This is a genomic window from Pedobacter sp. BAL39 (assembly GCF_000170795.1).
Lineage (GTDB): Bacteria > Bacteroidota > Bacteroidia > Sphingobacteriales > Sphingobacteriaceae > Pedobacter.
The window spans coordinates 1-115,343 of sequence record NZ_ABCM01000011.1 but is presented as its reverse complement, the minus strand read 5'-3'; the positions used below and the strand labels follow the sequence as shown (position 1 = coordinate 115,343).

The window sequence follows — 115,343 nt, the reverse complement described above, 5'->3', positions numbered from 1 at the left end:
ATGGTTCAATGCATAGAATCTGGCAGGTTCATTATATGGATCGGCCACCATATGATTGTAAATTGTCATATCATCATCTTTGTTGAGAAACTCTTTTTGAGCTTGATTGATTTTAAGTTTGGCGAGTTGCTTTGCGCCAACGCTATCGAGGTATTTTTCAATGCTGGTGTCAAACTTGTACTGGTTCCAATCGGCTTCTTTGTCCTTCATGCTGAATTTAAGCCTCGCCACCTTTCCCTCCGCATTGTAGAATGAATTTCCAGTGAACATGATCAGTTTATTGAAATCTTTGAGGTCGGAATAACCTGTTTTTGATTCATCATATCCACCCTTATCCTGAATAAAGAAGCCTTCGGGTGCGGTGAGATAAGGGAATGTACCAATATTTGCTGTGGAGCTCTGGACAGTGCTCCAGTCAAAGTCCTCGAACTTTTCAGTTGTTGCAGCAGCGGGAGCCTCTGTAGTTGTAGTTACCGCAGCTGCAGAATCCTGATTCGTTTCTTGTTTTTTGTCCGAGTTGCCGCAGGCAGAAAGGGTAGAAACGAACACAAGGCTACAAAACAGACTTGTTAGCTGAAGTTTAGATTTAATATTGAGGAAGTTCATAGAATGATGGTTTGTTTTAGTTAAACTTGCTTACAATTATCGTGCTCGGTGAATACAAAGTTCCAAAGATTCTGAAATATTATACAGCTGATACGACAATTTCATAAATGAGCTCAGATCATTTTAGCACCCGGCACTTTGTCAGGTAAACCTGGAGTTGGGTCGCGAAGGCGGAGTTCGGTTTTTAATCGGTAATTGTTCGGGTTTTGTTCGCTATTCACAAGGGGTTGACAAGGTACTCACAAGGTGTTCAGATATCCCGTGTAAGGTATATGGATATATAAAAGCGATAAAAAAGCCTGTTGAATGTGCCTTAAAGGGCGAGGTATACCTTGTCAACCTCCTCAATTTATAGCTAAAACAATTCCGATGTGATGAAAAATAAAAAAGCCTCCGGGGAGGAGGCTTTATTGCTGGTCGTCTAACCATGCAATTATAGGGATAATTATAGGAGGGCATCGCAATCAGGCACTCAAATCAGTTGTAATTTTCAGATTTCTTCAGTGCCATTTATCTTTATTGATATTAACTCTAATGTAGAAAAAATATTCTCTAATTGTACAATATTTTGGTTAATTACTGCAAAATAGCTTCACAGGACTGTTAAACGAGGATGTTGTCTGGTTCCGGAACTGCTATTAATTCCGTCAGGCGCTAAAACGTTTCTGTGCTTTTTGCCAGTTTACTGTTTTTGTATCCGTATAAGAAGTAAACCACTAACCCTACAATCAGCCAGATGCCAAAACCAATCCAGTTGGAGATGCCCAGTTCGCACATCATGTACAGACAGCTGATCAATCCAAGAACAGGGATCAGCGACAGGTTTTTCGTCACCGAGTAATACATAATCACTACACAGATAAACAGGAAGATCCACATTGGGATCTTGTGTTTAAACAACCCCCAGCCATGCTCAAATTTCTTTTCCGTATCCACCGATGACCTGCTCATGAATTCTTCATATTGGGCAGCCGACAAGCCGCTTAAGTAATCTGCAGCATCTACATTTCTGGCAATCACATTTACCTTTTTCTGATCGTCTACAATCTGTTGTTTTACCGACGTCAATTCATTTGCATCCAGGCTGGTGATGAAATGCACCGGCTCGTATACTTTCTGCTCATTAAAAAGGAAAGCTTTGGTTTCCTGCTGATACCAGGTGAATGCCGCAGCCAACATCCCGATAAACATCAGAGGAACAATGTATTTCGCGTTGACATAAGGAATCCTGAATTTACCCCTCTGTATGTTCGGTTTGTTCTGCAGTACCAGTACCCCTGCGCAGACCAATACAAACGCGAACAGCGTGCCTATGGAACAAAGGTCTGTTACAATGGTCAGGTTCATGAACAAGGAAGGGATGGCCACAACAAAACCCACAACAATGGTGGCAAAGGAAGGTGTTTTATACTTAGGGTGGATCTTTGAAAATGACTTTGGTAGTAAACCATCGCGGCTCATGCTCATCCAGATTCTCGGTTGTCCCATTTGAAATACCAGCAATACACTGGCCATGGCAAAAACAGCGCTGACAGCAATGATACCGCTCATGAGCTTCATGTCAATCTGATCAAACACAAAAGCAAGAGGGTCACCAACCGCAAGCAGTTTATAGTTCACGATCCCGGTAAGCACTAGGGCAATAGCCACATACAAGGTCGTACAAATGATAATGGCCCACATCATTCCCCTTGGTAAATCGCGCTGCGGGTTTTTACATTCTTCAGCAGTAGTGGAAATGGCGTCAAAACCGATATAAGCAAAGAACACTGCAGATACCCCCTTAAGTACACCTGATACACCATTGGGTGCAAAAGGGTTCCAGTTGTCTGTATCTACATAAAAAATGCCTACGGACAACACCAATAGGATTACTGCAAGCTTCACGATCACCATGGCATTGCTGGCGTTCTTGGATTCCTTCATGCCACGATATACCAGCCAGGTGATAAAGATGATGATGGCCAGGGCCGGCAGATCTGCCACCAGATGAAATCCACCAATCTGTGGAGCCGTAATCCAGGCATTATTGGCAATTCTGGTCGCCTCATCCAGGTTGGCAAAATTCTTACCCGCGTTAACAAGTGCATCCGCATGGATGTGCCCGTTATAAGCTGTCAGATAATCCATCGTAGTCCAGTCTGGCAGATGGATACCGTTGATGTTCAAGGCCGGTATTCGTATGGAGGAGAGTAGCCCAGTAAAGTAATCAGACCAGGAGATCGCGACGGTGATGTTGCCTATGGCATATTCCATGATCAGCGACCAGCCGATGATCCAGGCTACGAGCTCTCCGAAGGCGACGTAAGAATAGGTGTAGGCACTTCCAGATACTGGCACCATAGAAGCGAACTCTGCATAAGCAAAGGCCGCAAAGCTACAGGCGACAGCGGTGAAGATAAAAAGAAAGATCACCGCGGGGCCGCCATCGGCACTTGCCTTACCAATGGTGCTGAAAATTCCGGCACCAATGATGGCGGCAATACCAAATGCAGTAAGATCGCGCAATCCCAGCGTCTTATGTAAGGAAGTTCCATGTTCGCCATAGCCTTTTGCGGCATCTTCAAGTATTTTAGCGATGGATTTCTTTCTAAAAAGTTTTTCGAACATAGAATGGTGGGCTTTTTTGAGTTTGTTTAGTCAAACATATAAATTTCCGGATAAACTCTTACCCTAATTTCTGTAATTCGTCCTTTACAAAGCTGGCAAGTTCTTCGATATAGTCTACACTGAAGTCAAACTTGATTCCAGCAGTCTCATAAATCTCATTTATGGGTTTTGTATAACCTAAAGAGAGTGCCGCAAGGTATTTTGTGAGCGCCTGATCCGGATTTTCCTTAAAGTTCTTCCAGATGGCGATCGCACCAAGCTGTGCGATGGCATATTCGATGTAATAAAAAGGAACTTCAAACAAATGCAGTTGTTTTTGCCATAAGTTGCCAAACTCCTGCTCCTGACCGTCCCAGTTTGAAAACCCTGCGCCGAAGCGCGTATAGATCTGCTTGAAAGCCTCTTCTCTGTCGGCGGCATTGTGCCCTGGGTTGGTATAGATCCAGTGCTGGAACTGGTCGATCACCGCCACCCATGGCAGCGTTTTCAACACATCCTGCAGTTGTTCTCTCTTGGCGCGAAGCAGGTCTTCTTCATTGTCGAAGTAGATGTCCCAATGGTCCATAGAGATCAGTTCCATGCTCATGGATGCCAGCTCCGCCACCTCTGAAGGGCAGTGTTTGAAGTCGTTAAGCTCCAGGTTTGCCGTCAGGAAAGTATGCACCGCATGGCCACCTTCATGTACCATGGTCGTAAGATCTCTTAATGAATTGGCAGAGTTCATGAAAATGAAAGGTGCACCGGTTTCTGCCAGGGGGTAGTTGTAGCCACCCGGAGCTTTACCCTTCCTGCTTTCCACATCAAAAAGATTGTTGGCTTTCATGATCGACAACATCTGTCCCAGCTGTGGATTGATCGCATTGAAGCAGTCAATACTCTTCTCAATCAGCTCCGAGCCGTTTTTGAAGGGTTTCAATGCCGGCTTGCCGGTCGTGCTCACTTCCATGTCCCATGGTTTTAGCATCTCCAGTCCGAGTGCTTCTGCACGTTTCTCAGACCGCTCACGCAGGATCGGCACGACCTCTTTTTCTATCGCTTCATGAAAGTCATAACAGTCTTTCGGTGTATAGTCAAAACGTCCCAATGCCTGGAACATGTAATCTCTGAAGTTCTCAAATCCGGCATTCAGGGCCACCTGGTGACGCATGGCGATCAGCTCGTCAAAGAGGATGTTCAGGTCGTCCTTATCTACCAGCCTGCGCTGCTGGATGGTTTCCCAAGCCTCCTGGCGTACTGCCCTGTTGGTGTCTTTGATGAAGTTGGAGGCCTGCTCCAGCGTATATTCCTGATCGTTGATGATGACGCTCATGGCGCCGGTTGTAGCCTGGTATTTTTGCTGGGTCACCTGTAGTTTGGTGAGCAGTTCCACGTTTTCATCCCTGTAGATCTCCAGGGATTTCCTGATGGCACGGATGTAAACGAAATATTTTTCCTGATCCAGCTCCTCAATAAAGGGGCTGTCGTTGAACTTTTGGTTCAGCTGGTTGGCAATAGGGGAGATCTTAGGCTCGATCTCCGTAGCGAAATACTGAAAGTTTTTCACGAGCTCCTCATTTGCTGTATCACAGCTCATGCGGATGTACCTCCAGGCAAAATCTTCTTCCAACGCTGCTTCCAGCTCACTTTTGTCCTTTAGCCATTGCTCCAGCTCCTGCACATTTTCAATAGGACGGGCCAGCAGCTCCTCGAGGATCGGCTCCAGGTTATCCCAGGTGATTTCCAGGTTCTGAGGGATGTAAATTCTTTTTTTCTTGGGTATGCTCAGGTTGATCATAAGATTAGAAGTGATAGTTTGTTCTTAAAAAGGCGTCAATAAGGAAACAGATGGCAAATACTGCAGAAGCATAACCGTTTGCAGTGGCAAAAGCACGGTTCACCCTGCTGATGTCGTTCGGTTTTACCAACAGGTGCTGATAGATGAGCATGATGCAGAAGAAAACCACACCCACATAATAGAACCAGCTGAAGTTGTGCGGTGTCAGCAGGATCGGGATGAACACGCAGAGGGCCGAAAATACATGCAGGACTACCGACAGGCGTAAGGCATTTTTGATACCCAGGGTGGCGGGAATGGAATGTAGCTTTTCACCTCTGTCGAAATCTTCATCCTGCAGCGCATATATGATGTCGAAACCCCCGGTCCAGAACAATACCGCGAAGGAGTAGAGTACTGGAACGATGCTGAAAGCGCCGGTAACGGCAATATAAGCACCGATAGGAGCCAGGGAAAGACCAAGGCCAAGTACCATATGGCACAATGCAGTAAACCTTTTGGTGTAGCTGTAGAAGAGCACGACAAATAATGCTACCGGCGACAGATAAAAACAAAGGTTATTGATAAAGTACGTGGTGATGATGAACAACACACAATTGATGATGACAAACAGCAGCGCTTCATTGGCGGAAATCCTTCCCGCGGGAATATCACGCATTTGCGTACGCGGGTTTTTGGCGTCAATGTCCCGGTCGAGGTACCTGTTGAAGGCCATTGCCGAATTTCGGGCAAAGACCATGCAAAGGATCACGGCAACAAACAGCCACCAGTTGAAAGGGCTCGAGGTGGTGGTGACCCCCAGAAAAAAGCCGATCATCGCGAAAGGCAATGCAAAAATCGAATGGGCGAACAGCACCAATGAAAAATACTTCTTCATGTATGGATGAACTTATAAGTCTGTATGGTTATCTAGGATAGGCATGGCAAAGTCAAGGTTGACATCAGAGATGAACTTCAGCACTTCATCACGGCCCAGGGCTTTCTCCGCAGAAGTGACGAAATAAGGTGGGATCTCTTCAAACCATCCTCCAAGGGCCTTCTTGAAAGCTGCCACGTTCTGGTCGGTTTTCACCTTCGATTGCTTATCGGCCTTGGTGAAGATCAGCGCAAAGGGGATCTGGATCTCTCCCATCCAGCAGCAAAACTCAAGATCGATCTTCTGCGGCTCCAGCCTGCTGTCGATCAGCACAAACACACACTGCAGGCTTTCTCTCTTGGTGATGTAGTTGCGGATGAACTTTTCCCATTTCTCGCGGCTGTTTTTGGATACCTTGGCATAACCATAACCCGGTAAATCGACGATATACCACTTCTCATTGATCAGAAAATGGTTGATGAGCTGTGTTTTTCCTGGCCGCTGTGAAGTCTTTGCCAGTCCGTGCTGGTTCACCAGCATATTGATCAGGGAGGACTTTCCTACGTTAGAACGCCCGATAAAGGCGTATTCCGGCATGTTGGCAACAGGCAGCGCTGAAACCTTTGTATTACTGCAAATAAATGTTGCTGATTTTATAATCATTTGACAAAGGTAGAAAATTAGTTTTCAACAATACTTATCTTTGCCGCTTACCATGAACGAAAAGATTACTCCTTACCAATCCGAGACTGCAACAAAGAAGGAACAGGTTGCCAGCATGTTTAATAACATATCGGGTACTTACGATTTCCTGAATCACTTTATGTCTTTGGGCATTGACATCTTATGGCGAAAAAAGGCGATCAGGATGCTCAAGTCCATACAACCAAGGGTGATGCTGGATGTAGCTACAGGTACCGGCGACTTCGCTTTTGAGTCGATCAAGATCCTGAAACCGGAGAAGATCGTCGGCGTGGACATCTCCGAGGGGATGCTGGATGTAGCCCGTAAGAAGATTGCAGAGCGGAACCTGGGGTCGGTATTTTCAGTGCAACTGGGGGATTCTGAAGGGCTGCAGTTTGATGACAATCATTTTGACGCCATCACGGTGGCCTTTGGAGTGAGAAATTATGAAAACCTGGAAAAGGGTATTGCTGATATGTTCCGCGTATTGAAACCCGGCGGAAAAATCATCGTACTGGAATTCTCAAAACCAAGGAAATTTCCAATCAAGCAGCTGTACAACTTTTACTTTAAATACGTTACTCCGGTATTTGGAAAGATATTTTCAAAAGACAACAGGGCTTATGAATACCTGCCGGAATCGGTTGCTGCTTTTCCTGATGGGGAAGCTTTTAACACGCTGATGACCAAAGTGGGCTTTAAGCAGGCTACAGACATCAGGCTTACCTTCGGCATCTGCGCCATCTATACGGGAACGAAATAAATAAAGCCAATTGAGTATATTGTGTCCGTCGTCCATCGGAAGAAATAAAGAAATTACCAGATGAAATTAAAAAGCCTGCTCTTTTGTTCTTGTTTTTTAGCGGTCATGACGGCTAAGGCTCAGAATTGGGGCGGCGGTATTGACGATACTGACCTGCACTTTGGATTTACCTTTCAATACATTTCCTCGGAATACAAAATCCTGAAGAAGCCCTACTGGAGGTCTGCTTTTCCGGATCCGGAGCGCAGCAGTGACATACCTGATTCTTTGAGGTCTATTTCTTCAGCTGGATCGCCGGGTTTCGGGATCGGATTTGTGGTAAACCAGCGCATCAACGACAACATGGACCTGCGACTGACGCCGGGGTTGGTGTTCAACGACCGCATCTCGAGGTATGATTTTGAAGATGGTACCTTTGCGGGCCTTCCCTTTGAGCGTAAAACACAGACCACCGTGGTGGAGCTTCCCCTGAGCCTTAAGCTGAAGTCCAACAGAAGAAACAACTTCCGTGCATACATGATGGGAGGGGCGAAGCTGTCCACCGACATCTCTTCTAAAAAGAAGTCAGACAACAGCCTGGTGACCGACCCGATGGAGAAGTTCCTCAACAACCGGCGCAACTTCCTTTCTTATGAAGGAGGAATCGGCTTTGACCTTTACTTTGAATACTTTAAGATGTCGCCGGAAATAAAGCTGTCGTACTCCATGAAGAGCCTTCTGAAAGATGAAGCTCCGCACATCTACTCTTACCCGATTGATAAATTAATGTTGCGTCACGTGACTTTCAGTTTATTTTTTGAGTAGTAGCGCTGTTAAAAAAAAACATAGCTTTGTTCAGCAATCGGTATCAATAAAGAATAAAAAATGAAAATCGCATTAATTACGGGAGCAACGTCAGGTATTGGCGCTGCATGTGCACATTTGTTTGCCGCTCAGGGATATCAGCTGATCCTGGTGGCCAGAAGAGAAAACCTGCTGACGACCGAGGCGAAACACCTTGCAGATAAGTATGCGGTGGAAGTGAAGACGCTGGTAGCGGATGTAAGGGTGCAGGAGGAACTGACCAGTGGCCTTGAAGCGCTGCCGGAAGAATGGAAAAGTGTGGATGTGCTGATCAACAATGCCGGACTGAGCCAGGGACTGGACCCGATTGATAAAGGGGATACCGGCGACTGGGACCGGATGATTGATACCAACGTGAAAGGATTGCTTTACGTGACCAGGATTGTCTCCAACTGGATGACTACCCATAAAAAAGGACACATCATCAACATTGGCTCTATCGCGGGACAGGAAGTTTACCCGAATGGGAATGTCTACTGTGCGACAAAACACGCAGTGGATGCCCTGAATAAAGGAATGAGGATCGACCTGCTGCCTCATGGCATCAAGGTGACGGCCATCAACCCGGGAATGGTGGAAACAGAATTCTCCAAAGTCCGGTTTAAAGGGGATGAGGACCGAGCGAAACAGGTGTATGACGGACTGGAGCCTTTAATGGCCAACGACATCGCCGAAGCCATCTGGTTTGCAGTCAGCCGTCCTGCACATGTCAACATTAACGATATGCTGATCATGCCTGCAGCACAGGCAACAGCTGCAATTGTAAAAAGGAATTAATTCAAAGCTGAAAATATAATGATATCAACTACGATAGATCAGGAGATCAAAAAAGCAATGCTCGCAAAAAATGCGGTGCAGTTGAGGGGCTTAAGAGCGATCAAAGCCGCTTTGTTACTGGCAAAAACTGAAAAAGGTTCGACAGAAGAAATTACAGAAGAAACCGAATTGAAAATCCTGCAGAAGCTGGTGAAACAGCGTAAGGAGTCGGCCGACATCTATAAACAACAAGGCCGTGAAGACCTGAGTACCGTGGAAGAAGAAGAGATTGAGGTGATCAGCGGTTTCATGCCACAGCAGCTGGACAAGACAGAGATTGAAAAAGTAGTGACCAAGATTATCGCCGATTCTGGTGCTTCCTCTGTGAAGGACATGGGAAAGGTAATGGGACTTGCAAATAAGGAACTTGCCGGAAAGGCAGATGGTAAACTGATTGCCGAAGTGGTGAAGACGCAATTGGCATAGAATGTGCTGATTATTTGTGTGTTTAAACCTACGTTCGAAAAATTATGTTTTAAATTACATTAATTTTAATTTACTCTACTAACTTAGTAGCATTACCTTACTTAACACTTAATATGAAATACGAAGTAATAGAAGAAGATGGGTTTAAATATATAGAAGCTGGAAAAGGTGAGACCCTGGTATTACTTCATGGTTTAATGGGCGAATTGAGCAACTGGGAAGCCACGATTGATCATTTCAAAGCCAACTATAATGTGTTGGTTCCTATACTCCCGATTTATGAATTGCCGATCCTGACCTTAGGTGTAAAGAGTTTATCGAAATACATTAACAAATTCCTCAAATTTAAGAAGCTGGGCCAGGTAGTGCTGATCGGAAATTCACTGGGAGGGCACGTTGGCCTGGTATTTACTGTAGCGCATCAGGAACATGTAAAGGCATTGGTGCTGACGGGCAGCTCTGGTTTATACGAGAATGCTTTTGGCGGTTCCTTTCCGAAACGTGAAAATTACGAGTATATTCGTGAGAAGGTTGCATTTACCTTCTACGATCCTGCAACAGCCACCAAAGAACTGGTGGATGATGTGTTTAAAACTGTGAATGACCGCTCACGCGTGATCCGCATCCTGGCATTGGCCAAGTCGGCAATCAGGCACAACATGTCCAAAGACCTGTCCAAGATTACCATCCCCGTGTCTTTGATCTGGGGAAAACAGGATAAGGTAACACCACCGGATGTGGCTGATGAGTTTCATGAGTTGCTTCCCAATTCTGAATTGAACTGGGTAGATCAATGTGGGCACGCCCCGATGATGGAGCGCCCGGTAGAATTTAATGAATACCTGGAGAAATTTTTAAATAGAATATTACTGAAATAATGTTTGCATCTGAACTCATATCGAACGTCATCCCCGCACTGAAAACCTCTGACACTGTACAGAAGGCTTTGGAAAGGATGACTGAGTTCAAATTGTTTCACCTGCCCATCGTTAATGACAACCTTTTCCTGGGCCTCCTGGCTGAAGAAGAACTGATTGAAGTCCGGTCGGCAGATCAGGAAATCAGCAGCCTGCCCTTATCCATCCTGAACCCTTTTGTCTATGAAGATGCTCACGTATACGACATCATCAGGCTGTTTAACCAGCTGCAGCTGTCGATTGTACCGGTGTTGGATTATAAAAAGAATTACCTCGGACTGATTACTGTAAACAGCCTTCTGGAATATACGGCCGATATTTATGCGGTTAAAGAACCTGGAGGGATCATCGTGCTGGAAATCAGCAACCGCAACAACAGCCTGGCACACATGGCGCAGATTGTGGAAGCGGACAATGCGCAAATCCTCTCGTCTTACGTACAATCATTTCCTGACTCTACGAAGATCGAAATTACCCTTAAAATCAATAAAACCGAACTGTCGGGTATCATCGCTTCTTTTGAGCGGTACAACTACCAGGTGAAAGCTGTGTTTAACAGCACCATTTCTGACAATGGCACCGAAGACAGATATAATTCATTTATGAATTATCTAAACGTCTAATCCCAATAAATGAGAACTGCAATTTACGGTAGAGCATTCAACAACAGTGTCTTACCTCATGTACAGGAGGTGTTTGATGCGCTTGGCGACCTCAATATTCCCATTCTTGTTTATCAGGAATACCTTGATTTTATAAATGATAAAATTAAACTTCCGGAAGGAGTTGCCGGCTTTACTGACCACGCAGGTCTGGTAGGGCAGGCGGATGTACTCATCAGCCTTGGTGGTGATGGGACGCTGCTCGATACGCTATCGCTTATCCGGGACTCCGGAATCCCTGTCATCGGGATCAATTTCGGCAGGCTGGGTTTCCTGGCCAGCATCAACAAAGATGAAATCAGAAAGGCCATTGTGGCCCTTCAAAATAAGGAGTTTTCCCTCGACAAGCGTTCGCTGCTGAGCCTGGAATCTAAACACCACCTTTTTGGAGAAGAGAACTTCGCTTTGAATGACATCACCATCCACAGGAGGGATAAGTCAGCGATGATGATTATCCATGCCTATATGAATGATGAGTTTGTGAATTCCTACTGGGCGGATGGGCTGATCATTGCCACGCCTACTGGTTCTACAGCATATTCGCTGAGCTGCGGCGGTCCCATCATCTTTCCTAGTTCCCAGAATTTTGTGATCACCCCCATTGCGCCGCACAACCTGAATGTACGCCCTGTGATCATCCCTGACGATGTGTCGCTGACCTTTGAGGTGGAGGCAAGGAGTGCGAAATTCCTGGTTTCCTGCGACTCCAGAACGGAGACGGTAGACCGCTCAGTAAAAATAACTTTAAACAAAGCAGGTTTTCATGTAAATTTGATCAGGCTCAATAACGAAAGCTACCTGAAGACGTTAAGGAATAAATTACTGTGGGGTATAGATACCCGGAACTATTAAAATGGGATACAAACAACGGATTTTCTCTCTTCTTGCCATTTCCTTCATTTGGGCGGATGTCTCTGCGCAGAACCTGGAGCTGGGGCTGATGGGGGGAGGAGCCGGTTACATCGGGGATCTCAATCAAACCAATCACTTTAAACTCAGTGGCATTGCCGCCGGTGCTTTCGTGAAGCTTAACCTCGACCCTTACTGGGCGGTAGGCTTGCATTACAACTTCGGCAAGATCAAAGGGGACGACCTGGACTCAGAAAATGAGCAGTTCCGCAACCGTGGACTGAACTTCAGCACGGCACTCAACGAGGTGACGGTGCAGGTAGACTTTAACTTTCTGGAGTACTTTGCTGGTGGTGGTACAAAACGCATCACCCCTTACCTGTATACCGGGCTTGGAGGTGTGTTTTTTAGTCCGCGTGCAACCTATGTCAACCCTGAAACGGAGCGTGCCGAAACCTTCAGACTTAGGTTTTACCGCACCGAAGGGCAGCCGCAGCCTTACCGTAATTATGCACTGACGGTTCCTTATGGGGCAGGGGTTAAAGTCCGGCTAAAAGAAAACTGGGGCCTGTTTTCCCAGATCGGTTACCGCACTGCCTATACTGACTATCTGGATGATGTAGGCAACAGGTATGCGGATCCGGCAAACTGGCCGGCAGACGATTCGATACAATTGAGGGCTACGCGTAACTTGCTTTCAAATCCCTCAGGCTCAGCTGATGGCCTTCCGGGGCGGCAAAGAGGCGATTTTAGAAAAAGAGATACATATATGTTTGTAGGTATTGGCATATCTTATACCTTTGTGTCCCAAAAATGTTATACATTTTAAGCATATTTGCATTTATAAATGGGATTTAAAGAACAAATTGACACAACACGGCTGCCGGAGCACATTGCGATCATCATGGATGGCAATGGTCGATGGGCAAAAAATCAAGGTAAATTCAGACATTTTGGCCATGAAAGCGGTGTGTTATCATTAAAGGATATCGTGGAAGGATGTGCAGATATTGGCATTAAATACCTTACTGTGTATGCATTTTCCACTGAAAACTGGAATAGGCCTCCTGAAGAAGTCAACATGCTGATGGAACTGCTCATCTCCACCATCAACCAGGAAACACCAACACTCAACAAGAACAACATCAGACTGAATGCCATCGGCGACATTGCTTCACTTCCGCAGAAGTGTATCGATGACCTCAAAAGCGCAATGGACAATACTGCCGGCAATACCAGATGTACGCTTACCCTGGCGCTGAGCTATAGTGCGAAATGGGAAATCCTGGAGGCCGCAAGGAAACTGGCGAAAAAAGTTAAAGATCAGGAAATCAATATTGATGAGATTACTGAAGAAAACTTCGCCAGCCAGCTGACCACTACAAACATCCCTGATCCGGAGCTCATGATCAGGACCAGCGGGGAACACCGGGTGAGTAATTTCCTGTTATGGCAGATGGCTTATACAGAGCTTTATTTTACCGAAACCCTTTGGCCTGACTTCAAAAGAGAAGACCTTTTTGAGGCCATCGTAGACTACCAAAAGCGCGAACGCCGCTTCGGTAAAATTAGTGAACAATTGAACTAATTTTACTTTTAACACTTTTTAACATGTGTTTAAATTAACTTAGCATCGATTTTTAGATTGTAAATGAAAAGAATATATCAACTCATATTATTGTTATTGATCGGCTTACCGTCAATGGCACAGATCCGTCCCAAGTCCAATCCCGCAACTCCTTCATTAAAAGTTAATGGTACGGACCTGGATTATTTTAACCCCAAAGAGTATACCATCGCTGATGTTACCCTGACCGGGACTAAATATCTTGACAAAGACGTGATCATCACCCTCTCCAAACTGATTAAAGGAGACCGCATCGTGCTCCCTGGAGAAGCTACTGCCAATGCCATCAAAACGTTATGGGAGCAGGGCCTGTTTGATGACATCCAGCTGGACATCACCAAACTGACTGACGACTCTGTGTATTTTGATATCCAGGTGGTGGAACGCCCCCGTCTGACTTCTTTTGACATCAAAGGGGTGAGCAAGTCCCAAAGGACCGACATCCTCGAAAAACTGAACGGAAAAGCCGGCAAGTCCATCATCAATGATAATTTGTACAATACAACAACCTCGACCATCAAAAAGTTTTTGCTTGAGAAGGGATATTTCTTTACCTCAGTGTCTTACCAAAGTAAACCTGATCCTAATGAGGAGAACAATGTGATCCTGGAGGTGAATGTGGACAAGGGCAGAAAGGTGAAAGTTCATGAGATCAAGTTTACGGGAAATCAGGACTTCAGCGCGGCCAAACTGCGTAAGTTCCTGAAGAAAACGCATCAGCAGGCTTTCTATAAGATTTTCGGTTCCGGAAAGTTCAACAAGGAGAAATATGATGAGGATAAAAAGACGCTTGTCGCGAAAATGCAGGATAAGGGATACCGCGATGCGACCATCCTTAAAGACAGTATCTATCAGTACAATGATAAGTCGGTAGGCATCAAGATAGACCTTTTTGAGGGGCCGAAATATTACATGGGTAACATCAACTGGGTAGGTAATGCCAAGTATAAAGCGGACTTCCTGGAGCGTGTGCTTGGTATTGAAAAAGGAGAGGTCTTCAGCGAAGAGAAATTAGAGAAAAAATTGAGAGGTAGTGCAAGTAGTGATGACGTATCCAGTCTTTATCTGAATGATGGTTACCTGACGTTCAACGTGGATCCGGTACAAACAAGGATCTATGGGGATACTATCGACGTAGAGATGCGCATTTATGAAGGTCCTCAGTATGTGAACAACCGCATCACAGTAAAAGGTAACACCATTACCAACGACCGTGTGGTACGTCGTGCGATCCGTACAAAACCGGGAGAGTTCTTCTCTAAGGAATTGCTGATCCGTACCGTGCGTGACATCGGCCAGCTGGGTAACTTTGACGAGTCGAAAACGAACCCTGTGCCTAAACCGAACCCGGCAGATGGAACAGTAGACATTGAATACACCGTAGAAGAGAAACCTTCGGATCAGGTGGAGCTTTCTGGTGGTTTTGGTGGTGGTAACATCATCGGTACACTCGGATTGACTTTCAATAACTTCTCATTGAAAAACCTGTTCAACGGAACGGCTTACAAACCGCTTCCTAAAGGTGACGGGCAGAAGCTGAGCTTACGTGGACAGACGAATGGTAAATACTACCAGTCTTACAGCTTCTCCTTCTCGGAGCCATGGTTGGGTGGTAAAAAACCAGTCAGCTTCGGGGTGAGTGCCTTCACGTCATTGCAGTCGAATGGTTATAAAGATGACAACATCAATCAGCAGCGCATCAGGTTAAACGGGGTAACTGTAAGTCTGGGTCGTATGTTGAAGTTCCCGGACAACTACTTCCAGCTGACACATGCAGTGAGCTTCCAGCAGTACATACTGAACAACTATCCGGGGTATAAATTCAATACGGGTACCTCATATAACATCAGCTTATCACAGGAGCTGAGCAGGGATTCCAGGGACTCCCCAATTTTCCCTGTTGGTGGTTCTTACTTCAGGTTTACGATCCAGGCAACACCTCCGTATTCCCTGCTGAACAAAACCAATTATGAGACCGCTTCTGATAAAGAGTTCTATAAATTTACAGAGTACCACAAATGGAAATTTGAGGGACAATGGTTCCACAAACTTGCTGGTAAGTTTGTCGTAAAAGCACAGGCACAGTTCGGATTCCTGGGGTCGTATAACAAAGCGGTTGGTGATCCTGCCTTCGAGCGTTTCAAACTGGGGGGTGATGGTATGCAGGGCTTTGACTTCCTGCAGGGTTCAGAGCTGATCGCGATGCGTGGTTATGCCAACAACTCGGTAATTCCTGATGGATCTAACGTGCAGATCGCACAGCAGTCCGGTAGCCCGATCTTTAGTAAGTACGTGGTGGAATTGAGATACCCGGTGATTGCGAGCCAGTCGGCCACGGCCTTCCTCGTTGCCTTCGCTGAGGGTGGTAATACCTGGAACAACTTCTCTGAATTCAATCCTTTTAACGTAAGAAGGTCTGCTGGTTTTGGTGCCAAGATATTTTTACCGATATTTGGATTGCTGGGAATCGATTACGGTATTCCGTTTGATAAGATTCCAGGTGTTACGGATGGTGGTAAACAGTCCTTCACCTTCAGTATTGCACAGCAGCTCGGAGGATTTTAATTTTGAAGAATATGAAGAAATATATTTTAATCTGCTTTTTGATGTTCACCTGCATGGGCGCTTTCGCACAGAAGTTTGCCTATGTGGATACCGAATATATCCTGAAACATCTGCCGGAATACAAATCTGCATTAAGCCAGCTGAACGTATTGTCGGAACAATGGCAGGGACAGGTAGACAACAATTTTGTCGAGATCGACAAAATGTATAAAGCGTATCAGGCAGATCAGGTATTGCTGACTGAAGACATGCGCAAACGCAGAGAGAACGATATCATTGAAAAGGAAAAAGAAGCGAAAGATTTTCAACGCCGCATTTTTGGTCCGGACGGAGAACTGTTCCAGTCGCGCACCAAACTGCTGAACCCGATTCAGGATAAAGTGACAAAAGTAATTGCTGATGTGGCCAAAGCGAAGTATCTTGACTTCATCTTCGACAAAAGCAGTGAAGCAACAATGATGATCTATGCCAGCAGCAATTATGATGTGAGCAACGATGTGATCAAACAGCTTGGCTACAAACCAGGTACTTTAGTAAAATAGACAAACACACAAATAAGTAAAAACAATTAATAAGACAATTAGAGATGAGAAAGTTAATTAACGCATTTTTTGTAGCAGCGGGCTTATTGTTTACTGCAAACATTGCAAATGCACAACAGAAATTCGCACACCTGAACTCTGCAGAAATTATTGAAGCGATGCCAGAAGTTAAAGATGCGAGAACCAAACTAGAGGCATTCGGGAAAACGAAACAGGCTGATATCGAGAAAATGATCTCCGAGTATCAGGTGAAGCTACAGGCAGCTGAAGCGAAACAAAAAACAATGAGTGAAGCCAACAAAGAAGTAGTAGGTAAAGAACTACAGGCCGCAGGTGTTGAACTTCAGGACCTGCAGAAACGTATCGAAGATGCAAGGGCTAAAGCACAACAGGAAATGGAAGCTAAAAATGCTGAGCTGTTCAACCCAATTCAGGTGAAAGCTGATGCAGCCATCAAAGCTGTTTCTAAAGAAAAAGGATTTGCTTACGTTTTTGATACTGCAAATCAGGCTTTGGTATACTGGGAAGGTGGTGATGACATCACCGCAACAGTGAAAGCTAAATTGGGTATCTCTGCTACAGCAGCAGCCCCTAAGAAATAATTAGAATTAAAATATTAAATTGCGGGATGGTGTTACGATACGCCATCCCGTTTTTTTATCATGAACATTTCACAGTCCATAGGCATTTTTGATTCCGGTTTCGGCGGTTTGACGGTATTTAAGTCCATCGCACAAAAGCTGCCTCAGTACAATTATATTTATCTGGGCGACAACTCCAGGGCGCCCTATGGCGACCGCTCCTTTGAGACGGTGTACCGCTATACGCTGGAGTGTGTGGAATGGCTCTTTGGCCAGGGATGTCCTCTGGTGATCCTTGCCTGTAATACGGCCTCGGCAAAGGCCTTGCGCAGTATTCAGCAAAAAGTGCTGCCCTTCAAATATCCTGACCGCAGGGTGCTTGGTGTGATCCGTCCTACAGCAGAGGTGGTGGGAAATTACAGCAACAGCAGAACGATTGGCGTCATGGGCACCCGGGGTACAGTAAAGTCGGAATCTTACCTGATTGAAGTGGCTAAGTTTTTCCCGGAGATTAAGGTGCTGCAGCAGAGCTGTCCGCTGTGGGTGCCCTTGATTGAAAACAATGAACACATTCATGAGGGGGCTGATTATTTCCTGAAGAAGTACCTCGGCCAGCTGCTGGCCAAAGATGATGCGATAGACTGCATCCTGCTGGCCTGCACGCATTATCCTTTGCTCATCCCCAAACTGCGGGCCCTGCTGCCCGAAAAGGTAGCGCTGCTGGGGCAGGGAGAGATTGTTGCAGATAGCCTGGTGGATTACCTGGAGCGCCATCCTGAGATGAAGGACCGTCTTGCCCGGGATCGGGAGATGCGCTTTTTTACTTCCGGAGATACTTCGGTTTTTGATCAGCAGGCCTCTATCTTTTTTGGCGCTGAGGTGGCCTCACAACATATCGAACTGTGTGTGTAGGGGTTGGATAATCCCTCAAAGTCACTACCGCATCATTTTACATTCAAACTTATTTCTTTCTAGGTTCTGATCATTATTAACGGTAAATTTGCGGCTTCAAACAACACACCCATGAGCGACTCGATCAAGCATGAATGCGGAATTGCCTTTATCCGCCTTTTAAAACCTCTCTCATACTACCAGGAAAAATACGGTACAACCCTCTACGGACTGAATAAACTCTATCTTTTGATGGAGAAACAGCACAACCGTGGTCAGGATGGTGCCGGTATTGCGACCATCAAACTGGATGTAAAACCGGGACACCGATACATCAGCAGGTACCGCTCCATGGCACAAAATGCTGTGGCTGACATCTTCGGATATGTACAGAGTAAATTTGTAGGTATCCAGAATGAAACGCCTGAATTGATGCAGGACGCAGAATGGTTAAAATCCAATGTGAGCTTTATTGGAGAGGTGCTGCTTGGGCACCTTCGCTACGGAACACATGGCCAAAACAGCATTGAAAACTGTCATCCTTTTTTACGTCAGAACAACTGGATGACCCGTAACCTGGTCATCGCCGGTAACTTCAACATGACCAATGTGGAAGAGCTTCTGGAGCAGCTGTATGAACTTGGACAACATCCAAAAGAAAAAGCGGACACAGTAACGGTGCTGGAGAAAATCGGTCACTTCCTGGATGACGAGAACCAATTGCTTTTTGATGCTTATAAAAAAGAGGGACTGGATAACGTACAGATCACTCATAAAATATCTGAAGGGCTTGACATTGCCAAGATCCTTCGCCGCTCGGCAAAAAACTGGGATGGTGGTTATGCCATCTCCGGCATTGTAGGTAATGGAGATGCTTTCGTACTTCGTGACCCTGCGGGGATCAGACCTGCATTCTACTATGCAGATGATGAAATTGTGGTTGCTGCTTCTGAAAGGCCAGCCATTCAGACAGCCTTTAACATCCCATTCAGAGATGTAAAAGAGATTGAACCTGGAATGGCGCTGATTGTGAAGAAAAGCGGAAAGGTGACCATGGAGGAATTCAGGGAGCCCCTTGAAAAAAGAGCCTGCTCTTTTGAAAGGATCTACTTCTCCAGAGGAAGTGATGCGGAGATCTATAGAGAACGTAAACACCTGGGGGCGCTGCTTTGCGACCAGATCCTTAAGTCTGTAAGTGCAGATTTAAAAAATACAGTGTTTTCTTTTATTCCGAATACAGCGGAGGTTTCTTTCTACGGAATGGTGGAAGGCTTGCATAGCTATATCAGGAATGTACAAAAGGAAACTTTACTACACCGTAAAGACCAGCTGAGCGATACAGAACTTGATGAACTATTGTCGATGAACCCAAGGGTGGAAAAGCTGGCGATCAAGGATGTTAAACTCAGGACATTCATCACTCAGGATGCCGACCGTCAGGATATGGTGGCCCACGTTTATGATACAACCTACGGCGTGATCAAAAATCATACGGATACCCTGGTAGCGGTCGACGATTCTATTGTAAGGGGAACGACCTTGAAACAAAGCATCATCAAAATCATCGACAGGTTGCACCCAAAGAAAATTATCATTGTGTCATCCGCACCTCAGATCCGTTACCCGGATTGTTATGGTATTGACATGTCTAAAATGGGTCAGTTCGTGGCATTCGAGGCAGCGATCCAATTGCTGAAAGCCCGTGGAATGGAATATGTGATTGAGGAGGTTTATCAGAAGTGTAAGGCTTCACTGGAGCTTCCGAAAGAACAAATGGTGAATTATGTAAAAGAGATCTATGCACCGTTTACACAGGAAGAAATCTCAGCACAGATCACCAAAATCATTACGCCGCAGAACATCAATGCGGAAGTCGAAGTGATCTACCAGACATTGGAAAACCTGCACGTAGCTTGTCCAAATCATACCGGAGACTGGTATTTCTCTGGTAATTACCCGACTCCGGGCGGTAACAAAGTGGTAAACAAGGCTTTTGTGAACTGGAAAGAAGGTAACAACCAAAGGGCGTACTAATCAGGTACAGCTTTTTTTAATAGCTAATGAGCCGGCGGGATTTGATTCTGCCGGCTTTTTTGATTTTAGTATATACATGCGGAAATCTGGCTGATATCTGTAGAGATACCGTATTGAAAATGCCATTCAGTGGATTCATTGTTTGGCGCGATACACTAAAAGTGTTTGGTGATGACTTCGATAAACAGCCTGATGGCGAAGATGATGATCACCGCTCCGGCAATGCGGTTCAGGTTCTGGATGTTCTTTTCCTTGATCCTGTACCTCAGTTTGGCGGCATAGTAGGTCTTAAATCCATCTACGGTAAGCTGGGTAGCCATGGCCATCACGAAAAAGACGATTTTCTCCGTCATGTCATAGTGCAGCTGCACGGAGATGATGCCGCCTACCATCACCCAGAACATTAAGGTGGTTGGGGATAACAGGCACATTAGGAATCCCTTTAAGATGTAACCGCGCTTTTTAACCTTAGCGATTTCAGAAACATCGTAGTTTACCCTGACTTTATTAAAAAGATAATAACATCCGATGCCCAGGAGGAACAAGCCTCCCACAAGGCCGATGTACTGGAAGTAAGCAGATTTGTAGTTCACAAACTGTGAGCTGAAAATGGTCAGTGTAATAAAAATGATATCACTGAAAATCACTCCCACAGCTAAAGAGAAACCAGCCTTGAAACCTTTTTCAATACTGGTTTTTATCATTGAAAAGAATACGGGACCCGTTAAAAACGAAAACAAAATTCCTGCCCCAATACCCTGTACGATTGTTTCAAACATTTACCTAACGTATAAAATTATGCTAATATGCGATTTTATAGATGAAATCATCCCTATTATTTCAATACTTTCCCCGCCCGCATTTAGGAATTACCGCCATTTAAGGGGCAGCACGGGGCAATTTAAACCGCCGCTTTAAAAGCAGATACCGCAATCATGCGATGTGTAAACATTACACTTTAGCAAACAGTTTTTTTTATTTAAGTTTAGCGGACTAAAATTACTATTAAACGAATATATGGAACGACAATCACAAAAAAATTATGGCACCGCTTTGTACACAATCATCACTGTGTTCTTTTTCTGGGGCTTTGTGGCTGCATCAAATGGTATCTTCATACCTTTCTGTAAGGCACACTTCAATTTAACACAGTTTGAATCCCAGCTTATTGACTTTACATTCTACGGTGGATACTTCATTGGATCCCTGATTTTGTATTTTGCTTCGCAGGCCAGTAAGGTGGATATCCTCAACAAAATCGGATATAAAAAAGGGATCATTGCAGGTCTGGTCATCTCGGCCGGTGGAGCACTGCTCATGATTCCGGCGGTACATTCGGGGGCATTTATCTTTATCCTCTTTACTTTCTTTGTGATTGCGCTCGGATTCTCCCTTCAGCAAACTGCAGCCAACCCTTTTGTGGTCGCCCTCGGTGAACCTGAAAGTGGTGCACACAGGCTGAACCTTGCTGGTGGTATCAATAACTTCGGTGGCTTGATGGGCCCCGTGATTGTCAGTGTGATCTTATTTGGTACGGCAAGTGATGCTGCTCCGAAAGCGGTAGAGATTTCTTCCATTAATAACCTTTATTATATCCTTGCAGGGTTATTCCTGGCGGTGGCGATCTTCTTCGCGGTATCTAAACTTCCTGAAGTGACCAGCGATGAGAAGATTGAAGCCAGCCCGAAACCAAACGGTCCCCTGGTAGTGATGATCCTTGGATTCCTGATGGTTGCTGCTGCAGCACCGTTATCGAAATTAACAGGTATCCCGAACTCAACCTTTGTGTATTCTTCACTGGTCATCATCGTGGGTGCCCTGTTGTTTGCATTTACGGTTAAAAAAGAAAACCCTGCCAAATGGGGCGCGATGCAGTACCCTCAGCTGGTATTGGGTATGCTGGCCATCTTCATGTATGTAGGTACTGAGGTAACCATCCAGAGTAACCTGGGTGCCTTGCTGAACCTGAAGGATTTTGGCGGTTTTGCAGAATCTGAGATTCAGCAGTACATTTCGCTTTATTGGGGAAGTATGATGATCGGCCGTTGGACGGGTGCGGTCAGCGCATTTAACTTATCTAAAAATGCCAGGAACATTGCCACTGTAATTGTTCCTTTTGTGGCCTTTGGTGTGATCCTGGGTGTGAACCACCTGACAGGTACGGATGTGGGTAACCTATATGTCTATGCCATCTGTATCACTGTCATGATCGTAGCCTTCTTTATTGGTCAGGAGAAACCGGCCAAAACACTGGCCATCTTCGGTACATTGGGCGCCCTGGCGATGATTACCGGTTTATTGACCACTGGTGAGGTTGCTATTTTTGCATTCGTAAGTGGTGGTCTGTGCTGCTCAATCATGTGGCCTTCCATCTTCGCACTGTCGATCACCGGACTGAAAAAATATACCAGTCAGGGTTCTTCATTCCTGATCATGATGATCCTTGGCGGATCAATCATTCCGCCGATCCAGGGTGAGCTGGCAGACAGCATTGGCATCCACAGCTCTTACATTATCCCTGTGCTTGGATTCAGTTACCTGGTATTCTTCGCATGGAGAGTGAGCGGAATCCTGAAAAGTCAGGGCATCAACGTGGAAAGCATTGAGGCCGAAGGAGGTCACTAATTTATCATACTTCAAGGGCTTCTCATATTCAAAATATGGGAAGCCTTTTTTTATATATACCCATGAGTAAACCAAGTTTCGAACACATCTTCATGAACCTGGCATCAGAGCTTGCCGAACGTTCACACTGCGTACGTGCACATGTTGGCGCCGTGCTGACTAAAGATACACGCATCATTTCTATCGGTTATAACGGCCCGCCCGCAGAAACACACAACTGCGATGAGGAATGGCCGGAGACGGGATGTGCCAGGGATTCCCGCGGCAGCTGCTCCCTGGCTTTACACGCGGAAGAGAATGCCATCCTCTACGCTTCCAAGAACGGCTCAAAAATTGAAGGTTCTACCTTATACACCACGCTTTCTCCCTGCATCGCCTGCGCACGCCTGATTTTATCGTCGGGCATCAAGCTAGTGTATTTTAAAGACTCCTACGCTGAATACAAGGGGTTAGCGAGTGATGAAGGGGTAGATTTTTTAAGAAGGTTCGGTGTGACTGTAAATAAGTTTTCTTAACTTTGGCCATGCTAGAAAAAATCATTATTCTCGATTTTGGTTCCCAATACACACAGTTAATTGCCCGCAGGGTTCGTGAATTGAATGTCTATTGCGAAATTCACCCTTTCAACAATGTTCCTGAAATTACATCAGACGTTAAAGGTATCATCTTTTCAGGAAGCCCCGCTTCTGTACGCCAGGAGGATGCTCCTCAAATTGATTTAAAGAAATTTCACCTTAACTTTCCGGTACTAGCGGTTTGTTACGGTGCACAATATATTGCGCAGCACTCAGGTGGCGAAGTGCAGGCATCGACGATCCGTGAGTATGGACGTGCCAACCTGAACTTCATCAACGCGGAGAATAAGCTGTTTAAGAATATTCCAATGGACTCCCAGGTATGGATGTCCCACGGCGATACCATCACCTCAATCCCTGAGAACTTTGAGGTCATCGCCAGCACAGATACGGTCAAGGTAGCCGCATATCAGGTGAAAGATTCGGAGACCTATGCGATCCAGTTCCATCCGGAGGTGACACACAGCATCGACGGCAAGCAATTGCTGGAAAATTTCCTTGTGGACATCTGTGGATGTAAGCAGGAATGGACGCCACTGGCATTTGTGGAAACAACCATCGCTGACCTGAAAGAGAAATTGGGCGACGATAAGGTTGTCCTGGCGCTTTCAGGGGGGGTGGATTCCAGCGTTGCGGCGATCCTGCTGCACAAAGCAATTGGAAAAAACCTGCACTGTATCTTTGTAGACAACGGACTGCTGCGTAAAGATGAATATGCTTCTGTTTTGGAGCAATACAAACACCTTGGCCTGAACATCAAAGGCGTTGATGCCAAAGAGCGTTTCCTGAGCCAGCTGGCCGGTGTAACGGATCCTGAGCTGAAACGTAAGGCAATTGGAAGGGTCTTCATTGAAGTTTTTGATGATGAAGCACATCAGGTACAGGATGTAAAATGGCTGGCACAGGGAACAATTTATCCTGACGTGATCGAGTCCATCTCGGTAAAAGGTCCTTCGGCAACCATCAAATCTCACCATAATGTTGGCGGTTTGCCGGACTTCATGAAACTGAAAGTGGTAGAGCCATTGAATACCTTGTTTAAGGACGAGGTAAGAAGGGTAGGTACTTCCTTAGGTCTGGAGCATTTCATCATCGGTCGTCACCCTTTCCCTGGACCAGGCCTTGCCATCAGGATCCTGGGCGAAGTGACCCCGGAGAAAGTGGCCATCCTTCAGGAGGCTGATGCCATCTACATCAATAACCTTAAAGAAGCCGGCCTTTATGATAAGGTATGGCAGGCGGGGGCAATCTTCCTTCCTGTACAGTCTGTAGGGGTGATGGGAGATGAGCGTACGTATGAAAATGCCATCTGTCTGCGCGCTGTTGAATCTGTTGATGGGATGACCGCCGACTGGTGCCATCTGCCATATAACGTACTCGCTAAAATTTCTAATGAAATCATCAATAAAGTAAAAGGAATAAACCGCGTTGTATATGACATCAGTTCAAAACCACCTGCTACCATTGAGTGGGAGTAAATATTGGCTGATCCTTTGTACCGGGTTGTTCCTTGCAGCGTGTTCGCCCAAGGTACGTCCCGGTACAACTAAAAAACCGGAAAGTACTCAGAAAGAAAAAAATGTGGACAAGCCTTCGGAAAAACTGACGGAGGCCAACATTGCTTTGCTGATCCCCTTCCGGTTGAATGAGATCAACCTGAAAACCGCCACCAAAGCCGACGTTGAACGTTCGGCTATGGCCATAGACTTTTACCAGGGTTTCAAATTAGGGATTGACTCCGCTGCTGCGAAGGGGATGAACTTTAAAGTCCGTGTGTATGACACGCGCGACAGCAATGATCAGCTGGCGACGCTCGTAGAGAATGGTAGCCTGGCTTCCAGTCAGCTGATTGTAGGACCTGTGTTTCCGGAAAGTATCAAATACCTGGGCAATTATACCAAAGCCAGACACATTCCCATGGTATCGCCGCTCGCCGCAACGCATCCGAACGAGTTTTCCAACCCCAACCTGATCTCACTGGTCAATAACATTGACCTTCATGCTGCTAAAATGGGGAGTTACATCACCGGCAATTACAACTCTGCCAATACAGTGGTGGTCCTGATCAGTACCAAAAGTTCCAGTGATGAAATGCTGGCCGCACCGCTGCGCCGTTATTTTGCTGACAGTAAAAAACAATTTGCCCTTCAGGAATATGCTTCTGTATACAGTATGGAGACTAAAATGAGGAAGGACAAACAGTATGTGGTTATGGTAGTATCCTCGGACCGGAAATTCGTGGTGCCTACGCTCGACAGGCTGGTTAAGATCAAAAATAAAGGTTTCAACCTGCAGCTGTTCGGGCACCCGGACTGGATCAAACAGAACTACAATACGGATAAACTGCAGACACTGGCAACCAGCGTGACTTCTTCATATAAGGTTGATTATAAAAGCGCGGCAGTAGTTGGCTTTATCAAAAAATACCGGTCTAAATATCGCTTTGAACCTGGGGAATATTCCTTCAAAGGGTTTGATGCCGGGCTCTACTTTGGACAGCTGCTGGCCAAACATGGCCGTGATTACCTGAACTTCCTGACGCGTGATGAATATAAAGGTTTGCATAACAATTTCAGCTTTGAAAAAGACGATCAGCTGGGATACATCAATACCAGTCTGATGTTGCTGCAATACAAGGATTTTGCATTAAATGTTATAGAATGAGAGTAGAGCACCAGATCAGGGCGTTTGAGCAGATCTTTAAAAGTTATGACGGGCTGTTGCCCTTACACCGTTTTCTGTTTGCCTATTTTAAACAGCACAAGCAGATGGGCTCGTCCGACCGTCGCTGGTCGAGCAGGTATATATATAGCTTTTTCAGAATGGGTAAGGCCCTTCCTGAAGAGGGGCCGCTAATCCGGCTGGCAGTGGGCGACTTCCTCTGTAATGTGACGCCGAGCCTGGTGACTGCTACGTATCTGCCTGAGCTACACGAACGCATTTCACTGCCGCTGAAAGATAAACTGCAGCTGATCATGGATCAGTTTCCTTCTTTTAAATTGGCAGACGTTTTCCCTTTTCATGTGAACCTTTCTGATGCAGCTGCAACAGATGCCTTCCTGGAATCCTTTTTCATTCAGCCTGACCTTTTTTTAAGGGTGAGTAAAGGCCATACCGATACGGTGAAAGGTATTCTCGACCAACATCAGATTCCTGTTCAGGTGGTTGCCGAATATACGCTGGCCTTGCCAAATGGCAGCAAGCTGGATCAGGTATTGCCTGACCATCGTTATTATCAGGTCCAGGACCTTTCTTCGCAGAAGACTGGTAATTACTTCAAACCGGAGAAATGGGACTACTGGTGGGACTGTTGTGCGGCATCCGGAGGAAAATCTCTGCTGCTGCATGACCTGGAGCCCAGCGTGCAGCTGCTGGTGAGTGATGTCCGTGAGAACAGCCTGAATAACCTCGAGGAACGTTTCCAACAGGCAGGACTAAAGAAATATCAGAAGAAGGTATTGGACTTGCTTCAGAATAACGAACAGGACCTGCACCATTATGAGTTTGACGGTATCTTGCTGGATGCACCTTGTACCGGCTCAGGCACCTGGGGACGTACACCGGAAATGCTCTACTATTTTGACCAGCGCAAGATCAGCGGTTTCGCCAGACTGCAGAAATCCATCGCCGGCAATGTCGTGAAATACCTGAAGCCGGGAAAACCGCTGATTTACATCACCTGCTCGGTATTTAAGCAGGAGAATGAAGAAGTGATCGCTTTCTTGGAGGAAAACCACGGCCTGAAGCTGGAAAAGATGGAGGTCATTACTGGTTACAATGATAAAGCGGATACCATGTTTGTGGCCCGGCTCATTAAGCCAGAATAGGCTTAGCAGAGTTTTACCTCACTGATCTGCTATTGTATCAATTCAAATTTAAGATCCGCATTTTGCTGTTATAAACCTGTATTGTTCCTGAACAGCTTGATCGCTATCGCGAGCAGGATGATTCCGAATGCCTTTCTGAGCACATTGAGCCCGGCTTTACCAAAAAGTCTTTCCAGGCGGCTGGTATTCTTCAATACGAAGTAAACAAAGCACATATTGATCACAATGCCCACGATTATGTTCTGCGTGGCATATTCTGTTTTCAGCGACAACAGCGTGGTCATGGTTCCTGCGCCTGCAATCAGCGGGAAAGCCAAAGGAACAATGGAGACTGTCTCCGGCACGTCTTCTTTAAAGATCGTAAGTCCCAGTACCATCTCCATGGCAATGAAGAAGATCACAAAAGAACCTGCAATGGCAAATGACGCCACATCCAGACCAATAACCTTCAGCAGCGTCTCTCCGGCGAAGAGGAAGATGATCATGAGGGTGGTGGCAACAATCGTGGCTTTCTCAGATTGAATATGTCCCGCTTTTTTACGCAGTTCGATCACCACTGGAATAGAGCCCAGGATATCGACGATTGCGAAAATAACCATGGAGCAGGAAAGGATTTGACTGAAGTTGAATTCCATAACACAGATTTATAGCGCAAAGGTATATCAATTAAATTGTTACCGAAACTATTGGGCATAAAAAAAGCCTCCGCAGCTGATGCGGAGGCTATATGTCATATTTGAATGTTTACAATTCAGGTTTTGGCGGGTCCTGAGGGAATACCGTTTTGCCGGTGTTGCGAAGGACAGAGTTTTTAACACTGTATCCGAAGTAGATGATGAAACCAAGCGCCAGCCATCCGAATAACCTCAGCCAGTTGGTCCATCCAAGGCCAAAGATCATGGCACCGCATACCAGTACACCTAAGATGGGAACCAAAGGCACCCATGGTGTTTTAAATTGGCGTGGTAGCTCTGGATTGGTTTTTCTAAGGATGATCACCGCCACACATACCAACATAAAGGCGAATAGCGTACCAATACTGGTCATGTCACCCACCACATCACCTGGAACAAAGGCTGCGAACAGACCTACCAGGATAAGGATGAAGAGGTTTGCTTTGTGAGGGGTTTGAAATTTAGGGTGCAGGTCGCTGAACATCTTCGGCAAAAGACCATCTCTGCTCATTGAATAGAACACACGGCTCTGACCAAGCAACATCACCAGGATGACAGAAGAAAATCCTGCAAGGATGGCTACAGTAACGAGTTTCGACAACCAGCCGTAACCGGTCATGTATTCACTGATCGCAGCAACTACAGAGGCTTCTCCACCTTTCGTACGGAAGAACTCGATAGGTGCGATACCCGTAAGCACGTGTGCAAATAGAATGTATAAAACGGTACATACAGCCAGTGAACCAAGGATTCCGATCGGCATAGCCGTCTTAGGGTTTTTGGTTTCCTGTGCAGCAGTACTTACTGCGTCGAATCCGATAAAAGCAAAAAACACCGTTCCTGCGGCACCGAGGATCCCCATGATGCCACCATAGCTGTGGCTGATGCCCGCATGGTCTTTATAAACGGTCGCCTCCGGGATGTATGGGTGGTGGTTGGCTTCGTTGATGAAACCCCATCCGAAGATGATGATCAGGATAACGATACTCACTTTCGTGATGACGATAATACCGTTGACGAAAGCGGACTCTGAAGTTCCTTTAATGAGCAATAAGCTCAAGAGACCCACGATAAACAGGGCAGGAAGGTTCATGATTCCACTGACGCCATCTACAGAAGTCTGGAATGGGGAGTGGCACCATTCGTAGGGTACGGGGGCGACATGCAGCACTTCGACGAGCAGCTTGTTCAGGTACTCGCTCCAGGCGATGCCTACCGTTGCTGCTCCTACAGCGTATTCCAAAACCAAATCCCATCCAATGATCCATGCCATCAGTTCGCCCATGGTGGCGTAAGTGTAAGTGTAGGCACTTCCCGAAATTGGAATAGAGGAAGAAAGCTCTGCATAACACAACCCTGCCAGTGCACAGCCTATGGCGGCAATGATGAAACCAATGGTTACTGACGGGCCTGCATTTTGAGCAGCAGCAGCAGCGGTACGTACAAACAGACCGGCGCCAATAATTGCTCCAATACCTAAAGCAACCAATGCTCCGGCACTTAAGGTACGTTTTAAACCTTTGCCTGAGTCTCCCGCTTCTTCAAGGAGTAGGTGCATCGGTTTCTTTGTGAATAAACTCATTGTATGGTTTTTGTTTAGTTTAAAATCAAGTCTCAAACCTAGTTAAAATATGTCTAAAAATAAAAAGGGATTTTTATTAGAAATCCCTTTTTAAAGTAACAATGATAATATTATTGTGTATTGTTTACACTATCTATCTCTTTTTAATTCAGTTTAGTAGCTTCTGCTGATGTGGAATTGGGTGTATTGCCATTTTTTACTACTTTTTGAAGTGGTTTTGCCAGTTCTACTGCACTTGTTTTGCTGATTTGCATGTTTTTCGTTTTGGTTTTAACTTCCTGGATCGGGGATAGTCCGCCAACGGCGATGTAAGGTGCAATAACAAGCGAAACAATCGACATTAACTTGATCAGGATGTTCATTGAAGGACCCGATGTATCTTTGAATGGATCACCCACAGTGTCACCTGTAACTGATGCTTTATGTGGTTCAGATTTTTTGTAATGCATCTCTCCATTGATCTCCACACCTTTCTCAAAGGACTTCTTGGCGTTGTCCCAGGCACCACCGGCGTTGCTCTGGAAGATGCCCATCAGCACTCCGGAAACAGTAACACCTGCAAGCAAACCTCCAAGGATCTCGGCAGAGCTCACTGCGGGAAACACACCTTTAAGACCGAAGCCAACAATGATCGGCACCAACAGGGCAATTGCACCGGGAAGCATCATCTCACGGATGGATGCTTTGGTAGAGATGGCCACACATTTTTCGTATTCCGGTTTAGCCTTGTATTCCATGATGCCCGGGATGTCGCGGAACTGACGGCGTACTTCCTGCACCATATCCATAGCCGCCTTCCCCACGGCAGCGATACACAGCGCGGAGAAGATGAAGGGGATCATGGCACCTACAAACAGACCCGCAAGGACAGGGGCCTTGTAGATGTCGATGGCATCAATACCGGCAACACCCACGAAGGCTGCAAACAGTGCCAGTGAGGTCAATGCTGCTGAGGCGATGGCAAAACCTTTTCCCGTTGCTGCGGTAGTGTTCCCCACGGCATCCAGGTTATCTGTACGTTCACGTACTTCCGGTGGCAGCTGGCTCATCTCCGCAATTCCGCCGGCATTGTCGGCAATAGGTCCAAAAGCATCAATGGCCAGTTGCATGGCTGTAGTAGCCATCATACCGGCAGCGGCAATGGCCACGCCATATAGTCCTGCGAAAGCATAGGAGAAGATAATCCCTGCAGCAAGCACCAGGATGGGTGCGACTGTAGATTTCATCCCTACGGAAAGACCGCCAATGATGTTTGTCGCGTGTCCTGTACCCGATTGCTGGATGATGGAATTTACAGGGCCTTTTCCCATTGCGGTATAATACTCGGTGATGATGCTCATCAGGGTTCCCACAACAAGGCCTACAATGATGGCATAGAAAACATCAATACTGCGGAACACCACGCCGCGGAGTTCAAGCTGTGCGGGCAGCATCCAGGTGACGATAAAATAAGAAGCGATGGCCGTCAGGACAATCGAGCTCCAGTTGCCCAGGTTCAGCGCCGTCTGTACATTGGAATCTTCGCCTTTGATGCGTACAAACCAGGTGCCGACAATAGAAAAGATGATGCCCAGTCCGCAGATGACCATTGGAAGCAATACCGGCGAGAATCCATCCAGTCCATCTACCGCGATGCCGTTTAATTTTTCCACCACAATCTCCTGTCCGAGTACCATCGTGGCAAGAATAGTAGCCACATAAGAGCCGAATAAATCTGCACCCATACCGGCAACATCCCCTACGTTATCACCCACATTGTCTGCAATCGTTGCCGGGTTACGCACGTCATCTTCAGGAATCCCTGCTTCCACCTTACCCACAAGATCCGCACCCACATCGGCTGCTTTCGTATAGATCCCGCCGCCAACACGCGCAAAAAGTGCAATGGACTCTGCACCCAAAGAGAAACCGGTAAGCACCTCTATGGCTGTTTTCATTTCTACACTATTGGGCGCTACAACATTGAACAGGTGGAGGAAAACGATGAAAAGCCCGCCGAGTCCGAGTACTGCAAGACCGGCAACGCCGAGTCCCATTACGGTACCTCCGGTAAAGGAGACCTTCAGCGCTTTAGCCAGACTCGTCCGCGCGGCCTGCGTAGTACGTACATTGGCTTTTGTCGCGGCCTTCATGCCAATATATCCTGCGGTAGCAGAGAATACGGCACCTATAATAAAGGAGATGGAGATGATCCAGCTGGAATGAAGGGGCACACCGTTCACTTCATGGATGGTGCCTGAGTAGGCCAGCAGTGCCGCGGTAAAGATGACAAAGATGCTCAGCACCCGCCACTCGGCCTTCAGAAAAGCCATTGCACCATCTGCAATATAACCCGCCAGTTCCTTCATGTTCGCATCTCCTGCATCCTGCTTATTTACCCATGCACTTTTAAAAGCCATGACGATAATGCCAATCATCCCCAGCGCAGGGATCAAATAGATCAAATTGTGTTGTAAAAACTCCATGTTTAATTTTCAGTTTATTGTTGTTAATATTTGGTTTTTAGGTTGTATTGCTCTTTTTTCAGTTTTTACGACTGATGGTATTTTTCCATTTTTATGACAATCAGGAACGCCTTACTTTAACAATTTTTTAAATACTTGATAAAGAGCTGTTTTTGAGAAAGTCATATTTTTGTCAGCTGATTGTTTCAACAGCAGACAGGAATTTAAGTTTTTTAAATATCTTAGCACAAACTAACCAAACAAAATGATATCATCAAATTGACAGTCAATTAATTTAGTGACGGTTATCATATTTATTATGTAAGCTGTTTCAGGGTAGATGGTGCTGAATACAGGCGATGGTGCTGGTTGAACCAAAAATAATATAATTCGGGCTGAGCAAAATAACAAACCTTATTAAACAAATTGTAAATCAATGGAAAACCAACAAGAGGATGCCTCTTTTAAGCGGGAACTTGGATTATTAGACGGAACGATGCTAGTCGTAGGGTCGATGATCGGCTCGGGAATTTTTATCGTCAGTGCAGACATCACCCGCCAGGTAGGCTCGGCAGGCTGGCTGACCCTGATCTGGGTCGTGAGCGGTTTGATTACCATGATTGCCGCCGTGAGTTATGGCGAGCTGAGTGCCATGTTTCCCAAAGCAGGAGGGCAGTACGTTTACCTGAAGGAAGCCTACAATAAACTGATTGCTTTTTTATATGGATGGAGCTTCTTTGCCGTCATCCAGACGGGCACCATCGCTGCCGTAGGTGTGGCCTTCTCCAAGTTTGCTGCATATCTTTACAAGCCCTTCAGTGAAACGAACATCCTATGGCAAATCCAGACCGGAACCAATGCTGCCGGGCAGCCGGAATATTTCTCCATTAGTGCGGCTCAGCTGGTCTCCATCCTGACGATCATCCTCCTCAGCTACCTCAATAGTCGCGGGGTGAAAAACAGTAAGATCCTGCAAACCTTCATGACCATCATCAAAATTGCCTCTCTGCTGGGGCTGGTGGTGTTTGGCTTTACCATGGGCGCTAAAGCGGAAGTGTGGGATGCCAACTGGGCGGATGCATGGACCACAAGGTCATTTGATCTCCAGACAGGACTCTGGACCAATATCGGGGGCGCTGCTCTTTTCGCCGCGATCTCGGCATCAATGGTGGGCTCCTTGTTTTCCAGTGATGCCTGGAATGGAGTCACCTTTATTGCTGGTGAAATTAAAAACCCGAAACGCAATGTGGGATTAAGCTTATTCTTAGGGACATTTATCGTTACTGTTATTTATATCCTGGCGAACCTGATGTACCTGGCTGTAGTGCCGCTGGATGGCATCGCCACGGCACCGTCTGACCGCGTCGCAGTAGTTGCTGCACAACACATCTTCGGTAATGTAGGGACGCTCATCATTGCTGTGATGATCATGATCTCTACTTTTGCCTGTAATAATGGATTGATTATGGCTGGTGCAAGGGTATATTACACCATGGCTAAGGATGGCCTGTTCTTTAAAAAAGCGGCCAACCTCAATGAGGCTGGTGTTCCTGCCTGGGCCCTATGGATTCAGTGTATATGGGCTTCGGCCTTATGCCTAACCGGTACTTATGGCGCGCTGCTTGATTTCGTCATGATCATTGTGATCATCTTTTACATCCTGACCATTGTCGGCATCTTCATCCTTCGTCAGAAAATGCCACATGCAGAACGACCTTACAAAGCTTTTGGATATCCTGTATTGCCGGTAATTTATATACTGGTGGCTACTGCATTCTGTGTGTCCCTGCTGGTGACAAGGATCAGTACCTGTGGATGGGGAGTACTCATCATGCTGGCAGGTATTCCGGTGTATTACCTGAGCCGCCAAAAAGAATAAAAGAACACAAGAAAGTACAATAGATAGATGTAAGTCCGTCGCGATAAAGCAATCTTCTATCGCAACGGGCTTATGTTTTATGGTTTTTCCAGCGCACCTTCACCGCGGAAATGTAATCGTTGTCCATCTTTACGTCTGAGAAGACTACAAAGTCCTGCTTGAGGTAGAATCCTAAGGGTGAGCGGTAGGGCTGCCCGCTATTTCTCAGCTCTTTGTTGTGGTAGATGACCCAGCCATTCAGCTCCTCTTCTCCCGCCTTCATACGGTTCAGCAGGAACGCACCATAGCCCTGCCCTTGCAGTTCTTCCTGCAGCAGTAAGCCGAACCAGCGTTCGCGATCTCTCGTAAATCTGAAGCCCCAGCCCATAATCTCTTCTGCTTCATCGATCAGCAGGTGGTGCTCCAGCTCTTTCAGCTCATAAAGATACTTTTCAAAGTCAACCAGCTGCGCGTGACTTAACCTTGAAGGGTATACTTGATTCCATAACCGGTGCAAAGACTGCTTCTGTTCGGTTTTCAGGTTATTGGTCCTGACTACCCGCATCAGCTTTTTTTCTTCGTCACAGGCACTTTCTTAGCGTCTTTTGCGGAGGTGTTGTTTTCCGGTTCCGGCCCCTTGGCTTTTTTGCTGCTTTGGTCGACCTCTTTTTTCTCGGTATTGTTTTTTGGGTTTTTCATGGCATTTGATATTGATATCTACGATAACAACTGGCAGGTGTAAATAGTTTATGCAAACAAACGGAGCAGGTGTTTGTAGTATCGGATATAGGCCGTTATATAATAATGTTATGGAAAAAATGATTCAGGCGCTCTTCGATACTGAGGAAGATGCATTTAAAGGTTTACAGGTGGTGCAACAACTGGATGTTGTGAAAGATCTTTCTATAGGAGAGATTTATGTCCTCGCCAAAGATCTCGATGGTAAAATAGCAATCCGCTCCGCTAAAGATACATCGGAAGGTATGGCGGCTGTTGGCGGAGGAATCCTTGGCGGACTCCTAGGCCTGCTTGCAGGTCCGCTGGGCTTGATTGTCGGTGTTGCGGGTGGAATGATTGCCGGTGCCGCAGGGGAAACACTGAAAGCTGAGGAGCTGTCTGATTATCTTGACGACATTGCCGCCAATATCCCCGATGGCAAAGCGGTACTCATTGCGCACATATGGGAGGACTGGGAAACGCCACTGGATACCATGCTGTCACCCTTAACAACCGATATTCGTCGCTTTAGCATCAATGAGAAGTTTTTCCTGCCCGTGCAGACGGAGATGGATAAACTGGAAGCGGACATCATCGTCGCAGATCAGAAGCTGGGGGCCAGCACTGCGCAAGACGGTGCGGAATGGGAGGCCACACTGGTAGACCTGAAACGCAAAAAAGCAGCACTGCAGAACAAAATGGACAAACATCATGACTACCGTGAAAAGACCTACCGCGAATGGGTAGACCAGCACCCGCAATCGCTGGAGGAGCATGACCTGGAAAGAAAAACACGACTGGAGAAGCGGATCTCCGAACAGAAACACAGGCTTGAGCAGTTGAGAAGGGACAGGTAGGCGCTGTGGTTTACATTCCTGGATATTCTGAGGGGGAATAGTTTGTTCATTGTAAAATTGCAGTACTGAGCCGGTATGTCCGGGACGGATGTTTATTTTTACTTTAAACAAAATTCCTCAGATTATGATCACGATTATAGCCGCCACAGATTTTTCAGATGTAGCCGAAAATGCGCTCGAATATGCCGCCGCCGCTGCCCGTCAGGGTAACGCAAAATTGGTATTGTTCAACTCTTTTATCCTTCCCGTTCACGCTGCCAATACGCTGCTCCCGGTAAGTAGCATCCAGTCGCTGATGGATGACAACAAGAAAAAATTAGAAAACCGTGCAGCTCAGCTTGCCGGGAAATATGGTATTCAGGTAGATTTTGATACCAACTTCTCTTTTGTGGAAGATGAAATGGAAGCCATTATTGCCAAGTATGATGCATCAGTGTTCGTCCTTGGGATGGCTCCTAAATCTTTGGAGCAGGACCTGCTGGGCAATACTACTACCACTGCTATCAAAAAGATGAAGTTTCCGGTGTTGGCAATACCGGCAGGTGCGGAGTTTAAAGGCATCAAAAAAATACTTTTCGCCTGCGATGTGTTGCGTGGTGTGCCAAAAACTATCCTTGCCAGGATTAAGGAAGCGGCGATCTCTCTAAATGCAGAAGTGGAAGTGTTCAATGTCAGCAACGCTATAGAAGAGCTGCAGGCAGATCAGCGCACTTTACCTGCAGATGATGCGATCGGCAATGGCCTGGATGGGGTGAGTTACTATTATAAAAATGTAAAGTCCAATGCTGTGATCAAGGAAATCGCCAAGGAAATCAAGGCTGTTGATGCCGATCTTCTGATTATGATCCCTAATAAATATGGCTTCTGGGCCTCGTTGGTACATAGGAGCAAAACACGATTGATGGCCTCCGGACTTGAAATCCCTTTGTTTTCGATACCGATTTAGGTCGATGGTACCTTTTATTACATCTTTGCTATCAGGCCGGTCTTTCATAAAAAAAGACCGGTTTTTTATGATGTAGCTTTTTTAATGGAAGTGCACTGCTAAAGGAAAGTAAGACCAGGAACCGCTGTTTTGTAAGGTCTCAGAAATTCCGCATCCGGGGAAAGCTCTGTAACTACGTAGTCGACCTCTGAAAGGTTGGCGATTTTGATCTTCATGGTGCTGTTCAGCTTCTCGGAAATCGATACAATGGCCACTTTGTCCGAGGCTGCCAGCATCGCCTTTTTCACTTGTACCGTGTCCCAGTCGGAATCTGAGAACCCGCCTTCAATGTCAAGGGCATTTGTTCCCAGGATGCAAAGATCTGTTTTTAATTGCGAGAGCTGCTGGAAAACATCCCCGCTAAAACACATCTGGCTGTAGGTGGAAATCTGTCCGCCAAGCATGATGGTACGTACATTAGGTTTGTCGAGCAGCTCTACGGCCGAAAGTACACTGGCAGTGACGATGGTGATCCTCAGGCTATTGGGAATCAGTTTGATAAACTCCCTGATGGTGGTGCCTCCGCCAAGCAACAACAGCATGTCTTTTTTTAACAATGGGAGTAGTTTTTCCGCGATGGTGATCTTATCATCCTGAGAATAGGCTTTCTGTGCGGAGGTATGGTGATAAGCACCTGCCATTGCGCCACCTTTAACCTTAATCACCAGGTTCTCCTTCTCCAGCTCGTTGATGTCTCTTCTGATGGTATCTTCAGATACATTTACAATCAAAGCTAAATGTTCAAACGTAGCACGTGTATGTATGTTGATTTCTTTAACAATCAATTGTTTACGTTGGCTTTTGGTTAGTGGAGCTGGTTGCGGATCAGTTGTCATCGTGTGGAGCTAATAGCAATTTTATATCTTATAAAGTGTAAAACTAGCATAAATTTAGCAAAGATTGTTGCTGATTAATTGCAAATATTATTCTTTTTTGCTGCATATTTTTTTCATATATATTGGGTGTCCGCTGCGGATGGGTATTTACAATTAGGGATTTAATACTTATGTTTGGTCATCAACCAATTGCAAAAAATATGCAGTATCTACACCAAGTCAGCTCTTCTTTTTTTTTAGTCCTGAGTGGCATCCACCGGATCCGATTTATTGTTTTATTATTTTTTGGTACCGCAATACATATTTCTGCAGGGGCACAGGTGTTGCCGGTAATTCCGCAAACGATGCCCGTGATCCCGCAACCGGTCATGGTGGCGGCAGCTGAGGGTACTTTTACCATTCACAAGGGGTTGCCGATCGTGGCTTCGGTTTCGGATACCTCCATCTCTTCCTTTTTAAATGAAGCCATTTTCTCTCATACCGGATATCATTTGAAAATTGCCAAAAAGATAAAAGGGCCTGCCATCAGGCTGAGCGTGGATGGAAGGGTTCAGCAAAAGGAAGGATACGAGCTAGAGGTAGACCGCAACGGAATTGCGGTCCGGGGGCATGATGCTGCGGGTTTGTTCTATGGACTGCAGTCGCTGATCCAGCTGTTTCAGCTGAAGGAGGCCAGCAGAAACATCAGCGTGCAGAATGGCCTGATCAGGGATTATCCCCGTTTTGGCTACCGTGGGATGCACATTGATGTGGGACGTCATCTGTTCAGCGTGGACTTTTTAAAGAAGTTCATCGACTTACTGGCTTTATACAAGTTGAACACTTTTCACTGGCACCTTACTGAAGATCAGGGCTGGAGGATCGAGATCAAAAAATACCCCCGCCTGCAGTCAGTTGCTGCATTTCGCAACGGGACCATCATCGGCCATAAAAAAGAAACGCCGCATACTTTCGACGGACAGCGATATGGTGGTTATTACACGCAGGAACAGATTGCGGAGGTGGTTGCCTATGCCGGTCGCAGGCACATCAACATCATCCCTGAGATCGAGATGCCGGGGCATGCGTTGGCGGCATTGAGTGCCTATCCAGAGCTGGGTTGCACCGGGGGACCATACCAGGCGGCGCAGTTCTGGGGCGTGTTTGATGATGTTTTCTGTGCGGGCAACGACCAGGTATACGAATTTATGGAGGGGGTGTTGGATGAAGTCATTCGTTTATTTCCCTACCAGTACATCCATATTGGGGGTGACGAGTGTCCGAAGTTGAAGTGGAAAAGCTGTCCGAAGTGTCAGAAACGAATACAGGAGAACGGATTAAAGGATGAACATGGGCTTCAGGGGTATTTCATGAGGCGGATTGTGGCTTACCTGGAAAGCAAAAACAGAAAGGCCATTGGCTGGGATGAAGTGCTGGAAGGAGGGGTGTCCAAAGAAACGACTATTATGAATTGGCGGGGAGAGGAAACCGGGGTCGCAGCGGCGAAGGAAGGCTATGATGTGATCATGACCCCGGAGCGTTTTCTGTACCTGGACTATTACCAGTCGCTGCACCCTGAGGAGCCTGTTGCTGCGGCGAGTTACACCCCACTGTCCAAAGTTTATGGTTATGAGCCCCTGAGTAGTCAGTTGAATGCTGCGGAGGCCGCCCACATAAAAGGCGTGCAGGCAGGTTTATGGTCTGAATATATGGATACGCCGGAGCAGTTGGAATATATGGCTTTCCCACGCATGCTGGCTTTATCTGAACTGGCCTGGTCGGCAAAAGAGCAGAAGAATTTTACTGGTTTCCTGGCCCGGTTACGCGCCCAGGAGCCGTTATTGAAGCGTCTGAACGTGAATTATTTCCCTTATTTTGATGAGGTTATGGGCATAGTGCGCCAGCAGAAAGGTAACGTTGTACAGCTGGAACTGAGCAGTACGCTTCCCAGTGCATCCATCAGGTATACCCTGGACGGAAAAGATCCGGATAAAAATAGTACCCTTTATGATTCTGCCATTGTATTTGGCCCTACTGCATTGGTCAAGGCCCGATTGTTTCACGATGGTCAGCCCCTCGGGCGGATCTTCACACAAGCGTATCAGGCTCATCTGGCGGTACAGAAAAACATAAAACTGAATGATTCGGCAGCCGGTACAGCCGGTATTGATCCTGGCCTGCTGCTAAATGGAATTATGGGTACCCATCGTTTTAACGAAGGGCAGTGGCTGGGGCTCCGGGGGCGCCCGTTGGATGTTACGATCGACCTGGGTGCGGTACATCAGGTAAATAGGTTGGGCACGAATATTCTGAATTACCATTGGCAGCGGATGTGGGCGCCCTCAAAACTTAGATTTTACGTTTCTGCTGATGGTGTTGAGTTCAAAGAAGTTTATACTCAGAATACCTTCCCCGTTAATGGGATCAATAAGGTGCGTGCCACAATTCCCCTCAGTCAGGTAAGGTATGTCCGGATGTTTGCTGAGGTGATCGACAAAATTCCTGTCGGCGAATATGGGGAGGGTGCAGCGCCCCTGCTGATGGTGGATGAGATTTATGTCAACTAGTAGCTAGAGGACCACAGTGTCTGCGGGTGCTGGCTTTTTCTTTTTGAGCAGCAGCTTGATGGCGGCAAGTCCAAATAAGATGATGATCACCGCAGTCAGATAACCCGAAAAAAAGGAGATGATCAGTGCACCTAGGGCATACGGAAGCCATAGGTAGATGTTGGAAATGACTTCGTGGTAGTGGTAGATGGTGATCAGCAGCATGCAGCAGATCATGATGCTGAGTGTCGTGCCAGAGTTAAAGTAGGCATTTAAAATGTCGAACCATGCAGGCTGAATGACTTTGCCGTTGCTCTCGATGCCAAACATCTGCTGGTCTTCCGGGCCGCTGACGAACATGGTGACGGCAGTGCCGCTGCGCAGTAGCTGTGCGTTGGGGTGTGGTGCATACCACCAGATGGGATAGGTCTGATGTAAGGTTTGCCCGCTGGGTTTCAGCCTCATGCTGAACTCATAATTGCGCTGGTAATAAGCAATGTTGGTGTCCGTAGTGTCTACAATGCCTGATTTTTTCTCATAGTACAATTTCGGGTTGCTGGCCTTAAAAAAGCCGAAGGCGATGGTGAGCAGGAAACTGAATACCAGGATCCGGCCCGGCCAACTGGTTTTATAAAATGCAATTGCCTTTTTATACATGAAGCAGCTTGTTTGTAGGGTTGATGGCTTACAGGTATTTAATTAACAAGGGGATTTGCATAAAGTTCGTACCAAAATATTTTAATTGTAACATTTTTTCCATCGCCTGAATTTTCGGGAACCGCTCTTGTTTTTCTAGCTTTGCCGGAAATAAGAAAGATCATGGAAGTACATAGTTTAGCACCTCAGGAACTCTGGGCGAATTTTGCAAACCTCAATGCGGTACCTCGTGCTTCGAAAAAGGAAGAACGGGTGATTGCATTTATGGTTCAGTTTGGCCACGACCTGGGACTGAAAACGATACAGGATGCCATTGGTAATGTGGTGATCAAAAAGGCGGCAACGCCAGGCATGGAAAACAGGCAGACGGTCATCCTGCAGTCGCACCTCGATATGGTGCACCAGAAAAATGGCGACAGCAATTTTGATTTCGATACGCAGGGGATAGCGATGTTTGTGGATGGCGACTGGGTGCGGGCGCGTGGAACGACCCTTGGTGCGGACAATGGCATTGGTGTAGCCACCATCATGGCCTTACTTGCTTCAGACAGCATTGCCCACCCGCCGCTTGAAGCCTTGTTTACCATTGACGAGGAAACGGGAATGACGGGTGCGAAACAATTGGATGGCAGTAACCTTTCAGGCAAGATCCTGCTGAACCTGGATACGGAAGAAGACAACGAGCTGACCATCGGTTGTGCCGGCGGCATAGATACCAATAGCATTTATCATTATCAGCAGGTGCCGGTGGAGTTGGGTGGCCGTGCTTTTCAATTAAGCATCAAAGGGCTCCTTGGCGGGCACTCCGGCACGGATATCCATAAGGGACGTGCAAATGCCAATAAACTGATGAACCGCCTGCTGTTTGCGGCCCTGAGGTCTGTAGACCTACAATTGGTTTCTGTTGATGGTGGAAGCCTCCGGAATGCCATCCCACGGGAATCTACTACAGTAGTTGTCGTTCCTGAAGCACAGGAAGCTGCATTTCTGGAGGTCATCAAGGGCTTTTCCGAGGTGCTCAACGAGGAGTACATACGGATTGAAACGGCGATGAACATTACTGTGGAGGCGGTATCCCTTCCGGAGCATGGAATGGGGCAAGCTGATTTTGTAAAGGTGCTCAATGCAATTTATGCCTTACCCAATGGGGTGTTCAGGATGAGTCCTGATATTGAAGATTTGGTGGAGGCATCGTCGAACCTGGCGAGAGTCATCATCAGAAAAGGAGAGTTCATCACACAGTCGCTGCAGCGCAGCAGTGTGGAGAGCACAAAGGACGATGTGGCCTTTGCTGTAGGCGCAGCACTGGAAAATATGGGTTGCGATGTATCAAGGAGCGGCGACTACCCGGGCTGGAAGCCGAATGCGGATTCTGATGTGCTTCGTTTGATGGAAAGAATCTATCAGGATACATTTGGAGAAGCTGCGAATGTCAATGCCTGTCACGCCGGACTGGAGTGTGGCATCCTTGGCGGGCACCTGCCGGGAATGGACATGATCTCCTTTGGGCCTACCATCCATGGGGCGCATTCACCAGACGAATGTGTCAGCATCTCTTCGGTACAGAAATTCTGGGCTTACCTGCTGAAGGTGCTAAGGGAGATTCCTGAAGTAAAATAATAACCAAATTCATCATTTGGACTTAACCTGCACTTTACAATGCAGCGGTAGATTTGCCGATGTAAATATTTGGTTAGTATTTATACGTTTAGGTTTAGTTGATACAAAAGCCATGATGGATGTCATGGCTTTTGCTTTTTAATTGCTTTTTAGTAAGGTAATTTCCACACGTCTGTTCTGCAGTCTTCCTTCCTTCGTTTTATTGTCGCCCACCGGTTTTGTATCTCCCTGGCCTGCTGTTCTTATTTTTGATGCGGCAATGCCAAGGCTTACAAGGTAGGTTTTAACCGATACCGCGCGCTTCTCAGATAGCCATTGGTTGTATGGTGCTGTTCCCGTTTTGTCGGAATGTCCTTCAATTAAAACTGCTGGTGCCGGTTTCTGTTCACTGATCACCTTTGCAACTTCAGCAAGCTTCTTTTTTGATGCTTCATTCAGGATGGAGGAGTTGGTGGGGAAGAGTACTTCTGAGCTGAAAGTAAACTTGATGCCCTCATTGGTGCGCGCTATCTGATTGTCGGGAAGGTTCTTTTTAAGGTTATCCAGCTCCTGGTCTGCAGCCACTTCTGTGGCTGGAGGGGTAGTAGATTTTGCGATTTTCTGCGTTTTGCAGGCAACGGTAAGGCTAAGCAATAAAGCTAAAAGCAGGTTGATCTTATGTGTCATGATAAAAAAAAGTTAGCTGTAAATATAAGGAATGCAGGACTTACCTTTGCGGTCAGGATACAATTATAAAGATACAGTGATTATGAAGTGGGAAAAGTTATTATCAGCGAAACGCTGGGGCAATGAAGACCGGTTTGCGGGAAATCAGAAAGAAGCACGTTCTGAGTTTCAGCGCGATTATGACCGGATCATCTTTTCTTCACCTTTCCGGAGGCTCCAGAACAAAACGCAGGTATTCCCCCTGCCGGGAAGTGTGTTTGTGCACAACCGACTGACCCATAGTCTTGAGGTGGCCAGTGTAGGCCGCTCGCTGGGGACTATCTTTTATAATAAGATAAAGGAGCAGGATCCTGGTATTGACGATTCCTGTCCGCTGTTGTGTGAAATCGGAAATATTGTGGCTTCTGCATGCCTCGCGCATGACCTCGGCAATCCTGCTTTCGGTCATTCCGGCGAGTCAGCCATCTCCCATTATTTCACTAATGGTGACGGTAAAGTGTATCAGTCGCAGGTAACGGCCGGGCAATGGGAAGACTTGATTCATTTTGAGGGTAATGCTAATGCACTACGGATCCTTACCCATCCTTTTGCAGGTAAGGGCACCGGTGGTTTTGCGCTGACCTATGCTACGCTTGCGGCAATTGCCAAGTATCCTTGTGCGGCACTTGCCGGTCACAATAAAAAGAACATTTATACCAAGAAATATGGTTTCTTCCAGTCGGAGCAGCTTGGTTTTAAAAAGCTCGCTGTGGAGATGGAGTTGGTCAAAGTGCAGGAGGAGCCTCTTGTTTACAAAAGGCATCCGCTGGTGTATCTGGTGGAGGCTGCGGATGACATCTGTTACAACATCATCGACCTGGAAGATGCTCACCGCTTGAAAATCCTGTCCTATCAGGAGGTGGAAGTTTTATTATTGCCCTTGTGTAATGACGCTAAGCTGCCTGCGCGACTGGCGGAGATGGAGGATGACGATGCGAAGATCACCCTCATGCGGGCCAAGTCTATCAGTACCCTGATCTGGCAATGCTCCAGCGTCTTTGAACGTGAACAGGAGGATATCCTTGCAGGTGAATTCAACTTAAGTCTGATGGATGCCATTGATGAGCCTTTCCTGGGTGTCATGAAAGCCATTGAGCAGATCTCCATCCGTAAAATCTATAACTATTCTTCTGTAGTTCAGATTGAGGTGGCTGGCTATCAGGTGATGGGCGGGCTGCTGGAAGAGTTTATTCCTGCATACCTGCAGAATGAGTCGAAATACCATAAAAAACTCGTGGAGCTGATTCCTAAGCAATTTCTGACGAAAGAGGATGATGTGTATTCAAAAATCCAGACGGTACTCGACTTTGTGTCGGGTATGACGGATATTTATGCGGTTGAGCTGTTCCGTAAAATCAAGGGCATTTCCTTTCCTTCTATGAGTTAACAGATTGGGGATTTCAGCATTTGCTGGGCTAAGAATTCCAGAAGTCATCAGATCGAGAATCCCAGAAATGATGAGGTTGTGAATTCCAGAACTGATCCAGCTAAGAACTAAGGCAGGCTAAGAGCTGCAGGATAGTGTTGCGCTGCCCGGCTGTTCGTCTGCCCATTGCGGACGGCGGCGGAAAAACTCATCATGCGTGTCTGCGTAAGGAGTTTGTAAAGCGTGTTCCAGTTTCCTGAACCGGGTGTTATCGCCTTTTTCCAGGTCCTGTATGGCCTCGTATAACATATAGTTGCGAAGGATGAAACGAGGGTTGTTTGCTTTCATATTGGCTATTGACTCCTCAGGGCTGATGGTATTTTTATTTTTACGGTCCTGATAACTGCGGATACATTCCTGAAGTTGCTGTTTCTCGCTTTCACCCAGGTCGTGGTAAAACGCTTCCTTGAAATGTGCTGTTGTGGATTCCGCATTCAGGTTCGATTCCGGCAGGGTGATGAGCAGCTGGTAAAATATGGTCATGTCTGGTTGCAATGCAAACAGCACTGCTTCGAATTGCTCAACCAGCTCAATCTCTTCGGCGCCGACCAGGTCCAGTCCCATTTTTCCGGCCTTCATTGCATAAAAACGCTCATAGAATAAGTCTCCAAATCCTTCCAATGCTTCCACCAGGGGGGCAGTATCGTTAAATAGTGGCGCAACGGCATTGGCCAGACAGCCCAGGTTCCAATAGGCAATGTGGTGTTGCTTGCCAAATGCATAACGTCTTCCGGGATGATCGGTGGTATTCGGGCTGAAGTCGCGATCGTAGGCATCCAGGAAAGAAAATGGGCCATAATCGATGGTGAGCCCAAGGATCGACATGTTGTCGGTGTTCATCACACCGTGTACGAAACCTACCCTAAGCCATTCTACGATCATCGTGGTGGTTTTGTCGACCACCGCCCTGAACCAGTCGAGGTATCCGGTAGTGACCTCCGGGTAGTAGCGCGATATGGTCCAGTCGGCCAGCTGACGTAACTGTTCATATTCTTTTCTTGCGGCCAGCATCTCGAAATTTCCAAATCGCAGGAAGGAAGGGGCAGCACGCATGACAACGGCGCCTGGCTCATAGGCGGTGCGGCCATCATAAAAAGGGTCCCGCATCACTGCGTCGCCGGTGGCGACGAGGCTGAGTGCTCTGGTGGTAGGTACGCCAAGGTAAAACATAGCTTCACTCATCAGGTATTCCCTTACGGAAGACCTCAGGACGGCCCGTCCATCAGCCCTTCTGGAATAGGGTGTTGGTCCCGCGCCCTTTAGCTGGAGCTCCCAGGAGCTGCCGGAAGACATTGGCCATTCTCCAAGCGTGATGGCCCTGCCATCGCCAAGCTGACCCGCCCAATTGCCAAACTGATGACCTGCATAACAGGCTGCATAGGGCAACATGGATGGTGTCGTGACATTTCCGCCAAGGACCTGCAGGTCCTGATCATCGGGATCGCTGATCCCCAGCTCTTCTGCCAGGGGGGTGTTCCATGTAATTAAAGAGGGCTGGCTCACCGGAGTCGGCTGAACGGTACAATAAAACATCCCCGGAGTCTGTCGGCGCGCGGCATTGTCGCTGTGGTCGCCATCGAAGTGTGCGGTGAATTCATTGATAAATACGTTTGCGCTCAGGTTTTTCATGTTAGGGAAGTTTTAACCCCGGCAATATCCGAAGATTCACGCTGATCTGGGTAATTATTGTTGAAATGTGGAACTGCGCTTACAGAGTTGTGGATGTGGCTTCTGTATGATCCAGCTTTTGGAGCTCTTTCCTGTAACGGTCAAGATTGGGTTGCTGACTGAGCTTCAGGTATTTGGTTAGGGCTTGCCTGTATTCCTCTACAAAGGGCTGGTAATTGGGGTCGGTCTCATATTGGATCTTTGCCTTTTGCACGGGTTTGAGGAGCTCGTTTTCTTTGAGCTGCATGCCATCCACAGATTCGTCACTGAGCACCACGATGTTCCGCTCATAACCGCGGATAAATTTTACCGGAAACGGCTTACCGGGAGCAGGAATGTGGATTTCATTCTCAATGGGGTACAGGCTTGCCGTGGTGGTGGAAAAGCTGCCTTTTGTGTATTCGCCGTCAAGGCCTTTGACAATATATTGATACTCCCAGATGTTCTGGTCGTTCAGCTGTGAGCTGGTCTCTTCGGCATCTGTGATCACAGCCGTGCTCCGTACGCCGAAAGCATTCAGGAATAGGGAGTTTACAAACTGCCCAGTAAATACATTGGCCATTCCCATCAGAAAAGCGAGTACTACATATAAGATGTTTTGTCGTTTGATGAAGATCAGGATTCCAATCACCATTAAAAGCAGAAAGGCCAGGAAGCCGTGGTGACCAAAGAAATAGAAAATGCGGGAGAGTATAGACATTCGTATAAATCAGTTTCATTAATAAAATGAAAATCACGCAAAAGTTAAGCCAATGAAAATCTGCGGCTGTATCTTTGCAGTTCATCAATTGTATGTTAAAGCGAATGAATGTGAGATTAGTGGTGCTTCTGTTATTGTTATTTGCCGGATTGAGGGGGGTTAGTCAGTCTGATGTAGATTGTAAGGTGTTGCTGGATCAGCAGCCTTACTTTGTGAAACATAAATCCGACGAAAAAGACCTCGCCTTAAAACGGGATATTGAGATCCTGAAACACTGTGGCAACTTTGATAGTGTGGATAGCGCCTTTCTGAAAGGTCCGATGCTTGGGGTGATCATGCTGCAGGAAGTGAGGGCCGGAAAACCGGCTACCTACCGGACAATTGTGGACTTCTTTAATAATTTCAGAAAAACCGCCGAGTATAAGGATTTTGCCTACGGATTGTCGCTATACCGTAAAATAGGACAGAAAAAGGTGCGTTTGGAGGACTGGAAAGTCGATCAGGAGCTTTTTGTGCGCATGGGCTTTACAGTGAATGACCTGGAGGACTTCAAGCATTTTCTGGAAGCGCCCGCTCAGCAGGGGGCAACGTACCTGCAGGCTTTTTCCAGATACATGGCTGAGCTGGAGGGAATGCGTGTGGATAAAGATAAATAAATTTAAAAGCGTACTTTTGTACATCAAATAAAAGCAGCATTGGGAACATTACTAGATTTAGGGATAAAGGGATATAGGAATTACGGTACACACCTGAAAGAGAAATATAACGGGCAGCGTGTGTTCAAGGTGATTGTGGACGGTGGTTTTACCTGCCCAAATCGTGATGGTAGTAAAGGATACGGTGGATGCACTTATTGTAATGTCGATTCTTTTACGCCCGAGTTATCAAGAAAGCTCCCTACCATCCGCGAGCAGTTGGAACAGGGCATGGAGCGTGGTAAAGGCTTTTATAAAGCAGATAAGTTCATCGTTTATTTTCAGCCCAACACCAATACTTATGCGCCAACGCATTATTTAAAGATGATGTACGATGAGGCCCTTTCCATTAATCCGCAGGATGTGGTTGGGTTTTCTGTCGGAACACGACCGGATTGCATTGATGCCGAGAAGGTAGCGCTACTGGAGAGTTATGCCGACCGCTACGATGTGGATCTGGAGATGGGCATGGAGTCTATCTATGACGAAACACTCGAAAAGATCAACAGGGGCTGTAGTCATGGTGAATTCGTTGAAGCTGTAAAGCTGCTGGAGAACTCCAAACTCGACCTTTGTGTGCATACCATTTTTGGCTTCCCATGGGAAACTGAGGAGATGATGCTTGGATATATCCATGAAATTAACCGCTTTCCCCAGATCAAGTTTGTAAAATTCCACCACCTTCATATTGTGGAAGGCTCCATCATGGGGGTGAAGTATAAAAAGGAACCTTTTAAATTGTTTTCGCTCGAAGAATATACCGACCTGCTGTGTAAGCTGATCCCTCTGCTGAGGCCAGACATTGTCATTCAGCGCCTTTTCGGCATCTCCGACTGGGACCTGCTGATTGCGCCGAACTGGGGTCTTAACAAATCGGCCATTCAGACTTATATAGATAAGGAAATTGAGCGCCGCGGTGTTGTGCAGGGCTCAGCTTACGTTCCTGTGGCGGGATAGCTTAGGTAGCGTAATCGCCAAAAAGCTGAATAATCTTTTTCTTCCTGTATTCAAAAATGTGCTGTAGTTTTTCTGCTACAAACAGATGGTTTGCCATTCTGCCCAATATGCCCATTGGCATGCCGTAGGTTAAGATGTCGTTCATCTCTACACCGCCCGGAATCTCCCTGAAGTGATGCTGGTGGTGCCAGAACTGATAGGGACCGAAACGCTGCTCGTCAATAAAATACTTTTCGTGTGCAACCTGTGTGATCTCCGTCATCCAGTTTAGCTTGATCCCAAGCATTGGGGATACCTTATAGGTGATGATCATCCCGGGATACATCTTTTCGATGTGTTTCGGGTCTGAAGTCACCTGGAAGGCCATTTCCTTTGGGGTGATCCTGGCCAGGTTCATCGGTGAGGAAAAGAAATCCCATGCCTCAGGCAATGGGATGGGCAGCCGCTGGCTGAAAAATAGATGGTATGATTTCATAGCTCTGATAAAGATACATTCTGAAATCCAAAATTGTTTTTGCAGATGTTTTTTTACCGGAAAAACCATTTTTACATTTTTGTCAGTTTTTACCGCTCATATTTTACACAATTTTATAAAATCACAATTTTTTAAGCACTTTTTTGATGGTTTATTAGAATGATAGCCTTATTTGTTTTGGTTTATACGCTACATTCATGCTTTTTGTTGTGATTTATACAACTTTTGAGTGATTTTGTTTGTGTTAATTTCATAAAAATCGATTTATTTACTAGTTTTATAAAAATTAACCAACAGTATTTAATAATAAACAAGTAAAATCTAATAATTATGGCTAAAATTTTATTTAAACAGGTGGGTCCATTTGCAATTTTATCAGTAATTGCACTTTTGGCTCTTTTTGTACCGCTGCTTCCTAACTTTGATGAAGGAAAATATAGTGGTCCAGACGTTGCATTTATACTAGTTGCTACGGCTCTCGTGTTTCTGATGACTCCAGGTCTTGCCTTTTTCTATGGCGGTATGGTTCATCGTAAAAACGTTTTATCTACCATGATTAAGAGTGTGGTTGCTGCAGGGATCATCAGTGTGCTATGGGTAACTGTCAGCTTTAGTCTGGCTTTCGGTGAGTCCATCAACGGGCTGATCGGAAATCCCACTACTTTCCTGTTTTTCCAGGGAGTGAACTCCGGACCATCATGGAGCCTGGCGCCAACCATTCCGTTGACGTTATTCGCCCTTTTCCAGCTGATGTTCGCGATCATCACGCCAGGACTGGTAGTAGGTGCCGTTGCTGAACGTATCCGTTTCACCTCTTACATCCTCTTCATCGTATTGTTCGCCCTGTTTGTATACTCTCCATTGGCACACTGGACATGGCATCCCGATGGTATCCTCTTCAAAATGGGCGTGCTTGACTTTGCCGGTGGTACTGTTGTGCATATTTCTGCTGGTATGGCGGCCCTTGCTGGTGCGCTGGTGTTGAAAAGAAGAAGAAGTCACCAGGAACACCAGGAAGTACCTCCTGCGAACATCCCTTACGTGCTGATCGGTACCGGCTTATTATGGTTCGGCTGGTTCGGTTTCAACGCGGGTTCTGCGCTTGGTGCCAACAGTCTTGCAGTATCTGCTTTTGCTACTACTAATATTGCTGCGGGTGCCGCTGGTTTGTCATGGATGTTCTTTGATGTTGCCAGAGGTAAAAAACCTTCGGTACTTGGTTTCTGTATCGGTGCGGTTGTAGGTCTTGTGGCCATCACTCCTGGCGCCGGATTCGTGAGCATTCCTTCCAGTATCTTCATCGGTGTGATTGCTGCGGTAATCTCTAACCTTGCTGTAGTATGGAAATCTAAAACCAGTCTTGATGATACACTGGACGTATTCCCTTGCCATGGTGTGGGTGGTATCGTTGGTATGTTGCTTACTGGTGTTTTTGCTACCAAAACAGTAAACAGCGCTGGTGTTGACGGTCTGTTCTACGGAAACCCTGAATTCTTCTTCACCCAGTTAAAAGGGGTAGTGATTGTGGTCATCTTCAGCTTTGTGATGTCATTCGTAATCTTCAAACTGATCAACCTGATCCAGCCAATCCGTGTAACCTCTGAAGAGGAAGAAGCAGGTCTTGATGCTTCTCAGCACAACGAAAAATACTTCCAGGGAACCCTTATTGTTGCTTCAACGGGTGCCGAAGTAGACAACGAGCATTAACGCCTAATTCAAAATAACCATCTGAATTCTCAACCTCAAACCAAAACAAACTATGAAATTAAAATTAGTATTTACCGCAGTATCATTGTCATTTGCATCATTGTCATATGCTCAGGAGGCAACTCCTTTAGAGATCTCCGGATCTGTCGATACCTATTATAAGTATGATTTTAATAAAGTGCCTAACAACATCAAAACCAGCTTCGCCAACGACCATAACTCGGTTTCCCTTGGGATGATCGACCTGGCCCTGAAGAAAACTACCGGCAAAGCTTCGTTTGTGGGGGAGCTGTCCTTTGGACCACGTGGACAGTACCGCTCGCTCGTTTCTGGTGATGACAACACAGGCTCTGACTTCAACATCCAGAATTTATATGCTTCTTACGCTTTTACAGATAAGTTTAGCATGACGGCCGGATTTATGGGAACGTTTGTAGGTTATGAGGTGATTCCTCCAACAGGAAACTTTAACTATTCTACGTCGTACCTGTTCTCTGCGGGACCTTTCCAGAATGCAGGGATCAAAGGAACTTATGCCTTCACTGATAAGATCAGTCTGATGGTGGGTTTGTTTAACGACTGGAATGTGTATCAGGACATGAATGGGGTTTCTCATATTGGCGCGCAGCTGGCGGTATCTCCTGTAGAAGGGTGGTCTGCTTACCTGAATGTTCTCTCCGGGAAATCTGATGGAGCGGTAGGAACTGGTACGATCCTGGATCTGACGACTTCTTATCAGGCTACAGAAAGCATTAAGATCGGTCTGAATGCAGCGGACTACTCGGTAGATAATGACGGTGGTGGTTACTCTGGTGCCGCCCTTTACCTTCAGAATGCTTTTACTCCTGCCATCTCCTTGGGCATCAGGGGTGAATATTTCAATGCTAAGGGTACTGACGGTGCTGCTGATGCTGACGTAACCGCAATTACACTGTCGGGAAACCTGAAGTCAGGTGGCCTTACCTTCATCCCGGAGGTCAGGTTTGACAATGGTGATGCGGGTGGCTTCCTGAAGAAAAACCTGATTGACGCCTCGAAAAATGCATCGCAATTCTCGTTGGCACTGGTTTACGCTTTTTAAGTCTCAATTTCATTTCTATATTTGGAGGGCATCCCATTACGGATGCCCTCTTTTTTAATCCGTTTTTTATGAAAAGTCTTGCGCTGTTAGGTCTGTTATTGAGTTTTGGTACTGCGGTACTTGCACAGGGCATCAAGCTCTCCCGTGATGAACGTGGTAAGCTGATGTATTATGAGGTGGTAGATAAAAAGGATACCGCAGCATCGGTGCTCGCTGCGAGGGCCAAGGCTTATTTTGATGTTGCTAAAGACCTGAAGGTTGTTGCTGCGACGGGTGATAGTCTGCGTACCGTGCAGGGGAAATTTGTGATCCGCAAGACGGCATTTATGCTGGCGCGCCCCTCGGGAGAGGTGACCTACAATATGTATCTCGGGCTGCGGGAAGGTAAATACCGTTTTTGGCTGACAGATTTTGTTTTTATTCCTTATCAGCGCGACAGGTATGGGAACTTTGTGCCTTCCACAACCATTGGCACACCCCTGGAAACTGAACCGGGAAAGCTGAATGCTGCGGAGTGGGAATCCTATGTCAGCGCCACAGAAAAGTCTGCTGCCGAATTTGCCCGGCAGTTTAAACAGCAGATGTCGGCCGTCAGCCCGGCTGCTCCTCAGAAAAAAGAGGCTCCGGTCATCTCTACGCAGGATAAAAAATGGTAACTAGTGTACCATCTTATCTGCACAGGTAGAACTGGCAAAGGCTTCCGGTTTAGCTTTGAAGATAAAGCCCATGCTCAGGATGTAGCCCATCGCCTCATTCAATGCCTTGTTCGACTTAAACATCGGATTGGTATTGATGTCGGCATGTACCTCCAGGTCTACGTCATAAAGGTCCAGGAGATCGCAGACGGAATAAGCCGTCTCAATGGATTTCTGCACCTCAACCAGCATTCTTTCTTTAATGCTCATCTTCTGCAGGCTCTTTTCCTGATGGATGTACATGAATCCTCCGTGGTGCTCCCTCAGGAGCACAATGACAGTAGCGAAATCTGTAAATGAACCCTTCACCTGAGAATCTGTCCCGATACAGACCTTGAGATGGAACCCCTTTTCGGTTTCCCTGATGATGGCTTGCTCTACTTCTTCTAAAATGGACGAGTGGATCACTTCGCCGCTAAATTTTTTCCAGGTCATACGTTAATTGTGTTTTGATGAACAACCCGTATACAGGTTTCCTAAAAATACCTTTAATAAATTAAAATCGCATTAATTATCTCTTGTTTTATTGTTAACAATTGTCTAATTTTCAACATATTAAAGCCGCTTCCCCTCTCGCTGTTTTTATTTGTCCAAACCCTTTGGGAGTGGTATTGTTATACTACTGAACAAAGGAACAACGTTCCTTAACTAACGAACATCGTTAACCTAACCATATCGGATATGAATAATGAACTAATCAACGAGTTTTGTATGTTGCAACAAAGCAGGGCTACCAACCACTATCATGAGGTCTTAGATGAGCAGGTATATACCCCCATTAAAAATGCAAACCATAAGATGTATACCTGGATCTCCCGTCGCGGACAGATGCTGATGAGCCTCGACGCCCGGTTAAATAGCTCCATGAGACACCTGCGCAAGAAGTATTTGAAGTTTTAGCGTTCAATTCCATTATCTTTGTGCCATGATGGTAGAAAAGATACTGGAGAAATTAGCGATCACCAAACTGAACGACATGCAACGCGCGTCTCTTGATGCTGCAGAGAAGGGCGGTGATGTGGTCTTGCTGGCACCAACAGGTTCCGGCAAGACACTTGGATTTTTACTGCCGGTTCTCAAAAACCTGGATGCTGCCAGAAAAGGGGTGCAGGCGCTGGTGCTGGTCCCTTCCCGGGAGCTGGCACTGCAAATTGAACAGGTATTCCGTCAGATGGGTACAGGGTTTAAGGTGAACTGCTGTTATGGTGGGCACCCTGTAAGAACGGAACGCAATAACTTTGAACAGCCTCCTGCCGTACTTATCGGTACGCCAGGGAGAATTGCCTACCACCTGCGTCACGAAAACTTTGACGAGTCTACCATTACCACTCTCGTGCTGGATGAATTTGATAAGGCACTGGAGTTTGGCTTCCAGGAGGATATGTCTTACATCATCCGCCGCCTGCTTAGTCTGAAACAACGCATGCTGACCTCGGCCACGGCCATGGAACTGATCCCTGACTTTACTGGTGTAAGCAACCCCATTCAAATTGATTTTCTGAAAGATCAGAAGGCAGCTCCTGACCTAAAGCTCAAGAAAGTGACCACAACGGCTGCTGATAAGCTGGATACGCTGTTTCAGCTCATCTGCAAGATAGGGGAGCGGGCTACGCTGATCTTTTGCAACCACAGGGAGACGGTAGATCGCATTAGCGACCTCCTGATCGATCAACGGCTTGGTCACGACATCTTTCATGGTGGCATGGAACAGGATGAACGGGAGCGCGCGCTGTTGAAGTTTCGCAACGGCAGCATCCGCATCCTCATTACGACCGACCTGGCTTCCAGGGGACTGGACATTCCGGAGGTGGAATGTATCATCCACTACCAGTTGCCATATACTGAAGATGCTTTCCTTCATAGAAATGGGCGCACCGCCCGCATGAATGCAAAAGGGACCGCCTACCTGATTATTGCAGACGATGAGCAATATCCCTTCCTGAAGGGCGATATTGAAACAGAGCCGCTGAAAGGGCAGTTTAAGCTGCCAAAAGACAGTCCATGGCAAACGCTGTACATCGCTGCCGGAAAGAAAGATAAAGTGAATAAGATTGATATCGTTGGCCTGCTCCTCAAAAAAGGAGGTTTGCAGAAAGAGGATGTTGGACTGATAGAGGTGAAAGACCAGGCTTCCTATGTGGCGGTAAAACGCAATCTCGTAGCTCATCTGCTCAATAGCCTCTATAATGAGAAAATAAAGAATAAAAAGGTGAAAATCGAAATTGCCATGTAATCCTTTGGGATGACATGCATGAGCACAACAATGACCAATCACAATTATGAGTAATAACGATATCTTTAAAAAATTGCGTGTGGCGCTTGCGCTGACCAATGACGACATCATCAAGATCATGGAACTGGTGAACTTCAAGATCACCAAAAGCGAGCTTGGCTCGTTCTTCAGAAGTGATGACCACCCTAACTTTAAACCATGCGGCGACCAGATCCTGCGTAATTTCCTGAATGGGCTTGTCATTTACAAACGCGGGTCCAGACCACCGAAGGAAAGCTAATTGTGATCAAAGTTAAGTGTGACCGCAATCACCTGCTCAACCTGTAAAAAGAAGTATCATTGCAGTACGGAATATAATCATATTCCGTTTTTTATTTTTTTTATAACTGAAAAATCGTCTTTCCTGATACCCCTGAGCAAGATGGATTGTGAAAATGATTTATATAGTGTAAAAATATTGCTAAAACTATTTATCATCACTAGTAATAACGATAGTAATTAATTAATTTGCTCAGATTTACTAATACAACCAAATACAATGAATGCAAAATCTTCAAAACTGCCCTTTATCGGAGTAGATATTGGTGGCTCACATATTACTGCCGCCCATGTCGACTGCAACACCTATAAAGTTATTGACAGTACCATGAAACGCGAGCGGGTAGCATCTATGGATTCCGTAGATGTGATTATGAAATCCTGGATAGATGTTCTTTCTTCACTCATCATCAAAACTGATGATGAGAATGTAAAGATTGGAATTGCAATGCCTGGCCCATTTGATTACGAAAATGGAGTCTCGCTGATGAAGGGCCAGCAGAAGTACGATTCATTGTATGGTATTAATGTAAGAGACATTCTCTCTGCTGAACTGGGCATCGCAAACGAAGACATCATTTTCATCAATGATGCAGAAGCTTTCCTTCGCGGGGAGCTGGCTTCAGGTGCAGCTGCAGATGCAGAACGCGCCATCGGCATCACATTGGGAACAGGATTAGGTTCCACCAGTAATGGTTCTGGTGTTACTGTCGATATGGATTGGGCCTTCCGTCCTTTTAAAGACAGTGCTGCTGAAGAGTACATCTCCACCAGGTGGTTCTCTAAAAGATATAAAGAGCTGACAGGTAAGGAGGTTAAAAACGTAGAAGAGCTGATTGCGACTGCGGATGTAGCCATCAAAAAAGAGATCTTCGCGGAGTTCTCCGAGAACCTCAGCATTTTTCTCAACGACCTGATTGCACAGGAAAAGCCCCAGGTAGTGGTCATCGGTGGTAACATTGCAAGGTCATGGGAGCACTTTATTGATGCTTTAACAGAAAAGATTGCAGATAAATCAGTGGTCATCAGACAATCTGAGATGTGGGAAGATGCAGCACTTGTCGGTGCAGCCTGCTCATGGGTTGGAAAGTAACTGAAACACCAAAATATAATCCATAAAAAAGCCCCGTTCAATTGAACGGGGCTTTTTTAGTAAGGCCTGGTGTTACACGTTGCCTTCTTCTTTCTTCTTCTTTTTACCAGGACTTTTATTCTCTACCGTAATTTCATCGGTTTCTTTATTGTAGTCAATCTCCAGGGTGTCGCCATCATGGATTTCTCCTTTAAGGATCTCCTCTGCAATAGGATCTTCGAGGTACTTCTGAATGGCACGTTTCAGTGGTCTCGCACCGAAGTTGCTGTCGAACCCCTTGTCTGCAATGAAGTCTTTTGCCTTCTCGGTCAGCTTGATCTCATAACCAAGGTTATGTACACGTCCGAACAATGATTTCAGTTCAATATCAATGATTTTAAAGATCTCGTCTTTACCAAGGGTGTTGAAGACCACCACATCATCCACACGGTTCAGGAACTCAGGAGCAAAAGCACGTTTCAAAGCGTTTTCAATCACACCTCTGGAGTGCGCGTCGACCTGATTGGTTTTTGCTGTGGTAGAGAAACCTACGCCCTGACCGAAGTCTTTCAGTTGGCGTGCACCGATGTTTGAAGTCATGATGATGATGGTGTTTCTGAAATCCACTTTACGACCTAAGCTATCTGTCAGCTGGCCTTCGTCCAACACCTGTAAAAGGATGTTGAAGACATCAGGGTGTGCTTTTTCAATCTCATCCAGCAGGATGACCGCGTAAGGCTTACGTCTTACTTTCTCTGTCAGCTGACCACCTTCTTCATAACCCACATATCCCGGAGGCGCACCCACTAAACGTGATACTGCAAATTTCTCCATATACTCACTCATGTCAATCTGGATCAGTGAATCATCACTGTCGAACATAAAACGTGCAAGCTCTTTTGCCAGCTCCGTTTTACCAACACCGGTAGGGCCAAGGAAAATGAATGAACCAATTGGCTTTTTCGGATCTTTCAATCCCGCCCTGGTACGCTGAATGGCTTTTGTCAACTTTTTAATGGCATCATCCTGACCAATGATTTTCGTAGCTACCGTATCGTACATGTTCAATAGTTTTGCACTATCGGTCTGTCCAACACGTTGCAATGGAATACCGGTCATCATGGAAACCACCTCTGCAACATTATCTTCCGTTACGGTATAACGTTTTGTTTTGGTTTCCGCTTCCCAGGCAGATTTCGCACGATCAAGCTCCTCTAAAAGATTCTTTTCAGTATCCCTCAGTTTGGCGGCCTCTTCGTACTTCTGACTTTTCACCACCTTGTTTTTCTCCAGTTTGATCTCTTCAATCTTACTTTCAATCTCAATGATGTTCTCAGGGACATGAATATTGGTCAGGTGAACCCTTGATCCAGCCTCATCCAATGCATCAATGGCTTTATCCGGAAGGAACCTGTCGGTAATGTATCTTGACGTCAAAGCCACACATGCATTGATGGCTTCATCCGTATACGTTACCCCATGGTGATCTTCGTATTTTTCTTTGATGCGGTTGAGGATCTCCACCGTCTCATCCGGTGTTGCCGGCTCAATCATTACTTTCTGGAAACGACGGTCTAAAGCACCATCTTTTTCAATATACTGACGGTACTCGTCAAGCGTAGTTGCACCGATGCATTGAATTTCTCCCCTGGCCAAAGCCGGTTTGAACATGTTCGATGCATCCAGTGAGCCTGAGGCACCACCAGCACCTACGATGGTATGGATCTCATCAATGAAAAGGATCACATCCGTAGATTTCTCCAGTTCATTCATTACCGCTTTCATTCTTTCTTCAAACTGACCGCGGTATTTTGTGCCCGCAACCAATGAAGCCAGGTCCAGCGTCACCACACGTTTGTTGAACAGCACCCTGGATACTTTACGCTGTACAATGCGTAGCGCAAGGCCCTCAGCAATGGCAGACTTACCCACACCGGGTTCACCGATTAAAATCGGGTTGTTCTTTTTACGTCTGGACAAAATCTGTGATACACGCTCAATCTCTTTCTCACGCCCAACAATCGGATCTAAACGACCCTCCTCAGCGGCCTTGGTCAGGTCCCTTCCAAAATTGTCCAGCACCGGAGTTTTGGACTTGATGTCAGAAACCTTTTTAGGACTGCTGAAGCTTTCTTCTTCACGATAGTCATCATCACCGGTCGAAGCACTGTTCTGGGTTTCATCTCTGAACCCGTTTTTGTTCACTTCAACTTCCTGTTTGAAAATCTCGTAATTGATGCTGTATTGCAGTAAGATCTGAGAAGCGATGTTGTCATCGTCACGCAGGATCGACAAAAGCAGGTGCTCCGTGCCAATCAAATCACTTTTGAAGATTTTAGCTTCCAGATAAGTGATCTTCAGTACCTTCTCAGCCTGTTTGGTTAAAGGGATGTTTCCCAAATTCACCGTCACGCTGGAAGTTCCCCTAACGGAATCCTCTATCGAACGACGAAGCTTTGATGTATCAACCCCCAATGATTTTAATATCTTGATGGCCATACCGTCGCCTTCGCGGATTAGGCCTAACAAAAGATGTTCTGCGCCTATGTAATCGTGACCTAGTCTCAGGGCTTCTTCCCTGCTAAAAGATATCACGTCTTTTACTTGTGGAGAAAATTTAGCTTCCATATATACCTTTCTAATTCGGGAATGCTCTAAACTATAAAATTTGTTTTATAATAAGTACCCGCAATTCTTTTATTTTATCAACAATTACGCCATTGAGTTTTAAGTACCTGTTGTAACTGACTATATTTCAGAAATCTTACCAATGTCTGACTAAATTGGTAGTAATTGTAAATTTAGTAGCAAAAATGTCAGATTAGATGACTACTTTCAGCTATTTTGGCGTGGTTGATCCGTTGTTTATATTTTAAGTAACGTATTTGTAAAGCCTTTAGTTTTGGCTTTTTGTAACGTCCTTATGGCGATGTAGCAGGCTACCTGTCCGGATTTGACTTTTGTATTTCTTTACTTCCGATGCTTGTTTATCTTTGCAGGATTCAGCACCAGTGCTGGAGCGGTTCAATAGTTCATTTACAGGCGTTAAAACGCATAAATTACCAGATATATATGTCAGACGAAAAGATCATTTTTTCAATGGCGGGGGTAAATAAGATTTATCCACCCCAGAAGCAAGTTTTAAAAAACATTTACCTTTCATTCTTTTATGGTGCCAAGATTGGTGTGATCGGTCTGAACGGTTCTGGTAAATCCTCCGTTTTAAAGATCATTGCAGGGATCGACAAAGCTTTTCAGGGAGAAGTGGTCTTCTCGCCGGGTTACACCGTGGGATATCTGGCACAGGAACCTGAACTTGACGAAAATAAAACGGTCAGAGAAGTTGTAGAGGAAGGCGTTGCCGAAATCACAGCCATTCTGAAAGAATACGAATCCATCAACGAGCAGTTTGGCCTTCCTGAAGTTTATGAGGATGCCGATGCCATGGAGAAACTGATGAACAGGCAGGGGGAACTGCAGGATAAGATTGATGCCGTGAACGCCTGGGAGCTGGACAACAAGCTGGAACGTGCCATGGACGCCCTGCGCTGCCCTGATCCGGATACCAAAATAGGTGTGCTGTCCGGTGGGGAACGTCGCCGCGTAGCGATGTGCCGCCTGCTGCTGCAGGAGCCGGATGTACTCTTGCTGGATGAGCCTACCAATCACCTGGATGCGGAAAGTATCGACTGGCTGGAGCAATTCCTCAAAGAATATAAAGGTACGGTCATTGCCGTTACCCACGACAGGTATTTCCTGGATAATGTGGCTGGGTGGATCCTTGAGCTCGACAGAGGGGAAGGGATTCCATGGAAAGGCAATTATTCTTCATGGCTGGATCAGAAAGCTAAACGTCTGGCACAGGAGGAGAAAACCGAAAGCAAACGTCAGAAAACATTGGAGCGTGAGCTGGAATGGGTGCGCATGGCACCGAAAGCCAGACATGCCAAATCCAAAGCACGTCTGTCAAACTATGATAAACTGGCCTCGGAGGATTCTAAAGAAAGAGAAGACAAACTGGAGCTGTTCATCCCACCTGGGCCGCGCCTGGGGAATGTGGTGATCGAAGCCAATAACATTACCAAATCTTACGGCGACAAAGTCTTGTTTGAAAACCTGAGTTTCTCGCTGCCTCCTGCAGGTATCGTTGGAATCATCGGGCCAAATGGTGCGGGTAAAACCACGCTCTTCCGCTTGATTACGGAGCAGGAAACGCCTGATACGGGAACATTCAGGGTGGGAGAGACGGTAGCATTGGGCTATGTGGATCAGATGCACAACGATCTTGATCCGGATAAAACCGTTTACGAAAACATTACCGACGGACTGGACAACATTCAGTTGGGCAACAAGGCCGTAAATGGACGTGCTTACGTGTCCAAGTTTAACTTTAACGGTGGTGATCAGCAGAAAAAGGTCGGTATCCTTTCTGGTGGAGAGCGCAACCGCGTGCACCTGGCCATCACTCTTAAAAAGGGATCCAACGTATTGCTGCTCGATGAGCCGACGAATGATATCGACGTAAATACACTGCGGGCACTTGAGGAAGCGCTGGAAAACTTCGGCGGATGTGCCGTGGTCATCAGTCACGACCGCTGGTTCCTGGATCGCATCTGTACACACATACTTGCCTTTGAAGGCAACTCGCAGGTGTACTTCTTTGAAGGTAACTACAGCGACTATGAAGAAAACAGGAAGAAACGCCTGGGTGATGTAACACCTCACCGCATTAAGTATAAAAAGCTGGTTTAGTAGCGAAACGCTGAGCCGGTACACATCGTCATCCTGAACATTCAGGATGACGATTTTTTTTGCTACCCGAATTTGCTCCTTACTTTTTCGAGCAGCAGTTTCGTTTTCATAATCCCTTCTTTTGGAGATAATGCTGATCCTTCATATTCAATCCCCACAATCCCCGACCATTTCGCGTCTTTAATGATTTTGAACATCCTGTCATAATCAATATCCGGCTCGTTTCCTGCTGCATCAAAATTGAAGGTCTTGGCGCTTACTCCTTTTGCATACGGCATCAGGTCGGTCACCCCCTGGTATTTATCATACTCCTTATCTTTTGAGATCCTGAAATTGCCAAAGTCTGGCAACGTGCCACAATAGCTGTTATTGACGCCCTTGATCACGGCGGAAAGCCACTTTCCATCTGAGGAATGACCACCATGGTTCTCCACGATGACGTTGATCCTGTTTTTCTGCCCGTATTCACTAAGCCTGCCCAATCCGTCGATGGCCGCCGCTTTGACGGCATCTGCGGGGCCCTCACCAGCAGCATTGACACGGATGGTTTTGCACCCAAGGAATTTGGCAGCATCCACCCATTTGTAGTGGTTTTCTATTGCTTTCGTTCTGGCTTGCTCGTCCAGATCACCCAGCTGGCCTTCGCCGTCCACCATGATGAGGTGGTTTTGTACCCCCTCACTATCGGTAATCAGCTTGAGCTCTTTCAGGTAACTGCTGTCCGATTCCTTTTTCTGAAAAAAGGGACTGACATACTCGACGATGTCAATGCCGAATTCCTTCTTGCTGATGACCGGAAACTGAAGGTTGGTCATTTCATTTGCAAAAAGTGCCTTATGGAAAGACCATTCTGCAAGGGAGATCTTAAAAAAGTCTTTTTTATCCATGGCCAGAAGGTCGTAAGGAAGCAGGGAGGCGAGCCCGGAGGCTACGGTCAGCAGGCCAAGGTCTCTGAGAAAATATCTTCTGTTGGTGGTTTTCATACGGGAAGTCAGTTTAATGAGGATAAATGGTCAGGTTAATGAGGATACAAGATATTAAATTTTATCATGAATAAATGTAAGCTCATTGCGCCTTTCGCGACATCAAACCCTTTCGTAACAAATAAGTGTCAAACAGACATTATTTTTAGAATAATGCTGCGGTTTGTTTGAATTGTGGATAAATGCCTATATTTTAGTTAGTCAGTAGGTTAGGCCAAATATTAAACTGTAAACACACCACAATGAACTTAAAAAATGCATTGACAATCTCTATTTCGATGATGAGCTTTGTCGCCCTCGCGCAGCTACCCGGTGCTCCGGGAGCGGCACACAACAGCTATACACAACAAATTAACGGCACGAAGCTGAGCTTCGAGATGAAAGCAATTCCTGCGGGACAATTTGTCATGGGCAGCAAAAAAGGCGCTAAAGATGAACAGCCAGCACACCAGGTAAAACTCGATGCCTTCTGGATGGGCGCAGTAGAGGTGACCTGGGATATTTATGAGCCCTTTCTCTATAAAGATTACGAAAGCACCCACAGCACATCTGCGGTCCCTGCCGATGTAGACGCCGTAACGCGTCCAACAAAACCCTATTTGGATATGACCTTTGGAATGGGAAAGGCGAACCATCCTGCATTGGCCATGACACAATATAATGCCATTCAATACTGCAAATGGTTGTATGCCAGGACCGGTGTTTTCTATCGCCTCCCAACGGAAGCGGAATGGGAGTATGCCTGCCGCGCGGGAGCAACCACCAGTTATTCCTTTGGAGACGCCGCATCAGAGTTGAAAGATTATGCCTGGTATAAGGAAAATAGCGGTGGTAAAACCCATGAGGTAGGTCAGAAGAAACCAAACAAATGGGGTCTTTTTGACATGCATGGCAATGTTGCTGAATGGACTTACGACCAGTATCTTCCTGATTTTTATGCCAGCGCTAAGGAAAGTCCGGTATTAAACCCTGTTGCCGCACCCGATAAACTATATGCCAATGTGGTTCGTGGTGGTGCTTACGAGGATCTGGCCGCCGACCTGCGTTCTGCAAAGCGGGCTGCTTCCGATCCGGTGTGGAAACAGCTGGACCCTCAGATTCCTAAAAGTAACTGGTGGTTTCCGGAAGCCCCATTTGTAGGTATGCGATTGCTGCGCCCGCTGGTGCCACCATCCAAAGCAGAAATTGAAGCCTACTATAATAAACCGGTAATTGCTGATTACTAACGCAATCACATTTCAGCGCCATGCAGGAAAACTGAATCCATACACACATACACACAACCTGATATAAAAATCTGAATCAATATGAACAACAACGACTTGCGCGATAAGCGCCGTGAATTTTTAAAAGCCTCTGCACTGGTAGCCGGTGGGATGGTCTTAAACCAGTTTGCTTTTGCCGGAGGACATTCCTCTGTAGATGATACCATAAAAATTGCCTTGATTGGCTGCGGCGACCGCGGTACGGGGGCTGCCTTTCAGGCCCTAAGTACCACAGCGAATGTGAAGCTGGTGGCCATGGGCGACGCCTTCCAGGATCGTCTTGAAAATAGCTATAAAGTGCTCTCTGATAAGTTTAAAGATAAAGTTGATGTGCCGCAGGACCGTCGCTTTGTAGGTTTCGATGCCTACAAACAGGCGATTGCCCTTGCCGATGTGGTATTATTGGTGACGCCTCCGGGTTTCAGGCCCATACATTTTGAGGAAGCAGTAAAACAGGGTAAACACGTTTTCATGGAAAAACCTGTTGCCGTGGATGCCCCGGGAATCAGAAGGGTGCTGGCGGCAGCTGAGATTGCCAAACAGAAAAAACTTAATGTCGTCGTCGGACTGCAGCGCCGCTATCAGGCCAATTACAGGGAGACCATCAAGCGGATCCAGGATGGCGCAATCGGCGACGTGGTGGGCGGCCAGGTCTACTGGAACAGCGGGGGTGTCTGGGTCAAAAAAAGGGAACCCAACCAGACGGAAATGGAATACCAAATGAGAAACTGGTATTACTTCAACTGGCTCTGCGGCGACCATATCGTGGAACAGCATGTGCATAACATCGACATCGCCAACTGGGTGAAAGGGGCTTATCCCGTTTCCGTACAGGGAACAGGAAGCCGTGCCTGGAGAACAGGAAAGGATTATGGCGAGATTTATGACAACCATGCGGTAGAGCTTACCTATGCGGATGGTGCCGTCATCTACAGTCAGTGCCGGCATTTTGAAGGGATCTCTAACCGGGTAGATGAAACCTTCCAGGGAACGAAAGGTCGTACCTACCTCTCTGCAGGCAACCAGGGGGTGCTCTGGGACCATAAAGGCAAAGAGCTGTTCAGCCATTCTACAAAAGGAAATGCCAACCCTTACCAAACGGAGCATGATGAACTGTTCGCGGCCATCTCGAAAGGGGAGTATAAATTCAGTGATGCTGAACGCGGTGCAAAAAGCTGCTTCACAGCGATCATCGGAAGGTATGCCACCTATTCCGGGCAGGTGATCAATTGGGATGAAGCGTTGAAGGCCGACAATAGCCTGCTGCCTGATCAGTTCAGCTGGACCGCCAATCCTAAACTGATGCCGGATGAAAATGGCCTTTACCCGATTCCGACACCAGGAAAAACAAAAGTGCTCTAATCACCAGCAAAGAAGATATTGGGCTTAATCTATAAAATACTCCTGGCGCTGCTGCCCTTGTTCCTTTTCTCCTTTTTTAGGGAGGAACCGCCGAGGTTGTACCTGGTCCATGGTTACGCCCAGGGCACAGATTACCACATCAGCTATTATGCGAAGGACAGCTTGGTGACCCGGGGGCAGGTCGACAGCCTCTTGCAGGTGATCGATTCCTCCATGTCGCTCTACAAACCGTACAGCCAGATCGCCCGCTTTAACGCCGGGGTATCTGGATTGTCCATTGATCCTCATTTTGCCAGGGTGATGAAGCGGTCTTTTGAGATTTATAAAGACACACAGGGAAAGTTTGACGTAACCGTAGGACCATTGGTCCAAGCCTGGGGATTCGGCCCTAAGCCGGTAACCACCTTTCCCGATTCGACTGCGTTAAAGGAAATGATGAAGTATGTAGGGATGGATAAACTGCAGCTCAAAGGAAATCTGCTGACAAAAACACATCCTGAAGTTCGGATCGACCTCAATGGCATCGCCCAGGGATACAGCGTTGATGTGGTCGCCAATTACCTGTCGCATAAAAAGATCAAAGCCTTTGTGGTGGAGATTGGAGGTGAGCTCCGCATCCGGGGGCCAAAACCTGATGGTTCGCCCATGCGCATCGGCATCGAAGGTCCTTCGGAAACTGTGGATGCGGAGCCGGTCATCAGGCATACTATCCGACTCAATGCAGGTGCCATAACGACCTCTGGAAATTACCGCAAATACCTGCAGAAGGGTGGCAAAAGGATCAGTCACCTCATCAACCCCAAAACCGGTTACCCTCTGGACAACCAGCTGATCAGCGTGACGGTCTATGCGGAGGATGCGATCACTGCGGATGGATACGACAATGCGATCATGGCAATGGAGCTGGAGGAGGCACTTGCTTTTGTGTCTGCGAAAAAGAAAATGGAAGCCTACATCATCTATCGCCGCCGGGATGGCAGTGTTGCCGATACGCTGACAACAGGTTTCAGAAAGATGCTGCTGCAATAAAACAGGAGGACTCTTTATCAATGATATGGGATGCCTCTACTAAATGAAAATTATGAATAGAAAAGATTTTATAAGAAATACAGCGCTCAGCACAGGAGGAATCCTGCTGGGCGCTGATAGTTTTGCCACTGGAACAGCGACTGTTAAGGCCACTGCTGCCGGCAAAACTTTCAAACTCGACTATGCGCCTCATCAGGGAATGTTTGAACAGCATGCGGGAAAGGATTTCCTGGACCAGATCCGGTACATGCATGAGCAGGGCTTCCGCTCTATTGAAGACAATGGCTTTTTAGGCCGCCCCGTAGAGGAACAGCAGAAAATTGGTGCCCTGCTGGAAAAGCTGGGCATGAGGATGGGCGTGTTTGTTGTGGATGGCGGCGATAACTGGAAGACCTCACTCACTACAGGTAAAAAGGAATTTAAAGATCACTTTGTAGATACTTGCCGTAAATCTGTCGAAGCTGCAAAACGCTGTAATGCCAAATGGCTCACCGTGGTGCCCGGCTTTTACGAGCGTCGTCTTCCTTACGGCAACCAGATGGCCAATGTGGTGGATGCCATGCGTGCCGGTGCAGAAGTTTTTGAACCACACGGGCTCATTATGGTACTGGAGACACTCAGTGATACCCCTGACCTGTTCCTGCAGCAAACACATGAAACTTACAATGTGTGTAAGGCTGTCGACAGTCCGTCCTGTAAAATCCTGTACGACATCTACCATATGCAGAAGACGGAAGGAAACCTGATCGTCAACATCGACCGCTGCTGGGAGGAGATCGCCTACATCCAGATCGGCGACAATCCGGGAAGGAATGAACCTACCACGGGAGAGATCAATTATAAAAATCTTTTCAAGCACATTTATGATAAGGGTTATAAAGGTGTGATGGGCATGGAACATGGCAACTCGCGGAAAGGGAAAGAAGGGGAGCTGCGCCTGATCCAAGCTTACAGGGAGGTTGACGACTTTAGTATTGCTAAATCCTAAAACATACTAAACTGGGTTCCGGGCACTTTAAAAAGACTGGAATCCAGTTGGATCCGCTGCTCATTGAGTCTGTTCAAACGGCAGTGCAGCTTAAAACTGTCCCTGATCAGTTGGGCAATGTTGCCATCACCCCTCATGCGTTCCCCAAACCTGCTGTCATTTACATTTCCATGGTGACAGGACTGGATGGCGTGCCATACCTTTTCAAATCTGTCCGGGAAATTCTTACGTAGCCAGTCTTCAAAGATTCCGGCAATGGCACCATTGAGCCGGACTACGGTATAACCTGCAGATATCGCCCCAGCGTTGCTTACTGCCTTTAACACCGTCGGAATTTCATGGTCACTCAGTCCGGGGACAAGCGGTGCGACCATTACTCCGGTAGGAATGCCTGCGCTGCTCAATGCCTCCACAACCTTCAGCCGCTGTTTTGCTGTGGCCGTCCGGGGTTCCATCTTTAACCTCAGCTGCTCATTCAGGCTGTTGATGGAGATGTAAACCATGCAGAGGTTGAGCTTTGCCATCTCCGACAACAGGTCGAGGTCGCGTAGTATCAATGCATTTTTTGTGATCATCCCGATGGGCTGCCGGTATTCCAGCGCAATTTCCAGCAGCTCCCTGGTAATGCGGAACTGCCGCTCTGCAGGCTGGTAACAATCGGTATTCCCTGATAAGGAAATGGTGGAGGCATCCCATCCCTTGCGCTCCAGAAATTTCCGGAAGAGCTGCGGCGCATCCTTCTTGACGATAATCTTCCGCTCGAAGTCCAGCCCCGCACTGAAACCCCAGTACTCATGCGCATTCCTTGCGTAACAATACGTGCAGCCATGCTCGCAACCCTGGTAGGGATTGAGGGAATAGGCCATGCCCACATCGGGGCTTGTGACTTTGTTGACTATGGATTTCGACTGCCCGAAAATAAAAGAAGTCTTTTGCTCCGGATCTTCCCAATCGTCAATGCCCTCCTCATGTTCCTTCACATATTCATTTTTGAAAAAGCGGTTGTTCGGGTTCAGTTGCGCCCCTCGGCCTTTGAAATACTTTTCTCCTGCTTGTTCTTCTTTAATCATCATCTAAAATTACTAAAAATATTAGTATTATTATAATGAAGAATGACTATTCTAACAATATTTTAGGACGTGCCTGGTTTTATCTTTTTCGGGGGATGTAATCGATGGGAACCATGTCGCCGATTTTTTCATAAGCCCAGAAGCCCTCGTAGAGAACCGACCTGTTGTCGTGCATCCCACCGTTGGCATAAAAGCTAAATGATCCGGACAATTGACGCACAATAGAAATCTGATAATTGGGAATGAAGAGTGGCCTCATGACGTAATGCCCGGTGGACGAATATCCATTGGATTCCTGTTCTCTGGTGTACATGACATACAGCTCATCTTTAAAGTTGACGGTTCTGCGGTTGGGATAGAAATGTTTGACCAGCGTATCCGGGTTGACTGCATTGGTATCCAGCACCAGGTATTCTTTGGGCAGTTCGTAGAGCTGCTTCAGGATGGTCAGTGAATCTACCTCTACAGGTCCTGCCCTCATCATACTTCCAGGAGCCTTTCGAAGCAAACGAGTCCTCATGGCGGCAAGCAGGCTGTCTGACGGCCGGTTTGGGTTTTTAACATGGACACGTTTGTAGATGACAAAACCATCTTCAGCTGAGCTGTTCCGGTATAACGACTGGAAGAAGTGCTGTGGAGATCCATGATAGGCGTTCTCCCGGCGCTCCAGCCATTCCTTTTTCTTTTTGGCGGACCCCTTCAGGTCTTCAAATACCGGGAGGCCCGAGAAAGAGATGATCCTGGTGTTGTAGTTGTACTCGAATAAAGTGAGCATATATTTCAGCTGGTAACCCAGGGCTTTATTTTCTACCACCAGGAATTCGTTGGTGGTCACACTGAGCACCTTGGTTTCTTTATCGTATTTTATGAAGAGCACATTGGGGTTGAGTATTTTACATTGTGCAGAATTTGGCGTTTTGCCAATGAAGAAATCCTTGAAGATCTGCAGGTTCTTGTCCCTGTCGGGGTCTGACCTGATCACCACCTCGTTGAGCTGTATGGTGTTCTCAGCAAGGACAATGGTGATGTCTACAGATTTGTCGCCAATGATCACACTTTTGCTGTAGGGAAGGAAGCCGATCATCTGAACGACGACTTCATAAGATCCTGGTTTCAGCTTGCTGAGGTTAAACTGGCCGTCGTTGTTGGCAACAGTAGCAATGGTATACCCACTCAGGTAAATCCCCGCCCCAGGTAGTGTCTCTCCCTTTTTGTCTTTTACCGTGCCCGTGATGGAGTACAGGTTCTGCGCATGCGTACCCGTGCTGAAGCAGAGGAGGAGGAGGACACCCGAGAGGAACCTGATCATGAGATCTTCAGCAGGTCTTCCGCATTCTTGAGTGCCGAGGCAGCAGGATTTTTCCCGCTCAGCATTTCTGCGATGGTGGTGACACGCTCAGCATGGCTCAGTCGACGGATGCCCGTAGTGGTACGCTGCGACTGCTCATTTTTATACACGAAGTAGTGGGCTTCGCCTTTTGCGGCAATCTGGGGAAGGTGGGTGATGCAGATGACCTGCATGTTCTGCTCCAGGTTGCCAATCACTTCACCTACGCGCAGCGCCGTTTCGCCCGAAATACCGGTATCTATTTCATCAAATATCAGTGTGGGGAGGTCGGTATGTTTGGCCATGATGGATTTTATGGCCAGCATCAATCTGGACAACTCGCCTCCTGAAGCCACTTTTCCTACCGGGGCGGGTGCCTGGCCGTTATTTGCGGAAAACAGGAGGGTGATGAGGTCTTTCCCATCTTTGTTCAGCTCCCCTAAGGCCAGCTGTTCTATCTTGATCCTGGCATTTGGCATACCTACCTGGTGGAGCACTTCTGCAACCTGTTTTTCCGTCGCAGCGATAGATTTTTTCCGGTTTGCAGAAAGCTTCTCTGCCTGTTGCTCCAGGCTGCCCTTCAGCTGGGCGATTTCCTTGCTAAGTCGTTCAATTTCTTCATCGCTGTTCTGCAGGTCGCTCAGGTTGGTGGACAGCTGTTCCTGGATGGCCAGCAGCTCTTCAATATTGTTGACCTTGTGTTTCGTCTGCAGGCTGTAGATGACGTCCAGCCTGCCGTTGATCTCTTCAATCCTCGCCGGACTGAAGATGACGCTTTCCTCCAGGTGCTGTGCTTCATCAGCAATGTCCTTCAGCTCAATCATGGAGGAACGCAGGCGTTCATTCAGGGATTCATAGGCGGGGTTATACCTCTCAATATGCTGGATCTGGACGATGGCTTCCTTGAGCATGGGCAAAACGGACATCTCCTGCTCACTCAGCAGTTGGTAACTGCCCAGTAAAGCGCGTTTGATGCTTTCGGCATTGCTGAGTGTCTGGAGCTCTGCTTCCAGCTGCTGCTGTTCTTCAGCTTTTAGCGCCGCCTGTTCCAGTTCATTGAACAGAAACTGCTCATAGTCCTGACGGCTGCGCGCTTCATCGGCAGCCTGCTGCAGGGCGGCAAGTGTTTGCTGGTCTTTTTTATATTTTTTATAGGATGACCTGTAACTGTGCAATGCCGCCTGATGATTAGCAAGCGTGTCTACTACAGCAAGCTGAAAGGCGGGATCATTCACCGCCAGCGTGGCGTGTTGTGAATGGATGTCAATCAGCCGTTCGCCGATCTGTTTCATCAGACTCAATGTAACCGGGGTATCATTGATGAAAGCTCTGGATTTGCCATCAGTGGAAATTTCGCGCCTCAGCGTGCTCTCTTCGTAAAAGTCGATGTCTTGCTCCTCAAACAAGACCTTCAGGTCCGTATTTTTGAGCTGGAACTGACCTTCGATGATACATTTTTTATCCTGGTTGAAGAAGTATTTCGTCTCTGCACGCTGCCCGAGGATCAGTGACAGTGCACCCAGCATGATGCTTTTACCGGCACCGGTTTCTCCAGTGATGATGTTCAGGCCTTTGTCCAGTTCCAGTTCAACACTGTCTATTAATGCGTAGTTACGGATAGTCAGTTTTTGTAGCATATTCTGATGCTAAAATATGAAATCTTCCGCAATGGCTGCTTATTCTTTGTCACAAAAAAAGGCGGAAGTTGTTTTTCTTCCGCCTTTTTACTTTCGTTTGTGTGTGGTTTATAACTGCATCTTTTTTTCTTCTACTGCCCTGATTTCATCCAACTGTCGGTGGTCAGTCAGTCTCCTGTCTGCATCAGCGCCAGCTCTTGCCATTTGGGCGTATTGCTCCGCTTGTTTTCGGGCATTTTCCAGTTGCGTTCGGGCTACGTCAACCTGCTTTTTCGCGGCCTGATGGCGCTCCTTAGTCTGGTTGTTTTCGTTCAGCTGCTTTGTGGCTTCATTCATGTTCTTCCGCAACTCTTCCTGATGGGATTTCCATTCCGGGGAGTTGAAGTACTTTTTCATTTCTGCAGCACTTTTTTTGATTTCTTCCTGATGCTCGTTCCATTCAGGTGAATTGAACTGAATGCGGAGCTCCGAAGCACTTTTTCTGATCTCCTCTTGCTGGGCTTTCCATTCCGGGGAGTTGAAATACTTTTTCATCTCTGCCGTGCTTCTCCTGATCTCCTCCTGCTGGGATTTCCATTCGGGTGAATTAAAGTATTTCTGAACGCCATCAGTACTGATCTTAATGTCTGTCATCGCTTTTTTCCATTCCGGTGATTTCAGGAAGGATACGCTCGCAGTGACGATGCTGTCGATTGCGATATCATTGTTGATGTTGATGTTGAAATGGTCGCTAACAACCTGATTTCTCATGCGCTCCGGCATCTCCTCGATGGAGTGATATTTCTTTTTCTTCCCATTTTCATCGATTGCGATAATGGTGTACTTCAGCTTTTTCTTCGTGGTGTCCTGAAACAGCTGCGTTGTGTTTTTTATGGTGCAGAAGGGCTGCGGTGGCAATGGCGGTTGTACCGGTGACTGAGCTTGAGGTGGCATAGGCGCTATAGGAGCCATAGGTATCATCGGCGCTGGTGGCACTGGTGGCGCAGGAATTTCCTGGGCACTGGAGGTTGTTTTCGTATCTGCCTGTTGTGCTGCGGATGGTTTTACCCAAGCCAGCGAGACTACCGTGGCCACGGTCAGCGCAATTGCCATGAGCTGTTGTTTGGCATTCATGTAGTTCGTTTTCATATCAGTAATCCTTTTAATACGTTGATATAAGTGTTGATTTTTTCCTGTTGCAGCCATGGATAGGGCAGGTGAGGATTTGTCTTTTAATATTTCCAGTTTAAGGAGGGCATGTGCATAGGTAACGGGTGTTCCGGTAAACTTCAGGACCAGGTCATCGCAGGCATGTTCACGCTCGATATTGATTGCCCTGCCACTCAACCACACAAAAGGGTTGAAGAAAAGAAGTGTTTCAATTCCGGTTTTGATCAGGTTGAGGAGGTAGTCGTTCCTGCGGATATGGGAGAGTTCATGGATCAATATGGCCTCCACCTGCTCAATGTCCAGCTGTGTGGCCAATGCCATGGGAAAAAGGACTACGGGCTTGAAATAGCCGATTACCAAGGGTACATTGATTTGTTCTGAAAGATAAAAACCTATTGTTCTACGTAGATTAAACCTTGCTTTCAGTTGCTCAAATGACTGGTTCCATTCTTTGGGGACTGCAACGCGCAGTGCCTTCCGGATGTCCAGCATCCGTTTGTATCCTCCGAAAAGCATAAACAACTGGAAGATAAGTCCTGCACCATAGATGCTGACCAGATAAGGAAAGGCATACTCTGCAGTGCTGCTGATCTGTTGGGTTAGACTGGTGCCGTAAGCTTCGTAATCCGCATCTATCATGACTACTGTGCTAGCAGCCTGATTTCCCGTTTCCGGCATTTTGAATACCGAAAAGAAGGTCACCACAAAAGAAATGAAGATGAGACAGATGGCACCGTAGGCCATGTTGTGTTTTAACTTTGATTGCAGTTTCGGGAAAGCAAGGGTAACGAGCAGTAGTATTCCGTAAATGATGGCTCCCTGCCACAGCGAGTGAAAAATGCTCCAGCCAGTTGCTTTGATGAGGTTGTTTAAGAGGGCTTCCATAGTTTTATTTTTTGCTTAGTTCATCCAGATATTTCTTTATTGAATCTATCTCATCCTTGCTGGCACTGTGGTTTCCCAGGGCCTGCATCACTAATCTTGCCGCCGATCCGTTAAATACATTGTCGATCATCTTGTTTACCAGGTGTTGCTGAGTTTTATGCTGATTGATGAGGGCACTGTAAATGTGTGTTTTTGAACTGGTATTGCGGGCTACCAATCCCTTCTCAGCCATGATCTGCATCAACTTTAAAGTGGTCGTATATCCCGCATCCTTATTTTTTTCTAAAATCTCGTGCACCTCCCTGACTGTGCAGTTCCCTTTTTTCCAAAGGATCTGCAAGATCTCCAGTTCACTTTCCGTAGGCTTAATGTTTTGAGCTTCAGTCATCTTTATATATATACGAATTGTTTCGTAATCAAATGTACGAAGATATTCGTATAATCAAAATAAAAGATTAAAAAAAGATGGCTTGCTGCTGGAATGAGCTAAAACCCTTGTTTCTGAGCTTTCAGGATTTCATATTTACTGATGTTTGCCGGGTCGATTTCCACCAGCAGGTTATAAGCCTTCATGCGGTCTTGCGGATTACTCAGCGCGATCACATTTGCGATTTCGTCGGCCTTAGCTGAAAGGTAGACGTTTGGAAATATGGAGCCAAGCTTCTGGCGGTCCAGTCGGTTTAGGTCGGACAGGATAGAGATGATTTTTTTTGTGCCTTTATCCTTATCTTCCTGCAGGCGGTCCAGTCCGTTAAAATGATAGTCGTAGATGAAAGCCCTCAGGTCGCTGAAGCTTTTATTCAGCAGGTTTTCATTTAACCAGTACCTGTTTCTCAATCCGTCTGCAGCCTTCCATCCACTGTTGCCAGCCTGCTGCGCGAGGTTAAGCAGGGTCTGTGCTTTCAGGTAGTAGGGAGTGCCCCCCAGTTTACTGAAGCTGTCTTTATCGAGGCCGATGATGGTATTTGCATAGAAGCCTAAAAGTGAGCTGAGGTTGGAGATGAAGTTTTGATCGGAGAAGTCCAGGGACTGCCCCTCATTGTAGTTGAAGTCAAAATCTTTGTCGCTCATGTTGAGCAGTGTGCTGTTATAGGCGCTCCCAAATACAGGCCTGCTGGATTGAATCTGTGCTTCCGCTTTATAGGCGGAGCTGCCATCCCAGGCGGTAATGGTGATCACCAGGTTGCAGGAAATGCGCTCCTGGGGAGTATAACTCTCTGTCGTCCACTTATTGCTGTTCAGGAACTCCCTGATGATGTTCTGCAGGATATCCAGATTTCTTTTGTTGATGTTGGGTACTGTAGGGGCAAGCACCTGGACGCGGCTGTTCAGCTCCTGTGCAAGGATAGTGGTATAGCTGCCTACGACAGCGATCATCATCAATAGAAAACGTTTCATCATGAGCGTGCGACTAACTTTAATATTTCAGTGCATATATCTTTGGCGACCTCAGTTTTAGACTTCGTCTGGAATACTGTTTTTTCGGCAGCACGATTAAAGATAGTAATTTTATTGGTGTCGACCTTGAAGCCGGCGCCTTTATCGTTCAGGGAGTTCAGCACAATGAGGTCCAGGTTTTTCTTTAGCAGTTTTGCTTTGGCATGGACCTCTTCGTTTTCTGTTTCCAGTGCAAATCCGATCAGGAGCTGATGATCCTTTTTCATGGCGCCCAGTGTTGCCAGGATGTCTGTTGTTTTCCGGAGCTCCAGCTGAAATTCTTCTGTATGTTTTTTGATCTTCTGTGTTTCCTTTTTCACAGGGGTATAGTCGGCAACTGCGGCACTCATCACCATGATGTCGGTTTGAGTGAAAGCTGCGGTGCAGGCCTCCAGCATATCGGCGGCGCTGGTGACATTTATTCTGTTGACCTTGTGGAGGCTTTTTTCTGCGGTGGGGCCGCTGATCAGTGTCACTGTTGCGCCCAATGTTGCCAGCTGGTCTGCAATGGCGAAGCCCATCTTTCCGGAGGAATGGTTTCCGATGAAACGTACAGGGTCGATGGCCTCATAAGTAGGCCCAGCAGTAACCGTGACATTTTTGCCCTTCAGGGGGAGGTGCTGACTGATCAGCGCTTCGAGGAAACTGAAGATTTCCTCAGGCTCGGCCATACGCCCTTCTCCATAAAGTCCGCTGGCGAGTTCACCACTGCCCGGTGCGATGAGTTGGTTGTGGTATGTTTGTAGCTGCTGGATGTTGTGTTGTGTACTTTCATGTTTCCACATGTCCAGATCCATTGCAGGGGCAAACAGCACGGGGCACTTTGCAGATAAGTATACTGCGGTAAGGAGGTTGTCGCAAATGCCTGTCGCCATTTTGGCAAGTGTGTTCGCACTGGCAGGCGCGATCAACATGTAATCTGCCCATAGGCCCAGCTCTACATGGTTGCTCCATACGCCGGTTTCGGCATCAAAATATTGGGTGTAAACAGGATTTTTTGAAAGCGTGGCCAGGGTAAGCGGCGTAATGAAATTGGCGGCGTCGGCGGTAAGAATTACTTTGACGTTTGCGCCAGCCTTCACCAGTAATCTCACTAGTGTAGCCGATTTATATGCCGCAATGCTGCCGCAAACGCCAAGAATGATGTTTTTATTTTCTAGCATGGTTGCCTGCAAAGATGCAAATTATTACCGATGCCCGATCTTTTTACTGTTGTTCTTTCGCTGGGTTTCTGTGATAAACTTTATCATTCAGGAACTCATCAATAGCAATCAAAGTAGGTTTTGGCATGCGCTCATAGTGCTTGCTGATTTCAATCTGCTCCCTGTTTTCAAAGATCTCTTCCAGGTTATCATTTGAAGAAGCGAACTCAGCTAGTTTGCCGTGGAGTTCTTCTTTGATGTTGTTTGAAATCTGATTAGCCCTCTTAGAAATGATCACCAAAGACTCATAGATGTTCTCAGTTTTCTGATCCAGATCATTTACATTTCTGGTAACGGTAGTATTCGGTACAGCGGGTTTATTCGTACTCATTATTTGATTGGGGTTTTAATTGTGGTAGTCGTACTGTCTAATTTGGCATCTTTGGCCATCATTGCTTTGTATTTTGCCTCGTCTTTGGCAATTTCAGCAAGGACACGTTTTGCATTGTCAATGCCAGCCTGACTGTCTTTTTTTAATTCTTGTGCTTCAGGAAGCAGTTTACTTTCCGGATGTGATTCGATAAACTCATCAGCATAAGTAATGGCTTCTGAATAACGATCTTCCTGACGGGTCTCGTAGCTGTTTTTTGCATAGGCAAATTGCGACTTAACAATGAGCAGGTCCATCTCTTCTGCAAATTTAATATCAGGGAAGTCAATCTGTGCATTTTTTAGTGCAATGACGGCTGACTTGTAGTTGTTGATGTCATAACCACCAAGCGTGTAATATAACTTGGCATTGTTGAATGCCTTTGTTTCCAGCTTGTTGCGAAGGTCTGCAATGTATTTACTGGCATCTGCAGCGCGTTCACTTTTTGGATAAAAGTTAATGAACAGCTGTAAGGCATCAATGGCCTTATAGGTATTCTCCTGATCTAATGACCAGATTGGAGATTCCAGGTAGTAGCAATAAGCGCCAAGATAACGGCATTCTTCGGCATATTTACTTGTTGGGTAGGTGTCTGCGAAGGATTTGAATTGATATCTGGCAGTAGTGTAATCTTTTAACTTATATAGTGTAAGTGAGTAATAGTAGTTTAAATCTTCAGCTTCCGCACGGCCCCTGTATTTCTGTGAGAGGTCTTCAAACAGAATGATGGCCTTTGAATAATTCTTTTTGTTGTACAGACGCATAGCCTCCTGGTACTTTTTGGCCACGTCGTTGCTCAACCTGATTTTTTCAAACTGGCTTTTACAGCCTGCAATGGTTAAGGCTATAATGGTGAAACTTAATATTAATAAGTGTTTAATTTTAAACATTCTGCAAAGATAAGTTAATAATACGATACCGTCAATTAAAAATAATAGGACGCTAAGCTATGTAAAGGCTTTCATCCGGCAAAGCCCTTAACATAATTTAACAAATTTCCGTGAAGGAGCAGTTTAAGTTTAGGGTAGCTGGAATGTAGCATTAGGAATGCAGAAAAGCCCCATAGCATTTTGTGGATCTCAGGATCTTGCTACAGGGCTTTGACGTACAGGTTGTTCCTTGCTAACATTTATTTGTTAGACAGTAATTATCCCCAGGTACTTACTATTGGACCTGCTTTTTCTGTTAGGTGAAACAAAAGCAATGTAAAGATGGTAATCGCCCTTATTTAACGGTAGCTTCAGGGTGGTTTCTCCGGTTTTTCGGAAGTCGCCCGTGAGTTGATAAGAAGATTTTCTTTTATCGGCGTTGTACGCTAACACCATCACCTGATCTTGTTGGTCCCCTGTTCCGTCATTAGATGGATTCCAGCAGAATTTCACTTCGCGGTCATTGAGCTGCATTACTGAAATGTCTTCAGGCAGGGACATCGTACCATAACTAACAAGTACATAAGCTGGGTTGACAACTAGATTTTCTCCCTCGCCTTCAAATGCATGATATAATAGCGATTTTGCTGCATTGAAGCCCTCGGTGGTAGGAGAGTATCCTTGAAAGCCTGCTCTGACAAATTCCGTGATAGGTTGCAGCCAGCGGTGAGCCTTCGCAAATTTAATCCGATTGTTTTTCTCCTTTTGAGTAATGTTTAAGGTGCGTTTCTTATAAGCTCCTTTAATTACCGGTTTTCCTTTCCAGGATGAGCCGTGAGCGGGGCCTAATTTACCTTTGAATGGACCAAGAAAACCATCTGTATACGTTGCCATAATAATTTGAATTTACGCATTGACTACATTGCCAATGTTATTGAATAAACAAATTAGGAGTAAAAATGTTTGTTTTTATTTTCTTATCAGGTTCGCAATATCGATGAGGATTCCGTGTCCAGATTTCGCCTGGTCACGCTTTATACACTGTTCGGGAAGGAGAATGAAAAATGTGAGACCATAAAGAAAGTAAAGAGAGAGAAAAGAGAGGGCCGCTGTGCCTTTTGTCTCTGTTTAGTCTCTCTTTTCTCTCTCTTTAGTCTCTGTTTTGTGTCTGTCATTCCCGAACTGTATACGAGCGTCGTACGAACCGTGACTTATCCTGATATGGCTATACCGTTTATTGATTTAACTGTACCTGCAGATTTGTCGTTCCTGATCCAGTTATGCAAGTCGTATAAGAATCCTCACGGAACCATGCTCAGACAAGAGTTGATTATCTTAGTCTATATATAATACTATACACTGTTATATATGACAGTTATATATATATGATACCATTATTTGTAATGCTGCTACAGAATACTCTAAACTGCATATATCGCATACTGCTTGTCTCATGCGAAACCAAAAACTTGCCTGTGTTTCAGAAAGCAGGTTCGACAGTAGCCTGTCCTTGCTATGATTTAAAGGTCTTAGACAGATGAATTCATAGGTTTGTTCTGGTTGGAGTAGGGGACTTCGCTTTGGATTTATTATTTCCTGCATATGGAAATGTGTTTTCAGCCTTTAGGGCTGCTTTGCTTAGACCTGCTCCCTGCTGCCTGTTTATTCCCGCCTCTGGCAATTGTAGGCATGCAGATGATTTTTTTCTTATTGTAAACCATGCAGTTAGGGCTGTGATACAAATAAAGGGCTAGAAATGTTTTGGTCTACTGATATTTTTCCTACTTTTGCATCCCGCTTCGGAGGAAGTGAAACGGTGAGAAGGATAAGAGAAGAAGAGTTTGAAATGTTGCAGTAGGAATTGGCCAGGCAGGTTTTTTAGTTTTTAAGTGTTAGAACAGAGAAAATAAAAAAGATCAAAAAAAGCTTGACAATAACAAAAAGATTTCTACCTTTGCAATCCCAAACAACGGGGAGCTAAACGAACGGAGTTCGCAAGCGAATAAACAAGATTGAAACAATAGGCTTAACCGCAACAGAACTGGACGAGAAAGACCAGGTAAACACAGGGGTAGCAGATTGCAACATATAAAGAAGACCCGTGAGGCGATTCGAGAAGTTCATTAAAGAGATGTCATTTATAGCGTAGCGAGGTAGATTAGTACGGAATCAAAGTACATGATACTGAAGCTATTTTTTTAAGTTTGATTCTAACAGACAATATAACAATTAGAATAAAGACTATTATTAACAAGTTAAGAATGGTCAGCGTTCAAACAACACATTTTACAATGGAGAGTTTGATCCTGGCTCAGGATGAACGCTAGCGGCAGGCCTAATACATGCAAGTCGAACGATACTTTCCAGCTTGCTGGAGAGGAAAGTGGCGCACGGGTGCGTAACGCGTATGCAACCTACCTTAATCAGGGGGATAGCCCGAAGAAATTCGGATTAACACCGCATAAAATCACAGTATAGCATTATACAATGATCAAATATTTATAGGATTAAGATGGGCATGCGTGTCATTAGTTAGTTGGCGGGGTAACGGCCCACCAAGACAGCGATGACTAGGGGATCTGAGAGGATGACCCCCCACACTGGTACTGAGACACGGACCAGACTCCTACGGGAGGCAGCAGTAAGGAATATTGGTCAATGGAGGCAACTCTGAACCAGCCATGCCGCGTGCAGGAAGACGGCCCTCTGGGTTGTAAACTGCTTTTATTCGGGAATAAACCTCCTTACGTGTAAGGAGCTGAATGTACCGAAGGAATAAGGATCGGCTAACTCCGTGCCAGCAGCCGCGGTAATACGGAGGATCCAAGCGTTATCCGGATTTATTGGGTTTAAAGGGTGCGTAGGCGGCTTATTAAGTCAGGGGTGAAAGACGGTGGCTCAACCATCGCAGTGCCCTTGATACTGATGAGCTTGAATACATTAGAGGTAGGCGGAATGTGACAAGTAGCGGTGAAATGCATAGATATGTCACAGAACACCGATTGCGAAGGCAGCTTACTATGATGAGATTGACGCTGAGGCACGAAAGCGTGGGGATCAAACAGGATTAGATACCTGGTAGTCCACGCCCTAAACGATGAATACTCGCTGTTAGCGATATACAGTTAGCGGCTAAGCGAAAGCGTTAAGTATTCCACCTGGGGAGTACGCCCGCAAGGGTGAAACTCAAAGGAATTGACGGGGGCCCGCACAAGCGGAGGAGCATGTGGTTTAATTCGATGATACGCGAGGAACCTTACCCGGGCTTGAAAGTTAGTGAATCATTTAGAGATAGATGAGTGAGCAATCACACGAAACTAGGTGCTGCATGGCTGTCGTCAGCTCGTGCCGTGAGGTGTTGGGTTAAGTCCCGCAACGAGCGCAACCCCTATGTTTAGTTGCCAGCACGTTAAGGTGGGGACTCTAAACAGACTGCCTGTGCAAACAGAGAGGAAGGAGGGGACGACGTCAAGTCATCATGGCCCTTACGTCCGGGGCTACACACGTGCTACAATGGATGGTACAGAGGGCAGCAAGCTGGCAACAGCAAGCAAATCTCAAAAAGCCATTCACAGTTCGGATAGAGGTCTGCAACTCGACCTCTTGAAGTTGGATTCGCTAGTAATCGCGTATCAGCAATGACGCGGTGAATACGTTCCCGGGCCTTGTACACACCGCCCGTCAAGCCATGGAAGTTGGGGGTACCTAAAGTATGTAACCGCAAGGAGCGTCCTAGGGTAAAACCGATAACTGGGGCTAAGTCGTAACAAGGTAGCCGTACCGGAAGGTGCGGCTGGAATACCTCCTTTCTGGAGTAGGTCAGACTACTCGCTGCGCAAATGATATAAATGACAGAAGATCTCAAAAAGAAACACCCATAGGATGAAACATCGTGTAGATGTGATCATGCTGAAAGCCGGGGATAAAGAGTAAGAAAAGGATTTGTGAAATGAGAAATCACTACTCAGAATTCTAAGCTTAACACCTAGTCCCGTAGCTCAGTTTGGTTAGAGCACTACACTGATAATGTAGGGGTCAGCAGTTCAAATCTGCTCGGGACTACAGATATATTCTAAGGGGGATTAGCTCAGCTGGCTAGAGCGCCTGCCTTGCACGCAGGAGGTCAACGGTTCGACTCCGTTATTCTCCACCATCACCGGTACTTAAGATAGAAGGTACAGAAATAGGGTTCAGGAATGAACTCCGGGATAGAAAAGTTCTTTGACATATTGGAAGAAGTTAAAAAAGAAGAGCAAACAACAATAGAGACGTTGTTAGCTTTGAGGAATGAAATGAGTAAGCAATTACAAATAGAAATCCGAAAGAGATAACAACCATCAAAAAAAGCATTTCCATAGGCGCAAAAGGCTATGGAGAGAAGAAAGTAAATAAGAGCACACAGGGGATGCCTTGGCTCTCAGAGGCGATGAAGGACGTGATAAGCTGCGATAAGCACTGGGGATTAGCAAATATGAATTGATCCGGTGATTTCCGAATGGGGAAACCTGGCTAGTTGAAGACTAGTCGTATAATACGCAAACCTGCCGAACTGAAACATCTAAGTAAGCAGAGGAAGAGAAAATAATAATGATTTCCTAAGTAGTGGCGAGCGAACGGGAAAGAGCCCAAACCATATTTGTTACGGCAAATGTGGGGTTGTAGGACTACGATATGATTATAATGCAATGAAGTGGAACAGGATGGGAAGCCTGGCAACATAGAGTGAGAGCCTCGTACACGTAAGTACCATTAGTCTAGTAGTATCCTGAGTACCGCGAGGTCGGAGACGCCTTGTGGGAATCTGCCGGCACCATCCGGTAAGGCTAAATACTCCTGAGAGACCGATAGTGAACCAGTACCGTGAGGGAAAGGTGAAAAGAACCCCGAACAGGGGAGTGAAATAGAACCTGAAACTGTGTGCTTACAAGCGGTCGGAGCGTCCAGGTGGCGTGACGGCGTGCCTTTTGCATAATGAGCCTACGAGTTACTCTTCTCTGGCAAGGTTAAGTGTTTAAGACACGGATCCGAAGCGAAAGCGAGTCTGAATAGGGCGTATAGTCAGGGGAGGTAGACGCGAAACCTTGTGATCTACCCATGGACAGGTTGAAGGTGCGGTAACACGTACTGGAGGACCGAACCGATAAACGTTGAAAAGTTTCCGGATGATCTGTGGGTAGGGGTGAAAGGCTAATCAAACTGGGAAATAGCTCGTACTCCCCGAAATGTTTTTAGGAACAGCGTGGATATAAAGTTATATAGAGGTAGAGCTACTGATTGGGTGCGGGGGAGTCAAATCCTACCAAATCCAGACAAACTCCGAATGCTATATAATATGATCTGCAGTGAGGCCCGGGGTGCTAAGGTCACGGGCCGAGAGGGAAAGAACCCAGACCATCAGCTAAGGTCCCCAAGTTATAGTTAAGTTGAACTAACGAGGTCCGATTGCATAGACAGCTAGGATGTTGGCTTGGAAGCAGCCATTCATTTAAAGAGTGCGTAACAGCTCACTAGTCGAGCGATCGGGCATGGATAATAAACGGGCATTAAACTATACACCGAAGCTATGGGTAATATTAATATTACGGTAGGGGAGCATTCCAGCGGCAGCGAAGTTATGACGTAAGTTGTGGTGGAGCTTCTGGAAAAGCAAATGTAGGCATAAGTAACGATAAGGCGGGCGAGAAACCCGCCCACCGAAAGGATAAGGTTTCCTGATCAACGCTAATCGGATCAGGGTTAGTCGGGGCCTAAGGAGAACCCGAAAGGGATATTCGATGGACAACGGGTTAATATTCCCGTACTTTTTATAACTGCGATGTGGTGACGGAGTAGTGACACTACCGCGATCTGACGGAATAGATCGTTGAAGACAGTAGGTATTGGTCTGGTAGGCAAATCCGCCGGACTAGCTGAAAGTCGATAGTACCGCGAACCTTCGGGTAAGTGGATAGTGTAGGTAATCAGACTTCCAAGAAAACCCGCTAAGCTTCAGGTTATAAAAACCCGTACCGCAAACCGACACAGGTATCCGGGAAGAGAATTCTAAGGTGCTCGAGTGAATCATGGCTAAGGAACTCGGCAAAATGGCCCTGTAACTTCGGGAGAAGGGGCGCTGGTAGCAATATCAGCCGCAGTGAAAAGGCCCAGGCGACTGTTTAACAAAAACACATGGCTTTGCAAAATCGAAAGATGAAGTATAAGGCCTGACACCTGCCCGGTGCTGGAAGGTTAAGAGGGGATGTTAGTCGCAAGGCGAAGCATTGAATCGAAGCCCCAGTAAACGGCGGCCGTAACTATAACGGTCCTAAGGTAGCGAAATTCCTTGTCGGGTAAGTTCCGACCTGCACGAATGGTGTAACGATCTGGGCGCTGTCTCAGCCATGAGCTCGGTGAAATTGTGGTCCCGGTGAAGACGCCGGGTACCCGCAACGGGACGGAAAGACCCCATGCACCTTCACTACAATTTAACATTGACATTGGATACAGGATGTGTAGGATAGGTGGGAGACTATGAAGCGGCGTCGCCAGGCGTCGTGGAGTCAACGTTGAAATACCACCCTTTCTGTATTCGGTGTCTAACTTCGCCAAGCGAAGGACATTGTTTGATGGGTAGTTTGACTGGGGTGGTCGCCTCCAAAAAGGTAACGGAGGCTTTCAAAGGTAAGCTCAATACGCTTGGTAACCGTATGAGGAGTGCAATAGCATAAGCTTGCTTGACTGTGAGGCATACAAGCCGAGCAGGGTCGAAAGACGGATATAGTGATCCGGTGGTTCTGCATGGAAGGGCCATCGCTCAAAGGATAAAAGGTACGCTGGGGATAACAGGCTGATCTCCCCCAAGAGCTCATATCGACGGGGAGGTTTGGCACCTCGATGTCGGCTCGTCACATCTGGGGCTGGAGAAGGTCCCAAGGGTTCGGCTGTTCGCCGATTAAAGTGGCACGCGAGCTGGGTTCAGAACGTCGCGAGACAGTTCGGTCCCTATCTGTTGTGGGCGTAGGAATTTTGAGTGGGGCTGACCTTAGTACGAGAGGACCGGGTTGGACTAGCCTCTAGTGAATCTGTTGTTCCGCCAGGGGCATTGCAGAGTAGCTACGCTGGGAATAGATAAGCGCTGAAAGCATCTAAGTGCGAAACTAGCCACGAGATGAGAATTCCATATAGGACCGTAGCAGACTACTACGTTGATAGGTTACAGATGTAAAGGTGGTGACATCAAAGTCGAGTAATACTAATCATCCGAAGCTTTCAAGAGCAGTAAACTGTTGTTTGTTCTTCCTAACTTAACTTCTTTCAATAATATGTCATTGTTTGACAGCAAAAGGTAAGTCCATTCCGAAGCTGTATAAACATTAAAAATATTTAGGTGCCTATATCGGTGGTGTCCACCTCTTCCCATTCCGAACAGAGAAGTTAAGCCCACCAGAGCCGATGGTACTGCGGTAACACGTGGGAGAGTAGGTCGGTGCCAAATCTTAAAGAAAGCCTGTAGTCAAAACTGCAGGCTTTTCTTGTTTACAGAAATTTTTGCATTGCTGATGCTACGGTAGTTTAAACTGGGTTGGTTTTTATAGAGGTTTCGTTCGTGCAGAAGCGCTCGCATGAAGTGATGTGTGTTCCGTAACTTGGTCTTAACTGTCCCGACGTATTATTGTTGTGGTGTTGACGAATTTCGGCAACTTTAAAGCAATTGATACGTTATTCAATACATCAGCCAAATATCATACGGGCATTATGTCAAAATCAGGTTTTGCCATTAATAATATTGCTGGCTGGCCATATATTGTTCATTTTTGGTTATCTTTACAATCAATTTAAATATAAAAGGAGCATGAGTTTTTTCGCAGAGAAGAGAAGGGAAGTGATGATGCATATAGAGCGTTATATGCTTGATATGATGGATACTTACCTGAAACCAATTGATACAAATTGGCAGCCGTCAGACTTCCTGCCGGATTCCACAAGCGAAACTTTTTTTCAGGATATCAAGTCTTTAAGAGAAAATGCGGATGGCTTGTCGTACGACCTGGTTGCTGTTCTGATTGGAGATACCATTACCGAAGAAGCATTGCCGACTTACGAATCCTGGCTGACGATGGTCGATGGGATCAATAAAGGGGAAGAAGGTGGATGGATGAGGTGGGTTCGTCATTGGACTGCTGAAGAAAACAGACATGGCGACCTGCTCAATAAATATCTTTACCTTTCAGGGCGTGTTGATATGCGTCAGATGGAGATCTCTACACAATACCTGATTGCGGATGGGTTTGACATCGGTACGGGACATGATCCTTATCGTAATTTCATTTATACCTCATTTCAGGAGCTTGCCACGAATATTTCCCATAGGAGAGTGGCGTCAATGGCAAAAAGAGACGGTGATACCCTGCTTTCAAAAATGTGTGGTGTTATTGCATCTGATGAAGCGCGTCACGCAAAGGCATATAAGGATTTTATGGCGAAGATCTTCGAGGTGGACGCAAGTGAGGCCATGATTGCCTTTGAGGACATGATGCGTAAGAAAATCGTGATGCCGGCTCATTTCCTTCGTGAGATGGGCATGAAGATTGGTCAGACATTTGGGCATTTCACTGACGCTGCACAACGACTTGGTGTATATACTGCTGTCGACTATGTAGAAATTATGCAGCAGTTGATTGATGAGTGGAAATTGGAGGGCATGAGGGACCTGAACGAAGCTGGAGAGAAAGCACGTGATTACATCATGGCGTTACCTGATCGTTTGCTTAGGGTAGCAGATAGGATGAAGAATCCCGGTATTGAATATAAATTTAGCTGGATACATGCTTAATTAGGATCGTTGGAGCTTTTAAACTTCGCGAAGCTGATCTGAGAAGATATTGCGCTCATTGATAATATCATTTATTAATAAATAAGGCGTTTTGAACGCTTCAGTTAAAACAAAAATGGCCATTCCTAGAAAGGGATGGCCATTTTTGTTTTTTTGGCTTATAAGTAAGCTTATTGATGGGTAAGTTCTGTAATCGGGCTGCCAACACAACCACTTGGCATTTGTATGTGTAACATGGCAGCAAGTGTGGCCGCAATGTCCGTCATGTAATGTGTAGTATTTGTTTTACCAGGCTGCACATTCCATCCCATAAATACGCAAGGAATATGGGTGTCATAAGGATACCAGGTGCCATGTGTGGTCCCTGTTTTGCCAGTGCCTTCAAAATAACCGGAAGGCATGATCATGTAGATGTCGCCACTTCTGTCGGCATTGTAACCATTGGTGATGCTCTTTTTGATAGGCTCAGGAAGTGTGCTGCTGGCCACTTTGCTGATGTCTACCGCATCTGTAATTCCATTTTGTTTTTTAAGGTAGTTGACTGCAAATATCTTGATGGCCTCATAATCGGCTTTGGCGTCTTCGATGCTCTGATGATTGAGATAAAGCTGGTTATTTGCAGATCTGCTGATGACATTTTTAACATTGAACTTACCGGCGATAAGCGTGCTGAGTTCTTTTACAAATGGGCTATCGTCCACTGTACCTCCAGGAAGTTTATTTTCGCTCATGAATCCAGGTACGTGTGCTGCACCATGATCTGCTGAAAGGAAGAACAGATAGTTTCCTTTACCTACCGTTTTATCCAGGTAATTGAAGAATTCTTCAAGGTCTTTATCTAATCTAAGGTAAGTATCTTCTGCTTCCACAGAGTTCGGACCGTATTGGTGGCCCACATAGTCCGTTGCAGAACAGCTTACTGCGAGGAAGTCCATGATGTCGTCCTGTCCGAGATTTTCTTTTTCAATAGAAAGCTTTGCAAGATCCAGGGTAATCGTATTGCCATAAGGTGTACTTTTGATCATGTCGTAGTTTTTCCCCTTATACAATTTCAGCGGATGAGGGAAGGTGGGGGTTTCCTCGCCACGTGCTTTACCCTCGTAAGGTTTGTTGTCTGCCGTGCTTTGTGTATAAGTGTCAATTGGATACAAAGTGCTCCAGTTTTTATCAAAGTACTGATCAGCCAGCTTCTCTTTGTTATGATCTTTTACCCATTTAGGAAGGTCGGTCATATAATAAGTACTCGAAATCCAGTCGCCGGTACCGCCATCATACCAATAGGCTGCATTGGCAGCATGACCTGCAGGAAGGATGGATCCCCTGTCCTTCAGTGATATACCGATCACTTTTCCCTGGAAGTTAGTAGCCAGGCGCAGTTCATCCGTGATTGTCGTGGTCAGCATATTTTTTGGCGACATTTTTCCTGCCATGGTATTACTGCCCACAGTAGCTACTGTGCTATCTTCCGCACAATATACGTTGCGTTTGGCTTGTGGATCATACCAATCATTTCCAATGATGCCATTGATGGCCGGTACTGAGCCCGTATAGATGCTCGCATGGCCGCATGCAGTATAAGAGGGAGTATAGGGAATGAAGGTGTTTTCTGCAGAAAAACCTTCATTGATCAGTCTTTTGAAACCTCCATTTGAATATCTGTTGTAATAACGGTAGAGGTAATCCCATCTCATTTGATCGATCACCATACCCACTACCAGTTTGGGTCTCTTTACTGTTGCCGGAAAATTGTTTTTTGAAACAGCAGCTTTCTTTTTTTGTGCTACTGACACACTGCAGGTAATCAGCAATGCGGAAAATAACAAGTAAGTTCTTTTCATTTAGAATTTTGTTTATGAAGTTTTAAAGGTAGCCATAACATGTTATTCACAGTTTACCATTTTGTAAAGATTTTATAGAAATCCCCTGGAACTGTAAAATCCCCGTAACTATGGCGGAGATTTAGCGATAAAATGAGCTGGAGCAATGAATTGAACTTAAATGACGAATTTAACCAGCTGATGAAAATGAACTTAATTGGTGAAAATGATTTTAAGTAATGAAAAGGATTTCAGCTGATTAATATGCACTAAAGTGCTTCAGCAACCACGAAGGTACTGCCACCTATAAAGATCAGGTCATTTACCGCTGCATTGTCCTTTGCAGTCTGTATGGCTAAGGCAATGGTCGGAAATACATCTCCTACAAGATGGTGTTGTGCTGCCTGTGCGGCGAGTTCCTGCGCCGGCAGTCCCCGTTCCAGCTGAGGCTGGCAAAAGTAATAATGCGCATCCGTAGGGAGCAGCGCAAGCACCCCATTGATGTCCTTATCCCTCACCATTCCTATGACAATATGGAGCTGGTCATGTGGTGTATCATTGATGTTCTGCATCACTTCTGTAATGCCACCGATGTTGTGTCCTGTGTCGCAGATGGTTAGCGGATTGTCATTTAATATCTGCCAGCGTCCCTGCAGCCCGGTCAGGTTTTTTACGTCTTTCAAAGCATTGTACAGGCTGGGGGTATCGACCTCATAACCCATCTCCGTCAAAACACTGACCGACTGTATGACAGTAGCCAGGTTTTTACGTTGATAACCTCCCGTTAAATCGAGTTCGAGATCCGGATAGCACAGTTCGCCATTTTGATAGACGTCCGCGAGCAGCATCGTTTTTCTACGCAGATTTTTGACTTGTATCCTTTGATCTGCAAAAGAGATGATACTTTCTGTTTCTGTTGCCTTTTCCAGAAATACCTGCGCTACTTCGGGCTGACTTTCTCCAATGACCACGGGCACGTGTGGTTTGATGATCCCAGCTTTTTCTGAAGCGATTGCGGGTAGTGTGTTTCCCAGGATATTAGTATGGTCCAGGCTGATATTGGTGATCACCGAGAGCTCAGGCTTGATGATGTTGGTAGAGTCCAACCGTCCGCCAAGGCCCACTTCAATGATGGCAATGTCGACTTTCTCCTTTGCAAAAAATGAAAATGCCATAGCCACCGTTACTTCAAAGAAAGAAGGTGATATTTCTTCAATGAGTGTCTGCTGACTGGCCACAAAGCTGGTGACAAACTCTTCGGGCACCATCTCGCCATTGATCCTGATGCGTTCCCTGAAATCTTTAAGGTGCGGGGAGGTATACAATCCAGTTTTATAACCCGCCTTCTGAAATATTGCAGCGAGCATATGGGAGGTCGAGCCTTTGCCATTTGTCCCAGCAATATGGACGGATTTAAACTGATGCTGAGGGTTTCCCAGTGCTTCACACATCGCAATGGTGTTGTGAAGGTCTTTTTTTAATGCAACAGCACCTATACGCGTAAACATCGGTAGTTTCGCGTATAGGTAATCAAGAGTTTGAGAATAGTCCATTTGCTGATCCAGCGCCTAAACAGGCCGTCTATTTTACTTTAAAGTTGAACACCACCACACCGATTTGTACATCCGGAGCGGTATCTGATTGTGATAGCCGGGCGCCCATTACGGCATCTTTACATTTTTGCCATAACACACGGTCGTTCAGCGTGGTGCCTTTAACGCCGGGAGTTGCATCAATGACGATCCCACTTTTATTGATTTTGATCCTTACGGCAATCTTTCCGGTCTTTTGGCCATCATCTTCGGGGGTCACCAGGTTGGTAAACTTCCGCAAGGCGATTGGGGTATCCCCAAATCCAGAACCACCTTCTCCATAATTGTTGGATAGCGGATCGCCATCACGGTCACCCTGGTTGCCTGGTGTAGATCCTGTTCCATCACCACCACCGGTACCTTTATTGGTTTTTCCTTTATACAGGGCATTTTGGTTGATTACCGGCTTGGCGGGTTTTGTTTCGGTTGTGGCCGTTGGCGCGTTATTCTTTGTGCTCGCTTTTGTATTCACACTCACTGCATCCTCAGAATTCTGGGTAACAATCTCTTTAGTACTGTTTTGAGTGGTTGGCTGTTCTTTTGTAGGCTCTTGGGGCACGACCTTATCCGGTGGTTGCTGATTGGCATTTGGATCGGCGGAAGGCTCTTCAATACTGGTGTAATCTGTACCCATTCCTTCTACAGAAGTACCATAGTTGACCACAATGCCTCCCATGCCGGCCTCCACGGGAGGCTCAAACGTTCCTATTGCAATGAAAAAGCTCAATACAAGCAGGAAGCCCATGATGCCGGTAGAGATGGCTACGGCCTTAGGATAATTATTTTCTTCCTTTGGGTAAGTCATTATTTCTTGGGTTCTACAGCGAGAACAACTTTAAGCTTCAATTTGTTGGCGACATCAAAAACCAGCATGGTGTTTTCAATTGAGACACCCCTTGCCACATAGAGTACAATGGTCAGGTCAGGAGATGCCTTTTGATAAGTTTCGATAGCAGATTGAAGGCCTTCAAGTGAAGTCGGCTGTTTGTCTACAAAATAATTTAATTTCTCGTCTATGGAGACGGTAACGGTCTTCTGGGCATTTGATTGCTGACCAGATTCGGACCTTGGCAGCAGCAGCTTCACCACCTGCGGATTGACTACCGCCGAGGCAAGCAGGAAAAACAACATGAGAAAAAACATGATGTCATTCAGTGCCGAGGTGTGTACCTCTACTGTACCTTTATTTCTTTTGCGTAGGTTCATTATTTTCCTGGCTCTTCTAATAGATCAATAAACTCGATCGCATCGGTTTCCATTCTTAATATGATGCGTTCTACCATCATATTTAATATATGATACAAAATATAAGCAATGATACCCACAATCAGACCTGTTGCTGAGGTGATCATTTTAGTATAAAGACCTCCGGAGATGGTTCCGATTTCAATGGCACCTTTGATGGATACATCATGGAAGATCGTGATTACCCCGATGATGGTACCTACGAAACCAAGCATCGGCGCAATACCTGCAACGATACCAAGGATCCCGATGTTTTTCTCCAGCTTCGAGACTTCCAGCTTACCATTGTTTTCAATCGCAGCCTCAATATCTTTGATGGGACGGCCAATTCTTTTCAATCCTTTTTCCAGCATTCTCGCCAGCGGGGAGTTGTTGTTTCTGCAAAGGGCGATGGCATTTTCCAGCCGGCCTTCATGAATATATTGTCTGATCTGAAGCATCAGGTTAGACTCTGTTTTGGAGGCTTTTCTGATGGTCAGGTAACGTTCAACAAAAATAACTAAGGCTAAAAAGGCCAGAAAGGCCAGTGGGATCATCACCCATCCGCCTTTGAAAAGAAGGTCAATGAAATGAAGTTCCGGGGGTGGAGCTGTAAGCGCCTGTGATGCATTGTTCGCAGTATCTGCAAGTTGAGTCAGGCTGTCGTTAGCACCTTGAAGTAAAGTGATCATATTTATTCGGGTTTGTTTGTGTATACGTATAATCCGCTGATGCCTAATTTTTCTTTTAAGGCAGGGATGGCAGCTCTTGCCGTCTTATCATCTTTGAACGTTGCAATGCTGATTCTTATTACTTTTTTTCCAGGAAAGGCCTTTGCTTTTATTCCTGCTTTTTTCATTTGTGCCAAGAAGCGGTCCGCTTCTTTCTGACTGCTCAGAGAGGAGCCTATGACTTCAAATGTAGTTCCCGCAGGAAGGACTGCTGGCGGTGCGGCCGATATTGTTTTTTCCACTGCTTTCTGTTCGGCAGTTTTCTTTTCGATTGCCTTTTGTTCGTTGCCTGCAGCCTTTTGCCCAGACTCGAGCGCAGTAGCCGTTAACGGCAGACTGTCTTTTTTGAGGCTGTCGGCCAGCATCGCGGCTTCAATACTCTGTTTGATGCTATCTGCTGTTGCAATGGAATCGGCTGTTTTCTGAAGTGCCTGGTTACTCAATTGTGGTTGCTCTGTTTCATTTTTGTAGAGCAGGTTTTCGAAAAGTTCTGGTTTGACCACGTAGGTTGCTGCCGCTGCAATGGCGATGACCAGCAATGCGATGATCACCTTAAGGTACCAGGGCATACCTGTCTTCTCAGGAGTTTCCTCATCCAGGTGATAGTATACCGGCGGTGTTTCAGTATCCATAGGTCCCTCAGGTTCATCCAGCACAGGAGCCGTTGCAGCTGCTTGTGCAAGGGTTTCGTTGAGGGTAGGCCGCGGAGTGCTTGACTGATGGTGGGCTGATACATGAAGATGTGCATGGTCTTCGATATGTTCCACGCCTTCAGGGGTCTCAATTTCGGGAAGCGGAATGATCAGGGCCACTTTTTCAGGCAGTCCCAACTCAGTGATCTCTTCATAAACAGCCTCTTCATCATTAGGAATATTCTCAGTTAATGGTTGATCAGCGATCTGTTGATGATTCAATGGTAGATCATTCGGGTTTTCATCTAAAACAGTGTGATCGACCTGTGTTTTATCATTCAGCGTTTCATCGACTTGTGTTTCATCTGTGTGAGCCGACTCAATTGGGGCCGGATCAGAAATACGTTCTTCGGTAACAGCCGGATCGACAATAGCTGGCTCAGCATCTGCTGATGCTACGCCCGCTATTGACTGTTCAGTTGACGCATCGGAGTGGCCATCTGTTACATCTGCATTGCTGTTTTCAAGTTCAAGCTGTTCATTTCCTTGTGTTTGCGTTTGTTCCACATCCGCAGGTTGAGCAGGCAACTCAGCAGCCTCAGACCAAACTTCATCTTTTAGCGCAGGCAGTCCATAATATTCAAAACCAAACTCTGAGGCATCACCCGTGCTGAACGTCAGTGTTCCGGAATGGTTGTGCAAGGTACCCAAGGTACCAAGACTGGCCTCATGATGATCGTTCAGCTGTTTGTTGATCTCTTCTGCAAACTGTTCTACAAAATAGGTCGCGGCGGCAACGGAGATGTTTCTCTTCCGGGCCACAAATTCCGTAAGGCTGTACGATTCAGCGAGTTCTTCGCTGAAGGCCAGGGTGTAGGAAGGTGGCAGAAAAGAGTGTGTCTGCACATCATACCTCCCTGGGGATTTCTTTTTATAGATCGTTCCAATCCCAGGGATTCCAACCTCTTTGGAGGTTTTGACGAGTGATATAAGGTATGATAACATGTCCATTCTGGTAAAATTAAATTTTAATTCCGTATCAACCAATAATTAACAAAAAAACAGGTTAGAAGGAATAACTTAAGCCACCAAAGACACTTCCCCCAATCGTAGGGTAGTACAGGAACCTGCTGTATTTCGTACCCAGCAGATTGTTGACCCTTGCAAAAGCTGAAAATTTGTTGTTGATCTTATAACTTGCACCGGCACCAAGATCCACAAAACCTTTAACTTCCACGACAGTCTCATTTGCAGGGTCAGGTACCAGGTATGGGCTTGCCGGAGCGGCGGTATAGATCTTTGCTTTGCTCGCATCCTGAATGGCTACCGAAGCATTGAAGGCAATTTTATCAGTGATGTTGAACAACAAATCAGAAGAAAGTCTCATTTGAGGTTTAAACCAGCTGTTGCTCTCTTCAGCAGGTTGGTAGTCGTCAAAGTTCAGCTTTCCTGTCCATTTTAAGGAGTTGCTGACCTGGATGGAAATTTCTCCCTCCAGCCCTGTCTGTTTCATGTTTCCAAAATCATAGATCACATCAAAGCGGGTAGGGTTCTCAAAGTTGTTGACGAAAAGTGGCATGTCGGCAATTTTCTTATGATAGATCCTTGCTTTGTAACCAAATCCCGGGCCTCCTGTACCTTTGATCCCTCCGCTGAAGCTAAATTTCTCAATGGAGTTTTTGATGTTGATGTTCGCATTCAGGAATGGGTTTTCATCAGTAAAAGCTTTCATGGAATTTCTGTTCACATCACCTTTCAGCTCACCGAAGATTTGCAGGTAATCAGGGATTAGGGTAAAGTCTGCCGTCACCGCAGGGAAGATCCTGCTGGAGGAGAAGTCGCCAAACTCCTGTACGAAGTTAATTCCGGCGTTGATTTTTACACCATTTGCCTGAAGTTTGATGTATGGATTTAACTTGAAAATATTGTTGCCCACGTCGGTCAGCTGGTCCTGTGTATTTCCCAGCTCTACAGATGAGGCCAAACCCAGGTTGAAGCTGCTGATTCTCTTATTGACATAACCATTGATGACAACAGATTTCTCTTTTGCTTCATACTTGTCATTCCAGATGTACCCATTGATTTTCGCAGCATAGCTGAAGGCATCAGGATCATCGGTAAACTTGTTGACAATCTCACCTTCGGCTTCAATAAAGTTCAGTGTTTGACGCTCAGGGTGCAGGTTAAATTCAGGCTGCGAAGGATTAAAACCATAGAAATTAATGCCATTGCGCTGATAGTTGATGCGGCCACTCAGGGTAAAGGTCTCGCCGATACTCCTTCCGAAGACGCTCAGTTGCTGCTGGTTGGCATCCTGACCTTCCAGTTTACCAGACTGTCCGAAGTGGCGGAAAAATGCACCTGCCTGCAGGGCTTCATCCCTGCCGATGTTTACATAACCTTCCAGCAGTGCAGTGGTAGGTGCGCCGAATCCGGCTTTCACGTAATTGTTGAGTAGCTCAGCGGCACGCTCTTCAGCCACCTGCTGTGCCTGTAATTTATTGATGTCGGAGTTCAGCCCCAGTTTCCGGTCAGTCAGGCTGTAGTTGAACTTCGCTTTATACGTTTTTACGGTATTCAGATCCGGGCTTCTTCTCAGCTTTACCGCTTCTGCAAGCACCGGTTTGTAAGGTCTAACCACCTCAATCTCTTCTGTAACGGCTTTATTTTCGTCTTTTTTATCTGTTTTGGTTTCCTGGGCCTGTAAGGTCAGCGCACCTGCGGTGATAAAAAATAAGGTACTATATATTAGTTTTGTCAATCTCATTGCGCTTGTCTTATTTGATTTTCTGTAATTTTTCCTTCGCTGTAGGGACGATGTCATCTTTACCTTCGTAGTTGTCGATGATGCTCAGCAGTGTGCTCTTTGCCTGCAGGTTATCTTTCAGCGCCACGTAGTTGTCTGCCAGCAGGATGAAAGCCTTAGCCACCCAGTAATCATACGAAGGCATGTTGTTGATCAGGTCAAAACAAGTCTTGGTCGATGTCTTATAGTCTTTTTTGGCGTACTGCACTGCGGCCACGTTGTATTTCGCTTCAGCAGCAGCAAGTGTTTTGGTTTTGCTGACTACACTGTTGAATGATTTTACTGCTGCAGTGGTATCTGCCTTCAGGAGGTATGCCTTACCTGCGTAGAGGTCTACACTGTTCTTTTCTTCTTCAGAAGCTTTATCAGATTCTTTGATTAGGGTCACATACCTCAACACATCGTCTGGCATATTCAATGCAGTATAAGATTTAAGCAGGTTGTTGAGCGCCCAGTTGTAATGGACTTTGTAATCTGCAGTGGTCTCCAGTCTCTTCAAGTAGACAATGGCTTCATTGTACTTTTTCTGATTCAGGAAGAGCTTGGAAATACTTACCAATGAACGTTCCGTATAATCGCTGGTCCAATCGTTCAGAATGTACTCATAATCAGGGATCGCCTCATCAGGTCTGCCCAGTTTTACCAGTGATTCTGCACGGATAAATTTCGCTTCCTTATCATGGATGGCTTTCGGAAACTTATCGAAATAAGCATTTACGGCTTCAAAAGCACCTTGAGCGTCGCCTTTCAGGTAGCGGTTATTAGCACCCTGGAAGATGATGTTGTCCTGTTCAGCAGTACTGAAATCACCGATAGGGGTGGTCTGAGCATAGCTGATGAACCCTTGAGAATCACCCTTATCTACATAGATGTTTTTAATTGATTCCAGCGACTGTTTTGCTTCCTCGCTGCTGCCATACTCATTGATGACTTTTTTGAAAGTTTCCAGTGCTGCATCATCCTGGTCCTGGTTGTATTGAACCAGACCAATGGTAACCAGTGCACGGGGAACATAACTGCTTCTCGGATACTTGCTGATCAATCCGGTAAGGTCGCTTCTTGACTTGTCAAAGTCACCTTTGTTAAAATACGTGTAGGCCGTTTCAAAGCCAGCATCATCCGCATAGTTGGAATTAGGATATTGCTGAAGCAGTTCTTGCATCGTATTGATCTTTGCATCATTCTGATTCTCCAAACCCTGGATCATTCCACGCTGGAACAAGGCATAATCCTCACCAGCGCCCTTATTAGCGATAATTTTATTGTAGTTGGTTAACGCATTGCCATAACTTTTGTTCACAAAATAAGCATCTGCCAGTCGTAGGGTTGCATCATTTACCGTCTTGGTGTCTTTGTCATTTCCCCTCAGGAAACGCTCAAAATAAGACGCTGCCTTACCATAACGCTCATCTTCAAAAGCCGCATAGGCAAGCGCGTAATTGGCAAAGTTATAAACCTCGGTGTTGCTTGCTCCAGGCATGTCCAGGAACTTCTCAAAGTTGGAAACTGCCTCACCATATTTCCTCAGTTCATAACTGGCCTCGGCTTTCCAGTAGATGTTCAACGCCTGGATTTCCTGATCTTCAGGGAACTTCTCTGAACGAAGGAACATAGATAATGCATTTGGAAAGGCACGTTCGTTGTAGAATTCAAGGCCTCTGAAATATGTCACTTTCTGATAGGCTTCTCTGGCTTCCGGCGACTTGTCCTGGATAGGTTCGAGAATGTCGATTGCCGCCTGATAGTTTTTAGAGGTCAGCAGAATCTCTCCCAATAAGGTTTTTGCCTCATTGGCCTTACGTGATTTTGGAAACTGTTTCAGGAAGTTCTGTGTAGACTCCAATGCCTGCTGGTTAAAGTCAAGCTCATAACTCAGACGTGCATAGTTGATCCAGGATTCTTCCTGAACGATTTTATCGAAATCCAGTCGTGAAGCCCTGAAGAAAGCACTGCGTGCTTTTTCTTTATTTTTCAGTTCGATAAACGAACGTCCCAGGGTGTACATCCCGCTTTGCAGGTATACATCATCAGTATCCAGCTTTTCGAGGATGGCTACCGATTCCTGATATCTTTTCAATTGAAAAAGTGAGTAACCGTACTGGTAGACAAACAGGTTGTTTTTGGTGTTGGATTTATCTTTTGAATAGAACTCTCTGAAATACTTCTCGGCATTGGTATAATCCGATTTTGCAAAGTAGGAAGCTGCAATCAGGCTCAGCATCTCCGCTTCGTATTGCTGTTTGGAAGTCTTCAGAATTGGGATTGCATAATCCAGTACATCATCATAACGCTCATCCAGGTAATACATTGATGTGATGTAGTAAGGATAGCTGGCCTCGTAGGTAGGGGAGCCCTTCAGCTTCTCAAAGTTGGCCAATGCGGTTTTATATTCCTTGTTCAGGTAGTTGATATAGGCAAAGTAGTAAATGGCGCTTTCCTGGAAAGGTGACTTTTCTTTTTTTACTTCTTCAAACAGAGGTTCCGCTTTCGCAATGTCATCAGTAGAGAAATAAGCATATCCCTGTTTGAACTGATATTCCAACCGTTGTTTTTGAGAAAGGGTTGCCGGATCGGTTTTCTCAAACCATTCCAGGGCTTTTGCGTAGTTCTTCTGTGCAAAATAAGATTTACCTACATGAAAATAGGCCAGCTTGGTGTTGGCATTTAAGGGGTACTCACGGATAAAATTCTGAAACTGGCTTTCTGCATCGTCATTTCCCAGTTCCAGGGCACATACTGCGGCGTAGAACTTGGCATTTTCTTTTAATAGCGACAGCTCGGCGTTGCTCTCCTGCTGGGTGCTTGCTTTTTGCCGCGCCTGCTCCACCAACCTGAACTGCTGCGCTGCAGCAACGTACTTTTCATTGTCAAGTAGTTCAAGGCCGGACAGGTAATTTTTGTTAAGGTTGACTAACATGCTGGATTGGGCATGACTCGCCGTAAAGCTACCTGCTACGAATAGCGGAATAAAAAGGTATTTTTTATGCATCTGGTTTCAAATATGGTTGGTACTAATATAAATATAGTAAGATGTCTTATTCACATAAGAAATTAACAACTGTTGATAACACTGGATTAACGAAAAGAAAGGAAGATTGGTATAAAAAACTTCGTGGGTCTTTTAATCACGCTGTGAAGCCAGGAGGTAAAGCACGGCCATCCGTACCGCAACGCCGTTTTCCACCTGTTCGAGGATGATCGACTGCTTGCTGTCGGCCACATCGCTGGTGATCTCCACCCCACGGTTGATCGGCCCCGGATGCATCACAACGATCTCCTTATCAAGGTTGTCAAGGATCTGTTTGTTCAGCCCGTACATCATGGCATACTCCCTTTGAGAAGGGAAATATTTGATGTCCTGCCGCTCCAGCTGGATGCGGAGCATATTGGCCACATCGCACCAGTTCAGTGCTTTGATCAGGTTGTGTTCTACCTTTACACCCAGGCTGCCGATGTGCTTAGGGATCAGTGTGGTAGGTCCGCAAACCATCACTTCGGCGCCTAATTTCTGCAGGCAGAGGATGTTGGAGATGGCGACCCGGGAATGCAGGATGTCACCTACAATAACGACTTTTTTCCCTTCCACATCGCCCAGTTTCTGGCGGATGGAGAAGGCGTCAAGCAGTGCCTGTGTAGGGTGTTCGTGTGCCCCGTCACCAGCATTGACAATCTGTGCATTGATGTGTTTGCTCAGGAACTGCCCCGCACCGGCGTATGGATGTCTCATCACAACCATATCCACCTTCATGGCGAGGATGTTGTTCACCGTGTCAATCAGCGTTTCTCCCTTGCTGACGGAAGAAGAGGAGGCTGCAAAATTGATGGTATCCGCTGAAAGTCTTTTCTCGGCAAGCTCAAATGATAACTTCGTTCGTGTAGAGTTTTCGAAGAAAATATTGGCAATGGTGATGTCCCTTAAGGCCGGAACTTTTTTGATGGGCCTGTTGATGACATCTTTAAAATTATCTGCAGTTTTCAAGATCAATTCGATATCATTCCGGTTAATGTCTTTGATACCTAAAAGATGTCGGGTTGATAATTTTTCTTCTGCCATGTTATTTAGTGCTTTCTGATATTAAGATAACTTTGTCTTCTCCTTCTGTTTCTTTCCAGCTGACCCTCACCTGTTGTGAGTTCATGCTGTCGACCTGTTTGCCGATGTAATCCGGTTCAATGGGCAGGTGCCTTGAAAAACGCCTGTCGATCAATACCATTAGTTCTACCCTTGCCGGGCGCCCGTAGGCCAATAAGGCATCCATGGCCGAGCGGATGGTTCTTCCGGTCCACAGCACATCGTCAATGAGGATCACATTTTTGTCCTCAATGATAAAATCAATGGTATTGGTATTGGCCGAAAGGATGCCGTCTTTTCTTCTGAAGTCATCTCTGAAAAAGGTAATGTCGAGGTTTCCCTTCTGAATATTTTTCTTTTTCAGGATCTGGGAGAGCTCACTTTGTACCCTGTCGGCAAAAAAGCTCCCTCTTGGCTGGATGCCAATTAAAACAGTATTTGAAAAATCGGTATGGTTCTCAATTAATTGGTGACATAGCCTTTTAATTGTGATCTGGAATTGTTGACCGTCTAGCAGTGTTCTTTTTTGCATGACTTAAGGATTGGTCAAATATAGGAAAAATTTGGAAGCCCAAATCGCAGGAAGGCCTTTTTAATAAAATAAATTCGCAAATCAGGGGGGCGGAAGGGGGCACCTTTTTGTGTTCCTAACCTAACGTCCTTAAAATCTTATTCTTAATAGGCCTTGCCCTGATAGCGGCCCTTTAGGAAAACAACTCAGAAAAATTGATATTCCATATTTCTGAGACGCAGACTGTCAGGTTGAAAAAGAAATGGATCAGGATACCGTACCAAAGCGTGTTTTCCTTTATCCTGATGTAGCCCAGTATCAGCGCAAATGGCAACATCCAGTAGAACGAAGCGATGCTAAAATGAACGAGAAAGAAAAGTATAGAACTGATGTACATCGCCTCTTTCTGGTCGACAACCGCAGAGAGCTTCTGGATCAGGTATCCGCGGTAGGCAAGTTCTTCAAACACTGCGGGACATACCGCCATGAGCAGCACCATGAGGCAATTGCCATAACTGTAGGGCTTGTAGATGTTCCCATAGTCCATCGTAGCTTTAAAGAGGTGGCTGTTGAGGTAATCGGTGGATATTCCTACGAGAATAGAAGACACAATGGCAAGGCCTACAAACATCAGCAGCTTCAGCCAGGAGAACGAGGGCCACCGAAGCAGATATTTGCTTTGCTGCCAGTCGGACTTGAAAAATAAAACCGAAGAGGTGGCCATGACTATTGTGACGGCCACCATGATCGTTAAAGTCCACTGTTGTACCACTAGTGCAAAGATGCAGCACAGCAGTTCCATGAGGAAGAATAGCGCAGCGTGTTGCAGCTGATACCACCTGACAGCATCAGCTGCAGTATGTTGTCGTGTCCGTGCTGTCCCACAGCAACTGCAGAATTTCATTTCTACTTTCAATTCCTGATGACAATGCTCACAAAAGCAAGAGGGGAGACCGGAGCTTTCCAAAGCTCTAATTAATGTTGAGTTCTTTTTTAATCTTGTCTGCTTCCAGTACTGAGCGGATGCCTTTGATCAGGTAACCGATGATCAGTACTTTGGCGATGATCCCGGAGAGGATGGACATCGGTTCAACAATGGCATTCAGCAAGTGAATGATCAGGTAAAGTGACAAGCCTGAAATCAAAGCAGCAACGGGTTTGGTGCTTGCCCAGAAGCCTAACCCCACAAAAGCAGCTACGAGAATTGCGTTGGTGATGACAATGGCAGATGCATCCTGAGCATCACCAGCCGTAGCATAGCCGATCAGCGAAAAAACAGCCGTCAGTCCGGCAATCCAGAAGAGCGACTTTCTCGCAGATTCTACTTTTTCATTCAATTCAACGAGGTCTATTTCTTTAACCTGGCGATTCGCGAGGTGAAGTTCCTGATCTCTTTCCGTTCCCTTGATCGGAAATCCACATCCGTTACAGAAAACATCTTCAGGTTGGTAGACGGCAGTACATGCCGTACAAAGAGCGTTATTGGGCGTATCCATTAGATTATTATTTATTTGCCATAAATATAAAATAGTAGCCGGTATTTGGCAAGTGGTTTAATTACTTAAATACCGTGTACTATAATTTATTTTCATCAGGTCGTACCTTTTGAGCTGTGTTTTTAGCCTTTTCTGAAAATCGGCGAAATTGCGTTTGTTTTTTGGACTCCATAATACTTCGGATAGGGCATCCAGTCTTGGGAAAAGCTGGTATTCTGCTTTAGCGGGACTTGCGATGTATTCCGACCATAAATTGCCCTGTGCACCCCATATGTATTGTGCTTCAGCAGCGGTCAGTACCGCGGGGACCGGTTCATAGTCGTATACGTTTTTCAGGGGGACATAACGTGGCGCCGTGAGGGAGTCTTCTTTGAGGAACTGGGCATGGTTGAAGTACATAGAGTTTTCGGGAGTCATGATCACCTTATGTTTTTGTTTTGCTGCTGCGATGCCTCCCTTTTCTCCCCGCCAACTCATCACGATGGCATTCGGTGCCAGTCCGCCATCCAGGATTTCATCCCATCCAATGATCGTCCTGCCTCTTGTGTTCACAAATTTTTCCATCCTGTGGATGAAGTAACTCTGCAGTCCGTTTTCATCCTTCAGTCCTTTTTCCCTGATGATCTTTTGAGAAAGCGGCGATTGTTTCCACCATATTTTAGCACATTCATCACCACCGATGTGGATGTAAGGCGAGGGGAAGAGCTGCATCACCTCTGTAAGCACATCTTCAAGGAAGCTGAATGTTTGTTCCGTAGGTTGAAGCACGTTGTTGAACTTGTTGAATATTCCCCAGGTCTGCGCCACCCGGGTGGGGATTTCGGGTGTGGTGCCAAGCTCTGGATACGCCGCGAGTACGCCCATGCTGTGACCCGGCATTTCAATCTCCGGGACAACAGTAATGTACCTGTCGGCGGCATACCTGACCACTTCTTTCACTTCCTCCTGTGTATAATATCCGCCATAGCGCAAGCCGTCGTTTCCTGTCCCCGGATATAGACCAATGATGGTGCCGTTGCGCCAGGCGCCGATGTCTGTCAGCTTTGGATGTTTTTTGATCTCTATCCTCCAGCCATGATCGTCGGTTAGGTGCCAGTGGAAATAGTTCAGCTTATGCAAAGCCAGGTAGTCAATGTATTTTTTGATGAAGTTCAGGTCGAAGTAATGCCTGCTGACATCGAGGTGCATGCCGCGATAGCCAAACCGCGGATAGTCTGAAATTTCCACTGAGGCGACTTTTAAGCCAGCTGGATCCGTGACCTGTACCGGCAGCAACTGCAATAAAGTCTGTATGCCGTAGAATATGGCCTGTGGGGTATTTGCACGGATCTCAATGCGCTCCGCATTGCTGGTCAGCGTATATTGATTCGGGTTGCTGCCGATGCCTGCGACTGTGCCGTTGGAGTTTGGTTTGCCTTTGTCCTTATCCAGGATCAGGTTGATTCCATTTTTTTTGAGCGGATCGGAATGATTGGTGATGTTGAGGTTGAGGTTATGGTACTTCAGTAGAGAAGCAGTAAGGAAGTTGGCAGACCTGTTCAGGCTGCTGTCGCTGATACACACCACCGTCTGCAGCGCCAGCAGGAAACTGCCTGCGGTAGCATTTACCTGTACGTTTACCGGCTGAGGGATGATGGCTGGCAACATCTGTGTATAAGCCTGGCCGGTGTAGCCGATGAGGCCCGTAAGTACAAGTATGACGTTGAAGAATTTCATAGATGACGGTCTTAAAACCGCAATTTACAAAAAAAGGCGTCCCGATGAGGGACGCCTTTTTTATATCAGCTTTAAAAGACTATTTTCCTTTGTTTTTGCTTTCTTCGCCTTCCATTTGCTCTTTTAACTGAGCAAGGACACCTAGATCGCCAAGGGTTGATTTCTCAACTGAATCTTTAACTTTTTTAACTGCACTGCTTGATGCTTTAGCTTCTTTTTTCTTAGTAGCTCTTTCTTCAGCAGCAACCTCAGCTTTAGCCTCTTCCCAGATACGGGCGTGAGAAACAACGATACGTTTAGCATCTTTGTTGAACTCAATGATTTTGAAGTCATTGGTTTCTTCAGCTTTGATGACACCGCCATCTTCTTTAGCCATATGTTTTGTAGGTACGAAACCTTCAACACCATAAGGTAAAGCAATAACAGCACCTTTATCAGTTACTTTAACAACAGTTCCCTGGTGGATTGAATCTAACGTGAAGATAGTTTCAAAAGTATCCCAAGGGTTTTCTTCCAGTTGTTTGTGGCCTAAGCTCAATTTGCGGCTTTCAACGTCAAGTTCAAGAACAACTACGTCTAATGTATCACCAACTTTAGTGAATTCGTTAGGGTGGTTAACTTTTTTGGACCATGAAAGATCAGAAATGTGGATCAGACCATCGATACCTTCTTCGATTTCTACGAATACACCGAAGTTGGTCATATTTTTAACTACAGCAGTATGTTTGCTTCCGATAGGATATCTTTCAGCAACATTTTGCCATGGATCTTGAGTCAGTTGTTTGATACCTAAGCTCATTTTGCGCTCATCTCTGTCTAAAGTTAATACTTCAGCTTCGATTTCGTCGCTCACTTTCAGGAATTCCTGAGGGCTACGAAGGTTTTGAGACCAAGACATTTCTGAAACGTGAATTAAACCTTCAACGCCAGGAATGATTTCAAGGAATGCACCATAATCAGCAACAGTAACAATTTTACCTTTCACTTTAGAACCAACAGTTAAGTTAGTGTCTAAAGATTCCCAAGGGTGAGGAGTCAATTGTTTTAAACCTAATGCAATACGTTTTTTCTCGTCATCGAAATCAAGAACAACAACATTGATTTTCTCATCTAAGCTCAACACTTCTTTCGGATGCTCTATGCGGCCCCAAGAGATGTCAGTGATGTGAAGTAATCCGTCAACGCCACCAAGGTCGATGAATACACCGAAGTCAGTAATGTTTTTAACAGTTCCTTCCAATACCTGACCTTTTTCAAGTTTAGATACGATCTCCACTTTTTGGCTTTCAAGATCGTCCTCGATTAGGATTTTGTGCGATACCACAACGTTTTTAAATTCGTGGTTGATTTTCACAACTTTGAATTCCATTGTTTTACCTACATAAACATCGTAATCACGGATCGGTTTGATGTCAATTTGTGATCCAGGTAAGAAGGCTTCAACACCCATGATGTCAACGATAAGACCACCTTTAGTACGGCTTTTAACAAATCCGTTGATGATTCTGTCGTTATCAAGTGCCTCATTGATAGATTCCCATGATCTCTGAGTTTTAGCTCTCTTACGAGATAAAATCAATTGACCATTAGCATCTTCAGGTGCTTCAACGAATACATCTACTGTATCGCCGATTTTCAAATCAGGTGTATCACGGAATTCAGAAGTAGATACCAAACCGTCAGATTTAAATCCTACGTTCAATACCACGTCTTTATTGTTGATAGACACAACAATACCGCTGATGATTTCACCTTGGTTGATTTGATTGAAAGTATCGGTGTACATGTCTTCAAACTTTTTACGGTCTTCGTCACTGTAATTACCGAAAGCTTTGTCGTCTGCATCCCAGTCAAAGTCTTGATCTGGTGTAGCTAACGATGATTTGATCTGTTCGATCGACACTGAATCAGCTTCTGATTCAATGGTTTCTTTCTCAGTGAGACGAGCGTCTGCACCTTGTAATTCGGCTTTTTTAGCCTCTAGTTCTTTTTCTGCTACTTGTTTTTTAGCCATTAAAATTAAATCTCCTTTTCCCGTGAGGGACGGCAAAGATAGAAATTAATTATTTTAATGAAAAGGTTTTTTTGATAAATGTTGTTGATTTTGAACAGATTGTGGGAAAAACTTGCCTTTTGTCCCTATACCAGGAGCAAAACGATAAATAATTCAGGATCAGCCAATAGGCCTGCAGTTTGATTTTTCTATACCGGATAAGAAGCCTGTCTTTTCTCTTCGGATAACACCAGAAAACTCTGCACGTTGCCTACATTAGGTAACTTACCCACTTTACCCCTTAGAAAATCATTGTATCCCTTCATATCCGGCGATACAATCTTCAGGATAAAATCATAGTTCCCCGTGATATAATAACATTCCATCACCTCATCAAATTGAATCACCGCCTGTTGAAAAGCACTCAATGCTTCCTCAGAGTGGTTGTTCATTTGAATGTGCGTATAGGAAATGATCATATTGCTGCTCTTCTGAAGGTCAACGATGGCAGTATACCCTTTAATATACCCCTGTTGCTCCAGCCATTTTACTCGCTCAAAGATCGGCGAGACACTTTTCTTCAGTCTTTTGGCCAGTTCTTTATGTGTCATCCTTGCATCTTCCTGCAACAGGCGTAAAATTCCTAAATGTGTGGGATCTAATTTGGACATATCAGGGCTGAATATATTTGGCTTAGTGTATCATTTGTATTTTTCAATACACGCTCAAATATAGTAAAATTGTGATAAAAGGAACCTTTTGTTTAACCGGCAATTGCTTAGTGTATAGTTTACGATAACCTCATGTTTTCAATTTCTGCTGGAAAATTATATTTGGTTTAACCGGAGCCCGGTCTGACACGCCAAAAAATATATTGCCCGGATCTCTCAAAACAGAAAATTTTGCTGATTTTGAATAGAAAATTAGATAAGACTTTTGACATTCAGACCTTTGGGTATCACTAAACCAGATATCAACATGACCAGAGGTATGAAACACAATTTCGGTGCAGGACCCTGCATTTTGCCGGCCCTTGTTCTGGAGCAAGCTGCGTTGGCAGTGAAGGATTTTAACGGCTGCGGACTGAGCATTCTTGAGATTTCCCATCGCAGTCCTGAGTTTGAAGCTGTCATCAAAGAGTGCCGCATGCTCGTCCGCACTTTGCTTGATGTTCCTGACGACTATCAGGTGCTTTTTCTTCAGGTAGGGGCCAGCACACAGTTTTCTATGCTTGCCATGAACTTCCTCACAAAGCGTAAAAAAGCAGCCTACCTGGATTCCGGTTATTTCGCAAAAAAAGCCATCAAAGAAGCACTGCTCTTTGGTGAAGTCGACATCGTGGCCTCCTCAAAGGATCAGGATTATGATTACATCCCCACAGGATATCAAATTCCCGGAGATGCGGCTTACTTCCATTGTACCTCCAACAATACCATCGAGGGTACAGAGATGTTCAGCTTCCCCGAAACAAAGGTGCCTGTGATCTGTGACATGTCATCGGACATTTTCAGCAGAAAGATCGATATCCATGATTTTGACCTGGTGTATGCCGGTGCTCAGAAAAACATGGGCCCCGCAGGAATGACGCTGGTCATCGTGAAAGATAGCCTCCTGAAAATGGTGGAACATCAGCTGCCTTCGATGTCAGACTACCGGACTTTCCGCGATCATGACTCTATGTTCAATACACCGCCAGTATTTTCCATTTATGTGGCCATGCTCAACTTGCGCTGGCTTAGTGAAAAAGGAGGCGTGGAAGCCATTGAAAGAGAAAATATAGAAAAAGCAGGTCAGCTGTATGCTGAAATAGACCGCAATACCAATTTCTACGGCCTTGCAGATCCGGAACATCGCTCACGCATGAACGTAACCTTTAAGATGTACGACCCTGCGAAGGAGCAGGAGTTCTTCAACTTTGCCACTAGCAGGGGTATCGTGGGCATTAAAGGCTACCGCTCGGTGGGCGGCTTCAGGGCTTCCCTATACAACGCACTGCCACTCTCCAGTGTCCAGGCCCTGGTGTCCTGCATGAAAGATTTTACCGATAAAGAGGTATTTAAAGTATTTGAAACTGAAACCCATACGGAGCAAGCGATATGAGACAACTGAAAATTGGACAATCCATCACCAACAGAGAAACAAATTCCATAGATAAATACCTTACAGACATTGGCAGGATCGGCCTGCTCAGCGTTGAAGAAGAACTGGGCCTTGCAAGACGGATCAAAAAAGGAGATGAAGCGGCGCTTGACAAACTGGTGAAAACCAACCTCCGCTTTGTAGTGTCTGTGGCTAAAAAATATCAGAATAAGGGCCTGCAGCTGGCCGACCTGATCAGCGAGGGCAACCTCGGCCTCATCAAGGCTGCACAACGATTTGATGATACCAAAGGATTTAAGTTTATCTCCTTTGCAGTATGGTGGATTCGCCAGAGTATTATGCAGGCCCTGGCGGATCAGAAAAGGATGATCCGTCTTCCTGGAAACCAGGTGCTGGGCATCATTAAGATCAACAAAGCTGCCGACGAATTAGAGCAGGTGCTGGAGCGCGCGCCAACTTACGAGGAGCTGGCCATGGCCACGGAATTCTCGGAAGCGAAGGTAGCCGACTACCTCGATAGTGCGCCGCTGTCTTACTCTCTGGATATGACTACCCATGAGGAGAGCGACTTCAGCCTGATGGATACGCTGGTGAATGAAAATACACCCGACACGGATGAGCTCATGATGAAGGAATCCATGAGCGAAGATGTCAGGCGCAGCCTGAGCATCCTTCCGGAAAGAGAAAAATGGATCATCATCTTTTTCTTCGGCCTGGACAACCATACTGCCCTTACCCTCGATGACATGACCGATGTATTCCAGCTCAGCAAGGAACGCATCCGCCAGCTGAAAGACCGGGCGCTGAAAACCTTGAAAACCAGCTGCCGCAAGTCTTTCCTTGCGGAATACATCTGACCACTCCACAAAACGTCATCCTGAATTGATGTCGGGATCCCTGCAGGCCCCTCTAACCTGCAAAACGGGATCCCTGAAATCAATTCAGGACGACGATCGTACCCTCTCTCAGATCCGATTTAAAGCAATAGTTCCTTATCGTTTTTGAATTATTTATGTTTTACCGCAGGCGTAACTTTTACTACTGCTGCAGGTTTGGTCACCTCAGGTTTTGCCGCCTCTGCTTTTTTTACTTCTGCTTTTTTATGTGCTTTTGCTTTGTGTACAACAGGTTTTGCAGTAGCTACTGGTGTTTGTGCGAATGCGCCGAAAGTTGTTGCAACTAAGGCCAGCGCTAAAAAGGTTCTTTTCATGTTTTTTGTATTTATTGTGATTTGTTGAATCAAAGTTGCCCAACGAACATGAAGATTTAATGAAGAATGAAGAAGAAGCTTATTTTTTTCTAAATTTCAGCTTGACCGTAGTGCCAAATCCCTTTTCGGAAAGAATGTCCATGCTAATGCCATGGAAATCGGCAATGGTCCGGGCAATGGACAGCCCCAGTCCATGACTGTCGGCCTTGTCCGACTGGAACTTTTCAAATCTGTTAAAAGCGTTAGTCAGCTCTTCCGCAGACATTCCCTCTCCGGTGTCCGTCACATTCAGCACATAAACACCATCCACCTCAGCATCATTGATGCTGATTTTTCCGGAAGACACGTTGTACTTAATGGCATTGTTGACAATGTTCATCAGCAGCGTGTGGAACAATGGCTTGTTGCCCTCAAAATGAAAATCCTGTTTCAGGTTAATCTCAAAATGAAGGTCCATCATGAGCAAGCGGTGTTCCAGCTCTTCACAAACTTCCTGGACCGCAACAGCTATACTGATCTGGTCAGGCTTGCCGAACTGCTGGTTCTCTACCTTGGATATCAGCAACAGGCTGTTGATGATGGATTTCAGCCTGTTCAGGGTTTTCAGGCAGGCGAAGATCTTATTTTCTCCATCTGCTGATAAAGATTCTTCATTCAGCAGGTTTTCCAGTCGGCTGTTTAAGATGGAGATGGGGGTGAGGAGCTCATGAGAAACATTTGCAATAAAGGCCTTTTCTGAAAGAAACAATTCAGAGATTTTGTTCATCAATGAGCTGATGCTCTGGTCCAGTACCTGAAAGTCGACCGTTGTCGTTTTCATCGGTACGTAGTTGAAGTGGATGGGGTCATTCACTTTATTGAGCTTCTGATCGATGATCTGGTAGAAAGGGCGCAGCAGAAACCTCGTAAAGGCAAGGTCAGACACGAGCGTCAGTCCCACCGCGGCCAACAGGATGAAAAAGGTAAAAAAGGTGATGGTATGGCGCAACTGCCCATTGGCCGACATGGCCTCGCCAAGCTCCAGAGTATACATTTGTCCCTGGTAGTTAAAACTGGTGTTCAGGATCTGGTAGGATTCCTGACTGCCTTCGATCTCGCGTATCTCGCGACTAAAATAGGTTTTCAGCGGATTGCTACCCTTTTTCTGGGTCTTTAAGATGATGTATTCCTCCTTCAGCAGGTTGTAGTCGGTAAAAGTCTTCTGCTGCTCCATCAGGCTGCTGATTTCCATTCCCGAAAGGTTTTCAATCAGCTTTGCCTTTTTGTGCAGCAGTCGCTGTTGGATGTGGTGCTCAGAAAGTTTGTCAATTGACAACAGGATCATCGTACCCATTAGCGTCAGGATAGCCACCTTGGTGAGGGTGTTGTATAGTGCCAGTTTGAACTGCAGTTTCATCGTTCAGTATTGATGCGGTAACCAATGCTCCTCACCGTCTCAAACCATTCGATTGGGGCATGTGCCGACAGCTTCTTGCGCAGGTTCTTGACATGGACATCCACAAAGTTGGAATCGGAGTTGACCTCCAGGATATCCCCCCATACGTGCTCTGTCAGGTTAAGCCTGGAAATCACCCTGTTTTTGTTGAGCACCAGGTAATTGAAGATCTCAAACTCCTTTCCTGTCAGGTTGATCTTCTGATGCTCAAAGCTCACCTTATGGTTCCTGATGTCTAGCATAAAGCCATTCACGTTCACCTCATTCAGCTCCAGTTTGTGTTTCCTGCGGATAATGGCGTGCATCCTGGCCAATAGTTCTGTTAGTGAAAAAGGCTTTGGCAAATAATCGTCAGCGCCTTCTTCAAGTCCCTTTATCCGATCTTCCACCTCACCGCGAGCAGTCAGGATGATCACCGCATCTTCCCGGCCGCCTATAGATTTCAGCTGCTGCAGGAGGTTGAAGCCGTCTCCATCAGGAAGGCCCAGGTCCAGCAAAATGAAATCATAGGTGTTCACGAAGATCTTTTCTTCTGCTGAGGCTTTCCTCCAGGCATGGTCAATACGGTAACCTTCCTTGCTTAGAAACGCAGAGATCTCCAGCGCCAGGTTTTTTTCATCTTCAATAATCAATATGTTCATTATGACGAGGTCAGTTGGTTATCTATGGTGTCTAAGTCAGATTCCCTGGTTCAGGCCTCCAGGTTCAGGCATACGCTCCAGGTTCAGATAACTTGGAATATAACTCCTGAAGCTTTGCATTCCAGTACCCAGACAAATGCGCAATTATACCATTTATAGGTAGCCCTGAAACGGCATTCTGACAAAAGAGGAAGCTAGCTAAAATACAAAATAAAGATAAAGAGGGAAATAAAAATAAAGGCGTAAATAAAGATAATCAGGGAAAGATGGTGTCGTAAATCAGCTGCTTGCGCTCTTCCATGAGTGAGGCATATTCGCTGTCGTTCAACTCGTAAAGTACTTTCTGCAGAGGAGCGGTGGCCAGGGGATAGGCCATCATGGAAAACAGGTTGAGAATGAAGTGTTTCGGGTTCATCATCCTGATGTTCCCCTGCTGCATCTCTGCCCGGATCTCCTCCATGAAAAGTTTCATCCTTTTCACTTTTGCTTTTTTTACATGGATCACCACATTCCGGTTCATTTCGGTAATCAGAAAAAGGTCGCGGTAGGGGTACTTCATGCCCTCCTTCAGAAATACGCTGATGAGTGTACGAATCTTTTCTTTGAAGCAAATTCCAGATTCCAGGATCTTGTCGAACGTTTTCACCTGCTCTTCCTGTGCCTCCCGGAACACCTGGTCGAACAGGATGTCCCTGGACCGGAAGTAGTAATTGACAAGCGTCCTGTTGACACCCGCGGCATCTGCAATTTCCTGCGTGGTGGAATGCAGTTTCCCTTCCACAAAAAACAGGTGTTTAGCCGTTTCCTTAATTAATTCTTCCGTACCGGTATCTCTGGTCGATGGCATTTGTTTTGACAATTTTGTGAAACAAATGTATCGAGCATCGCACACACTTCAAACATGGAAATGTAATGTTTAAATCCCTTCGGGAATTGTAACCAGAAATTGACGATTAATGAGGAAAATGTTGCTTCACCTGTTCGATTGCAAATTCAAGTTGCTCATCCTGACTGAGTTCTGTATTGTCTAAGATGACGGCATCATCGGCCCTGGTCAGCGGGCTTTCCACCCTGGTGGTATCGGCATAGTCGCGGTGTGCGATGTTCTCAAATACCTCTTCCATGGTCACCGTGTCTCCCTTCGCCTGCAGCTCCTTGAACCTGCGCTCTGCGCGGATCTTCGGGTCTGCGGTCATGAAGAACTTCACCTGTGCATCCGGAAATACCGTAGTGCCGATGTCACGTCCGTCCATAACGATGTTTTTTGAACTGCCCATGCGCATTTGCTGCTTCACCATGTCCTGACGTACATGTCTGTTGGCCGCTACCTCACTCACATTCTCCGATACCGGCATCTGGCGGATTTCCTCGGAAACCTCTTCACCATTCAGGGTGATGTGCGACTCGTAATCGCGGGAATGAAAGTTCAGCTCGATGTGATGTAAGGCGTCAGAAACAGCCTGCTCATCTTTAATGTCGATATGGTTTCTCAGGAAATATAAGGTCACTGCCCGGTACATTGCACCGCTGTCGATATAAATGAAACCTAGTTTTTTTGCTAAAGCCTTTGCGAGGGTGCTTTTTCCACATGATGAGTAGCCATCTATAGCTACAACCAGATTTTTTCTCATATTGAACAAAGTTAGTATTTTACTAATTTGTTTGCGCTAAAAATTTCATTGGAATAAAATTGCTTTTAATCATTATTTTCGCAGCATGTTACCTGCAAGAGAAGAAATCCTGAGAGAAGTTACCTTTAAAACATCCAGAAGTGGGGGGAAAGGCGGACAAAACGTCAATAAAGTTTCCAGTAAGGTGGAGTTGATACTCAATATCCCCTCAGCATCCTTTCTTTCTGATGAAGAACGCAGCCTGCTAATCGAACGCCTTGCACATCGACTGGATCAGGAAGGTAACCTTCATGTCGTGTCCCAGGAAGACCGCAGTCAGTTGCTGAACAAGGAACGTTCTGTGCTCAAACTTCTTGCGCTGCTCAAATCCGGACTGCATGTTCAGAAGAAAAGAAAACCTACCAAAACACCGGCTTCTGTAATCAGGAAAAGGCTGGCCGACAAACAGAGCAATGCCATGAAAAAGATGGCACGTAAACGGCCGTCTGTCGACTAGTTAAACCGGTAAAATGCAGAGATCGCGCCCCATTGGTGTGCTCTCCTGATGCCCTCGACCTCCTTCGTCTTGAAGATCATCCCAAAGTCCAGCGTCAGCCGCTGACTGCTGTAATTCAGTCCGAGTTGCTGTGCAAAAACTACTGGTTTTACGTCAAAGGTGACCGGGCTGTTGTTGTTGAACATGCTGCCCTCTACAGTAGCATCATAAGCAACATAATTCAGCTGCGGTTTTGCATAAAAGAAGAGCTCACTTTTTACACGTGCTTTCGTTTTGGCATTATTGCCAATCACAGCATTGGTGTAGGCGCTGTTGAACAGCTGGTTGATGCGCCCGGCACGAAAAATGATCCCTGCACCGGCACCGCTGAAGGTGGTACCCAGGTTTCCATATGCCTCGAAAGAGAAATCCAGATATTGATGTGAAGGCCTGTATAGTAATTTTGTGTATTGTGCGGAAAGGTTGACCTGTAGCTCCTGTTTGATCTGGTATTGCCATCCGTCAAGGGTGTAGAAGCCGGCAACATCATGCAACAGCTCCTGAGCATCTTCTGCAAGGGATGCCGGGCCGGTAACGCCGACCTGTACGGAAGTTTTCAGGATGCTTTCATTTTGATAAAACCAATTCATTGCCCCCTCTGCATAGAGGTAACCTGCAAAAGGGCGGTCCTGACGCTCCGGATCCGGAGCGTAACCAGAGTACGGGTTGTACATCCGCTGTCCGGCGGAGATTTCGTATGTTTTCTTTTCCAGTCCTTCTTTCAGCTGCTGCTGGTCCAGTGCATGGCGGAAGTTAATAAAAAGGCCATTCGTATAATACCTGTCGGAGCCCTGCCCTAGGTAAGAGTCGTTCTCGCTCTTAAACCCAAATTCATTCTTATAGGTTTGTGCAGTACTGTGCTTAGAATATAGGCCTGCAACGCAGAGCAAAACGATCAGTTTGTGGTATGGTTTCATGGTATGATTACAAAAAAACTCCGGCAGACCTGCCGGAGTTTAATATCGTATTTTATTTTTGGTTTGCAGCACTATGCAGCTTAAAGCTCAAGTTCTGAGGGTTTTTAACTTTGTCGGCAGTCAGTGCCAGCTCAATCACCTCCCTCATTTCCGAAACGTAGTGGAACCTAAGGTCTTTAATGTAACTTTCCTTGATGTCGAGGATATCCTTTTTATTGGATTTGCAAAGAATGATGTCCTTGATGTTCGCGCGTTTTGCTGCAAGGATTTTCTCCTTGATGCCACCCACCGGCAGGACCTTACCACGTAGGGTAATCTCTCCCGTCATCGCCAGGTTTGATTTTACCTTGCGCTGCGTAAATGCTGAAGTCAGCGCGGTCAGCATGGTGATCCCCGCAGAAGGTCCATCTTTAGGCGTTGCACCCGCAGGTACGTGCACGTGGATGTCCCAGTTGTCGAACAGGTCGTAATCGATGCCAAACGTATCCGCATGGGAGCGGAGGTAGGCCAGGGCAATCACTGCTGATTCCTTCATCACTTCGCCCAGGTTACCGGTCAGTGTCAGCTTCCCTTTCCCAGGGCTGAGGCTGGCTTCGATAAAGAGGATATCGCCGCCCACCTGGGTCCATGCCAGACCGGTCACCACACCCGCAACCTCATTGCCCTCATAAAGGTCCTTGTCGTAAAGCGGCGCACCAAGGATACGTTCCACATCCTCATTGTTCAGATTAGGCTCATACGTTTCTTCCATAGCAATTTTCGTTGCTACGCCACGTACAAGCGATCCTATTTTCTTCTCCAGAGAACGGACACCCGATTCCCTGGTATAATCTTCAATCACCTTTTCAATCAGCGCATTTTTCAGGCTGATGTCTTTTGTTTTGATGCCATGTTGTTCCTTTTGCTTAGGCAGCAGGTATTTTTTAGCGATCTCAATCTTCTCTTCGATGGTGTAACCGTTCACCTCAATGATCTCCATACGGTCCAGCAATGCCGGCTGTATGTTGGCAAGGGAGTTGGCAGTAGCAATGAACAGAACGTTGGAAAGGTCATAGTCGGCCTCCACATAATGGTCATTGAAAGCACTGTTCTGCTCAGGGTCCAGTACTTCCAGCAATGCAGAAGAAGGATCTCCCCTGAAGTCAGCGCCCACCTTATCGATTTCATCAAGTACAAATACCGGGTTGGCAGCACCAGCTTTTTTTATCGACTGGATGATACGTCCGGGCATGGCGCCAATGTATGTTTTCCGGTGTCCGCGGATTTCCGCTTCATCACGGATGCCACCCAGGGCCATACGGACATACTTTCTGTTTAGCGCTTTTGCGATAGATTTCCCCAAAGATGTTTTTCCAACCCCCGGAGGGCCTACCAGGCAGATGATTGGCGCCTTCATGTCGCGTTTCAACTTCAGCACCGCAAGGTACTCAATGATGCGTTGTTTCACTTTTTCCAGTCCGAAGTGGTCTTTGTCGAGCACACGCTGGGCACGCTTCAGGTCGAAGTTATCTTTAGTAAAATCATTCCATGGAAGGTCCAGCAGGAGTTCCAGGTAATTGATCTGTACTGAATAGTCGGGTGCCGCAGGGTTCATCCTGCCCAGTTTCTCCAGTTCTTTGTTAAAATGTTCGCTCACCTGTGCAGACCATTTTTTCTTGAATGCACGCTGCTGCAGCGTTTCATATTCCAGGTCGGAGGAGTTGCCGCCAAGTTCTTCCTGTATGGTCTTCAGCTGCTGGTTCAGGAAGTAGTCGCGCTGCTGTTTATCCAGGTCTGTACGTACTTTCGACTGGATCTGGTTTTTCAGCTCCAGCATCTGCAGCTCCAGGGTCAGCAGCTCCATCACCATCATCGCACGTTCACGCAGGTTGGCCATTTCCAGCATCTTCTGCTTGTCGGACACATCGGCGTTCATATTTGAGGAAATGAAATTGATCAGGAAGGAGGTGCTTTCAATATTTTTCAGTGCAATTCCTGCTTCGCTCGGGATGTTTGGCGATAATTGTATGATCTGCGAAGACATCTCCTTGATGGACGATACCAGCGCCTTAAACTCTTTGTCTGTCTTGTATTTTGTCTCTTCAAATTTGCTGATGGTCACCTTGATGTAAGGCTCCGACTGCACCTCTTCCACCAGGCGGAAACGTTGTTTCCCCTGGATGATGACCGTGGTGTTGCCATCGGGCATCTGCAGCATCTTGATGATGTGTGCTACAGTACCCACATTGTTCAGCTGCTCAAAAGTAGGGTCTTCGATAGACACGTCACGCTGTGAGACCACACCAATGATCTTGTCACCCTTATATGCTTCCTTGATAAGTTTTATGGACTTGTCCCTGCCAACAGTGATGGGAATCACTACACCAGGAAACAATACCGTATTACGCAATGGCAATATCGCCAGCACCTCAGGGGTAGCCTCGTTATTCATGTCATCCTCGTCCTGCTGGGACATCAGCGGGAAAAATTCGGTATCTTCGTTTATGATGGGTAATGCATTGCTAAAATCAAACTGATCTTGTTTACTCATGTAAGTAAGTCTTTCTAAAATAAAAACGACAATCTGACAGCATGTCGCTTATGATAATATTAATTATATTGAATAATGCATATTTTCAACTCTTGTGCCAAACACCGGGTACTGCATGATGACTGTTAAAAAGTCAGGGTATCGACTAAATAATCAAAATACTGACTTTTTTTTTAATAATCTAATGAATCTGAAATCGCTGGCATGACATCCGCTCCAGCATCATTCCTGACTAATAATTAAAACGAATTTTTTTGCGCCTCATCATATTTTTAATTAATTGGCGTTGTATAGGAATATTTGTAAGTGGTATGATAGTTGCCTTTACCTTTCTTTTCTACAATTCCCAAAAAAATGTTTGTTCATTTATTAGGCTGTTGTAATAAAACTAAATATATTTATTTTTTAAATAAAACTTAATGAACTATTTCAGGCGAACCATCTTCATGTTATTTGTTTTTTCAACGCAGGTCAGTGTTGCACAGAATTCCGGTTACGACAAACTCGGGATGCAGGCGATGATGAAAGGCGATTACAAAGCCGCCGTAGGCCAGTTGGAAAAAGCCAATACCAAGAGCCCTAACAATGCCAACGTGCTGAAAATGCTGGGTTATTCCTATTATCAGTGTGGTAATTTTGAGCGCTCCATTGAAACATACAGCCAGCTGATCACCGTCAAGCCTTCAGATTACTCTGCGTATTACTATAGAGGTAAAGCCAGGCAGAATGTGGCCAATGATCCTAAGGAATCGCTTAACCAGATGAGGGAGAATTTTTACCTCTCGGCAATTAAAGACTTTACAAAGGCCATCGAACTCAATGGGGAAGAAGATACCCAACTGTTGCAGAACAGGGCACTGGCCTATAAGGACTATGCCATTTACAGATCTTACAAAGTGAAGAAATCGGCAGAGAAAAAGGAAGTTATTGCCTTGTTCAACAGCTCCATCGCCGATTTTCAGAAGGTGCTTGTGATACAGCCGTTGCGTAAAGACATCATCAACCTGGTCGATTATGTAAAGGCGCAGATCACCAGTCTGAAGTAAGACAACATACC

Annotated in this window: 96 protein-coding genes, 2 tRNA genes and 3 rRNA genes (1 of these 101 running past the window's edge); 49 read left to right on the top strand and 52 right to left on the bottom strand. The window is 46.1% G+C overall.

Annotation, left to right across the window (positions count from 1 at the left end; genetic code table 11):
• The 5 genes from PBAL39_RS15045 to yihA all read right to left on the bottom strand — a co-directional run.
• Positions 1-606: the 5' portion of a hypothetical protein gene (locus tag PBAL39_RS15045; protein ID WP_008243002.1), read on the bottom strand. The gene continues 81 nt to the left of window position 1, outside the view; the window shows 606 of its 687 coding nt (coding positions 1-606); it begins with the start codon at positions 604-606; its stop codon lies off the left edge, out of view.
• Positions 607-1,260: 654 nt separating this feature from the next.
• Complete coding sequence (locus PBAL39_RS15040) at positions 1,261-3,216, bottom strand: amino acid permease (protein WP_008243000.1); 1,956 nt, start codon at positions 3,214-3,216, stop codon at positions 1,261-1,263.
• Positions 3,217-3,274: 58 nt separating this feature from the next.
• Positions 3,275-4,990 (bottom strand): M3 family oligoendopeptidase, encoded by a 1,716-nt coding sequence (locus tag PBAL39_RS15035; RefSeq protein WP_008242998.1) that lies wholly within the window; start codon positions 4,988-4,990, stop codon positions 3,275-3,277.
• Positions 4,991-4,994: 4 nt separating this feature from the next.
• On the bottom strand, positions 4,995-5,867 hold the full coding sequence (locus PBAL39_RS15030; protein ID WP_039866724.1) for a UbiA-like polyprenyltransferase: 873 nt from the start codon (positions 5,865-5,867) through the stop codon (positions 4,995-4,997).
• A 12-nt stretch (positions 5,868-5,879) separates the two neighbouring features.
• The gene (gene yihA / locus PBAL39_RS15025) at positions 5,880-6,509 is read right to left on the bottom strand and encodes a ribosome biogenesis GTP-binding protein YihA/YsxC (protein WP_008242992.1); all 630 of its coding nucleotides are present in this window, start codon (positions 6,507-6,509) and stop codon (positions 5,880-5,882) included.
• Between the two features lie 52 nt (positions 6,510-6,561).
• Here yihA and ubiE point away from each other — a divergent pair, with 52 nt between their 5' ends.
• The 14 genes from ubiE (at position 6,562) to PBAL39_RS14955 (ending at position 20,046) form a co-directional block, all read left to right on the top strand.
• Positions 6,562-7,293 (top strand): bifunctional demethylmenaquinone methyltransferase/2-methoxy-6-polyprenyl-1,4-benzoquinol methylase UbiE, encoded by a 732-nt coding sequence (ubiE, locus tag PBAL39_RS15020; protein WP_008242991.1) that lies wholly within the window; start codon positions 6,562-6,564, stop codon positions 7,291-7,293.
• 60 nt (positions 7,294-7,353) lie between these two features.
• Positions 7,354-8,097 carry an outer membrane beta-barrel protein gene (locus PBAL39_RS15015; protein WP_039866722.1) on the top strand — a complete coding sequence of 248 codons (744 nt, stop codon included), beginning with the start codon at positions 7,354-7,356 and terminating at the stop codon, positions 8,095-8,097.
• Positions 8,098-8,157: 60 nt separating this feature from the next.
• Complete coding sequence (locus PBAL39_RS15010; RefSeq protein ID WP_008242987.1) at positions 8,158-8,913, top strand: SDR family NAD(P)-dependent oxidoreductase; 756 nt, start codon at positions 8,158-8,160, stop codon at positions 8,911-8,913.
• Positions 8,914-8,931: 18 nt separating this feature from the next.
• Positions 8,932-9,378, top strand: coding sequence for a GatB/YqeY domain-containing protein (locus PBAL39_RS15005; protein ID WP_008242985.1), 447 nt, complete (start codon positions 8,932-8,934; stop codon positions 9,376-9,378).
• 113 nt (positions 9,379-9,491) lie between these two features.
• A complete protein-coding gene (locus PBAL39_RS15000; RefSeq protein WP_008242983.1) occupies positions 9,492-10,256 on the top strand; it encodes an alpha/beta fold hydrolase in 765 nt (254 codons plus the stop codon).
• A complete protein-coding gene (locus PBAL39_RS14995) occupies positions 10,256-10,918 on the top strand; it encodes a CBS domain-containing protein (protein ID WP_008242981.1) in 663 nt (220 codons plus the stop codon). Before PBAL39_RS15000 ends, PBAL39_RS14995 begins: the two co-directional genes overlap by 1 nt.
• A 9-nt stretch (positions 10,919-10,927) precedes the next feature.
• Positions 10,928-11,809, top strand: a complete 882-nt coding sequence (locus PBAL39_RS14990; RefSeq protein WP_008242979.1) for an NAD kinase — start codon at positions 10,928-10,930, stop codon at positions 11,807-11,809.
• 1 nt (position 11,810) lies between these two features.
• Positions 11,811-12,635 carry a DUF6089 family protein gene (locus PBAL39_RS14985; RefSeq protein WP_008242977.1) on the top strand — a complete coding sequence of 275 codons (825 nt, stop codon included), beginning with the start codon at positions 11,811-11,813 and terminating at the stop codon, positions 12,633-12,635.
• Between the two features lie 18 nt (positions 12,636-12,653).
• Positions 12,654-13,394, top strand: a complete 741-nt coding sequence (locus tag PBAL39_RS14980; RefSeq protein ID WP_008242976.1) for an isoprenyl transferase — start codon at positions 12,654-12,656, stop codon at positions 13,392-13,394.
• A gap of 63 nt (positions 13,395-13,457) precedes the next feature.
• Positions 13,458-15,998: an outer membrane protein assembly factor BamA gene (gene bamA / locus PBAL39_RS14975; protein ID WP_039866721.1), complete on the top strand. Its 2,541-nt coding sequence runs from the start codon at positions 13,458-13,460 to the stop codon at positions 15,996-15,998.
• Positions 15,999-16,009: 11 nt separating this feature from the next.
• Positions 16,010-16,540 (top strand): OmpH family outer membrane protein, encoded by a 531-nt coding sequence (locus PBAL39_RS14970; protein ID WP_008242972.1) that lies wholly within the window; start codon positions 16,010-16,012, stop codon positions 16,538-16,540.
• A gap of 44 nt (positions 16,541-16,584) precedes the next feature.
• Complete coding sequence (locus PBAL39_RS14965) at positions 16,585-17,142, top strand: OmpH family outer membrane protein (protein WP_008242970.1); 558 nt, start codon at positions 16,585-16,587, stop codon at positions 17,140-17,142.
• Between the two features lie 60 nt (positions 17,143-17,202).
• Complete coding sequence (murI, locus tag PBAL39_RS14960) at positions 17,203-18,033, top strand: glutamate racemase (protein ID WP_008242968.1); 831 nt, start codon at positions 17,203-17,205, stop codon at positions 18,031-18,033.
• Positions 18,034-18,144: 111 nt separating this feature from the next.
• Positions 18,145-20,046, top strand: a complete 1,902-nt coding sequence (locus PBAL39_RS14955; protein WP_008242966.1) for a class II glutamine amidotransferase — start codon at positions 18,145-18,147, stop codon at positions 20,044-20,046.
• A 155-nt stretch (positions 20,047-20,201) separates the two neighbouring features.
• On the opposite strand, the gene PBAL39_RS14950 is transcribed toward PBAL39_RS14955, so the two are convergent.
• Positions 20,202-20,825 carry a LysE family translocator gene (locus tag PBAL39_RS14950; RefSeq protein WP_008242963.1) on the bottom strand — a complete coding sequence of 208 codons (624 nt, stop codon included), beginning with the start codon at positions 20,823-20,825 and terminating at the stop codon, positions 20,202-20,204.
• A 238-nt stretch (positions 20,826-21,063) separates the two neighbouring features.
• Between PBAL39_RS14950 and PBAL39_RS14945 the strand changes: the two genes are divergently transcribed.
• The 5 genes from PBAL39_RS14945 (at position 21,064) to PBAL39_RS14925 (ending at position 27,073) form a co-directional block, all read left to right on the top strand.
• Positions 21,064-22,671: an MFS transporter gene (locus PBAL39_RS14945; protein ID WP_008242961.1), complete on the top strand. Its 1,608-nt coding sequence runs from the start codon at positions 21,064-21,066 to the stop codon at positions 22,669-22,671.
• Between the two features lie 62 nt (positions 22,672-22,733).
• Complete coding sequence (locus tag PBAL39_RS14940; protein WP_008242959.1) at positions 22,734-23,186, top strand: dCMP deaminase family protein; 453 nt, start codon at positions 22,734-22,736, stop codon at positions 23,184-23,186.
• Between the two features lie 8 nt (positions 23,187-23,194).
• Positions 23,195-24,724, top strand: coding sequence for a glutamine-hydrolyzing GMP synthase (gene guaA / locus PBAL39_RS14935; protein ID WP_008242957.1), 1,530 nt, complete (start codon positions 23,195-23,197; stop codon positions 24,722-24,724).
• Positions 24,681-25,910: an ABC transporter substrate-binding protein gene (locus PBAL39_RS14930; protein WP_050784350.1), complete on the top strand. Its 1,230-nt coding sequence runs from the start codon at positions 24,681-24,683 to the stop codon at positions 25,908-25,910. The genes guaA and PBAL39_RS14930 overlap by 44 nt, the downstream gene beginning before the upstream one ends.
• Positions 25,907-27,073, top strand: coding sequence for an RNA methyltransferase (locus PBAL39_RS14925; RefSeq protein ID WP_008242951.1), 1,167 nt, complete (start codon positions 25,907-25,909; stop codon positions 27,071-27,073). Before PBAL39_RS14930 ends, PBAL39_RS14925 begins: the two co-directional genes overlap by 4 nt.
• A gap of 68 nt (positions 27,074-27,141) precedes the next feature.
• On the opposite strand, the gene PBAL39_RS14920 is transcribed toward PBAL39_RS14925, so the two are convergent.
• From PBAL39_RS14920 to PBAL39_RS14910, 3 genes are all read right to left on the bottom strand, one after another.
• Entirely contained in the window at positions 27,142-27,708 is a 567-nt protein-coding gene (locus PBAL39_RS14920; protein ID WP_008242949.1) for a MarC family protein, read from the bottom strand.
• A 109-nt stretch (positions 27,709-27,817) separates the two neighbouring features.
• A complete protein-coding gene (locus tag PBAL39_RS14915) occupies positions 27,818-29,329 on the bottom strand; it encodes an amino acid permease (RefSeq protein WP_008242946.1) in 1,512 nt (503 codons plus the stop codon).
• Between the two features lie 143 nt (positions 29,330-29,472).
• On the bottom strand, positions 29,473-31,794 hold the full coding sequence (locus PBAL39_RS14910; RefSeq protein WP_008242944.1) for a sodium-translocating pyrophosphatase: 2,322 nt from the start codon (positions 31,792-31,794) through the stop codon (positions 29,473-29,475).
• A gap of 415 nt (positions 31,795-32,209) precedes the next feature.
• Here PBAL39_RS14910 and PBAL39_RS14905 point away from each other — a divergent pair, with 415 nt between their 5' ends.
• Positions 32,210-33,652 (top strand): APC family permease, encoded by a 1,443-nt coding sequence (locus PBAL39_RS14905; protein WP_008242942.1) that lies wholly within the window; start codon positions 32,210-32,212, stop codon positions 33,650-33,652.
• Positions 33,653-33,722: 70 nt separating this feature from the next.
• Here PBAL39_RS14905 and PBAL39_RS14900 read toward each other — a convergent pair whose 3' ends face one another.
• Together PBAL39_RS14900 and PBAL39_RS25835 are read right to left on the bottom strand one after the other, a co-directional pair.
• On the bottom strand, positions 33,723-34,196 hold the full coding sequence (locus tag PBAL39_RS14900; protein WP_008242940.1) for an N-acetyltransferase: 474 nt from the start codon (positions 34,194-34,196) through the stop codon (positions 33,723-33,725).
• Complete coding sequence (locus PBAL39_RS25835) at positions 34,196-34,330, bottom strand: hypothetical protein (protein WP_008242936.1); 135 nt, start codon at positions 34,328-34,330, stop codon at positions 34,196-34,198. The genes PBAL39_RS14900 and PBAL39_RS25835 overlap by 1 nt, the downstream gene beginning before the upstream one ends.
• A 110-nt stretch (positions 34,331-34,440) precedes the next feature.
• Here PBAL39_RS25835 and PBAL39_RS14895 point away from each other — a divergent pair, with 110 nt between their 5' ends.
• Together PBAL39_RS14895 and PBAL39_RS14890 are read left to right on the top strand one after the other, a co-directional pair.
• On the top strand, positions 34,441-35,205 hold the full coding sequence (locus PBAL39_RS14895) for a DUF1269 domain-containing protein (RefSeq protein WP_008242932.1): 765 nt from the start codon (positions 34,441-34,443) through the stop codon (positions 35,203-35,205).
• 124 nt (positions 35,206-35,329) lie between these two features.
• Positions 35,330-36,151, top strand: a complete 822-nt coding sequence (locus PBAL39_RS14890) for a universal stress protein (RefSeq protein ID WP_039866758.1) — start codon at positions 35,330-35,332, stop codon at positions 36,149-36,151.
• A gap of 98 nt (positions 36,152-36,249) precedes the next feature.
• On the opposite strand, the gene PBAL39_RS14885 is transcribed toward PBAL39_RS14890, so the two are convergent.
• Positions 36,250-37,026 (bottom strand): DeoR/GlpR family DNA-binding transcription regulator, encoded by a 777-nt coding sequence (locus PBAL39_RS14885; RefSeq protein ID WP_008242928.1) that lies wholly within the window; start codon positions 37,024-37,026, stop codon positions 36,250-36,252.
• A 200-nt stretch (positions 37,027-37,226) separates the two neighbouring features.
• Between PBAL39_RS14885 and PBAL39_RS14880 the strand changes: the two genes are divergently transcribed.
• Positions 37,227-39,572, top strand: a complete 2,346-nt coding sequence (locus PBAL39_RS14880) for a glycoside hydrolase family 20 protein (protein ID WP_198139833.1) — start codon at positions 37,227-37,229, stop codon at positions 39,570-39,572.
• 3 nt (positions 39,573-39,575) lie between these two features.
• On the opposite strand, the gene PBAL39_RS14875 is transcribed toward PBAL39_RS14880, so the two are convergent.
• Positions 39,576-40,208: a hypothetical protein gene (locus tag PBAL39_RS14875; protein ID WP_008242925.1), complete on the bottom strand. Its 633-nt coding sequence runs from the start codon at positions 40,206-40,208 to the stop codon at positions 39,576-39,578.
• Between the two features lie 162 nt (positions 40,209-40,370).
• Between PBAL39_RS14875 and PBAL39_RS14870 the strand changes: the two genes are divergently transcribed.
• The gene (locus PBAL39_RS14870) at positions 40,371-41,828 is read left to right on the top strand and encodes an aminoacyl-histidine dipeptidase (protein ID WP_008242923.1); all 1,458 of its coding nucleotides are present in this window, start codon (positions 40,371-40,373) and stop codon (positions 41,826-41,828) included.
• Positions 41,829-41,966: 138 nt separating this feature from the next.
• Here PBAL39_RS14870 and PBAL39_RS14865 read toward each other — a convergent pair whose 3' ends face one another.
• A complete protein-coding gene (locus PBAL39_RS14865) occupies positions 41,967-42,494 on the bottom strand; it encodes an OmpA family protein (RefSeq protein WP_008242922.1) in 528 nt (175 codons plus the stop codon).
• An 82-nt stretch (positions 42,495-42,576) separates the two neighbouring features.
• Here PBAL39_RS14865 and PBAL39_RS14860 point away from each other — a divergent pair, with 82 nt between their 5' ends.
• Positions 42,577-43,920, top strand: coding sequence for a deoxyguanosinetriphosphate triphosphohydrolase (locus PBAL39_RS14860; protein ID WP_198139832.1), 1,344 nt, complete (start codon positions 42,577-42,579; stop codon positions 43,918-43,920).
• A gap of 117 nt (positions 43,921-44,037) precedes the next feature.
• On the opposite strand, the gene PBAL39_RS14855 is transcribed toward PBAL39_RS14860, so the two are convergent.
• Both PBAL39_RS14855 and PBAL39_RS14850 read right to left on the bottom strand, forming a co-directional pair.
• Complete coding sequence (locus tag PBAL39_RS14855) at positions 44,038-45,588, bottom strand: YdiU family protein (protein WP_008242920.1); 1,551 nt, start codon at positions 45,586-45,588, stop codon at positions 44,038-44,040.
• A gap of 79 nt (positions 45,589-45,667) precedes the next feature.
• Complete coding sequence (locus tag PBAL39_RS14850; RefSeq protein ID WP_008242919.1) at positions 45,668-46,327, bottom strand: hypothetical protein; 660 nt, start codon at positions 46,325-46,327, stop codon at positions 45,668-45,670.
• A 104-nt stretch (positions 46,328-46,431) separates the two neighbouring features.
• Between PBAL39_RS14850 and PBAL39_RS14845 the strand changes: the two genes are divergently transcribed.
• Both PBAL39_RS14845 and PBAL39_RS14840 read left to right on the top strand, forming a co-directional pair.
• Positions 46,432-46,983 carry a hypothetical protein gene (locus PBAL39_RS14845; RefSeq protein WP_008242918.1) on the top strand — a complete coding sequence of 184 codons (552 nt, stop codon included), beginning with the start codon at positions 46,432-46,434 and terminating at the stop codon, positions 46,981-46,983.
• Between the two features lie 39 nt (positions 46,984-47,022).
• Positions 47,023-47,979, top strand: coding sequence for a TIGR01212 family radical SAM protein (locus PBAL39_RS14840; protein WP_008242917.1), 957 nt, complete (start codon positions 47,023-47,025; stop codon positions 47,977-47,979).
• A 1-nt stretch (position 47,980) separates the two neighbouring features.
• On the opposite strand, the gene PBAL39_RS14835 is transcribed toward PBAL39_RS14840, so the two are convergent.
• On the bottom strand, positions 47,981-48,454 hold the full coding sequence (locus PBAL39_RS14835; RefSeq protein ID WP_039866718.1) for an SRPBCC family protein: 474 nt from the start codon (positions 48,452-48,454) through the stop codon (positions 47,981-47,983).
• Between the two features lie 330 nt (positions 48,455-48,784).
• On the opposite strand from PBAL39_RS14835, the gene PBAL39_RS14830 reads away from it, so the two are divergent.
• From PBAL39_RS14830 to PBAL39_RS14820, 3 genes are all read left to right on the top strand, one after another.
• Positions 48,785-50,161 (top strand): ammonium transporter, encoded by a 1,377-nt coding sequence (locus tag PBAL39_RS14830; protein WP_008242915.1) that lies wholly within the window; start codon positions 48,785-48,787, stop codon positions 50,159-50,161.
• Between the two features lie 52 nt (positions 50,162-50,213).
• Complete coding sequence (locus PBAL39_RS14825; protein ID WP_008242913.1) at positions 50,214-51,242, top strand: outer membrane beta-barrel protein; 1,029 nt, start codon at positions 50,214-50,216, stop codon at positions 51,240-51,242.
• Positions 51,243-51,310: 68 nt separating this feature from the next.
• Positions 51,311-51,898: a hypothetical protein gene (locus tag PBAL39_RS14820; protein WP_008242910.1), complete on the top strand. Its 588-nt coding sequence runs from the start codon at positions 51,311-51,313 to the stop codon at positions 51,896-51,898.
• Here PBAL39_RS14820 and PBAL39_RS14815 read toward each other — a convergent pair whose 3' ends face one another.
• On the bottom strand, positions 51,899-52,372 hold the full coding sequence (locus tag PBAL39_RS14815) for a ribonuclease H-like YkuK family protein (RefSeq protein WP_008242909.1): 474 nt from the start codon (positions 52,370-52,372) through the stop codon (positions 51,899-51,901).
• A 246-nt stretch (positions 52,373-52,618) separates the two neighbouring features.
• On the opposite strand from PBAL39_RS14815, the gene PBAL39_RS14810 reads away from it, so the two are divergent.
• The 4 genes from PBAL39_RS14810 to PBAL39_RS14795 all read left to right on the top strand — a co-directional run bounded on the left by PBAL39_RS14810 (position 52,619) and on the right by PBAL39_RS14795 (position 55,581).
• The gene (locus PBAL39_RS14810; protein WP_157274042.1) at positions 52,619-52,837 is read left to right on the top strand and encodes a hypothetical protein; all 219 of its coding nucleotides are present in this window, start codon (positions 52,619-52,621) and stop codon (positions 52,835-52,837) included.
• Between the two features lie 25 nt (positions 52,838-52,862).
• Complete coding sequence (locus PBAL39_RS14805) at positions 52,863-54,170, top strand: DEAD/DEAH box helicase (protein WP_008242905.1); 1,308 nt, start codon at positions 52,863-52,865, stop codon at positions 54,168-54,170.
• Positions 54,171-54,216: 46 nt separating this feature from the next.
• Positions 54,217-54,450, top strand: coding sequence for a DUF1456 family protein (locus PBAL39_RS14800; protein WP_008242901.1), 234 nt, complete (start codon positions 54,217-54,219; stop codon positions 54,448-54,450).
• A gap of 258 nt (positions 54,451-54,708) precedes the next feature.
• On the top strand, positions 54,709-55,581 hold the full coding sequence (locus tag PBAL39_RS14795; RefSeq protein ID WP_008242899.1) for an ROK family protein: 873 nt from the start codon (positions 54,709-54,711) through the stop codon (positions 55,579-55,581).
• Positions 55,582-55,653: 72 nt separating this feature from the next.
• On the opposite strand, the gene PBAL39_RS14790 is transcribed toward PBAL39_RS14795, so the two are convergent.
• Complete coding sequence (locus PBAL39_RS14790; protein ID WP_008242898.1) at positions 55,654-58,188, bottom strand: ATP-dependent Clp protease ATP-binding subunit; 2,535 nt, start codon at positions 58,186-58,188, stop codon at positions 55,654-55,656.
• A gap of 444 nt (positions 58,189-58,632) precedes the next feature.
• Between PBAL39_RS14790 and ettA the strand changes: the two genes are divergently transcribed.
• Positions 58,633-60,312 (top strand): energy-dependent translational throttle protein EttA, encoded by a 1,680-nt coding sequence (gene ettA / locus PBAL39_RS14785; RefSeq protein WP_008242896.1) that lies wholly within the window; start codon positions 58,633-58,635, stop codon positions 60,310-60,312.
• Positions 60,313-60,374: 62 nt separating this feature from the next.
• On the opposite strand, the gene PBAL39_RS14780 is transcribed toward ettA, so the two are convergent.
• Positions 60,375-61,295 carry a sugar phosphate isomerase/epimerase gene (locus PBAL39_RS14780; RefSeq protein WP_008242893.1) on the bottom strand — a complete coding sequence of 307 codons (921 nt, stop codon included), beginning with the start codon at positions 61,293-61,295 and terminating at the stop codon, positions 60,375-60,377.
• A gap of 242 nt (positions 61,296-61,537) precedes the next feature.
• Between PBAL39_RS14780 and PBAL39_RS14775 the strand changes: the two genes are divergently transcribed.
• The 4 genes from PBAL39_RS14775 to PBAL39_RS14760 all read left to right on the top strand — a co-directional run bounded on the left by PBAL39_RS14775 (position 61,538) and on the right by PBAL39_RS14760 (position 65,939).
• Positions 61,538-62,521, top strand: coding sequence for an SUMF1/EgtB/PvdO family nonheme iron enzyme (locus PBAL39_RS14775; RefSeq protein WP_008242890.1), 984 nt, complete (start codon positions 61,538-61,540; stop codon positions 62,519-62,521).
• An 81-nt stretch (positions 62,522-62,602) separates the two neighbouring features.
• On the top strand, positions 62,603-63,922 hold the full coding sequence (locus PBAL39_RS14770) for a Gfo/Idh/MocA family protein (protein WP_008242888.1): 1,320 nt from the start codon (positions 62,603-62,605) through the stop codon (positions 63,920-63,922).
• 18 nt (positions 63,923-63,940) lie between these two features.
• Positions 63,941-64,951, top strand: a complete 1,011-nt coding sequence (locus PBAL39_RS14765; protein ID WP_008242887.1) for an FAD:protein FMN transferase — start codon at positions 63,941-63,943, stop codon at positions 64,949-64,951.
• A 52-nt stretch (positions 64,952-65,003) separates the two neighbouring features.
• Entirely contained in the window at positions 65,004-65,939 is a 936-nt protein-coding gene (locus PBAL39_RS14760) for a hydroxypyruvate isomerase family protein (RefSeq protein WP_039866752.1), read from the top strand.
• Here PBAL39_RS14760 and PBAL39_RS14755 read toward each other — a convergent pair.
• The 10 genes from PBAL39_RS14755 to PBAL39_RS14710 form a co-directional block, all read right to left on the bottom strand.
• Positions 65,936-67,012 (bottom strand): PA0069 family radical SAM protein, encoded by a 1,077-nt coding sequence (locus PBAL39_RS14755; RefSeq protein WP_008242883.1) that lies wholly within the window; start codon positions 67,010-67,012, stop codon positions 65,936-65,938. The genes PBAL39_RS14760 and PBAL39_RS14755 overlap by 4 nt on opposite strands.
• Before the next feature lie 76 nt (positions 67,013-67,088).
• Positions 67,089-68,318 (bottom strand): carboxypeptidase-like regulatory domain-containing protein, encoded by a 1,230-nt coding sequence (locus PBAL39_RS14750; protein WP_008242882.1) that lies wholly within the window; start codon positions 68,316-68,318, stop codon positions 67,089-67,091.
• The gene (recN, locus tag PBAL39_RS14745) at positions 68,315-69,973 is read right to left on the bottom strand and encodes a DNA repair protein RecN (RefSeq protein ID WP_008242880.1); all 1,659 of its coding nucleotides are present in this window, start codon (positions 69,971-69,973) and stop codon (positions 68,315-68,317) included. Before recN ends, PBAL39_RS14750 begins: the two co-directional genes overlap by 4 nt.
• A gap of 108 nt (positions 69,974-70,081) precedes the next feature.
• Positions 70,082-72,007, bottom strand: a complete 1,926-nt coding sequence (locus PBAL39_RS14740; RefSeq protein ID WP_008242877.1) for a M56 family metallopeptidase — start codon at positions 72,005-72,007, stop codon at positions 70,082-70,084.
• Positions 72,008-72,011: 4 nt separating this feature from the next.
• Positions 72,012-72,395 (bottom strand): BlaI/MecI/CopY family transcriptional regulator, encoded by a 384-nt coding sequence (locus tag PBAL39_RS14735; protein WP_008242875.1) that lies wholly within the window; start codon positions 72,393-72,395, stop codon positions 72,012-72,014.
• Positions 72,396-72,493: 98 nt separating this feature from the next.
• Positions 72,494-73,408 (bottom strand): DUF4835 family protein, encoded by a 915-nt coding sequence (locus tag PBAL39_RS14730; RefSeq protein WP_008242873.1) that lies wholly within the window; start codon positions 73,406-73,408, stop codon positions 72,494-72,496.
• On the bottom strand, positions 73,405-74,607 hold the full coding sequence (coaBC, locus tag PBAL39_RS14725) for a bifunctional phosphopantothenoylcysteine decarboxylase/phosphopantothenate--cysteine ligase CoaBC (RefSeq protein WP_008242870.1): 1,203 nt from the start codon (positions 74,605-74,607) through the stop codon (positions 73,405-73,407). Before coaBC ends, PBAL39_RS14730 begins: the two co-directional genes overlap by 4 nt.
• A gap of 43 nt (positions 74,608-74,650) precedes the next feature.
• A complete protein-coding gene (locus PBAL39_RS14720) occupies positions 74,651-74,977 on the bottom strand; it encodes a DNA-directed RNA polymerase subunit omega (RefSeq protein ID WP_008242868.1) in 327 nt (108 codons plus the stop codon).
• Positions 74,977-75,906 carry an outer membrane protein assembly factor BamD gene (locus PBAL39_RS14715; RefSeq protein WP_008242866.1) on the bottom strand — a complete coding sequence of 310 codons (930 nt, stop codon included), beginning with the start codon at positions 75,904-75,906 and terminating at the stop codon, positions 74,977-74,979. The genes PBAL39_RS14720 and PBAL39_RS14715 overlap by 1 nt, the downstream gene beginning before the upstream one ends.
• Positions 75,907-76,152: 246 nt before the next feature.
• Positions 76,153-76,779 carry a DUF6266 family protein gene (locus tag PBAL39_RS14710; RefSeq protein WP_008242864.1) on the bottom strand — a complete coding sequence of 209 codons (627 nt, stop codon included), beginning with the start codon at positions 76,777-76,779 and terminating at the stop codon, positions 76,153-76,155.
• 1,394 nt (positions 76,780-78,173) lie between these two features.
• On the opposite strand from PBAL39_RS14710, the gene PBAL39_RS14705 reads away from it, so the two are divergent.
• The 6 genes from PBAL39_RS14705 to PBAL39_RS14680 all read left to right on the top strand — a co-directional run bounded on the left by PBAL39_RS14705 (position 78,174) and on the right by PBAL39_RS14680 (position 84,697).
• Positions 78,174-79,694 (top strand): 16S ribosomal RNA (locus PBAL39_RS14705).
• A 178-nt stretch (positions 79,695-79,872) separates the two neighbouring features.
• Positions 79,873-79,947 (top strand) — tRNA-Ile (locus PBAL39_RS14700).
• A 14-nt stretch (positions 79,948-79,961) separates the two neighbouring features.
• Positions 79,962-80,038: transfer RNA gene (locus PBAL39_RS14695), tRNA-Ala, on the top strand.
• A gap of 225 nt (positions 80,039-80,263) precedes the next feature.
• Positions 80,264-83,139, top strand: a 23S ribosomal RNA gene (locus tag PBAL39_RS14690).
• 108 nt (positions 83,140-83,247) lie between these two features.
• A 5S ribosomal RNA gene (gene rrf, locus PBAL39_RS14685) occupies positions 83,248-83,359 on the top strand.
• The 16S, 23S and 5S rRNA genes sit together here with 2 tRNA genes alongside, the layout of an rRNA operon.
• Positions 83,360-83,716: 357 nt before the next feature.
• Entirely contained in the window at positions 83,717-84,697 is a 981-nt protein-coding gene (locus tag PBAL39_RS14680) for an acyl-ACP desaturase (RefSeq protein ID WP_039866750.1), read from the top strand.
• Between the two features lie 170 nt (positions 84,698-84,867).
• Here PBAL39_RS14680 and pafA read toward each other — a convergent pair whose 3' ends face one another.
• The 15 genes from pafA to PBAL39_RS14605 all read right to left on the bottom strand — a co-directional run bounded on the left by pafA (position 84,868) and on the right by PBAL39_RS14605 (position 103,958).
• Complete coding sequence (pafA, locus tag PBAL39_RS14675; RefSeq protein WP_008242855.1) at positions 84,868-86,535, bottom strand: alkaline phosphatase PafA; 1,668 nt, start codon at positions 86,533-86,535, stop codon at positions 84,868-84,870.
• Between the two features lie 248 nt (positions 86,536-86,783).
• Positions 86,784-88,022, bottom strand: a complete 1,239-nt coding sequence (locus PBAL39_RS14670) for a folylpolyglutamate synthase/dihydrofolate synthase family protein (RefSeq protein ID WP_008242851.1) — start codon at positions 88,020-88,022, stop codon at positions 86,784-86,786.
• A 73-nt stretch (positions 88,023-88,095) separates the two neighbouring features.
• Positions 88,096-88,911, bottom strand: coding sequence for a hypothetical protein (locus PBAL39_RS14665; protein WP_008242849.1), 816 nt, complete (start codon positions 88,909-88,911; stop codon positions 88,096-88,098).
• Positions 88,911-89,312: a biopolymer transporter ExbD gene (locus PBAL39_RS14660; protein WP_008242848.1), complete on the bottom strand. Its 402-nt coding sequence runs from the start codon at positions 89,310-89,312 to the stop codon at positions 88,911-88,913. Before PBAL39_RS14660 ends, PBAL39_RS14665 begins: the two co-directional genes overlap by 1 nt.
• Positions 89,312-90,022: a MotA/TolQ/ExbB proton channel family protein gene (locus PBAL39_RS14655; protein ID WP_008242845.1), complete on the bottom strand. Its 711-nt coding sequence runs from the start codon at positions 90,020-90,022 to the stop codon at positions 89,312-89,314. Before PBAL39_RS14655 ends, PBAL39_RS14660 begins: the two co-directional genes overlap by 1 nt.
• A 2-nt stretch (positions 90,023-90,024) precedes the next feature.
• The gene (locus PBAL39_RS14650) at positions 90,025-91,704 is read right to left on the bottom strand and encodes an SPOR domain-containing protein (RefSeq protein WP_157274041.1); all 1,680 of its coding nucleotides are present in this window, start codon (positions 91,702-91,704) and stop codon (positions 90,025-90,027) included.
• Positions 91,705-91,759: 55 nt separating this feature from the next.
• Entirely contained in the window at positions 91,760-93,460 is a 1,701-nt protein-coding gene (locus PBAL39_RS14645; RefSeq protein WP_008242841.1) for a TonB-dependent receptor, read from the bottom strand.
• A gap of 10 nt (positions 93,461-93,470) precedes the next feature.
• Positions 93,471-96,488 (bottom strand): tetratricopeptide repeat protein, encoded by a 3,018-nt coding sequence (locus PBAL39_RS14640; protein ID WP_008242839.1) that lies wholly within the window; start codon positions 96,486-96,488, stop codon positions 93,471-93,473.
• A 132-nt stretch (positions 96,489-96,620) separates the two neighbouring features.
• Entirely contained in the window at positions 96,621-97,553 is a 933-nt protein-coding gene (locus PBAL39_RS14635; protein WP_008242837.1) for an aspartate carbamoyltransferase catalytic subunit, read from the bottom strand.
• A 1-nt stretch (position 97,554) separates the two neighbouring features.
• Complete coding sequence (gene pyrR, locus PBAL39_RS14630) at positions 97,555-98,103, bottom strand: bifunctional pyr operon transcriptional regulator/uracil phosphoribosyltransferase PyrR (protein WP_008242836.1); 549 nt, start codon at positions 98,101-98,103, stop codon at positions 97,555-97,557.
• A 172-nt stretch (positions 98,104-98,275) separates the two neighbouring features.
• Positions 98,276-98,986 (bottom strand): CPBP family intramembrane glutamic endopeptidase, encoded by a 711-nt coding sequence (locus PBAL39_RS14625; RefSeq protein WP_083801757.1) that lies wholly within the window; start codon positions 98,984-98,986, stop codon positions 98,276-98,278.
• A gap of 67 nt (positions 98,987-99,053) precedes the next feature.
• The gene (locus tag PBAL39_RS14620; protein ID WP_008242832.1) at positions 99,054-99,578 is read right to left on the bottom strand and encodes a hypothetical protein; all 525 of its coding nucleotides are present in this window, start codon (positions 99,576-99,578) and stop codon (positions 99,054-99,056) included.
• A 57-nt stretch (positions 99,579-99,635) separates the two neighbouring features.
• Positions 99,636-101,294, bottom strand: a complete 1,659-nt coding sequence (locus PBAL39_RS14615; RefSeq protein WP_008242830.1) for a beta-N-acetylhexosaminidase — start codon at positions 101,292-101,294, stop codon at positions 99,636-99,638.
• Between the two features lie 79 nt (positions 101,295-101,373).
• Positions 101,374-103,308: a 30S ribosomal protein S1 gene (gene rpsA, locus PBAL39_RS14610; RefSeq protein ID WP_008242828.1), complete on the bottom strand. Its 1,935-nt coding sequence runs from the start codon at positions 103,306-103,308 to the stop codon at positions 101,374-101,376.
• A 188-nt stretch (positions 103,309-103,496) separates the two neighbouring features.
• Positions 103,497-103,958, bottom strand: coding sequence for an Lrp/AsnC family transcriptional regulator (locus PBAL39_RS14605; protein ID WP_008242827.1), 462 nt, complete (start codon positions 103,956-103,958; stop codon positions 103,497-103,499).
• Positions 103,959-104,277: 319 nt separating this feature from the next.
• Between PBAL39_RS14605 and serC the strand changes: the two genes are divergently transcribed.
• Complete coding sequence (serC, locus tag PBAL39_RS14600; protein WP_050784351.1) at positions 104,278-105,387, top strand: 3-phosphoserine/phosphohydroxythreonine transaminase; 1,110 nt, start codon at positions 104,278-104,280, stop codon at positions 105,385-105,387.
• Positions 105,384-106,244 (top strand): RNA polymerase sigma factor RpoD/SigA, encoded by an 861-nt coding sequence (locus PBAL39_RS14595; protein ID WP_008242823.1) that lies wholly within the window; start codon positions 105,384-105,386, stop codon positions 106,242-106,244. Before serC ends, PBAL39_RS14595 begins: the two co-directional genes overlap by 4 nt.
• A gap of 149 nt (positions 106,245-106,393) precedes the next feature.
• Here the strand turns inward: PBAL39_RS14595 and PBAL39_RS14590 are convergent, their stop codons facing one another.
• The 5 genes from PBAL39_RS14590 to cmk all read right to left on the bottom strand — a co-directional run bounded on the left by PBAL39_RS14590 (position 106,394) and on the right by cmk (position 110,304).
• Positions 106,394-106,597: a hypothetical protein gene (locus tag PBAL39_RS14590; RefSeq protein WP_008242822.1), complete on the bottom strand. Its 204-nt coding sequence runs from the start codon at positions 106,595-106,597 to the stop codon at positions 106,394-106,396.
• Positions 106,598-106,676: 79 nt separating this feature from the next.
• Positions 106,677-107,993, bottom strand: coding sequence for a HAMP domain-containing sensor histidine kinase (locus tag PBAL39_RS14585; RefSeq protein WP_008242821.1), 1,317 nt, complete (start codon positions 107,991-107,993; stop codon positions 106,677-106,679).
• The gene (locus tag PBAL39_RS14580; RefSeq protein WP_008242820.1) at positions 107,990-108,673 is read right to left on the bottom strand and encodes a response regulator transcription factor; all 684 of its coding nucleotides are present in this window, start codon (positions 108,671-108,673) and stop codon (positions 107,990-107,992) included. Before PBAL39_RS14580 ends, PBAL39_RS14585 begins: the two co-directional genes overlap by 4 nt.
• Before the next feature lie 256 nt (positions 108,674-108,929).
• Entirely contained in the window at positions 108,930-109,520 is a 591-nt protein-coding gene (locus PBAL39_RS14575; RefSeq protein WP_008242817.1) for a TetR/AcrR family transcriptional regulator, read from the bottom strand.
• A gap of 106 nt (positions 109,521-109,626) precedes the next feature.
• Positions 109,627-110,304: a (d)CMP kinase gene (cmk, locus tag PBAL39_RS14570; RefSeq protein WP_008242815.1), complete on the bottom strand. Its 678-nt coding sequence runs from the start codon at positions 110,302-110,304 to the stop codon at positions 109,627-109,629.
• Positions 110,305-110,389: 85 nt separating this feature from the next.
• On the opposite strand from cmk, the gene arfB reads away from it, so the two are divergent.
• Entirely contained in the window at positions 110,390-110,800 is a 411-nt protein-coding gene (gene arfB, locus PBAL39_RS14565; protein WP_008242813.1) for an alternative ribosome rescue aminoacyl-tRNA hydrolase ArfB, read from the top strand.
• On the opposite strand, the gene PBAL39_RS14560 is transcribed toward arfB, so the two are convergent.
• Positions 110,797-111,756 carry a lipid A deacylase LpxR family protein gene (locus PBAL39_RS14560; protein WP_008242812.1) on the bottom strand — a complete coding sequence of 320 codons (960 nt, stop codon included), beginning with the start codon at positions 111,754-111,756 and terminating at the stop codon, positions 110,797-110,799. The two genes, arfB and PBAL39_RS14560, sit on opposite strands and share 4 nt — an antisense overlap.
• A gap of 52 nt (positions 111,757-111,808) precedes the next feature.
• A complete protein-coding gene (lon, locus tag PBAL39_RS14555) occupies positions 111,809-114,286 on the bottom strand; it encodes an endopeptidase La (RefSeq protein ID WP_008242811.1) in 2,478 nt (825 codons plus the stop codon).
• Positions 114,287-114,705: 419 nt separating this feature from the next.
• On the opposite strand from lon, the gene PBAL39_RS14550 reads away from it, so the two are divergent.
• Positions 114,706-115,332 carry a tetratricopeptide repeat protein gene (locus PBAL39_RS14550; RefSeq protein WP_008242810.1) on the top strand — a complete coding sequence of 209 codons (627 nt, stop codon included), beginning with the start codon at positions 114,706-114,708 and terminating at the stop codon, positions 115,330-115,332.
• Positions 115,333-115,343: the final 11 nt, after the last annotated feature.

Coding starts and splice junctions, on each gene's coding strand:
- PBAL39_RS15040 (WP_008243000.1), bottom strand. CDS start 3,216: ATGTTCGAAAAACTTTTTAGAAAGAAATCCATCGCTAAAATACTTGAA.
- PBAL39_RS15035 (WP_008242998.1), bottom strand. CDS start 4,990: ATGATCAACCTGAGCATACCCAAGAAAAAAAGAATTTACATCCCTCAG.
- PBAL39_RS15030 (WP_039866724.1), bottom strand. CDS start 5,867: ATGAAGAAGTATTTTTCATTGGTGCTGTTCGCCCATTCGATTTTTGCA.
- yihA (WP_008242992.1), bottom strand. CDS start 6,509: ATGATTATAAAATCAGCAACATTTATTTGCAGTAATACAAAGGTTTCA.
- ubiE (WP_008242991.1), top strand. CDS start 6,562: ATGAACGAAAAGATTACTCCTTACCAATCCGAGACTGCAACAAAGAAG.
- PBAL39_RS15015 (WP_039866722.1), top strand. CDS start 7,354: ATGAAATTAAAAAGCCTGCTCTTTTGTTCTTGTTTTTTAGCGGTCATG.
- PBAL39_RS15010 (WP_008242987.1), top strand. CDS start 8,158: ATGAAAATCGCATTAATTACGGGAGCAACGTCAGGTATTGGCGCTGCA.
- PBAL39_RS15005 (WP_008242985.1), top strand. CDS start 8,932: ATGATATCAACTACGATAGATCAGGAGATCAAAAAAGCAATGCTCGCA.
- PBAL39_RS15000 (WP_008242983.1), top strand. CDS start 9,492: ATGAAATACGAAGTAATAGAAGAAGATGGGTTTAAATATATAGAAGCT.
- PBAL39_RS14995 (WP_008242981.1), top strand. CDS start 10,256: ATGTTTGCATCTGAACTCATATCGAACGTCATCCCCGCACTGAAAACC.
- PBAL39_RS14990 (WP_008242979.1), top strand. CDS start 10,928: ATGAGAACTGCAATTTACGGTAGAGCATTCAACAACAGTGTCTTACCT.
- PBAL39_RS14985 (WP_008242977.1), top strand. CDS start 11,811: ATGGGATACAAACAACGGATTTTCTCTCTTCTTGCCATTTCCTTCATT.
- PBAL39_RS14980 (WP_008242976.1), top strand. CDS start 12,654: ATGGGATTTAAAGAACAAATTGACACAACACGGCTGCCGGAGCACATT.
- bamA (WP_039866721.1), top strand. CDS start 13,458: ATGAAAAGAATATATCAACTCATATTATTGTTATTGATCGGCTTACCG.
- PBAL39_RS14970 (WP_008242972.1), top strand. CDS start 16,010: ATGAAGAAATATATTTTAATCTGCTTTTTGATGTTCACCTGCATGGGC.
- PBAL39_RS14965 (WP_008242970.1), top strand. CDS start 16,585: ATGAGAAAGTTAATTAACGCATTTTTTGTAGCAGCGGGCTTATTGTTT.
- murI (WP_008242968.1), top strand. CDS start 17,203: ATGAACATTTCACAGTCCATAGGCATTTTTGATTCCGGTTTCGGCGGT.
- PBAL39_RS14955 (WP_008242966.1), top strand. CDS start 18,145: ATGAGCGACTCGATCAAGCATGAATGCGGAATTGCCTTTATCCGCCTT.
- PBAL39_RS14950 (WP_008242963.1), bottom strand. CDS start 20,825: ATGTTTGAAACAATCGTACAGGGTATTGGGGCAGGAATTTTGTTTTCG.
- PBAL39_RS14945 (WP_008242961.1), top strand. CDS start 21,064: ATGGAACGACAATCACAAAAAAATTATGGCACCGCTTTGTACACAATC.
- PBAL39_RS14940 (WP_008242959.1), top strand. CDS start 22,734: ATGAGTAAACCAAGTTTCGAACACATCTTCATGAACCTGGCATCAGAG.
- guaA (WP_008242957.1), top strand. CDS start 23,195: ATGCTAGAAAAAATCATTATTCTCGATTTTGGTTCCCAATACACACAG.
- PBAL39_RS14930 (WP_050784350.1), top strand. CDS start 24,681: ATGACATCAGTTCAAAACCACCTGCTACCATTGAGTGGGAGTAAATAT.
- PBAL39_RS14925 (WP_008242951.1), top strand. CDS start 25,907: ATGAGAGTAGAGCACCAGATCAGGGCGTTTGAGCAGATCTTTAAAAGT.
- PBAL39_RS14920 (WP_008242949.1), bottom strand. CDS start 27,708: ATGGAATTCAACTTCAGTCAAATCCTTTCCTGCTCCATGGTTATTTTC.
- PBAL39_RS14915 (WP_008242946.1), bottom strand. CDS start 29,329: ATGAGTTTATTCACAAAGAAACCGATGCACCTACTCCTTGAAGAAGCG.
- PBAL39_RS14910 (WP_008242944.1), bottom strand. CDS start 31,794: ATGGAGTTTTTACAACACAATTTGATCTATTTGATCCCTGCGCTGGGG.
- PBAL39_RS14905 (WP_008242942.1), top strand. CDS start 32,210: ATGGAAAACCAACAAGAGGATGCCTCTTTTAAGCGGGAACTTGGATTA.
- PBAL39_RS14900 (WP_008242940.1), bottom strand. CDS start 34,196: ATGCGGGTAGTCAGGACCAATAACCTGAAAACCGAACAGAAGCAGTCT.
- PBAL39_RS25835 (WP_008242936.1), bottom strand. CDS start 34,330: ATGAAAAACCCAAAAAACAATACCGAGAAAAAAGAGGTCGACCAAAGC.
- PBAL39_RS14895 (WP_008242932.1), top strand. CDS start 34,441: ATGGAAAAAATGATTCAGGCGCTCTTCGATACTGAGGAAGATGCATTT.
- PBAL39_RS14890 (WP_039866758.1), top strand. CDS start 35,330: ATGATCACGATTATAGCCGCCACAGATTTTTCAGATGTAGCCGAAAAT.
- PBAL39_RS14885 (WP_008242928.1), bottom strand. CDS start 37,026: ATGACAACTGATCCGCAACCAGCTCCACTAACCAAAAGCCAACGTAAA.
- PBAL39_RS14880 (WP_198139833.1), top strand. CDS start 37,227: ATGCAGTATCTACACCAAGTCAGCTCTTCTTTTTTTTTAGTCCTGAGT.
- PBAL39_RS14875 (WP_008242925.1), bottom strand. CDS start 40,208: ATGTATAAAAAGGCAATTGCATTTTATAAAACCAGTTGGCCGGGCCGG.
- PBAL39_RS14870 (WP_008242923.1), top strand. CDS start 40,371: ATGGAAGTACATAGTTTAGCACCTCAGGAACTCTGGGCGAATTTTGCA.
- PBAL39_RS14865 (WP_008242922.1), bottom strand. CDS start 42,494: ATGACACATAAGATCAACCTGCTTTTAGCTTTATTGCTTAGCCTTACC.
- PBAL39_RS14860 (WP_198139832.1), top strand. CDS start 42,577: ATGAAGTGGGAAAAGTTATTATCAGCGAAACGCTGGGGCAATGAAGAC.
- PBAL39_RS14855 (WP_008242920.1), bottom strand. CDS start 45,588: ATGAAAAACCTGAGCGCAAACGTATTTATCAATGAATTCACCGCACAC.
- PBAL39_RS14850 (WP_008242919.1), bottom strand. CDS start 46,327: ATGTCTATACTCTCCCGCATTTTCTATTTCTTTGGTCACCACGGCTTC.
- PBAL39_RS14845 (WP_008242918.1), top strand. CDS start 46,432: ATGAATGTGAGATTAGTGGTGCTTCTGTTATTGTTATTTGCCGGATTG.
- PBAL39_RS14835 (WP_039866718.1), bottom strand. CDS start 48,454: ATGAAATCATACCATCTATTTTTCAGCCAGCGGCTGCCCATCCCATTG.
- PBAL39_RS14830 (WP_008242915.1), top strand. CDS start 48,785: ATGGCTAAAATTTTATTTAAACAGGTGGGTCCATTTGCAATTTTATCA.
- PBAL39_RS14825 (WP_008242913.1), top strand. CDS start 50,214: ATGAAATTAAAATTAGTATTTACCGCAGTATCATTGTCATTTGCATCA.
- PBAL39_RS14820 (WP_008242910.1), top strand. CDS start 51,311: ATGAAAAGTCTTGCGCTGTTAGGTCTGTTATTGAGTTTTGGTACTGCG.
- PBAL39_RS14815 (WP_008242909.1), bottom strand. CDS start 52,372: ATGACCTGGAAAAAATTTAGCGGCGAAGTGATCCACTCGTCCATTTTA.
- PBAL39_RS14810 (WP_157274042.1), top strand. CDS start 52,619: ATGAATAATGAACTAATCAACGAGTTTTGTATGTTGCAACAAAGCAGG.
- PBAL39_RS14805 (WP_008242905.1), top strand. CDS start 52,863: ATGATGGTAGAAAAGATACTGGAGAAATTAGCGATCACCAAACTGAAC.
- PBAL39_RS14800 (WP_008242901.1), top strand. CDS start 54,217: ATGAGTAATAACGATATCTTTAAAAAATTGCGTGTGGCGCTTGCGCTG.
- PBAL39_RS14795 (WP_008242899.1), top strand. CDS start 54,709: ATGAATGCAAAATCTTCAAAACTGCCCTTTATCGGAGTAGATATTGGT.
- PBAL39_RS14790 (WP_008242898.1), bottom strand. CDS start 58,188: ATGGAAGCTAAATTTTCTCCACAAGTAAAAGACGTGATATCTTTTAGC.
- ettA (WP_008242896.1), top strand. CDS start 58,633: ATGTCAGACGAAAAGATCATTTTTTCAATGGCGGGGGTAAATAAGATT.
- PBAL39_RS14780 (WP_008242893.1), bottom strand. CDS start 61,295: ATGAAAACCACCAACAGAAGATATTTTCTCAGAGACCTTGGCCTGCTG.
- PBAL39_RS14775 (WP_008242890.1), top strand. CDS start 61,538: ATGAACTTAAAAAATGCATTGACAATCTCTATTTCGATGATGAGCTTT.
- PBAL39_RS14770 (WP_008242888.1), top strand. CDS start 62,603: ATGAACAACAACGACTTGCGCGATAAGCGCCGTGAATTTTTAAAAGCC.
- PBAL39_RS14760 (WP_039866752.1), top strand. CDS start 65,004: ATGAATAGAAAAGATTTTATAAGAAATACAGCGCTCAGCACAGGAGGA.
- PBAL39_RS14755 (WP_008242883.1), bottom strand. CDS start 67,012: ATGATGATTAAAGAAGAACAAGCAGGAGAAAAGTATTTCAAAGGCCGA.
- PBAL39_RS14750 (WP_008242882.1), bottom strand. CDS start 68,318: ATGATCAGGTTCCTCTCGGGTGTCCTCCTCCTCCTCTGCTTCAGCACG.
- recN (WP_008242880.1), bottom strand. CDS start 69,973: ATGCTACAAAAACTGACTATCCGTAACTACGCATTAATAGACAGTGTT.
- PBAL39_RS14740 (WP_008242877.1), bottom strand. CDS start 72,007: ATGGAAGCCCTCTTAAACAACCTCATCAAAGCAACTGGCTGGAGCATT.
- PBAL39_RS14735 (WP_008242875.1), bottom strand. CDS start 72,395: ATGACTGAAGCTCAAAACATTAAGCCTACGGAAAGTGAACTGGAGATC.
- PBAL39_RS14730 (WP_008242873.1), bottom strand. CDS start 73,408: ATGATGAAACGTTTTCTATTGATGATGATCGCTGTCGTAGGCAGCTAT.
- coaBC (WP_008242870.1), bottom strand. CDS start 74,607: ATGCTAGAAAATAAAAACATCATTCTTGGCGTTTGCGGCAGCATTGCG.
- PBAL39_RS14720 (WP_008242868.1), bottom strand. CDS start 74,977: ATGAGTACGAATAAACCCGCTGTACCGAATACTACCGTTACCAGAAAT.
- PBAL39_RS14715 (WP_008242866.1), bottom strand. CDS start 75,906: ATGTTTAAAATTAAACACTTATTAATATTAAGTTTCACCATTATAGCC.
- PBAL39_RS14710 (WP_008242864.1), bottom strand. CDS start 76,779: ATGGCAACGTATACAGATGGTTTTCTTGGTCCATTCAAAGGTAAATTA.
- PBAL39_RS14680 (WP_039866750.1), top strand. CDS start 83,717: ATGAGTTTTTTCGCAGAGAAGAGAAGGGAAGTGATGATGCATATAGAG.
- pafA (WP_008242855.1), bottom strand. CDS start 86,535: ATGAAAAGAACTTACTTGTTATTTTCCGCATTGCTGATTACCTGCAGT.
- PBAL39_RS14670 (WP_008242851.1), bottom strand. CDS start 88,022: ATGTTTACGCGTATAGGTGCTGTTGCATTAAAAAAAGACCTTCACAAC.
- PBAL39_RS14665 (WP_008242849.1), bottom strand. CDS start 88,911: ATGACTTACCCAAAGGAAGAAAATAATTATCCTAAGGCCGTAGCCATC.
- PBAL39_RS14660 (WP_008242848.1), bottom strand. CDS start 89,312: ATGAACCTACGCAAAAGAAATAAAGGTACAGTAGAGGTACACACCTCG.
- PBAL39_RS14655 (WP_008242845.1), bottom strand. CDS start 90,022: ATGATCACTTTACTTCAAGGTGCTAACGACAGCCTGACTCAACTTGCA.
- PBAL39_RS14650 (WP_157274041.1), bottom strand. CDS start 91,704: ATGGACATGTTATCATACCTTATATCACTCGTCAAAACCTCCAAAGAG.
- PBAL39_RS14645 (WP_008242841.1), bottom strand. CDS start 93,460: ATGAGATTGACAAAACTAATATATAGTACCTTATTTTTTATCACCGCA.
- PBAL39_RS14640 (WP_008242839.1), bottom strand. CDS start 96,488: ATGCATAAAAAATACCTTTTTATTCCGCTATTCGTAGCAGGTAGCTTT.
- PBAL39_RS14635 (WP_008242837.1), bottom strand. CDS start 97,553: ATGGCAGAAGAAAAATTATCAACCCGACATCTTTTAGGTATCAAAGAC.
- pyrR (WP_008242836.1), bottom strand. CDS start 98,103: ATGCAAAAAAGAACACTGCTAGACGGTCAACAATTCCAGATCACAATT.
- PBAL39_RS14625 (WP_083801757.1), bottom strand. CDS start 98,986: ATGAAATTCTGCAGTTGCTGTGGGACAGCACGGACACGACAACATACT.
- PBAL39_RS14620 (WP_008242832.1), bottom strand. CDS start 99,578: ATGGATACGCCCAATAACGCTCTTTGTACGGCATGTACTGCCGTCTAC.
- PBAL39_RS14615 (WP_008242830.1), bottom strand. CDS start 101,294: ATGAAATTCTTCAACGTCATACTTGTACTTACGGGCCTCATCGGCTAC.
- rpsA (WP_008242828.1), bottom strand. CDS start 103,308: ATGGCTAAAAAACAAGTAGCAGAAAAAGAACTAGAGGCTAAAAAAGCC.
- PBAL39_RS14605 (WP_008242827.1), bottom strand. CDS start 103,958: ATGTCCAAATTAGATCCCACACATTTAGGAATTTTACGCCTGTTGCAG.
- serC (WP_050784351.1), top strand. CDS start 104,278: ATGAAACACAATTTCGGTGCAGGACCCTGCATTTTGCCGGCCCTTGTT.
- PBAL39_RS14595 (WP_008242823.1), top strand. CDS start 105,384: ATGAGACAACTGAAAATTGGACAATCCATCACCAACAGAGAAACAAAT.
- PBAL39_RS14590 (WP_008242822.1), bottom strand. CDS start 106,597: ATGAAAAGAACCTTTTTAGCGCTGGCCTTAGTTGCAACAACTTTCGGC.
- PBAL39_RS14585 (WP_008242821.1), bottom strand. CDS start 107,993: ATGAAACTGCAGTTCAAACTGGCACTATACAACACCCTCACCAAGGTG.
- PBAL39_RS14580 (WP_008242820.1), bottom strand. CDS start 108,673: ATGAACATATTGATTATTGAAGATGAAAAAAACCTGGCGCTGGAGATC.
- PBAL39_RS14575 (WP_008242817.1), bottom strand. CDS start 109,520: ATGCCATCGACCAGAGATACCGGTACGGAAGAATTAATTAAGGAAACG.
- cmk (WP_008242815.1), bottom strand. CDS start 110,304: ATGAGAAAAAATCTGGTTGTAGCTATAGATGGCTACTCATCATGTGGA.
- arfB (WP_008242813.1), top strand. CDS start 110,390: ATGTTACCTGCAAGAGAAGAAATCCTGAGAGAAGTTACCTTTAAAACA.
- PBAL39_RS14560 (WP_008242812.1), bottom strand. CDS start 111,756: ATGAAACCATACCACAAACTGATCGTTTTGCTCTGCGTTGCAGGCCTA.
- lon (WP_008242811.1), bottom strand. CDS start 114,286: ATGAGTAAACAAGATCAGTTTGATTTTAGCAATGCATTACCCATCATA.
- PBAL39_RS14550 (WP_008242810.1), top strand. CDS start 114,706: ATGAACTATTTCAGGCGAACCATCTTCATGTTATTTGTTTTTTCAACG.